Genomic DNA, 113,568 nt, shown 5'->3' with positions numbered 1-113,568 from the left:
ATAACGATGTCGGTTGACGCTGCAATCGCGCTGACTGATGCCGCGGTGAATGCCGGTGGGCAGTCGATGACCATGCAGTCATAGCTGCCGTCCTCCATGATGGCGTCGCGCAGATCGGACAGGCACCGGCGTGCACTGCCGCCTGCGGCGACCAGCGACAGGTCGGCAGACAGCAGGCTCATATCGGACGGCAGCACATCCAGGTTACGGTAGTTGGTTGGCTGGGTGAGATCGACATAGCACGCTGCGCGTCCCTCGATCAGGTCGGCCAGACTGCCGACCGATGCCCGCGCCCCGTAAAACTTGCTCGCGTTGCCCTGGTGGTCGGCATCGATGAGCAGCACCCGGCGGTTATGGTGGACGGCCAGCTCATAGGCCATATTGACGGCGGTCGTCGTTTTGCCCACGCCGCCCTTTAAGTTTACGATGCTGATGACTTGCATTTCGCTTTTCTCCTTCTCTTGACGGGTTTTGTGATGGTTTTTCGACCGACAATATCCAAAATCTGACCGTTCACGACCGGGAAGCACTCGCGGATAGGCTGCGACCAGCTGCCGTTTTTGAGCCGGACACGATACTGGGCAACCACATAGCCGCGCCCGGGGCGCTTCTTGACGTACCAGATGACGCGCCCGGTCACCGTTCCCCTGCCTGATGTCGGCTTGAAGGTCAGCTGGATGATTTTACATTCTTTGGGTTTGCGCATGCTTGCCTCCTTGCTGGAATTCTGGGAACGGGATCTGGTCCAGGGACACGTCCTGCCAGGTGTTCGGCTTGCCCACCTTGGGCGGCTTGTCCGGCACATGGCGGAAGGTATCGTCATCGATCACGCGCTCGGTAAAGGTCTGCTTATCGCCGTGAAACGCCAGCATGACCTTGCCGACCTGACCCTCTTTGTTCTTTGCCAGCCTGAGCACGCGGTCGGATGCGCGGTTGTCGGGTTCGGATAGGTACATGAGCATGGCGATATCTGCATCCTGCTCAAGTGAACCGGACTCGCGGAAGGACGCCAGCGTGGGTGCGCGGACGGTCTTGCTTTTCTGGTCTTCCTGATCGCGGGTCAGCTGCGCGAGCGCCAGCACCATGACCTTGTGATCGCGGGCGAAGTTCGCGAGAGTGTTCGAGATAGACGCGACGTCGTTCTCTCGGCTGTACCCCTTGTGCGCGGTGCGCACGATCTGGATGTAGTCCACGATCACGACTTCATAACGCTTGTAACGGGCAAACGAGGCGATTTCCTCAGCCGTGCGCCCGGTCGCCTGGATGATATCCAAGTTGGACTGGGACAGCCTGCCCTTTTGCGCGGCGATCATGTGCCAGTCTGCCGCGTCAAGCGCGTGGCGCTTGATTTTGCCGTAATTCATGCCGAACAGGTGCGCCATCGAGCGGTCGATGAGCTTGTCATCCTTGGTTTCGAGTGAGAAAAAGCCCACGCGGTAGGTTTGGGACAGGTATGCAGCCACCTGCAAGGCCAGCATGGTTTTACCGGTCGAGGGACGCGCACCGAGCAGCACATAATCGCCGAGTTCGGCGTAGACCAGCTGGTCAATCCCCGAAAATCCGAAATGTATGTACGAGACCGGCTGCGCCTGTCGCTCACAGAACCGCGCAAAGCCGTCCTGGAGGGACAGCGCGGTCATGCCCGTGCTGCTCGCCGACAACTGACCGGCCTGCTCAAGCACGCTTGCGGCCTCGTCCAGTGTTGCAGCGTTTGCCAGCTTGTCCCCGAGCATGCGCAGGCGGTGCAGCCGAGTCTCCTGTTTGAGCAGACGGACGTATTCCATGCAGTTGGCCGCGGTCGGCGTCAGCTCCATGACGTCCATGATGACCGGTCGGTACTCGTCGCCGATGATCGCGCTGACCCCGACCGGGTCGATGGGCTTGCCCGCGAGGAACAGCTGCTGCTCGGCCTCGAAGATCGTGCGATAGGTCGGGGCCAGGAAGTCGGACGGACGAAGGGCTGCGAACACGTCGCCCGACACGCTCGGGTCGATCATCACCGAGCCGATCACAGCGATGGCCGCGTCGTAGATGCGTTGTGAAACTTGGTTTTCCATGGTCTCAATCCTCGTCAATCAGCACGCGGCCGGTGGGCTGCGCAGGCGGATAGTCCTTCTTGAGCCAGCCGATCAGGGTTGCACAGTGGTTACGGTATCGCTTGCCCTTGGATGCCATATAGGCCGACAGCGCCTCGATCTCGGCAGCAACCTGATTCGGTGTCCAGCGAGCGGTCAGACGTGCGATCTCGTCGTCGGTCAGTCGGACATTGCCAAACTCGCCATAGCCTTTGCGCCCGTCCTCTTCCGGTTTGGCCGGTTCTTCCTGCGCGGGCGCGCCCTCTCTCTCGTCTTCTAACTGGTCTTCTAACTGCTCATTATATACATTTCCCCGTTCGGTGAAATGATTGTCACCGTTTGGTGTATTGCATTTCACCATTTCGTGAAATGCATTTCCCCGTTTGGGGGAAACGGTCGGAATGGGTTCGTATGCCTGGATTACGGTCTCGGTGACCGTGTACCAGGTCGTGCGATCTCGCTTGTCCTGGCTGTAAGCTGCGGTCAGGATCAATCCCTTTTCCCGGCATCTGTTGATGATGCCCTCAATCTGTCGCCGCGACCAGCACGGGAAAATCTCGGTCAGGGCATTCAGGCTGTCATACGTCCAATAGCGGCCGTCGCGGTAGTTTCTGCCGTTGGCCGCATTGTCCCGCACCCACCAGTACAGGCGATGCACGAAAATGGCCTCGGGCACGCCGTACTGCTGGGCTAAATCCATATCAAATGCGTATTGCACACACTCACCTCACATGTTCCAGCCAGCCGGTGAGCGCGAGGAATAGTGCACCGAGCATGCTCCACAGGACAATTCCCGCGAGGCACGCCAGCAGCCCAATATCCCCGGCATCACACCGACCGACTTGTCCAAAAATGGCCACCATACACACGATGGCGGCGACTTTGCATACAGTTTTCATGTTGTGTACTCCTCCATTTAGGCACGCCGCGACCAGCCGGTCATGTTTTTACACCTTTCCCGGCTGATTTTGCGGCTTTTTGTTGACTTTTCCTTTCGTTTGGAGTACACTAGATTTGCTTAGATCGAGTGTATTCCAAACGCTCACACGCCTTACCGGTTCAACTGGTGAGGCGTTTTTTCTTGCCCTGCGCCGGTCAGAGACAGGCTCAGGGACGCGGCGACGATCTCGCGCAGCTCGTCCATGATGCTGTTATAGATCGGGCGTTCGCGTTCGTCGATGATGCCATCCTCGGCGATCTCCAGCAGCGTCTCCACACGGCCCTCCCGGGCGAAATTGCGCAGCAGCCGGAACAGCCGCATGGTGCATTGCTCGAGCGACCGCTCGGTCACTTCGGGCAGAATTTGACCGGCGGGGCTGGCCTTGAGGTGCCGGTACGCCAGCGCCGGGTCGCGGTACAGCTCAGCCATCATGACCACCATTTCGTCCGACGGACGGCGGCGGCCGGTCTCGTACATACGCAGGCTCTCGGTCGATATGTACAGCCGGTCGGATGCCGCTTCCTGCGTCATTCCGGCACGCTCGCGCGCGGTTTGGTAGATGTTACGGCTCGTTTTCATTCTGGCTCACTCCTCCATTTTGCGGTACACTTAAACTTGTAAGAGCGCTTACGTCTACGCCCATGTACTTCAAAAACGGGATCTTCGGAATCTTGACCCGACTGCCCGACACGATGACCGGGAACGGCAGCCGCTCAGGGCTGCGCCGTCCCAGAATGCGGATGGCCTGGGCATCCATACCCAGCACTTCGGCCACCTGCGCGGGGACAAAATAGTCCCGATCCAGCGCAATCAGCTCACGCAAAGTTTCAGACATTGCTGATACCTCCTTTATTACAATTTCTTGTGAAAAATATCCTGCATCAAATGCCGAACCACAAAGTCGCTTCCCCGACGCATTTCTTCATCAGTCGGAAGCGGGATCTGCTTTTCCTGCAAATACCAGAACAGCACTGCGGTATTGATATACCGAAGCAGCCAGTTGATCGCACAAATCAGTGTTGTGATAGCAAAAAACACTGTCAGCACCAATATCACTCCTCTCTTAAATCACACCCATAAACTTCATTGTCAGTAACGAAGTAATAACGCTGACCACCGCACGAATTAAAGTATCTCTCACGATTCTTCCTCCTTCCCTCGCCCAAACAGGTCGTCAATGGAACAGTTTAGCGCATCTGCCAGAGCTGGAAGTTTTTCTGCCCTTGGAAATGCACATCCAATTTCCCATTTTGCAATCGTTGCACGGTTTTCTTGAATCTTTTCTGCAAGTTGCTGCTGTGTAAAGCCACAACGTTCTCGGTATTCTCTGATCTGTATCATGTCGCCCTCCTTTCTGTGAAGTATCTTCACTCTACACTTGTATTATATGTGCGTATTCTTCACCTGTCAAGTGTGTATGTGAAGTTTTTTCACATTTATTGAATTGTGAAATTATTTCACATATAATGGATTTGAGGTGACAGTATGCTCCGACTAAAAGAATTACGATTACGTGACAAGAAAACCCAAAAAGAGCTTGCCGCCTTTTTAGGTATTGATCGCACAACTTATACCAAATATGAGACCGGAGCCAGCGAACCTAATTTAGAGACGCTCAACCGCCTGTCTTCTTATTTTGGTGTTAGCATTGAATCTTTACTAGGGAATGCACCTGCAAAGCCCGAAAAGAAAAAAGGCGTACAAATCCCCGTTCTGGGTGAAGTCCGCGCCGGTTATCCGATGGAGGCCGTCGAGAACATCATCGACTACGAAGAGATCGATGAAGAGACTGCACGCCGTGGTGAGTTCTTCGCCTTGCGTATCAAGGGCGACAGCATGGAACCTCGCTTTGTCGAGGGTGATGTTGTCATCGTCCGCAAACAACAAACTGCTGACAGCGGCGACATCGTGGTTGCCCTGGTCAATGGTGACAGCGCGACCATCAAGAAGTTAAAGCGTCACCAAAACGGGATTACGTTGGTGCCGTCTAACGCAGCCTACGAGCCCATGTATTACTCCAGTGAAGAAATCATGGAGCTGCCGGTCACGATCTTAGGCAAAGTCGTAGAACTAAGAGCAAAATTCTAACTTTCGAGGGGATGTGTTCTTCATGCTCAAATGCAAAAAGTGTGGTAAACGCGGATTTTTCCTGCGTCTTAATTCAAATGGGCTTTGCGAGGAATGTGAATTACACGAAAAAATTCAGAGAAAAATCCAAGTTGAACAAGCGCAACGCAAAAAAGAAGAATTGCGTCAAGAAGCATTGAAACGACAGCAAGAAGCCTTAGAGCGACAAAAAGAGTTAGAATTACGTTTAAAAAAGGAAGAAGAGGAACGCGCTGCGCATGTGCAGCAGATCATCGAAGAAAATCGCGAACGTATCAAGCGAGATCTGGCAGTCAAAGAGAAAGCACGCGAAGCATTTGATCGTCAACTGGTATCTATTCCGGTCTATTCCATCCCGTATTCTTCTGAAAAAACAAAGCGGCGTGCAGTCTCATCGATGGGAGAGATTACTTATTCAAGGATCACCAAAAAGACAAATTTTTCAAAGTTAGGCGACTTTGTCGTGGTTGACACCGAAACTACGGGCATAACTCTTTTATCATCAAAGATTGTCGAACTATCTGCTCTTCGTTTTGAAAACTTCCGACCAACCATGCTTTTTACAACTTTAATAAATCCTGAATGTCCTATCCCGCCAGAGGCAACAAATGTGAATCACATCACGGACGAAATGGTGAAAGATGCGCCTAAGATCTGGCAAGTGATGCCTGCCCTTCAAGATTTCATCGGTGCTATGCCATTAGTCGGGCACAACCTGCCTTTTGACCTAAAATTCCTGTACAAATATGGGCTTAATGTTCCTCAGCCAAAGCAAAAATTCTATGATACATTGCAAATCGTACCGACTGTGTTGAGCAAAGCAAAAACCAAATGGGATGCTGATCTGCAAGAACGGGTAATCAATTATGAATACAGCTTTGATGTAGAAGATTATAAACTGGGTACCGTTTGTGCGCATTACGGAATACATATATCAAATGCACATCGTTCTTCGGCAGACTGCCTTGCGACTGGACTCCTGTTCGCTAGGTTAGCACGAGCAAAAACTTTATGACTGTGTCCAATTTGGACACAAAAATCCCGCCCTGTCACCGGGGCGGGAAAAATATCACACTCACACTCGAACATATATTCTATTTTTGGAGCATTTACCATGTCTGATACCGTCATTTGCAAAAACAAACGATGCCTCAAGGAGATCGACGCAGGGTTCCGATTTTGCCCCCACTGCGGCGCAGATCAGCGCCGTACACGCCGCACACGGCGCGCAAATGGCGAGGGGTGCATCTATGCCCTGCCGAACGGCAAATACAAGCTGGACTGCGTCATCGGCTACGATGTAGACGATCTGGGCAAGCTCATCCCCCAGCGAGTGACCGGCACATTCCCCACACGCAAAGCCGCCATCGAGGCGCTTCCCGCGCTCAAGGAGCGCAAGCGCGCCGAGCTTGCGGACACCAGCGCGACACAGAAAAAATATGCCTCCCTCACGCTCTCCGATGCGTGGGAGATCTTCGAGGCCTCGCGCGCCTACGAGTCCCTCAGCAAGTCTCAGAAAGAGAAGCTGGGCATTGCCCGTCGCCGCGTAGCGCCGCTTGAGAACCGCCGCATGGCCGATCTGCTGCTCGATGACATGCAGGATCTGATCGACGCCACGGTCAGCACCTATTATCCTGCGCGCGATATGCGCACGGTCTTTTCCCACTGCTACAAGATCGCTATCAAGCGCGACATTGTTCCGTATAACAAGGCGTCCTATCTGGAACTGCCGCTGCTGCACGAGGAGGAACGACAGCCCTTTACCCATGACGATCTGGCGGCTTTTCTCGCTGACTGGCGGCGTGGGAACCATTTCACCGGCTATATCCTCATCATGTGCTATGCTGGTCTGCGCCCGGGTGAGCTGATGACCCAGCTGATCGAGAACATACATCTGGATGAGCAATATATGATCGGCGGCATTAAGACTGACGCGGGCACCAACCGTACAATCCCGCTGCCTAACGTCCTGATACCTGTCATGCAGTATTTTGTGAAGAAGTCTAAGCGTAAACTGCTTGAGATGAACAAGGACAACTTCTACCAACATTATTGGGAGACCATCGAGCGCCTGGGTGTCTCTCATCTGTCACCGTATAGCTGCCGTCATACCTACATGACTGAGCTGGCGCGCGCCGGTGTGCAGCCTGGCATTATCACGGCTGCGGGTGGTCACACGGACTATCAGACCACCCTGCGCTATACGCATATCCCGGTCGAGGACATGGTCGCAGCTGCCAACAAGATCGGCCCGGAATCCTCCTCCACTTAGTGGGAGTTGAGTGGGAGTTGTCGAGTGGGAGTTGAGTGGGAATAAAACTATTACAGTCCCATCATTCTGCGCTTTTGCGCCTCTTTTGAGGTAAAAAAGTTGCAGACTTCCTCTCCCATTTTGGGGAAAGAATATCTGCATGAGCAAACAAAAACTGGTCATAAAATGCAAAAACACCGGAAATCAATGATTTCCGGTGTTTTTTTGGCGGAGAACGAGGGATTTGAACCCTCGCGACGCTTTCGCGCCCTACTCCCTTAGCAGGGGAGCCCCTTCACCACTTGGGTAGTTCTCCATTTTCACTTGTTCCGCCAATCTGAGGATTGGCGGAGAGGGTGGGATCTCTTTTTCTGCGGAAAAAGCCACGGCGGTTGAAACATGCCACAGGCATGTTTCCAAGAGCCGCCTTTCGAATCCTATTTTATATTCCGCCAATTAAAAATTGGCGGAGAGGGTGGGATTCGAACCCACGCGCCCTTTCGGACAAACGGTTTTCAAGACCGCCTCGTTATGACCACTTCGATACCTCTCCGTATCACGTGTCCAATAAGCAGGTTCTATTATAGCATCGACCCTACCCCTTGTCAAGCACTTTTCTTTTTTATCTACATTTTACTTTTCCCGCCGGTTCGCCTTTACATGATTCCGTTATGATAGAATGTACAAAATTTGCGGTCTGCCTTGCCCTTGCGGCACAAAACCGATATACTAAATTTAGGTTTTCTGAAAAACCAAAATCCGCTCACGAATGAGGAATGCTGCCATGCCTACAATTTATTGTGTAGAAGACGACGTAAATATCCGCGAACTGGTACTGTACGCCCTGCGCGCTTCGGGCTTTGAAGCCGAAGGATTTGACAGTGCCGGACCGTTCTTTGAGCGCGTGGAAGAATCCTGTCCCGATCTTGCCCTGCTCGACATCATGCTGCCCGGTATGGACGGACTGACCATTCTGCACACGCTGCGCAACACTCCGCGCACGGCTTCCCTGCCGGTTATCCTGCTGACCGCCAAGACCGCCGAATATGATAAGGTACGCGGTCTGGACGACGGTGCAGACGACTACCTGTGCAAGCCCTTTGGGGTTATGGAGCTCATGTCCCGCATCAAGGCTGTCCTGCGCCGTGCCGCGCCCATGCAGCCCGCTTCCAGCGCGCTGACGCTGGGTGAGATCACGCTGGACACCGCCCGCCATACGGTTGAAGCTGCCGGTCAGCCGGTTGTACTGACGCTCAAGGAGTTCGATCTGCTGCACTACTTAATGGAGAACGCCGATATCGTACTCTCCCGCGAAAAGATCATGGAAGCCGTCTGGGGCTTTGGCTTTGAGGGTGAGAGCCGCACGGTGGACATGCACATTAAGACCCTGCGTCAGAAGCTGGGCACGCCCAGTGCACAGATTCAGACCGTGCGCGGCGTCGGCTACAAGATCGGAGCCGAGCCCAAATGAAAAAACAAATCTACCGCCGGATGCTGGCGTTGGCCATCCTGATCGCCCTGCTCACCAGTGGTGCCATGCTCGCGCTGCGTGTCCGGGACGGTCTGCATGAGCTGAGCGAACAGACTTCCCGTCAGGCTGCAATTGCTGCCGCCGGATATCTGGCCGCTGCCGATCCCGATGAGGCGCTGCACGCAATCGGCAACTCGGACACCTCGCGTGTGACCATGATCTCGGCCGACGGCACGGTACTGTACGATTCCAATGCCGATACCGCCAAGATGGAAAATCACGCCAATCGTCCGGAATTTGAGTCCGCCCGTGAAACGGGCAGCGGCGAGGGCATCCGCATCTCGTCCACACTCGATGAGCTGACCTGTTATGTCGCGCTGCGTCTGCCGAGCGGCGACGTGCTGCGTGTGGCCAACACGACCGACCTGCTTGTGCGCTCGCTCATCGACACCATTCCGGCTATGATCGTGGTCATCATTATCATCTGTCTGCTGTCGGCCTTTGTCTCGGCTCGTCTGACTGAGCAGCTCGTCCGCCCGATCAACGCCATCGACCCCACCAAGCCGCTCAAGACCGATGTATACGACGAGCTGACTCCGCTTTTGCGTCGACTCAACGCGCAGAATCAGCAGATCTCTCTGCAAATCGCCGCGCTGCGCCGCAAGCAGATCGAGTTTGACGCCATCACGGCGGGCATGGACGAAGGTCTGATTTTGCTCGACGAGCACCTGTCCGTTCTGACGTGCAGCCGTGCTGCCCGCCGTCTGCTCGACGCGCCGGTCGCACCCGGTTTACCGCTCGATTCCTTTGAGTGTGACGAGGCCATTCTGCACGCCGCACAGATCGCGCAGGCGGGTGAATCCACCGTCTACACGCTCGAGCGTGCCGGCAACCAGCTGCGCCTGTCTTTCAGCCCGGTGCACGTCGATGACGGCATTCGCGGCGTGGTCATGCTGGTACTGGACATCTCCTCGCAGTACGCTGCCGAACAGTCCCGCCGCATGTTCACTGCAAACGTCACCCACGAGCTCAAAACCCCGCTGACCTCGGTACTGGGCTACGCCGAGATGATTCGTTACGGTCTGGCCAAACCCGAGGATGTGCCCGGTTTTGCCTGCCGCATCCACGACGAGGCCGCTCGTCTGCTCGCGTTGGTCGACGACATTATGAAGCTGTCCCGTCTGGATGAAGGCCGCGGCAGCCTCAACTTTGAAGACATCGACTTGTACCAGCTGGCCGGTTCGGTGTGCGAGCGCATGAGCGACAAGGCGGCAAAGCATCAGGTACGCTTTGCCATGCACGGTGCGCCCTGCGTCATCCGTGGTATTCCCACCATGGTCGACGAAGTGGTCACCAACCTATGCGACAACGCCATCAAGTACAACCGTCCGGGTGGCACGGTGGACATCGAGCTCAAGAAAACCGCGTCGGGTGTCACCCTGCGCGTGGCCAACACCGGTGCTGCCATCCCGGCCGACTCCATCCCCCACATCTTCGAGCGCTTTTATCGCGCCGACGCTTCGCGCTCGCATGAGGTTCCGGGCACCGGCCTGGGTCTGTCCATCGTCAAGCACATCTGTGAGATTCACAGTGCGGTCATTTCGGTCACGTCCGAATCTGACAACACGGTATTTACTGTGCAGTGGCCGTCCGATCCTGGGGTGATGATGTGATCCCGCATGTCACAGTCTGTGAGGCATTGGTCACCCAGCTGTCACTCGATCAGTGCGAAACGCTGCTCTGTCCGTCCCGGTTGGAGGCTCTGTCGCGCATCAGCCACCCGCAGGCGCAAGCTGCGTCCCTGACCGGTGACCTGCTGCTGTGTGCTGCCGTGCGTCATGTTCGACCAGACGCGGTATTCCCGCTCATGCGAGCGGCACGGTCGTCCGGTCAGCCCTATCTGCCGGACTTTCCCGACCTGCACCTATCCATCTCGCACAGCGGTGACCGGGTGGTCTGCGCGGTCGCGGACGTGCCGGTCGGCATCGATCTGGAACTGCCCCGCCCGGTGCGTCCCGGACTTGCGGCACGGTGGTTCGACGCCGACGAGCAAGCGCTGATCGCACGCGATTCGTCTACTTTTTTCGATTTGTGGATGGTCAAAGAAGCCGTGCTCAAGGAAACCGGTTGCGGACTGGCGCACGGCCTGCGTGAGGTTTCGGTCGCACTCGACCCGGTTCCTCACCTGACGCGTCCGGTCTTTGGACAGTTACACGCAATCGCACGCGTTCGGCTGTCCTGCGGTCATCACGCCATGCTATCTGTTCCCGGAACAGTCTCGCCTGCCGTGACCGTCCTCTCGCCTCATATCACAGATTTTTTGTAAGTATTTACCGTCTGCACACAAATGCAGACGGTTTTTTTCAGCATTTTGCCTTGAATTACCCGGCTGAGATTGCTATAATATGGTTAGTAAACTATGTCGGCTGCCCGGAGCCGGTTTCCGGCCGCGCGGAGCACGTCCGGTATCTGGAAGTCTTAACGGAGGGTTTCTTATATGAAAAACATCTTGTTTGTCGCATCCGAATGCGTCCCGTTCATCAAGACCGGCGGACTGGCCGACGTTGTCGGCGCGCTGCCCAAGTCTCTTGACCGCGAACAGTTCGACGTGCGCGTCATCATCCCCAACTACATGGCCATTCCCGAGCGTTACCGCAACAATTTCGAGTACGTCTCACATTTCTATATGGATCTCGGCGGTCTGGGTTCGGTTTATGTCGGCATCCTGACCTATCAGCTCGACGGTGTCACCTATTACTTCATCGATAACCAGTACTATTTCGGTGGCCCCAAGCCGTACGGCGATATTCACTGGGATATTGAGAAGTTCTGCTTCTTCTCCAAGGCTGCGCTGTCCATCCTGCCAACTATCGGTTTCCATCCCGATGTCATCCACTGCCACGACTGGCAGACCGGTATCGTTCCGGTATTCCTGCACACGCTCTTCAAGGATAACCCGTTCTATCACGGCATCCGCACGATCATGACCATCCACAATCTGCGCTTCCAGGGCATCTGGGACATTCCCACCCTCAAGCTGTACACCGGTCTGCCCGACTGGGTCTTCACCCCCGATCGCATGGAATTCAAGCGCGACGCCAACATGCTCAAGGGCGGTCTGGTCTTTGCCGACCGTATCACCACGGTTTCCGACACCTATGCCGGTGAGATTCAGTGCGAGTTCTACGGCGAGGGTCTGGACGGCCTGCTGCGCGCCAAGAGCGGCACGCTGTCCGGTATCGTCAACGGTATCGACTACGACATCTACAACCCGGCAACCGACAAGGACATCGACACCCAGTACAGCACCCGCAACTACCTCAAGGGCAAGGCAGCCAACAAGGCAGCATTGCAGAAGGAACTCGGCCTGCCCGAAGATCCCGACACCATGCTCATCGCTATGGTCACCCGTCTGACCGACCAGAAGGGTCTGGATCTGGTCAACTGGATCATCGGCCGACTGGTTGAATCCCGTGTGCAGCTGGTTGTCGTTGGTACCGGTGACCCGCGCTACGAGGGTCTGTTCCGCCACATGCAGGACGTAGAACCCGACAAGGTACGCGCTTACATTGCATTCAACGAGGGCTTCGCGCACAAGGTTTACGCCGGTGCGGATGCCATGCTCATGCCCTCGCTCTTTGAGCCCTGCGGCCTGACCCAGCTCATCTCGCTGCGCTACGGTACCGTGCCGATCGTCCGCGAGACCGGCGGCCTGCGCGACACCGTTCAGCCGTATAATGAATATGAGCAGACCGGTACCGGCTTCTCGTTCTGCAACTACAACGCCGACGAAATGCTATCTACCATCTACTATGCAGAGCAGACCTACTACGACAACCGCAAGGCATGGAATAATATTGTAAAACGCGGCATGCAGCAGGACTTCTCTTGGAACAGCTCGGCACGCAAGTACGAGGCACTGTACAACGAACTTTGCAGCTTATAAAACCGGATATTTTCCCGGTTTTACCTCCTTTCCTATCCCCTTACATCACGTTTGACAGGCAGGGACGGCAAAAACGCCGTCCCTGCCTGCATATCTATTTCCTGTTTCCTGCGATTACATTTTCTGAAATTGCAGGATTTTTTATTACAATCCAGTTACCTTTCTTGACATGCCTCCTGCCCCGCCCTATACTGTCACTGTATTAACATAATTCATACAGTTTAGCGAAAAGGTCTAAAAAAAGAAGTGAGAGGAGACTTTCCCATGCCAAAAATGACCGACAATCCATCCCCTGTCAACCAGCAGGATGTCACGCCGGAAGCTGACAAGGCGCAGAAGAATACCGCTCCCGTCCGCAACCGGTATGCCGATACGATGAACAAGCCTCACCGCAAGCTCCCCAAGCCGCTGCGGATTGGTCTGACCGTGCTGATTCTGGCCGGTCTGATTGGCGGCGGTGTGTATGTAGTCAAGAAAACCGGCCAGTCTGACACCGAATCCACCATCCAGACCGCGGTCTCCAGCCGCGGATACCTCGAGACCTACGTCGAGGGCAACGGCTACACGGCTGCCAAGACCCGCGCCGAACTGGGCAAGGACATCAAGGGCAAGGTACTGACCATCAGCGCACACACGGGCGACACCGTCAAGGCCGGTCAGGTCCTGATGACCATTGACCCTTCCGCAACCCGTAAGGAACTCGAGCAGGCGCAGATCTCGCTCAACGAAGCACAAAAGAGCGTCAGCCAAGCCAACAAGACCCTGAGCGAACTGGTCGTCACCGCACCGTTTACCGGCCGTCTGCTGCCGCCGGGTGAAGTGACCTCGGAAAGCACCACCCAGACGACCAGCGGCGAGTCCACCACGACCCCGAGCAGCCCGGAAGAAGTCAAGATTCAGAAGGGTGACGACGTGGCATCGGGCACCGTTCTGGGTACGTTGGTTGACGACACCAACATGCGTCTGGAACTCTATTACAGCTACGCATACATTGATAAGCTCAAGGTCGGTCAGACCGCGTCCATCTCCATTCCGCAGACCATGGGCTCGGTCACCGGCACGGTAGAAAAGATCGACCGCATCGAAAAGATCTCCAACGAAGGCGGCCGACTGTTCCGCGCAACCGTCACCTTCCGCAATCCGGGCACGCTCAAGGCAGGCATGGACGCGACTGCAACCATTGCAGCCGACGGCCTGAACATCGCACCGACCGGCTCGGGCAAGCTCATGTACAGCCGCGAGACCAAGCTGACCGTCAAGGCCGCAGGCAAGGCAACTGCAAACTGCGCACCCAGCTATCAGAAGTTCTCGGCTGGCCAGACCATTCTGGCGCTTTCGAGCGAAGAGGCGACCACTGCGCTGCAGACCGCACAGCAGCTGGTACAGACCCGCCAGGAGACCGTTAAGGAACTCAACGAGCGCATCGCCAAGTGCACGGTCGTTTCCCCGATCGACGGTATGGTGCTGTCCATGAACGCTACCGAAGGACAGGAGCTTCTGGGCGACACCCCGCCCTGCGTCGTTGCAGACACCGATAACATCGTCATCAACGCCGATATCTCTATGAGCGACGTGGCAAGCGTACAGGCCGGCCAGTCGGCATCCATCACCATGAACCTCGGCACCGATACCCTCACCTTTACCGGCACCGTTCAGTCGGTCGGTCTGGAAGCCAACAAGAACAACAACAGCCAGGGCTCTATGCCCACCTTCCCGGCAGTGATCTCGGTCGATCCGGTCGAGGGTCAGACCCTGCGTCCTGACTTCTCGGTCGAGTACCGCATCACCACCGCGCAGTCCGATGACTGCATCATGGTTCCCTCGACGGCTGTCGTCAACACCAACGACGGTGTCGCAGTCTTTGCACAGCCCGCAGAAGGCCAGACCTTCGAGAACACCCTGCCCATTCCCGAGGGTTCGGATGTACCTGACGGTTTTGTACTCGTTCCGGTACAGATCGGCATTTCCGACTCCCAGAACACCGAGATCGTTTCCGGTCTGGACGAGGGCGTGACCGTCTTCCTCGCAGGCCCGCAGGATCAGTTTGACCAGAACAATATGGGCGGCTCGGCCATCGCGGTCGGTTAAAAGGAGGGCGAGACATTCATGTTTTTCCGCAAACACAGTCCACCGCCTCCAGCCGAATTTGATGACTCCCTGCTCATCGATGTGCAGCATCTGAGCAAGATTTATCACGAAGGCAAGGAAAACGAGGTGCGGGCGCTGGACGATATCTCGCTCGCCGTGCCCTGGGGACAGTTCCTGTGCATTCTGGGCCAGTCGGGTTCGGGCAAGTCCACGCTGATGAACATTCTGGGCTGTCTGGATATCCCGACCTATGGCATCTATCGTCTGGGCGGTCAGCCGGTCAACGAAATGCGTCCGTCCACCCTGTCCGGCATCCGAAACCGTGAAATCGGCTTCATCTTTCAGGGTTTTAACCTCATTCCCGCTCTCACTGCGCTGGAAAACGTCGAGCTGCCGCTCATCTACCGCGGCATGCCCAAGGCGCAGCGCCGTGAACTGTCCATTACCGCACTCGAGCAGGTTGGCCTCGGCCACCGTCTGCACCACCGTCCGGCTGAGATGTCAGGCGGTCAGCAGCAGCGCGTCGCCATCGCACGCGCAGTCGCGGCCAAGCCGCCGATCATTATGGCCGACGAGCCGACCGGTAACCTGGACTCGGCCTCCGGCCGCGAGATCATGGAACAGCTGTCCGCACTCAATCGCGCCGGCACGTCCATCATCCTCATCACCCACGACAACCACCTCGCCGAAATGGCCGAGCGCATCGTCACCATTCAGGACGGTCACATCGTATCCGACCGTCCCGGAAAAGGAGGACTGTCATGAACTGGCTGCAAACCATCCGCATGGCGCTCAAGGCCATCTCGAACAACAAGGTGCGCTCCTTCCTGACCATGCTGGGCATCATCATCGGTGTCGGCGCGGTCATCTCGCTGGTCGCATCCATTCAGGGCATGGCCACCCTGTCCCGCCTGCAATACGAGGCCATGGGCACCAATAAAATCACGATCTACGGCAATGGCCTCAAATCTGCCGACTGGAACGATCTGGAAGATACGCTGAGCATCGACCTGAAGGACCGCGTCAAAGGCTGGTCTCCCCAGCGCACCTACTATGACTGGCAGTCCAAGGGCGTGCAGTATCGCTCCAAAGTATTGGCCAATGAAAAGTACACCACCAACATCTATTTCGGCAACCAGGATTACAGTACGGTCACCAACATGCGCATTGTATCCGGCCGTGACATCAGCGCTGCCGACTGCGCCCGCAGTTCGCGTGTGTGTATCATCGGTGAAGCCGTGCGCAAATACTTTTTCGGTGCGATGAGCCCGCTCGGCCAGAGCATCCGCATCGGCGGCAAGAGCTTCGAAGTTATCGGCGTATACGCCGGCAAATACGGCGGCAAGCTCAACACCGGTGACCAGCTGGTCGTACTGCCCTACACCCTGCAGCCGCTGATGATGGAAGTCAGCGTCTATGACAGCCGCAACTACATCATTCAGGCACAGACCAAGGACGATATTCAGCCTATCGTCGACACAATCAACGGAAAATTCAAATCCCGTGCAGGCAACAACGGTTATTTTGAATGTAATTCCGATGCACAGTTCCAGGAACAGGCGCAGGCATCGAGCAATCAGCTCGCACTGCTCGGCGGTGGCGTTGCAGCCATCTCGCTGCTGGTCGGCGGCATCGGCATTATGAACATCATGCTGGTCTCGGTCACCGAACGTACCCGAGAAATCGGTATTCGTATGGCGATCGGCGCACGCAGACGCGATATCATCGGTCAGTTCCTGGTCGAATCGGCAGCGGTATCCTGCTGCGGCGGCCTCTTAGGCATCGCGCTGGGCTGCTTCGGCTCGGCGGTCATCGGTAACCTGCTCATCAAACAGCAGACCGCTGCCATGTCCGGCTGGATGCCCGACATCGAACACTTTACCGTCCTGCCCTCGCTCCCGCTGGTTCTGGGCGCGTTCCTGTTCTCGGCGCTCTTGGGCATCATCTTCGGCCTGTACCCCGCAAACAAGGCAGCCAAACTGCAGCCGGTTGACGCGCTGCGCACGCAATAATTGAAGGAGGAAAGATATGGTTAGACGATCTTTTGTCTGCCTGTCCCTGTCGCTCGCGCTGCTTGCGGGTACGGCCGGGGCGGCATTTAAAGATATTACCGACGAAAATCTGGCACAGGCAGCGGCTTCGCTCGACGCACTGGCCATCATGGAGGGTGATGGCACGGGCAACTTCGAACCGAACCGCAGCCTGACCCGTGCTGAGTTCACCAAGCTCGCCGCAGCTTCGCTCGGCGTGGGCGACGCAACCGCCTACCAGAGCTACACCCTGTTCCCCGACGTTCTGTACACCCACTGGGCGTCGGGCTACATCGCGGCCATGGTCAAATCGCCCGATCTGGCCAAAAAGCAGATCATCCGCGGCAACGCCGACGGCACTTTCACCCCGGAAAAACCGGTCACCTACGGTGAGGCGTGCACCATGCTGCTGCGCATGCTCGATTACACCACCGCAGACGTTGGCCCCATCTGGCCGAACGACTATGTCGTCAAGGCACAGTCCCTCGGACTGACCAAGGGTGCCGCTTCGCACGGCGTCAACGATCCCATCACCCGTGCGGATGCAGCCATTATGCTGCGCAACACGCTGCGCACCCCGACCAAGGGCGGCGAAAAGCTGTACACCGCGCTGTCCGGTTCCACGCCGGTCGAAAATTCCATCCTGCTCGCAACGCCCGAGACCGATTCCTCGCTTCAGGCCGGTCAGCTGCGCTTCTACGAGGGCGGCCAGATTGTGACCCGTCCGGCAGCGAACTCCATCGACAGTGCGCTGGTCGGTGCGCGCGGTGTCGTTCTGTTCGACAAGACCGCAACAAGCAAGGTCAAGTCCTTTCTGCCCGAGGTTTCCGAGCGCGAGACCTACACGGTCGTACGCGCCGAGCGTCAGCAGCTTGTCACCCAGGAGGGCGGTCAGATTGCCGTCGGTCGCAAGGTTCCAGTTGTGGTACAGGGCGAGCTGCATGACTATATCGAGGCTTGGTACGACATCCGTCAGGGTCAGAAGGTCAACCTCTACTACGATAACGATCATAATCTGGAACTCATCGCGGTCGACAACGCATTCGTCTCGGGCGACAGCTATGTTTGGGGCGTCGACACCGTGGCCATCCCCAAGGGCTACCGTGTCGAGCGCAACGGCGCGACCATTCAGGAGGGCGATATCCAGAAGTACGACGTTGTTACCCTCGACCCGTCCACCCAGACCGCTCTGGTATCCAACACCCGCATCACCGGTGTATATCAGGAGGCAACCCCGTCCTTCCGCTTCCCGGAAAAGGTCAAGGTACTGGCGACCGAGTTCCCGGTTTCCGAGAAGGCCGCTCCGACCTTCGACAACACCGAACTCGGCAAGAAGGTCACGCTGCTGTTCGATGTCAGCGGTCAGGTACGTGCGGCAGTGCCCGAGAGCGAACTGTCTGCATCCATGAATGGTATCGTCACCGCAACCACCGAGAACGAGGTCACCGTGCAGCTGTTTAACGGCCTGACCATCAAGGGACCGGTCGAAAAGGCAGTCAAGAGCGTGGCTGTCGGCCAGATGGTACGTCTGTCGCAGGATACGAACGGCAATCTGCGCGTCACTGAAGCTACCCGCACCACAACCAATCCGGGTGACTGGATTGTCTCTCGCGGTGTTCTGGGCAGCAAGCCGGTTGCACCCGATGTACAGGTCTTTGAGCGCGTTTCGGAGGGTGGCCCGCTCAATCCGCTCAAGCTCGAAGATATCAAGAACGATGTCATCTCCGGCAAGAACATCGAGACCGTCGTCACCGACCCGTCCGGCACAGTCACCGCCCTCATCATTCGCGACGCGACCGGCGAGAGCTGGGTATGGGGTCTGGTCGAGGGTGCGTCCGAGATCGTTGAGACCCGCACGATCGGTACAAAGGGTGATCCCGATTACAAGGAAATCCCGATCTATGACTACAAGGTCAAGATCACGACCCTTGAGGACGGCAAGCCCAAGACCTACACCATCGACGTTGTCGATCAGGTCGACGATCTTGTGGGCAAGCCCACCCCGCTCGGTCTGCCGCGTGCAGCGCTGTCCAACACCGGTGAGATGAACCTGATCTCCAAGAAGCCCGTCCGTGTCGGCGCCGTTACGCTCCAGGCCTTTGACGGCTACCAGAGCGTCAAGACCGATGCCGGTGTTTACCCGATCGCAGACGATGTGCCGGTCGTTGTATCCCGCACCAACCAACTCATCACCCTGCGTCAGGCCAAGGCCGACTACGATGCGTTTGTACTCTATGCCGACGCACCGCTGTCCGAAGGCGGACGCATCTGCATGATTTCGGTTTCCTAACGTCCTTTTCAAGCCATTGCATAGACAGAAAAACCCTCCGTACCGTGTGGTACGGAGGGTTTTTCCTTTGGTTTGCATTTAAAAGTTATTCTATTGCTTACTTGATGTAGCTATTGAGGGTGCCCAGACGGTATTCGTATTGTCCTCTTTTCGAAAAATCAACCAGCTTTCTATGCCATACACCAGTACAATGAAACGCATTTCGGTCGATAAAACTTTCTGGTACTTTTATCTTCTTCTATTTCCCCAGTAAAAACCGGTCTCCAACATGGAGACCGGTTTTTTCATCGCATCTGCACAAAAAAGAGACCCACTCATAAGCGAGTGGGTCTCTCCTGTTATGTGTTTATGAACGTGTTTGTGCTGTCAATCAGCGTACCAGATCGTACAGAACTGCGAGCATCTTTGCGCATTCCTCACGGCTTGCCGATACCTTGGGATCGAAGGTATAACGGCCATTGGTGACGTTGCCATCAATGATGCCAGCCTGCTGCATGACAGAGACCGGAGTCTGTGCCCAGCCGGAAATCAGGTTTGCATCTGCAAAGATCACCGGTGCATTCTTAGCAGGCAGGGTCTTGCCGGACGACTGTACGTAGCGGTAAATCATGGTCGCCATCTCTTCACGGGTGATGCGCATGGTCGGTGCAAAATTGCCGCCATCCGTACCGGTGGTGATGCCGCGATCTGCTGCCCATGCAATGTACGGTGCACTCCAGCGGGACAGCGAGACGTCCGGGAATCTGGACGAGGTATAACCGGTCACATTCGCACCAGCAACGCCTGCCAGCATCTTGACGAACTCTTCACGGGTGACATACAGCGTGGGCTCAAAGTAGCCGCCGCCCGTACCATTGATGATGCCCAGGGATGCCAGCTTATTGATGTAAGTTGCGCTCCAGCGAGAGGACGGAACATCAACAAATGCGTTGTAGGTCGGAGTGGTCGTTGTACTGCCCGAACCGGTCTTGAGCGTATCGGTGGTGATAAGGAAAGTACCGAGTGCATCGGTGGTGAAGGTGACCTTCTTCTTGGAAGACGAGTAATCAGCCTTCATATCGGTGACGTAGGTCGGAGCTGCTGCGTAGACATCAGCTGCACCATAAACCGTGCTGCCACCGTAGGTGGACAGCCAGGTCTTGTCGCCGTTACCGATGCGGTAAACCTTGACATCCGAGGACTTTTCACCGCTCTTGAGCTTGTAATCAAAGGTGACTTCAACCGAGCCACGGCCAAGGTCGATGACATCGCTGCTGCCGTCCTTGATGAGCAGGACGTACTGATCGTCGTCGTCTTCCTCGAGGTAGAACTCGATATTGGTCTTATCACATGCGTCGTAAATCTCAGCCAGTGCGCGGTAATCGAAGGTTACAGTGCCCTGATTGGTGGTCAGCTTGAGGCCGGTATCCTCATCTGCGATCTTATCGAGCGAGCTGCGCGGTACGGTAATGGTGGTATCATCGACCGACTTGGAAGTCTTGACATCGAGTTCGATGTAAGTCTTGTCGGCATCCTCACGCTTTGCTTCCTTCTTGTTTGCATCAAGTGCATCGGACAGGGCCGAGGACGAGAAGGTTACCGTTGCGCTGCCGTTCTTGACAGACGGGGTCTTGTCGACGGTGGTGGTAGATACACGGTCACCGTTTACCTTGGAGGTGTCAGACGAAGACGAACCGGAGGACGAAGAGGAAGAACCGCTGTAAGAATTGAAATCTACATAAATTTCAAACTTATTGGAACCCTTGGAGTCGGTTGCAAGATAGAGGCTGTCATGACAATCTCGATCATCGGTATCATACCACAAATCAAACGTCTTGTCGCCAATATCACGAATATAAAAATCACTCAGCGACAAAGTATCATTCTTTTTCAGTTCATACCAAGTGCTCTGGTTGGTAGATACCCACAAACCACTTGCCTTCGCGGTTCCACTGACTTCCGGAGAAATCGTCATGCCAATCCATTCGGAAGATCTGCCATTGATTCTCTGATTGACCAGATAATCATCTGCATCCGCACGCAGATTCAGATAACCATCGCCCGAACCTCTCTTGTCAAGGTCCCAGTACTTATGATTATCATCGTAGCTGCTGCCAAGCTGGCTTGCGGAAACTGTAATCGTAGATTTAACAGCAGGCTTAATGGTCAGGGTTGCTTCCTTAGAGCCAACGTACTTATCGCCCTGATAGCTTGCAACGATGGTATAAACGCCAGCATCCTTAAAGGACGGCATCTCACTCTGTTCACTCAGTGTGCTTACACCCTTGACTGCATAAGTCCATTTGCCATTGGTATCCGTAACACCATTCAAGCTTGCATTGTCCAGCTTGAAGTAGGTCTTGCCATCGGCAGTAACTGTCTTGCTTGCAAAGTTGATCTGGCTGCTGGTCAACTGCTGCTTGCTATCCGCAACAGTTAATGTATAAGTGAGAGTAACGTCACCATAACCCTTAGTGGTCAGCATGATCTTTACGTTTGCAGTCTGACCATTAGTTGCACCAGACTTGATCTTTGCAGTGATGACATTTTTGTCTCTGGTCGGTGTGCCATCCACAATAGATGCATCCGTGCCATCTACAGTAATCGAACTATAGTTGGTAATCTCAGCATTTGCCAGATCGACAGGAATGGTCAAAACAGCATTCTGTCCAGCCACAACAGACTGAGAAATTCCCGTAGGCTTATTGTACGTTGCCTTCTGAATTTCAAATGTCTTTTTGGCTGTACCAGTGTAATTGCCCTTGAAGGTTACCGTTGCTGTTGCAGTACCCGGAAATACGTTATTGGTATATGCAACATCATAGTCTGTTCCCTTAACGAGAGAAATACTACCATCTGTAACTGTTAAGTCCGGAGTCAATTCTTTTCCAGTGTAAACCTGTTCTGCAATAGACGTAATTGTAGCTTCCGTCATTGGCTTAGGATTGACAACCAATTCATAAGAAATATTCGCAGCTTCATAATCAGCATTTCCAGGAATTGCTGCAGAAATAGCAGTCTTACCAGCTTTAAGGATGGTAATCTTGCCCTGATTATCAATAGTTGCTACAGATTTATCCGAAGAATCATAGCTAATTACTGCAGAAGTATTACCCTTTGTTACTGTTACAGGATTTTCTACAGTTTTATCCTTTTCGTATACCTGTGAATCTGTTGTCTCAAAAGCTGCCTCTTGCTTGTCTAAGCCAGTTACATCACAAACGATCTCCACATCCGACTTAGCGATATAGTTAGAATTACTTGGCGTAAATGTGCCAGTTAACGTATATACACCTTTATCACTTTCAAAATTCTGGCCTGTTACTCTAAACTCATCCCTTTTCGAAACTTCCAGTCCAGAAAATGTACCAGCAACTGCTTCACCATCTACGCCTTTTGCCTTGACATTATCAGACAAATTCTTAGCCAAAGTGTTTAATGTAGTCCCCTGCTTTACAGTCTGCTTTGGAACTTCAAGAGTCACAGATGCTGCTGTAATATTTGCCTTGGTACCTGTTGGTAATGTTGCAGAAGTCAGCTCATACTTATTTGCCGCATCACCTGTGAGCGAAACTGTACCGGTTACGGCTTTATCTATACCTACATTTGCATCTTCGAACTGCGCAGATACAGTATAATCTGCGTCCTTGCTTAACGAAACGCCGTCAAAAGTTACTTGTGTAACAGTAGCATCTGTCTTTTTATCATAAACTTTATCCTCTACTGTTGCTGCACTTACCGAAATTTTCTTTTTCTCCACATTAACGGGAATATCTACAGTTGTTGTAGTATAACCGCTAGCAGTTACTGTCGCAGTTATAGTTCCACTTCCTGCTTTTAACGGTGTGACCTTACCATCGCTATAAGATAATACTTCTGTACTACCTTGTTTGACCGAATAAGCAATACTAGCCGATCCCGGTGCGCCAATAACTGCCGCCTTAAGCTTGGCATCCGAAATTTCTTCACCGTAAGCCACACTAATTTGCGTAGCCGAGAGACTCATTGCCTGGTCACCATTCTGGGTAGTCGAAGCCGACGGTACACTATCCCGCTCTCTCGCAAACGCCATCGGCGCACTGGTCGCCACCATCGCGACCGCCAGCCAGAAGGCGAGCGCACGTTTTGTATACGAACTCTTCATAGATCATTCCTCCTTCTTTGAGCTCGAAACGAAGGCGCGTCCCTTGCACACGCACTTCAAAAGTCTCTGTCTTGCTGTTATCCTTATTATAGGCGTATCCCTGGTCGGTGTCCAGCGAATTATGGTTAAAATTCAGTTAATATTTACAATTACACTCTCAAAATGCGTCTCATTTTGCAGCAAAAGACCCCACCGGGTTTTTCCCGGCAGGGTCTTTCGAGAGGTCAGAAAATCTGTATTTTTGCTTACGCACCCAGGCACAGCGGAGAGAAGATCACGTATGCCAGGCACATAATCGCCAGAACGAAGGCTGCAACGTACTTGCCGTTCTTCCACGGAGTCAGATCGACAGCCTGCGCATCGTGCAGGACGAAATCGGTCTCACGCGGATGTACCTTGACGATGATGCACATGATGATCATGTCAATGACAAACAGGAACGCGGTGAAGTACAGGTAGTGGGTGTTCTCGAGGAACGGGATCTGATAGCGCAGATAGAACTGCAGCAGGAAGTAGAGAACAACGTGGATCGGAATAACGATCTTTGCAGCGTTCGCCGGAACCTTCTTCCAGAAGAAGCCGCACAGCAGGCAGACAAACAGCGGGGTGTTGAATGCTGCGAATGCAGAGTTTACGGTCGTGGTGATACCGCCCATGTACATGAAGAACGGAGACATGACGGTCGAAATGATCGCAACGATGGTACCGAAGTTCTGGCCAACCTTTACCATGTGCGCGTCGGTTGCGTTCGGGTTGAACATCGGACGGTGAATGTCCAGCGCATAAATGGTGGAAGCGGAGTTTAGAATGGAGTTAAACGACGACAGGATTGCGCCGAACATAACAGCTGCGAAGAAGCCGAGCAGCCACTTGGGCATAACGTCTGCAACCAGCATCGGGTATGCAGTATCGCCGTTGCCCCAGTCGGTAACCTCGGTGTACAGCAGGCGTGCGATGACACCCGGTACAACGATGATCAGCGGGGTGAGGATCTTGAAGAAACCTGCCAGAACAGCACCCTTCTGTGCTTCCTTCAGGTTCTTTGCACCGAAGGTACGCTGGATGATGGACTGGTTGGTTGCCCAGAAGTACATGTTGTTGACCAGCAGACCGGTCAGCAGCAGCGGCCAGGGCAGGTAAGGCTCGTTGAGGTTGGGTGCGTCGATCGCGTTGAGCAGGGTCTTATCGGTGTTCAGGAATGCATCCAGACCTTCCATGAAGCCGCCGCCATGCGCTGCGCCCAGTGCGATCAGACCGAAGATCGGTACGAGCAGACCGCCGACGATCAGACCCAGGCCGTTGATCGAGTCAGAGACTGCGATCGCCTTCAGGCCGCCGAAGATCGCGTAAATGGAACCTGCGAATGCGGTTGCGACACAGACAGCAGCGATTGCCCAGAAACGAGCGGAACCTGCGTCCATACCGAACTGCGTAACAAAGACCTGATCGATGCCGAAGATGTTAACGAATACCTGTGCGCCGGCGTACAGTACGTTCGGCAGCATGATGATGATGTAAGAGAGCAGTACAATGAAGGAAACCAGACGGCGGGTACCTGCATCATAGCGCTGCTCGAAGAACTCCGGAACGGTGGTCAGACCGGTCTTGAGGTACTTCGGCATCAGTACGAATGCCAGGATAACCAACGCGATGGCCGAGGTAACTTCCCAGCCCATCGGGCTCATGCCGATTCGTACAGCCTGGCCGTTGTTGCCGACCAGCTGCTCTGCGGACAGGTTGGTCATGAGCAGAGAACCTGCGATTACCGGGCCGGTCAGTCCGCGACCTGCCAGATAATAACCATCCTGCGTGTCCAAATTGTCACCTCTGGTCTTCCACCAGGAGATGATTGCGACAAGCGCGGTGAAGGCCACGAATGTCACAGCTGTGAACATAAGATTCATGCTTTCATCCTCTTTCTACACACATTGTCCCGTCGGGCAAGGCGTCCCGTCCGGTCTTTTTGGTTCGTCCCGTGTGCACTCCCCAGTAACTGCACGGGACGAAAACAGGGGTTTCCTGTCGCCTTTTGGATGTTTTTGACCTGTCGTTCATGATTCGTTTACAATTCCGACATGTCTTATTCACAAGTTCAATTATATCCAGTTGTGCCCGTGAACGCAATAAAAAATCCATTTTTCACCATATTTTTAGATATTATCACAAATTTCCCAATTTCTTTTTGTGCAACTTATCTGCATTCTGCGTGCCCGTGAACAAATTGCATAAAAAACAGGACGCTCAAAAGCGAGCGTCCTGTGCATTTTGGTTGAATTTAGATGTTATAGCGAGTTTTTATGAGGATATCCGTGTACATTTGCGAGCATGTCGGCTGTTTTCCCTCGATCAGGTACTCATACAGCAGCTGCGGCGGCTGTGTTCCCTGCACACGGGCGTTCTGATCGATGACAAATTCGATCTTGTTCTCGGTCAGGTCGATGCGGTTCTGGGGTGTCAGGTCGTACGCGACCACGCGCACTTTGCGTCCCATCTTCTCAATTGCCTCGCACGCACCGTGCTGACCATGCGCTGTGACGTAAATCACGTCCAAGTCTTCATGCTCTTCCAGCGCACGCAGCGTCAGCTCATACGCATAATCATCGCGGTTAAAGCAGTGCTGCAAGGGTAAAAGCTGGATATCCGGTGCAATTTTTGCCATTTCCTCGGCAAAACTGACGTATCTTGCGCGGTGACCGTGGTTATTGGGATAGGCGGACAGGGTCAGCACCTTACCGCCTGCCGGCAGCATGGAGCGCACCAGACCGGCCGCTGTGCGTCCACCCTGTTCATTGTCCATGCCGACAAAGCACATCCGTCGGCTGCGCGGCGCATCACCGTTGACCGTAATGACTGGAATGCCCAGATCGACGACACGATCGAGCGCGGCATAGATTTCCGGGGAATCGCTGGGCGTGATCGCCAGACCCTTGATCCCTTCCTTGACCAGTGCCTCGATCGCGTCCAATTCCTGCTGTTCGCCCAGCGATTCCAGCTTGCGGATGACCACATCCAGCCCACGCGAGCGCAGCTTGGCTGCCGCCTCCTCTGCGCCCTCGGCCACGGTCTGCATGGTCGGTGTCTCTACCGATTGAATCAAAAATCCAATTTTTACGCTTACTTTTGCGCGTGCAAGCGCCCGTCCGGCCTGATTTGGTTCATATCCGAGTTCAGCCGCGATCTGCCGGACACGCGCCTCGACCTCCTCGTTGACGTGGCCGCGGTTGTTCATCACGCGGTCTACCGTACCGCGCGAGACCCCGGCCAGCTCGGCAATCTGCCGCAAGGTAACTGCCATTTGTTCTCTCCCTCTCAAATTTCACTTCTCTGATCTACCAAAAATGTGCCCGTGCACATAGAATGACAAACGCACAGTCTATCATTTTGTGCATAGTATGATATCACATGTCTTTTGCCTAGCATATCACAATTTTCGTACAAATGCAACCGAATTTGCCGCTCAAATGATAGGATAATCTTGTTTTTTGAGACTATGTGCAGGCACACAGAAACCGGACGGAACCGCAGTCCGCCCGGTCTGTTCCTCTGACTGTGTGTCTGTCTCAGCCGAAAAAGCGCTTGATCTCAATTTGTGCATTTTCGACCGAATCCGAGCCGTGAATGAGGTTTTCGGTCGTACAGTGGCCAAAATCTCCGCGGATTGTGCCCGCAGCAGCGTCCTCAAACTTGGTCGCGCCCATCAGAATGCGCATGCCGCGCACGGCGTTCTCGCCCTCGACCACCATCGCCAGCACCGGGCCGCGGGTCATATAGGCAACCGTGTCCGGGAAAAACGGCTGATCCACAATGTGTGCATAATGCTCACGCAGGATGGGCTCGTCCAGCGTAATCATCTTCATCTGTTCGATTCGGTAGCCCTTTCGCTCGATGCGGGACAGGATCTCACCGATCAATCCACGCTCCAATGCATCCGGTTTGAGCATAATATAGGTGCGCTCTCTTGCCATCTGTGTAACTTCCTCCTTTATTTTCCTGCCCCGCTTAGACGCATCATCTGCCCGGGACAGCTACATACTAACTAAATTATAACAGATGTTTTTAGATAATTTGTGAATTTTTTGTGTACGCATCTGCTTTTTATTTGACGTTTTCAACAAAGACATGTACAATAATTTCATAGAACTGATTGGAGGGTTCCTTATGGCATTGTTCGATAAACTCGATGACCTGCGCGGCAAAGCGACAGAAATGATGCAGACCGGCGTAGACAAAGCGACCGAGATGATGCAGGCAGGTGTTACCATCGCCAAGCTCAAGACCGACAACATCGCGGAAGAGGACGCAATGCGCCGTGCTTATCTCGCCATTGGCAAGATGTACTTTGAACTGTACGGCGAATCCCCTGACCCGGCTTTCGCGACCGAATGTGACCGCATCCGCGCATGCAAGCGCCGCATTGCAGAAAATAACCTGCGTCTGGCCGAGATGAAGGATACACCGGAGCCGCCGGTTCCGCCCGCTCCCCCGGAGCCGCACCCCGTGCCCGAGGACGAACCGGTCCCGTTCGAGGCCGAAGAAGCGATCATCCCCGACGAAGACCCCACCTATACCGAACCCGAACCCGTTCCCTTTGAAGAGGAAGAAATCGCGGTCGATGAGCTCAAATAAACACAGCAGCCCCGCTAGGTCAGCCGATCCAGCGGGGCATTTTTGTGTAAAACTACGTTTTTGCGCGTGGTGAACCGCTATGATAAATCATGCAATATTCTGCATAGGGCATCTGCGGGCTGGTATGGGTCTCGGTCAGGACAAAGCCGAAATGCTCGTACAAAGCCACGTTATCTTGGGTAAATGTCTCAAGGACGACGTCCACTCCCTGCTCCTTGGCACGATCCAGCACAGGCTGGATGAGCGCACGACACACCCCCGTGCCCTTGGCCTGCCGTGCAACCGCAAGCTGGCTGATGTGGTAAGCTTTTTCGGTGTATTTCCGGTGCCAGTTGACCGCGTGGATTTGAGCAATGCGTCGATTGCGTGCCAGCAGCAAACGACGATCATGAGTCGGAAGGTGTAGCACATCCCACCCCACTTGCCCTGCACAGATCAGCTGAGCCAGAGGATTCTCCGATTCAGGACCATCCACTCCCAGCAAACCGCTCATATGGTCGTCATATAGCCATACTTCATGCTGCGTACAGTAAAACGTCATCTCTCGCCGCGTCATCCGCAGCAGCACCTCACGCGGTGCCTGCATGCCCTCGCGCAGGAATACAAAATGCTCGGTCTGCCAAAATCGATCGACCAAGAATTCTGCCATCGCTGGCACATCGGCGCGCCGTGCCTTTCTCATCACTGTCACCTCTCCTGTTCATCTGGGGTCTTCCACCAGCTCAAATCGGTATTTTTGGTTCACTTCCGGGTACTTTTCGTGGTCAACTTCGCTTGCAAACATGTCGTAGGGACGCACATAGAAGCCGTAGTCGCCGTACAGCGCCTGATAGACCACCATATCCTCGCCGGTCTCCGAGTGGCGCGCAATCAGCACGACCTGATACAGCTTGTTCTTAAAATGACGGTACCGCCGTCCCGGGTAAATGGTTCTCATAAGGTTCCTCCTAGTCATGATCGTGGGGATGGAAGCCGGACAGCTTGGGGTCGAGCAGTTCGGTGCCGCGCCGCACTGCTGCCGACCCATAGCGGTCTTTCAGACCGTCCATCGCCCGCTCAATGCGCTCAAATTTGTCTCGTTTTTCTGCGGTTCCGTCCAAATCCAGCTGTAAACTCACCTGATCGGCTGGTACCAGATCGCCTGCTGTCACGCCCAGCGTGCGGATGGGCAGCTTCCACTTGTAATGCCGCGCGAGCAGCCCACGGGCATGCTCCATCAGTTCGCGTGCCAGCCAGGTCGGCGGCGTGAGCTGGCACTGTCGGGTGTGCGTGACCAGCTGGATATCGCGGATATACAGCGACACGCTGCCCGCGCACATGCCGTGCCGCCGCAGGCGGTGGGCAACGTTCTCACACAGCGGCCACAGCACCAGATCGGCATCGGCCGGGGTTCGGATATCGCGCGGCGCGGTGATCATGTTGCCGATAGATTTGGCCTGTTCGCGATTGACGTACTCGGCAACCGGAGTCTCATCCCGTCCGTTGGCGTAATCGTGCAGGGTCGGCCCCATGCGTCCGAGCAGCATTTGCAGGGCTGCCGGGTCAGCTGCCGCCAGCTCGCCGATGGTATGGATACCGATGCCCGCGAGCTTGGCTGCGGTCGCCTTGCCCACGTACAGCAGGTTGCCCACCGGCTGCGGCCAGACCAGTTCCCGATAGTTTTCGCGGGAAAAGATGGTCACGGCGTCCGGCTTCTTGTAATCGCTGCCCAGTTTGGCAAAGATTTTGTTGAACGATACGCCGATGGATACCGTCAGTCCCAGTTCCTCTTTGACCCGCGTGCGGATGGTCTGGGCAATGGTCTCCCCGTCTCCGAACAGTTCCCGACTGCCGGTCACGTCCAGAAAGGCTTCGTCCAAGCTCATCGGCTCAATCTGGCTGGTGTAGTCCAGATAAATCTGGCGTACCGCCTGAGAAAACCGGTGGTACTCGTCGAAATGTGTGGGCACGATGACCAGATCGGGACACTTGCGCCGCGCCGACCACAGCGTTTCCGCCGTGCGGATGCCGTACTGCTTGGCCAGCGGATTGGCTGCCAGCACGATGCCGTGTCGCGCCTGCTCATCGCCGCCCACGGCGACCGGCTTGTCTGCGAGGGTCGGGTTATTGCGAATCTCCACCGAAGCGTAAAACGAGTTCAAATCACTGTGTAAAATGGTGCGATCGGCCATCTGCCTTCCCTCCTGTCCGGATTTTATGCATCTATCATACCATATCAGGGTGCGGGATGCAAAAGAAAAATCGCACAGGTGTTCGGAAATTCCTGTGCGATTTGGCAGATCCTATGTTAACTGGCAGTTGCAATGGAGGACGGACGGCGGTGCGCCATTGCGCGCAAAGCGAGCGCCAGTCCTGCCATAATGAGCTGTTCGAGCGGAATGGCCGCCCAGACACCGTTGACGCCCATGAAGAGCGGCAGGATGAGAAGCAGCAGCACAATCATCACCGGTTCCCCGTAAACCAGAATATAGGCGTAGGTATTATAGCCGGTCGAATAGAAATAGGCGATTGTGACACGGATGACCGCGATACCCAGATAGCCGACGGCGATGATGCACAGGATGTATGCAATCATCTGTGCGGTGTCGGTCGATGCGCCGAAGATCACTGGGAACCAGTCGCGTCCAACGATGGTCAGCGTACCAAACGCAACCGCTGCGCCCAGCGCGATGGTGTACGCGGTCTTGCAGATAAAGCGCACATCCTTGATGCGTCCCTCACCCAGATACAGACTCATGGTCGGCTGGCTGCCATCGCCCACGCCCTGCAAGATCAGCTGAATGACCACCGCGACGTAGCTGACCACGGCATAGGCTGCAACGGCGCGCTCACCGCCGTAGCGCACGGCGCCGAGGTTCACAAACATAATGACCAGATTGGGCGACATGGTCAATCCGAATGGCGACAGACCGGTCGCAAGCGTGCGTCCCACCGCCCAGCGCGTCGGGCGGAGCTGACTGCGCGGAACGTGACGTTCGGTGAAGATGAGCACGATGAGGCACAGAAGCGCGGTCACGCCCTGACCGATGATGGTCGCAAGCCCCGCACCGTACATGCCCCAGCCCAGCACGCCAATCATGGTGGCATCGAGCACGATGTTGGTGACAAAACCTGCCATCATGGCGCACATAGCAAAGAGCGAGCGTCCAAGATTGCGGAAAATGGGTGCAAGACCGGTGGAAAAGACCTGAAAAAACGTGCCCAGAATGATGACCTGAATGTATTCCAGACCGCGGTCATAGACCGCACCCGTCGCACCGAACAGGCGCAGCAAGGTCGGATGGGCAAACCACAAACCAACCAATAGCAGAACACTGGACAGGGCGAGCATGCACACGGTTGTTCCAAGATAGTGCTGACGCTCTTCTTCCTCTCCGCGTCCGAGACAGATGGACATGTGAATGGAACCGCCCATACCAATGCCCGTTCCGACCGCTTGCAGCAAAGCGGTCATGGGATAGGCGATATTGATACCCGCAAGACCACTGTCACCAATATACTGCCCGACAAAAAAGCCGTCTACGATGGCATAGACACCGGAAAATGCAAACGCGAGCACAGCAGGCAGCATGCTGCGCAGGTAGGCTTTCATCATACGCTGTCTTCCTCCTCAAATCCTGTACGTAATGCATCAATAAGCTGTTTATAGGTACGCAGCATGACCGCGCGATCAGCGGGTGCAAGCTGTCTCATCGCCTTGCCCTCCCACTCATACATCGGTGCGACCTGTGTCTTGGCATACGCCAATCCGGATTCGGTCAGCCGTAATACCTTGGTGCGCTTATCCTCGGGTGACGGATGGCGCTCAAGATAGCCCTCTTTGACCAATCCGTCCACAATGGTGTGGATGGTCTGCTTGGGCAGATAGAGCCGATCCTGCAAACTGCGCAGCGTACACCCGGTCTTCTGCTGAAACCACAGCGCTTCCAGCACGGTCAGCCGATGGATGGACACCCCATGCGCACGACACCAGTCGGCATATACCTGATTGAGCTCACACCAGAGCTCATAATGTTCCATTACCTCTTCGTGCAGCATCACGCTTGTCCTCCTTATTTCGTCCGATTTCGGACTAATTCTATCATGTCCATCTGTCGCTGTCAATCGCTGTCTGCTTCTGGTTTTTGCGGCCATTTTCTGGTATACTGAAAGCATAAAAAGACTACGATAAGAGGGATACCCATGCAGGATGCACGCTATTATCATCACCCCGACGAGCGCAGCTTTGACGCGACCGTGACCGGGTGCCGCGCCTATAAGGACGGTTTGTTTGCCGTCACGCTGTCCGACACCCTATTCTACCCCGAAGGCGGCGGTCAGCCGGGCGATACCGGAACGCTTTCAGGCGTTCGTGTGACCGACACCCGCCTGTCCGGGGACGAAATCATTCATGTATGCGAGGCAGAACTGCCCGTCGGACAGACCGTACACGGTGAACTGGACTGGGAACGCCGGTTCCGGCACATGCAGTGCCACACGGGCGAGCACATTTTTTCGGGCATCGCGCACGAATTGTACGGCTGCAATAACGTGGGCTTTCACCTGAGCCGGGACTGTGTGACCATCGACTTTGACCGGGTTTTAACCCCCGAACAGCTGGCAGAGGTCGAACGACAGACCAACGAAGCGGTCTTTGCCGATGTGCCGACGATTATTTCCTACCCGGACGCAGACACGCTGCGCACACTGGATTACCGCAGTAAGAAAGAACTGACCGGCATGGTGCGCATCGTGGAAACCGGTGGACGGGATGTTTGCGCCTGCTGCGGCCTGCACGTCGCACGCAGCGGTATGGTCGGCTGCGTCAAGGTCGGCACCCAGACACCCCACCGCGGCGGTATCCGTCTGACTCTGCTCATCGGCTGGGATGCTGTGCGCGATTACGACCAAAAACAGAAGAGTGTCACCGAGATTTCGCACATCTTGTCAGCCAAGCCGCACGAGGTCGCACAGGCAGTCGAACTCATGGCATCGCGCAATGACCGCTATAAGGCTGAGGTCATTGCCCTGCATGAACAGATTTTCCGACTTAAAGCCGCATTATTGCCTAGTAATCAGGATCGGCTGTGGAGCTTTGCCGAGAACCTGTCTCCGGTTCAGATTCGCCAGTTTGCCGATATTCTGGCCAAACAGACCGGATGGGCAGCGGTATTCAGTGAGGCGCCGAACGGCGGATATCAGTACGCAATTTGCAGCCATAACGTGGACGTTCACCCCATCTGTAAGGAACTCAATCAGGCGCTGAACGGTCATGGCGGTGGCAAGCCTGCCGTCGTTCAAGGCGCTGTTCAAGCATCCCAGAGCCAAATCGAAACCTTCTGCCGGAATCTCTCGATTGATCTCCGCACCCAACACTAAAGTTTGGATCAAACCTTTTCAAAGGTTTGCAGGTTCTCAGGGCAGAGCCCTGAGTCGCCGTCCGCAGACGGCGAAATCCCCTTTTGATTTTCCCGTCCCCCGCAAGGGAAAATCAACTAAAACAAAAATGAAAACGCGACGCGCACGTCGCGTCATCCCCCGCGGCCATTGGCCGCTCATCAAAACCGTTTCCACTTTGGAAACGGTTTTTTCTCCCTCAATTCCCCCACCACGCACAAATCCTTTACAAATTGTGCCTTGATTTCCATATTTGTTTCTGCTATACTGTTTCAATCATAAAATCGATCAAGGAGAGAATTTGTATGAAAATCGCCATTTTATACGATAGCGCAACCGGAAATACCGCTTATTTGGCCGAAGCCCTGCACAAGGCTTACCCGGACGCTGTGCTGTGCACACCGGATACCTGCGCAGTGACTGACGCTGACTGCGTCCTGCTCGGCTTCTGGACGGACAAGGGCACCTGCTCGGACAAGCTCAAGGCTGTCCTGCCCCAGCTCGCCGGAAAGCAGGTATTCCTGTTCGGAACGGCTGGTTTCGGTGCATCCGACAGCTATTTCTCCCAGCTCATCGACCGCGTCAAGGCTGAACTGCCGGCTGACTGTCAGGTGATGGGCTGGTACATGTGTGCCGGTCGCATGGGCGAGGGTGTTCGCCGTCGCTATGAGCAGATGTGTGAGAACCCAGAGACCCGTGAAAAGGGTGAAATGCTGCTGCGCAACTTTGAGGCAGCGGCGGCGCATCCGAATGCGGATGATGCGACGGCGCTGGTAGAGCGCTGCCGGGCTGCGCTTGGGTAATGAAATATGTAATAAAGAAATACCGCTTGGAAACAAGCGGTATTTTTTGTATTGCGCGTCTGCGGACGCGCTTTTTTATTATTTTTTAGTTGAAACCCGGGGCGGACACCGGGTTTCAAAAGGGGAATTTCGCCGTCTGCGGACGGCGACGCAGGGCTCTGCCCTGAGAACCCGCAGCCTTTCGAGAAAGGCTGGCGAAAGCTTCCATATGGGTGCGGTGGTGATTACTGCATTTCGTAATAATGCGCGTAAATGCCATCCTTTTCGAGCAATTCATCATGGGTACCACGTTCCGCGATGCCATTATCCGCGACCACCAGAATTTCGTCCGCGCCGCGAATAGTCGACAAACGGTGTGCAATGGTAATCGTGGTACGATTCTTGGCCAGCTCGGTCAGGCTCTGCTGAATCCATCTCTCACTCTCGTTATCGAGTGCGCTGGTCGCCTCGTCCAGAATGAGGATGGGCGGATTTTTGAGGAACACACGCGCAATCGAAATACGCTGTTTCTGACCGCCCGACAGGCGTGTACCGCGCTCTCCCACGAAGGTATCGTAACCATCCGGCAGGCTCTGGATAAAGTCGTGAATGTTTGCCTTACGGGCAGCGTCCACGATCTCTTCCATACTCGCACCCGGTTTACCATAAGCGATGTTTTCGCCAATCGTACCACAGAACAGATACACGTCCTGCTGGACAATACCAATCTGGCTGCGCAGGCTTTCCAGTGTCAGTTCGCGCACGTCCTGACCGTCAATCGTGACTCTGCCGCCGGTGACATCATAAAAGCGCGGCAGCAGCGAGCAGATGGTGGTCTTACCGCTGCCCGAGGGGCCAACCAGTGCGATGGACTTTCCGGCCGGGATGGTAAACGACACATCGGTCAGCACCGGCGTATCGTCATCGCTGTAATGGAAGGATACATTCTCGTAGCACACCGTACCGCGCACGTTTTCCAACGGCTTTGCGTTCGGTGCGTCCTCGATGTCGGGTTCGGTGTCCATGACCGCGCGGAATCGACGGAAACCGGACAGACCCTTCTGCATCATCTCGGTCAGCTCGACCAAAATCTGAATGGGGCTGATGAAAATACCGATGTACAGGGCGTACATGGCAAGGTCGGAAGCCTGCATCTGTCCCTTGGCAATCAGGTAACCGCCAAACACCAGCGTAACCAGATACATCATGCCCTGGAAGAACAGATTGCTGCTCATAAATCCGCCCATGCAGCGGTAATTTGCCTGCTTGGAGGTCAAAAAGGCATGATTGCTCTGGCGGAACTTATCGCGCTCGATGTTCTCGTTTGCAAACGACTGCACGACGCGAATGCCGGACAGGGTATCCTGCAAGCTGGCGTTGACATCACCAATCTTGCGTCGGTTGTCCAGAAAAGTCTCCTGCATACGGCGATTCTGGCGCAAGGAGAAAGCAAACATGAGCACGACAAGAATGATCAGCGGGATGGCAAGCCGCCAGTTAATCAGGAACAGGAATACAAATGAGCCGATGATCTTAACAAGCGAAATAAACAGGTTTTCCGGGCCGTGGTGGGCAAACTCCGAGATGTCGAACAGGTCGGACACCAGTTTACTCATCATCTGACCGGAATTATTCTGATCATAATAGGAGAACGACAGCTTCTGATAGTGGTCAAACAGCTGCTGACGCATGTCGCGCTCCATATTCGCGCCCATCATGTGACCCTGATAGCTGACGTAATATTTGCACGCACTCTGCACAACATACATCAAAAACAGGCCGATGCCGATGGGCATGAGCGCCTTGAGAATAACCGCACCCGGCTGGGTAAACAGCGTACCGGTCAGCGTGCGCAGGATCTGCGGATAAGCCAGGTCAATGAGGCTGATGACCATCGCGCAGATGAGGTCAAAGAAAAAGACCGCGCGATAGGGTTTATAGTATCGGATAAATGATTTTAAAGTATCCACGCAAAAACTCCTTTCGGTAATTTGGTTGCAAAACGCAGCAAAACAGCCTCTCTTGCTCGTGCAAAAGAGGCTGAAAGCGCGTCGTTTCCGGACGGATACGATTCTTAGCCCTCGTACTCGTCTTCGTTTTCCCAGTTGTGCCAAACAGACTGTACGTCGTCAACCAGAGGGCACGCCCTCTGGAAGGAGAACTGATTTTGCTTTATAAATCAAGCATTTTCAAGGCTTACGCTATCCTAAAATTGCTATACTGTATTTTTAGTATGTCATAATGGAAATGATCAGATAAAGCATAACATATTTTGTCGTAGAGAGCAAGATATTATTTCTCTTGCTCTATCTTGTTCTTGAATTTTGCACTTCCGTGTCCAGTATGCTCTGATAGTTTCTGTTTGCATTCATGGGAAACTTCACCTGTTGTTAAATCCGTTACCACTTCTTCGTACCAGTCATTTTCTCTATCAATCAGTTTATATCGTCTGACTGGTGTACCATTATCACCTCTGACTGTTTTCTTGTTTGTCCATTCCCAAATATTCTTCTTCTTTCCTGTCAAGTGTGGCTTTTTCCCTCTCATTTCTGTTACTTCAAACGGAATATCCAGAGTTGACTTTACAGAAAAATATATTTCTTTCTTCTTTGAACCACATTTCGGACAGGAGTCTAATTCATCCGTGTAAATACTGCCGCAATCTCTGCACACAACTTCATTCATTGTATCTGCCCTCCATCATACCGACTAACTTATAAAAACTAGTACGCTTTGTCCCCGTCTGCTCCATAGCAACCTTTGCGGTAATCTCTCCTGCTTTCCAAGAGCGGTAAATCTCATTCCAATTCGCAGGAAATGTAATTGCCGGACGACCTAGCTTTTTTCCCTTTTGCTTTGCTGCCTCAATTCCCTCAGCTTGCCTTTTGCGGATGGTCGCACGCTCTTGTTCAGCAATCGTACCTAACACTTCAATCAGAATATTGTTAACCATTTCAAAAACCCACTCCTGCCCCTCAGGTAAATCCATCATCGTTGTCGGCAGGTCAATCACTTTCAAGCGAATACCGTTTTCTTTGAAATAGCGCAATTCATTGTAAATATCTGCTTTATTGCGGCTTAATCGATCAAGTGACTTTACAACAAGGGTATCTCCACGCCGCAGCATGGCATTTTTAAGCGCTTGATACCCTGTTCTCTCTAGGTCTTTACCACTTTCCTTATCGGTGATAATCTCCCGCTCGCTTGCTCCAAGAGTCTTGAAAGCAGCAATCTGACGATCAAGGTTTTGTTCCTTACTTGATACTCTGGCATAATAGTAGGTACGGCTGTCCATGTTCGCATCCCCCTTTGTTCATCTGTTCATATTGTATCATTTATATTCGTAAAAATCAATATATTTACGAATATATTTGTAAATCATTTTTCATGTTTTGCGAACAATAAATAAGTGCTGTTTTTCTATATTTGCAAATGTGTACCTTTGCGAACAAATAAAAATGGAGCGGACTTACGCCCGCTCTCATGATATTATTTTAAGCTCGCTTATACTCACACTCAAACGTAGAGCCATCCAAGAATGTAAGCACAATATGCAGTCTGCCCTGTTCTGTTAAAACCACATCAACATCGCTTTTCCCAGATAGTGTTATTAGTCTTCCCCAAAACTCAATTCGATTGTTAGTGTCATCGTTAATATACGTAGCATAATCAAATGATATTGGTGTACCATTGATGTAAATTGTAAGTGTTCTATCCCACCCCCACCACTGGTCTACCGGCTTTCTGCTCATATCAGTTTTGATAATTGAGCAATTTCCACCATTGGAGGAAATCATGCTCAATGCTCGTGCATCACCAGACACATATTCCCATTGAGTATTGCAAAACTGCTCATAAATATAGACCGATTTTTCAAAGCTAGCTAACCGTTTTGCATACTGATTTGTATCAAATATCTTGCGTGCTGCTTCTATATCATCATCTGTTACTTCTTCAACATAAAATACTTCATCAATTGCATCCATTTCGACTTTTAATTGTTGGGCCATTTGAATGCTATCTTCATATCCCTCCGCAATAGAAAAATACTCCAAAATTGTGTTATAATCATCCAAAGTTCCAGTATCATTTAAAATTGAGAGCGCAGTATCATACGCTGTTTTTTTTATTTCATCTACCTGCTCCTCACTATTTTTATAATTTCCAAGTGCTTCGAATCCAGCGATAGCCGTTTTATATTCCTCCAATCGGGCGGGATGAAATGTTTCGGAATTGGCGGAAATTTCATGTTGCATTGCTTCGTTATACGCAGCTTCCTTTTGAGAATTATTTAATGCAAAATGCGCACCTATTGCGGCAACAATCGCTATAACTGCAATAATAATTGTATTTCTGATTCTCTTTACTTTTTTTACTGCAGCCTTTTGTTCAGCCTCTATACGCGCTTGATTTGCCATCTCTATGCATTTCTGTTGCATAGACTCTGCATCTTTATAGCCTAAAATCTTTATAAAACTTGCTGCTGCCTCTTTGAACGCAGATTCTGTTGTCGCATTCTTCATGCGATTACAAGCGCTAACATAGATGCCTTGTAGCCGTTCATTCTCGTTGCGATCTTTGATATGCTCAATACAGCTGCTCAAAACTTGCTTTACTGATTCGTCTGCGTAGCGCATCACCTTTTGGTAATTTACTTTTCCGTCAAAGGGTTCTGCCTTGTCTTTAAGCTCCTCTTGATGTTGTACACGAAGCTCGGCCATCAATTTGTAAAGATAAGCCGTTCCGTTCTCTGGTTCGGTATCCAAGACATAGTCGCAATACGCATTAGCACTTGCCCAATCCTTGTCCTCTAATAACAGCTTAGCTCGCGTTAGTAGATTCTCTGTTGTTGCGTTGCTATTGATAGCAATCTGTGCCTTCGAGAAACTTTCTTGCGTCTTGTATTTTTCCAATTCCTCTTCCGAAATGTCTTCACAGTCTAGAGAATGACATTGAGGACATTGGTTTCTATTAACACGCTTACGATCAATATTTTCACTTCTATCAGCAAAATACTTTCTATGGAACACCGTACCACCAAACGCACTTGCAATCTGCCCAACTGCGTTAATACCACCCATAAGATTGTTTGCTGCATCTTGTTTTAAGTCATCGTCAGTATAGCACCAAATTTTTCCACATACCTTACATCTTTTTCTATACTCCATACTCTCACTCTCTACGGTTAAGTACATATCCCGCCACACTAACAACTGCTTCATACTCACATGTATAACGGGAAACAGTGTTCAGGCTTTGTCCCATTTTTTGCTACAACTTTGAACGATCTAAACTTCTAAATATGGCTACCATATCAATTCTTTTTTGATTTGTGTAGCACGTACAGGCATTATTTAACTCCTGCTTTCTTAGCTTCTTCCTCCAGAATTTTCTTGGCGGTTCCGGGAGAGATAGTCTTTTTCCCTCTTGCGACCTTTGCATTGCTCTGAGTAATCAAACGATTATCAGTATCAGCCATAGCGGTTTCATAGGATTTTTTGATACGGTCAAGGGCTTTCACGGGCTTTGCACCGTATTTTTCAAGACGCTCATTGTCCTCTGCGATTTTCTTGAAGAAGTTGTCCGGGATGATGATAATGTCCCGCTCCAGATCGATGGTCACACGCATTTTAAATACCTCCCAATAAAACACATAAATTCGTCAAAATTAACATTTTTATACACTTCATCTTACACCTGTATATATATATATATATATATAGTCAATAGATCTATGGAAATAATGAATTTTCTCCGATTTTATCCAAATACATAGAAATTGGGTCAATTTAACTGCATTTCAATAAATTTTATTAAAATATAGTTAAATTTAATATATTTTATTGTACTCTTGTAAAATATCGCAAATTTTATTGTAACAATGACGGATAAAACAAAAATCTGCTCCATAAGAGCAGCCTCCACACTTTTCTGCTATCCCACCCCAAAGTTTTTATATTCCCAATATATACCCCCTATACCCGCTCGAAAGCATACAGGCTTTCTATATAGCGATCCTTTTTGTTTTTATATAAAAAATATTATAAAATATATATAGAAAGTAAGAAAAATATGCTTTCTGATATTATTTATATTAAGGAGATGTGAAATTGTACAAGTATCATAATAACGACTTTTTCAATTACTTAACCAAAGGGTTAGACAATAAACTACAAGCACAACTGAACTATATGTATTCCCGCGCTCGTATGGCAGATGAATTGAATCGTCGTCGTGAAATAGAGCAGATGAAAAAGGAAATCACAGAAGACGTAATGTCTCGCATCAATATCCGTTTGGAGGATGAAGCATTGAAGAAGTTACAGGATATGCTGAATGATCTTGGAAAATAAGGAGGATACCCCATTATGCCGACCACCGTCCCCAACCAACGAATGGTGCGCGTTCATCGTGAGCGCGTTACCTCAGACTTTCTCGGTATCAAAAACGAAAACTGGCAAGCAGCGTCTCGTGAACTTGGCGCTCATGCTTTGCGATTATATCTCTATCTCGCAGCCAACGCAGACAACTACACATTTGCCCTGTCTCCTGCCGCACTTGCGCGTGATATTGGTATGCCTCGCTCCACCTATCACGATCAATTCCACAAATTAGTTGATCTTGGCTACCTTGTCCAAACAAACGGGAATACATATGACTTCTATGAAGTACCACGGCGCTCGGAAAACAGTATGACCTCCGACGGACAGAATAGTTCCAATAGCGAACAGATTGATCCGCCAGAAAATATAGAAATAAATAAAAATACAAAAATAGATATAATAAATACTGTACAGGAGCAAAATATTGCTCCTGTACACAACAAGTTCGTGTTTTAAGGAGAAAAAATATGACAATAGATAAAATGATTTCTAATATTGAAGCAATTATGGATTAGACTTTGCATGACCGAGATGTTCAAAATTATAGCGAATTAATGTACGCAGCATACAACCTATGGGCATTGCTGTATTATGATATGAATTGTGAATATCCATCCCACGAGCCACCAAAGGAGGATACCTTTGACTTTTGAAGAAAAGATGTACCAATCTTTGAAGCGCAAGGGGTTATCCGCAAAATTTGAGCATCCCGGCATTTACTGCATCCTTTTGGATGGCACGCCCGTTTATATCGGTAAGAGCCTCAATATGCTCCGACGCATGGCATAGCACTATGTTCAAATGGCAAACCCCAAAGAGCACAAATATAAAATACTCACTCAGGCTACGCAGCGTGGTCATACAATCCGATTCTCGGTATTGTATTCCACTACAACAAGCCCACAACATACACTGAAAGAAAAACTTGGCGAGCGGGAGGGATATTTTATCCGCGCCCTACGCCCTCCGCTCAACTATCAGATACCCAAATCAGATAACTGGAAATCTTACGATATAAACCCCATTGCGCAGACAATTTCACTGACTGATCTACTGGAAAGAGGCAACCGCATTTGATACGATTGCCTCCCGCTCGTTTTGTCAAACCTCGTCGGTATTCATTATGCAACGACTAGAGATTCATCAAAACGCTATTTTGTTTTGCAATTTGGATAATATCATTGTCTCGCAAACTGTTCAAATAAGTCTGTGTAATTTGAATGTTCTCGTGCCCCAATAGTCGAGAAATGGTATAGAGGTCAGTTCCCATTTTAATCTGCTGCTGCGCAAAGAAATGGCGGCAAGTGTGAGGCGATACGCGGATACCTTCAATACCCGTTCCGTAGCGTTTTATGATGTGTTCTACCGCGCTATTGGTCAGCTGTCGCCCGTGAAAGGATAAAAAGTAATAATCATCGGTATTCTTTAGTGCAAAATACTCTACTGATACAATATCATATTTCATGAATGCCTTCCGCAGGATAGGTGTGATAGGCACGACCCTTTGCTTATGATTCTTACCGTTTATAATAATAAAATCTTCATGTATATCCGACTTCTGAATACAGCATAACTCCCAGCACCGTATCCCTGTCTCAAATAAGGCTGTCAGAACCGCTGTATCGCGCACATGGATAAAATCATATCCTTTACAGGATTGAAGCATAGAACGCACATGAGCGGGCGTAAAGGCTCTAATAACCGCTTTATCTTGCTTGCACCACTTGAAGTTTTTCTTCGTGTTAAAGCCGCCGTATCCTTCATCAAAACAGTACTGAATAAACGACTTTACCACTTTCAGAAGACCGTTGATATAGCTGCCCTTTCTCCCCTTACTACTCATGTACAGCGAGAATTGCCGTACCACTGCAAGTGACAAATCTTCTACCTCTTGGGTATGTGCTTCTTCCTCACAAAAACGCAAAAAGAGATTGAGGTTATTCCGATAACTCCGAATTGTCTTCGGCGTAAACTTTCTAACCTCAATCTCTATTAAATACTCTCTTATGGCGGTGCTGATTTTCATAATTTTCCTCCTCTTGTATTTCACAATTGAAGGATAGACGTATGTCACAAGAAATCCAACGTATATCATAATAAATCTCTGATTCGTTGAATTTTTTGCTGTTTACCTCAAAAATCAGCGTGTTTTACATTAGCCCTCGTACTCGTCTTCGTTTTCCCAGTTGTGCCAAACAGACTGTACGTCGTCGTTGTCCTCGAGGTTATCGAGCAGCTTGCGCATCTTCTCCATATCCTCAGCAGACTCCAGACGGATGTAGTTCTGCGGAACCATCTCGATCTCGGCCTCGATGAAGGTCAGGCCCTGGCCCTCGAGTGCCTCACGAACGGTACCGAAATCAGTGGGAGAGGTGTAAATGGTGAAGGTCTGCTCGTCGGCCTGGAAGTCCTCAGCACCGGCATCCAGTGCCAGCATCATAACCTCGTCCTCGTCCTTGTCGAGCTCTTCACGGTCAACGATCATAACGCCCTTCTGGTCGAACTGCCAGCCGACACAGCCGGTTGCGCCCATGCCTGCGCCGAACTTATCGAGCAGGTGACGCACATCAGCTGCGGTACGGTTACGGTTATCGGTCAGAGTCTCGACGATAACAGCGACACCGCCAACGCCGTAGCCCTCGTAGTTGATTGCCTCGTAATCGACGTTGCCATTTGCGCCCGAGTACTTGTCAAGCATACGCTTGATGTTGTCGTTGGGCATGTTGTTTGCCTTTGCCTTTGCGATGACGTCGCGCAGGCGGCCATTGATATCGGGATTGGGCGAGCCGCCTTCCTTGATGGCGATCGCCATTTCACGGCCGATCTTGGTGAAGATCTTGGCCTTCTTTGCATCATTTGCGCCCTTACGCTTGGCAATATTATGCCACTTGGAATGTCCGGACATTGTATCGATACGCTCCTTATTCATGTAATGTTATCCTTTAGGATTTTATCAAATATTTGGATGCTATGCAAGGGTTCCGGCAAAAAATTATTGCATAATCCGGTAAGAAGCCGCCCATACTACGGGTGAACCAATCGAAAAGAGGTGATTTTGATGTCTAAGAATCCTAAGGCAGCAAACCAGAAGTCCAGCCAGCAGTCCACGCAGAAGAAGACCGAGTCCTGCACCAATCAGAACGGTATGTCTTCTTCCAACCAGAACGGCATGAATTCTTCTAACTGCCGATAACGTGAAAGAGAGCCCGCGCGGTGTGCATCCGTGCAGACCGTGTGGGCTCTCGATTACTTATGCTTTGGGCTGTGCAATGACGTCATAGAGCGCGTTGATGCGCTCATAGCGGCCTTTGAGGTACAGCCAGCCGAACAGGGCTTCGAGCGCGGTAGCGTACGCGTACTCGGCCTTGGACGCGGCCTTGGGCACGCCGTGCACCTTGGTATTGCGCGCGCGGCGGAAGACGTCGGACTCCTCCTCGGTCAGCATCGGCAGAATCTTCTGCGCCGCTTCGTACTGTGCCGAGGCGCGCACGAGCGCGACCGTATGGCTGTGCAGATTGCGTGCGGTGGTCAGTCCCCCGGTGACCAGGCGGCCGCGCGTCAGAAGCTCATAGACGCAGTCACCGACATGTGCCAGTGCGAGCGAGGACAGACGGCCAATATCGGCGTCGTCCATGGTAAAATGCAGGTAATCGTTCAAATTCCATGCCCTCCTTTGGGTCGTTACCATTATACCGTATCCCAGGGCAAAAAGAAAGAGGTCTGCCGCAGCAGACCTCTTTTCACTTTGCAGATTTCAGGGACGAAAATTACTCGCCCTTGGGTGCCTCTGCTGCCGGAGCAGCCTCAGCAGCCTTGGCTTCAGCCGTAGCCTGTGCCGCAGCTCTAGCCTTCTCGGCCTGTGCCTTCATCATGGCATCGAACTTTTCCTTCTCTTCCTTGGTCGGGATGGGTTCGATTGCATTCTTCGGGCAAGCCTTGGTGCACATCTTGCAGTTCTTGCACTTGTCATAGTCGATGACTGCGACGTTGTTGACTACATGGATGGCATCGAACTTACAGGTCTTTTCGCACTTCATGCAGCCGATGCAGGCATTGGTGCAGACCTTCATTGCCTGAGCGCCCTTGTCGTGGTTCATGCAGTTGACGTGAACCTTCTTGGACTTGGGAACCAGATCAATGAGCTTCTTCGGGCAAGCAGCAACGCACTTGCCGCAGGCAACGCACTTCTCAGCATCTACGACAGCCTTGCCGTCTACGATGTGGATGGCATCAAATGCACATTCCTTTACACAGGAGCCCAGACCCATGCAGCCGAATGCACATTCCTTGGGGCCGTTTGCAACGCGCATTGCAGCGTTGCAGTCCTGAAGACCCTCGTACTTTGCCTTGTCGATCGCATTGCAGCCACCGTTACAGTGAACGTGTGCGACCTTGGGCTCAGCGGTGTCCGCCTCAACGCCCATAACCTCAGCGATCTTGGCAGCAGCCGCAGCGCCGCCGACCGGGCAGCCGTTAACCGGAGCCTTGCCCTCAACGATTGCAGCAGCCAGACCGTCACAGCCCGGGTAACCGCAGCCGCCGCAGTTTGCACCCGGCAGGCAGTCACGCACGAGCGGTACGCGCTCGTCGACCTCGACGGCGAACACTCTCGCCGCGATACCGAGCAGCAGCGCGAACACGACGCCCATGACGAACAGCACGAGCACCGCGGAAACAATATTCATAGTATCCATTATTCTCGATTCCTCCCTCGCTTACTTGAAGACCTGCAGGCCGGAGAAGCCCATAAAGGACATAGCCAGCAGAGCAGCGGAAACCAGCGCAATCGGGAAGCCCTCGAAGCACTTGGGGCACTTGGAGGTCAGATCCAGACGCTCACGGATGGAGGCGAACAGAACGATCGCCAGCGTGTAGCCGACACCAGCGGCAACGCCGTAAACAACCGAGCCGATGAAGGAGTATCCGTTGTCGATGTTGCTGATTGCAGCACCCAGTACGGCGCAGTTGGTGGTGATCAGAGGCAGGAAGATGCCGAGCGCGGAGTACAGCGCAGGCATGGACTTCTTCATGAACATCTCAACGAACTGTACGAGCGTTGCGATAACCAGGATAAATGCAATGGTCTGCATGTAGCCCAGGTTCAGGGGGTCCAGGATGAAGTACTGGACAGCCCACGATACAGCCGAAGCCAGCGCCATGACGAAGATAACCGCCATGCCCATGCCGACTGCGGTATCGGTCTTCTTGGATACGCCGAAGAACGAGCAGCAGCCAAGGAACTGAACCAGGATGTAGTTATTGACCAGGATCGCGGCGATTGCCAGCGACAGAATATCGGTCAGGCCCATAGAAGCAGGTAATGCAATAGACATTTACTTGCCCTCCTTTCCGGACATGATCTTCTGAATTGCAGCCAGGATAAAGCCCATGACCAGGAAGCCGCCTGCGGGCAGGATCATCATGGTTGCAGGATAGTCCACCAGGCCGGGGATCTGGATGCCCTTGTCGCCGATGATACCAGCAGCGATGGTGCCAGCGCCCAGCAGCTCACGGAAGAAGCCCATGAGTACCAGAGCGAAGGTGAAGCCCAGACCCATGCATACGCCGTCGAGCGCAGAGGGCAGAACCTTGTTCTTAGAAGCATATGCTTCTGCACGGCCGAGAATGATACAGTTTACAACGATCAGAGGCAGGAACAGACCGAGGGAAGCTGCCAGAGACGGGATGTATGCGTTGAGCAGCATCTGAATCAGGGTAACAAAAGTTGCGATGATGGAGATGAATGCTGCAATACGGATCTTATCCGGGATGAACTTACGCAGCAGCGAGATAACCACGTTCGAGCAGATCAGAACGACGGTTGCCGCCGCGCCCATGCCGATTGCGTTGGACAGCGAGGTGGTCGTTGCCAGCGCAGGGCACAGACCGATGGTCTGCATGAATACCGGGTTGTCGAGAAGGACGCCGGCTTTCAAACGTTCTGTAAATTTCATAGTGTGCTAGCCCTCCTTCTTAACCCAGCGTCGCAACGTATGCGGCTGCGGTGTTGACGCCGTCGGTGACAGCGCGCGAGGTGATGGTCGAACCGGTGATGGCGTTGATGGTACCGCCGTCCTTGGTAACCTGCAGCTGACCGTCAGCCGGCTGGCCCTGGTACTGCTTGATCCACTCAGGATCGGTCTGGGACTTTGCGCCGAGGCCCGGGGTCTCGCCGTGTGCGGTGACCTTTGCACCTGCTACGGTGCCGTCGGTGCTGATACCAACGATCATGGTCAGCTCACCGCCGAAGCCCTTGGGGTTGACCTGTACGCAGTAGCCTGCGTCCTGGCCATCAACGGTTGCCTTGTAAACGCCGGAGATGGCAGCAGCCGAACGGCCTGCCGGCAGGGTAACGCCTGCGGCTGCGACGTCCTCTGCGCTCAGAACGACGCCGAGGTCTTCAAACTCTGCGCCCGGAATGATCTCTTCCATTGCAGCGTTACGGGTGTTAATGTCATTCTGCTCGATGAGCGGCGCGGTAACCTGATTGACTACGCCCAGAAGCAGTGCACAGACAAAGGTGATCAGGCCCAGTACAACGATCAGGCGGCCAATGCCTTCGCCCTTTTTGGTTTCGCTCATAATTACTTGGCCTCCTTCTTATCCAGTGCATAGCCGAACTTGCGCGGATGCGTCTTCTTGTCGATGACCCAAACGAGCGTGTTCATCAGCAGGATGGAATACGATACGCCCTCCGGCAGACCGCCGAAGTAACGGATGAATACGGTCAGCAGGCCGCAGCCAACGCCGAAGATAATCTGACCCTTCGGGGTGACCGGGCTGGTAACGTAGTCGGTTGCCATGAAGATGGCGCCCAGCATCAGACCGCCGGACAGCACCTGGCTGAGCATCCACTCGAAGTGACCCTGTCCGCCGAGCGGGAAGATAAAGGTCAGAACAGCAACGGTCAGGATGTACGCGGCCGGAATGTTGATGGAGATAACCTTTCTCCATACCAGATATGCGCCGCCGATGATGAGGGCGAGTGCCGAGGTCTCACCGATAACGCCGCCGGTCTGGCCGAGGAACAGGTCGAGGAAGTTTGCGTCAGGCAGTGCACCGTTCTTAAGCTGTGCAAGAGGGGTAGCGGTCGAGATCGCATCGGTAACGGTCACGTTGCCGAACAGCGGGAGCTCTGCGCCTGCGCGGGTCCAGGTGGTCATGAGTGCCGGCCAGGAAGCCATCATAAATGCACGGCCAGCCAGTGCCGGGTTCATGAAGTTCTTGCCGATACCGCCGAACAGCATCTTAACGATGATGACGGAGAACGCACCGCCGATGACCGGCATCCAGATGGGCGCCGAAACCGGTACGTTGAAGGCAAGCAGGATGCCCGTAACGACAGCGGACAGGTCGCCGGTCGTGCCCGGCTGGTGGAGCAGCTTGTTGTACAGCCACTCAAAGAAAACACAGGAAATAACGGTTGCCACCGTGATCACCAGCGCACGTGCGCCGAAGGTGATGACAGCCACGACCAGTGCGGGAAGCAGGGCCAGGCACACATCAGCCATCAGGCTTCTGGTATCATCGGCCGCCTTGATATGCGGCGAGGAGGTGACAACGACTTTGCTCAGATCATACATCAGTTTTTACCCCCTTACTTCTTCTCGGCTTCAGCCTTCGCCTTTTCAGCGTCAGCCTTTGCCTTCTCAGCCGCACGCTTGGCCTGGATCTTGCTCTTGGTCAGGCGGAACTGTGCAACCAGCGGAATACGAGCCGGGCAGACGTATGCGCAGGAACCGCACTCGATGCAGTCCATTGCACCGCACTTGACGCTCTCGTCGAGGTCGTTTGCCTTGCCGTAAACATTCATGTAAATGGGCAGCAGGTGCATGGGGCATGCCTCGATGCACTTACCGCAGCGGATGCACTGCGGATCGGCAACGCGCTTGTCCTCGTCCTCGCAGAATGCCAGGAATGCGTTGGTGCCCTTGAAGACCGGGATTTCCAGAGAGAACTGTGCAACACCCATCATCGGGCCGCCCATGAGCAGCTTGTTCGGTGCAGCCTTGAAGCCGCCGCAAGCGTCGATCAGCTTCTCAACCGGCGTACCGATGCGAACCTCGAGGTTCTTGGGGGTCGCAACTGCCGAACCGGAAACGGTGACGATACGGCGAACGACCGGCATACCGGTGGTAAAGCGGCGATAGATTGCGCCGGTGGTGTCCACGTTAAATACTGCGCAGCCTGCGTCAGCCGGCAGCTTGCCCGACGGTACTTCACGACCGGTGCAGGCATTGATGAGCTGCTTCTCTGCGCCCTGCGGGTACTTACACTTGAGCGGATACAGATGCAGACGCGGATCGTCCTTAATCAGTTCCTCGATCTTGGCGAACGTGTCCTGCTTGTTGATCTCGATGCCGATGATACCGGTCTGCGCACCGATGATGTCACACAGCATCTTCAGGCCGCCGACAACCTCTTCGGGACGCTCGAGGAGCAGACGATGGTCGCTCGTGATGTAAGGCTCACACTCGGCAGCGTTTACGATAACCGTATCCGCAACACCGATGGCACCCTTAATCTTGACGTGGGTCGGGAACGTTGCACCGCCATGACCGACCATACCAGCCGTCCAGATGAGGTTGATGCGCTCATCATTGGTCATGGATGCGAAATCGTAGGGATGCACCGACTCATGCAGGCGATCCTCGCCGTCATTCTCGATGACGATGGACATGACCTTGCTGCCGTTGGGATGCAGACGCGGCTCTACCGCGACGACCTTACCGGAAACGGTCGCATGAACCGGAGCGCTGACGAAACCGCCGGCTTCCGCGATCATCTGACCCATGTCAACGATGTCACCCTTCTTTACAATCGGCTTGGCCGGAGCGCCGATGTGCATGGATACCGGCAGGATTACCTGCTCGGGAGCGGGCATCGCCTCGATGGGCTTGGTGTTTGTTGCAGCCTTAAATCCGGGGTCAGAATGTGTGCCCGGATGAATGCCGCCACGAAACGTGTACACCATTAAGATTCACCTCTCCAAATATTTTGTGTACTTCCACGGGCGTGCAGGCCGGAAATGCCACCGGCTCGCACGCCCGTTTCGTTTGCTTTACCTCTCCATCCCCCGACAATGCGCGGAATCCGAGAAGATGATATCTCGTAATATCACAACTTAGATTATACTAAGAAAACCCCATAAGAATCAACTGTTTTAATCAAAAAACTTCAATAAAATACCGTGGTTTACCCCCTCAAAGTGTTAACCACGGCAAACAATTCGTCAATTTTCACAAGAATGCCGCAAAAAATCGCCTTCCGGCCTGTTCGCAGCCCTCCAAATAAAAAATCCCGCATCCGTACCGAATGCAGGATTGAATCCGTGTATACGCACAAAACTTCATGCTGTGCCCATTGATTACAGGACAGAGAGTTCGGTTTCCTCGAGCGGGTAGCCGTCCTCGACGAACTTCGGCGCGCGCAGAATGGCCGGGTCTTCGGGCAGATCGTCCGCAATCGTCACGCGCACGGCCTTGCCCTCGGGTGCACCGACCAGAGACACGCCGCCGCCGTGACGCATGGCAATCTCGCACACGGTCGGCAGTCCCAGACCGGGCGTATGTCCCTCGATGACCGGCGGCAGTCCGCTTGCCGTGCCCACACGCGCACTGGCTGTGCACAGCGCCTGGAACGCTTCCTCAGACAGCACCATACCATCGTCGGCCACCTCAAACCAGACGTGTCCGGGTGCACCGCCCCAGCGCACGGTGATCTGACTGACACCGGGTGCCAAAATCGCATTGGTTAATAGATGATAGAGCGCCATGCGGATGCCGTCCATCTCGCACACTGCGGTCAGATATCGGCCTTCCAGCTCGATCGGGATGGTCGTGCAGCGCGCGGCAAAGCGTACCGTGTCCGCGCACAGTGCACCGATCTCACAGCGCTGCATGGTGCGCGGCAGCGTGGTTCTGCCGTCGAGCTGCTCAATCTCATGCAGCAGACGGCACATGCGCAGCACCGACTTCTGCCGTGCACGCGGCTCGTCCAGTGCTAAAACGGACAGCGCCGCTCGCAGCCTCTGTTCTACCAGCTGGTCGCGCAGCAGCGGACCGGTCTGTGTTTCGGGTTCTATATATATGAGATGACCTTCCGGTCCCGGACAGATGGTAATGGTCACCGTGTGCCCGTCGATCACGTCGCGCGTGCGCATGGTCTCCCCGCGCGCGATGGCGATACGCACCGTGCGCGCAGCCAGCTCACCGAGCACCTCGTAGATCGGCCGCAGCGCGGGCTGACCCAGCAGATCTTCCGCCCGGTCGGTCTGCGCAATAATGCGCCCGGCATCGTCCACCCGGACAAACGCACGGTCGGAGGCATCGAGCGCGTCGAGCATCTGCCGGACAGACCATTCCTGCCCATCCAGAAAATCTCTGAAATCCATATCCAGTTTTCCTCCAAGATTTTTGGCATCCCGCGCACCGCACAAAAATAAAAGGTCATTTTTGTGCAACTTGAATATGCGCATTTTATGCACTATTTTTGCGTAATATTTGGGTAAATTGATTACGTTGATACTATTATAACACGGGCGCTGTGTAGTTTGCAAAGAATATCCTGGAATTTGGCGGCCAAATTTGACAAATCTTTCACATAACAGGGATTGCGAAAAGTCGGGGGTGTGTTGTATAATAATTTCGGCAATGTTGAATACTTGGATTGTTAATAGGAGGAATATTGCAATGGCTATCAAAGTAGGTATCAACGGTTTTGGCCGCATCGGTCGTATGGTTTTCCGCGCTGGTCTGAAGAACCCGAACATCGAGTTCGTCGCAGTTAACGATCCCTTCATGACCCCCGACTACATGGCATACATGCTCAAGTATGACACCATGCATGGTCGTTACGACGGCACCATCGAGTACACCGACGACGCTATCATCGTTGACGGCAAGAAGGTTCAGTTCTTCGCTGAGATGGACCCCAAGAACATTCCGTGGGGCAAGGTTGGCGCTGACTACGTGGTTGAGTCCACCGGCGTTTTCCTGACCAAGGAGAAGGCTCAGGCTCACATCGACGGCGGTGCTAAGAAGGTTATCATGTCTGCTCCTTCCAAGGACGACACCCCGATGTTCGTTATGGGTGTTAACCAGGACGCTTACACCAAGGACATGACCTTCGTTTCCAACGCTTCCTGCACCACCAACTGCCTGGCTCCGATCGCTAAGGTTCTGGACGAGGCATTCGGCATCACCGAGGGCCTGATGACCACCGTTCACTCTGCTACCGGCACCCAGAAGGTTGTTGACGGCCCGTCCAAGAAGGACTGGCGCGGCGGCCGTGCTGCTACCGGCAACATCATCCCGTCTTCCACTGGTGCTGCTAAGGCTGTTGGCAAGGTTTACCCGAAGCTGAACGGCAAGCTGACCGGTATGTCCATGCGCGTTCCGACCCTGGACGTATCTGTTGTTGACCTGACCTGCAACCTGGCTAAGCCCGCTAAGTACGAGGACATCTGCGCTGCTATGAAGGCTGCTTCTGAGAAGCCGCTGTCTGAGGGCGGTCTGAAGGGCGTTCTGGGTTACACCGACGAGGACGTTGTTTCTTCCGACTTCCTGGGCGATCCCCGCACCTCGATCTTCGACGCTAAGGCTGGCATCCAGCTGACCGACACCTTCGTAAAGGTTGTTTCCTGGTACGACAACGAGTGGGGCTACTCCAACAAGCTGCTGATGCTCATCGAGCACATGGCTGAGGTTGACGCTAAGTAAGTTCCTCCCGACAATCGATTTTTCAAAAGGCGCTTCCGCTGGGAGCGCCTTTTTATCGTCTCTCTCCCCGGCGTACGCAAAAATCTGCCGGTCTGTCTCACTTTTTCATATCTTTCGGAGGCCTCCATGCGCTATCATTCCCTGCGCGCATTCGTCCACGGAGAACCGGTTCTGTCCGCCTCCTTGGTCTGCGCGGTCATCTCCATGTTTTTTGCGCCGCCTTCCGCGGCTTATCTTGGTTACATAGACACCCGCGTGCTCATCCTGCTGTTCTGCCTGATGGCAGTCGTGTCCGGTATGCAGAAATACGGTGTGTTCGACCTGCTCGCGCAAAAGCTGCTCGCCGGACGGCACGCGCTGCGCACCATCGTCCTGCTCCTGACCCTTCTGCCCTTCTTTACCTCCATGGCCATCACAAACGACGTCGCGCTCATCACCTTCGTCCCCTTCGCCATTCTGGTACTCGGTCTGGTCGGTCAGCGCGCGCTGCTCATCCCGGTCATCGTCCTGCAAACGGTCGCGGCAAACCTCGGCAGTATGGTCACACCGGTCGGCAACCCGCAAAACCTGTTCCTGTATGCCAGCTATGAGCTGTCTGCCGGTCAGTTCTTCGGCGTGGTTCTGCCCTTTGCACTGGTCAGTCTGGTCGGTGTCGCCGCACTGGCTCTGTGCCGCAAAAGCTGCACCCTGCAAGTCAGCTTTGCCGAACCCAAGCAGATCACCGACGACAAGCGCGTGACCTTCTTCGGTGTGCTGTTCATCCTGTGTCTGCTCACCGTCTTTCATGTCCTGCCCGACCTTGCCCTGCTCGGACTGGTCTGCCTGTCGCTGCTCCTGATCGACCGCGACATCTTCCGCCGCATCGATTACGGTCTGCTGCTGACCTTCGTGTGCTTCTTCCTGTTCGCGGGCAACATCGGCTCGCTGGACGGCGTGCGCACCAGCTTGCAGAACATTGTCAGCAGCTCTCCCCTGCTGGCATCCCTGGCTGCCAGCCAGATTATCAGTAACGTCCCGGCTGCCGTCCTGCTGCGCAGCTTCACCGAAAACTGGCAGGCACTGCTGCTCGGTGTCAACATCGGTGGTCTGGGTACGCCCATCGCTTCGCTGGCCAGCCTGATTTCGTTCCGCTTCTATGCGCACACGCCTGAGGCCAAACCCGGTCGTTATCTGGCCTGGTTCACCCTCATCAATGTTGTGGGACTGGTCATTCTGGTCGCACTGACTTGGGTGCTCGGATATCTTGGCTGACTTCATTGAAAAAGACGCTCCGCATGGAGCGTCTTTTTTCATGCCCGAAAGTCAAATAATTCTCTGGGGTTCAGTTCTAATACTTCGCATAAGCGAAAAATGACATCCAGCGAAACACCGACTGTCGCCAATTCGATCGCACTCATATGGCTCCGGTCAATGTCCAAAAGCTCTGCCAACTGCATCTGTGTATATCCACGATCTTTTCTGTAATACGCGATATTCAAACCCAGTTTTCGATAGGACTCTCGATAGTTTTTATCCATTTGACTCACCTCATAACGATAGTATGGGGAAAGCCTTTCTCATTAAACCTTTTATCACACATCTTTTGACTGTTGACACAAGTCATTATATGCGCTATGATAGAGAAAACTGAATTCAGGTTATTTCAAAAAGAAAAAGGAGCAGGGAATCTCATGAAAAACACAAATGAAAACACGCATAAAAAAGCCTGGTACAAAAAGTGGTGGGTCTGGGTCGTCATTGTGATCATCGCAGCCGCAATCGCTTCTTCCGGCGATTCGAATTCGGACAGTTCTGTAACCGAGCCACAGTCTACCGCATCCTCGGAATCTTCTGCAGCCAGTCAGCCCGCTGTCACAGAAGAGACTGCACTCGCTATTTCAGCAAAAGACCTGCTGGATGCTTACGACAACAACGAAGTCAATGCAGACAACCAGTATAAAGACAAATTATTGTCCGTTACCGGCGTCATTTCAGATATTGGTGTCGTTTTAGACCAAACTTACATCTGCATCAATGGCGGCGGAGACTTTGAAATTCTGTCCGTACAATGTTATTTTGCAGACGAAGCAGAAATCTCAGAAAAAGTAGCTGCACTGTCCAAAGGTGAGACCGTCACCATCACTGGCACTTGCAGCGGTCAATCGCTCAATGTAGAATTAAAGGACTGTATCATCGGTTAAAAACCTACAAAAAATCCCAGATCAAAACGATCCGGGATTTTTCTTTTCTATCAATATTAGATTTCACCGCACTGGATGGCCGCAATGGCATCCTCGATGGTACGATGACCGAGCGATACTGCGCCCATGGCCTCGGCACGCTTGCCAACCTCGTACTTATCCAGATTGACCGAGCCCGACAGGCACTGGGTGGTGACATAGACCTTGGTGCCGCTGTGGATGAGCTTCTGGACGACCTTTTCCAGACGAATCGGGATACCGCCCGAGCCATAGCCCTCAATAATGACCTTCTTATAGCGAGACAGGAAGGTGATAATGGACGGGTCTAGATCGGGTACCAGCTTGAGCAGCACGAAATCCGAGTCGATATCCTCGACAAACTCGGGCTCACCGCCCAGCTTGGGCACGATATCCAGACGAACGTTGCCCTCGCGGTCGATCGTACCGGCGAGCGGTGCGTTGATCGAGCGGAATGCGTTCATGCTCTCGCAGTCCACCTTGACCACGTGGTTGCCGCGGATAATCTGTCCGTGCAGCACGGCAGCGACACCAACATAACCCGCACGAATGACGCGGAACGCGTCGAGCAGGTTGCGCTCGGCATCCGAACCGGGCACGCCGATGGGCTTCTGCGCACCGGTCAGGATAACCGGCTTGTTGAGGTTGCGCAGCATGTGATAGAGCAGCGCCGACGTATAGCCCAGCGTATCGGTACCGTGTGCGATGACAAAGCCATCATACAGATCATAATTTTCACGGATGATACCGGCCAGCTTGACACGGTCTGCCGTTGTGATATCGGTCGAGTCGATGGAGAACGGATTCTCTACGACGACCTTGCAGATCTTGGGCAGCTCGGGTAAAAACTCGATCAGCTGCTCACCGGTCAGCGAGGGTGCCAGACCACGTCCGGTCTCACGACAGGCGAGCGTGCCGCCGGTCGCAATCATAAGTACATGTTTGAGTGACATAATGCGTTACTTCCTTCCGGAGAAAAATGCAAGTTTAGCGATAGCTGCGCGACAGAATGCCGATGACGTCATCCTTCGTCAGCTGCTTGGCATCGACGCGGAACAGACCGCCCATATCAGCGAATGCATGGTCGGCGTACTTGCCGAAATCACCGTTTTCCATGCCGTAATCGCTCATTTTCAGGTTATCGACACCGCACTGCTTTTGCAGTTCGGCCAGAGCCGCGACAAAATCACCGTCTGGGCGGCCGAGAGCGTGCGCCATGTGGGTAAACTTGTCGGCGCAAACGTCGGCGAACAGTTTATAGTATTCGAGCGAAATCATAATCAGACCAGCACCATGCGGCAGCTTGGGATGGAAGCCGGACATGGCATGCTCAATGGCGTGCTCAGACGTACAAGAGGACAGGCTCTCAACAAAACCGGCCAGGGTGTTCGCCAGCGCGACATCGGCGCGTGCTTCGGCATCCGAACCGTCCTGTACAGCACGGGGCAGCGACTTGCCAATCAGCTCAATCGCCTTGAGAGAATACATTTCGCTCACCGGGCTTGCGATGGTCGCCAGATAGCCCTCGCAGGCGTGGAACAGTGCATCAAATCCCTGATATGCGGTCAGGTGCGGCGGTACAGTCATCATAAAATCAGGATCGACGATGGACAGCGTCGGGAAGGTCTTGTCATTGCCGCCGCCAATCTTTTCCTCGCCGTTGGTAACGACCGTCCAGGGGTCGGCTTCCGTGCCCGTGCCCGCAGTCGTCGTAATCGCCACGATCGGCAGGGGCTGATTCTTGATCTTCTGACCCTTGCCCGATCCGCCGTAAACGTAGTCCCACCAATCGCCGTCGTTGGTGGCCATAACAGCCGCAGCCTTTGCGGTATCGATGGACGAGCCGCCGCCCAGACCAACGACAAAGGTACATTCCTGCTCGCGGGCGATGGCAGCGCACTCGCGCACGTTCTCGATGGTGGGATTGGGCTGTACATCGCGGTATACGGTCATCTCGTGACCGGCCTCGGCCAGTGCAGCGCAGACTTTATCAACATAGCCAAGCTTTGTGGTGGACGAACCGCCGGTGATCAGCAGACCGCGGCCTGCCGGCAGCGGTGCGCGGGACAGCTTCTTGACGCTGCCTGCACCGAAAAAGATGCGGGTCGGCATATAGTAACTGAAGTTTTTCATCGGAAGACTCCTTTTCAGACGCGTGGGTTTCAAAAGGTGGGCTGGTGATAAAAAACAGCCCGATACTATTATTATAACAGACTGCCGAGCGAATAAAAAGAGGGGCAAATGTAGAACTTAAACGGTTCTTTTTGTACAAAAATAAGCCCGAAAAGTCCTTGACGGTACCCTTATCCGGTGGTAATATAATACCAACAAAAGAAATGAGGTGAAAACAAAAGCTACTTACCATCTTCTCATTATTTGAAATCTTACTGAAAGGGGTGAGTCCCATGGTATCAGAAATTGAACAGGAGTTCCGTACCGCGCGGCTCGCCGGTGCCCACTAAGCCGAACAGCCGACGGAAACGACGTTCTCTGGGAGCATTCCGATGGGCATACTGATGAGTATGGCTCCGGCAGACTACGCGCCGATGGAAAGTTTTCGATAAAGACCCTGGCAGATAGGCCAAAGATCGAGGCGCTGCGGAGAAACGGAACAAAAGGGCACAATTGAATAGTTTGAAATAACAAGGGCTGCACGGGTGTGCAGCCCTTTTGGGAATCCCTCGTTTTCCATTACAAAGGGCGCACCGTTCCTCCTTCGGTGCGCTCTTTTTATGCCTTACCCCAGCGGGTGCGCACGCTCCCATGCACGCAGCTCCTTCCGACGCAAAACGAAGTCGGGCAGATAGCGCGTCCCCTCGGCGTAAAAGTCCGCGCTGTGATTTTTCTGACGGATGTGGGACAGTTCATGCACCACGATGTAATCGCGCAGCGCTTCGGGCAGCAGCATGACGCGAAAAGAATAGCAGATGCGGTTTTTAGCCGAGCAACTCCCCCACCGGGTCGCGGCTGCCGTGATGCGCACGCCGGTCGGCTGAACGCCCATGCGCGACGCCCAATGCGCCGTCCTGACCGGTAAATCCCGCTCGGCCTGTTCGGTGAGGTCGGCAATTTCATCCGCAGTCAGGATGTGCCGCTGCGCTGCCCGGGCGGTCTGCCGCGCGATCTGGGTCTGTACCCAGTCCTGATGCTGGTACAAGACCTGTTCGGCCTGCGCTTTGGTCAGTCTGCGTCCGCCGCGCACCTCGACCTGTCCCTGTGCATTCACCCGAATTTGGATGCTCTTGCGCTTTGAGCGGATGATGGTATAGGCAAACGGCAGAATCATAGGTGTTCTCCTCTTTCGGACAGACAAAAAGCCCGCTCCCAAGCGGGCTTTCTTTGATGTACAGATTTACGGTTTCTGTCTGCGGTAATTGCCGTTGTCGAACGGCTCATAGTACGACAGGTTGAGCATCCAGCCCGAGTCAAACTGTGCCGCGTAGCTGCTGGCAAGCTCAGCCGCCTTGTCCTTGGCCAGCTCAAACAGCTCGATGACGCTCTCGGTGCACACGACATCGGGATTCCACAGATTGCGCCACGGCGAATGCGACTCGTTGAGCGCATCCCACTGGGGCAGGCCGGTCTTGATGTGCGAGGTCAGCAGCGGACCCTTGCCCAGCAGTCGCTCGACCGTGCGTGCCGGTCGGCTCAGGCCGCGTCCACCCTGATAGAACAGCCGCTGGCAGGCCAGCATCTCGGCAAATGCCGGGCGCAGCTCGCTGGTCGGCACGTCCACGCGCAGCACGCAGCGAATGAGGTGGTGCAGGATGACCGACACGACCGCGATCTCCTGATCGTTCATCTGATAGGCTGCGGTGGGCAGGTGCAGGTGATCGCCCTTGTAGCGGTCATACAGTGCGCAGTCAATATCGGTCTCGATCTGGCAATGGATGGCCGAGGCATTTTCTCCGGGCATGGCGCGGATGCACTCATGCTCCTGATAATATACATAAGGATGAATGGTGCTGTCCAGTGCGTAATGGCACAGGAAGCCGTAAAAATAGGCGGATGCGATATCATGGCTTTCATCGGTCAAGCGGTTGACCGACTCGGCAAAGACCGTAAACAATGCGTCGGTGCGTTCCTCATGCAGCCGGTTGCCCAGCTTGTGCAGCGGACTGCCGGCGTATACCTTGTGGAAAAAGAGCGGGTCGGGCCCTTGCAGACCCCAGCGGAATACCGCAGGATGCAGAGCCGCAGCGCGCTGGGCAGCAGCCGGGAATACGGCAAGCGCCTGTTCGCCCAGCAGATCATGGGTCATAAAGTCCGCCATCTTCATCATTCCTTTCACACGATTTCTATGCATTCTATTATACAGGATGAAAGAGCGTACGGAAAGAGCGTGTGCAAAAAATAATGCATTTTTCCAAATATTCCCCGTTTCGCTCCGCCGTGCGCACCCGCAGTCTCCGACACCAGCTGAACTGTTTTGTCCGTGTTTTACAAATCCTTCATGCTTTCGCGTAGGCGATGGTGTATAATGATATTATAGGGTAATGTGTCGGCCAGACCGACACCCTCATACATACGAGAATAAAGGTGGGAATCCCAACATGAGCAATAAAAAAATCCTGATCGTCGAGGACGACGAGAATATCCGCGAGCTGCTGCGCCTGTACCTCGAGCGCGAGGGCTATGACATTTCCGAAGCGGAAAACGGTGCGATCGGCCTGTCCAAGTGGAAGGCAGAAAATCCCGATATGATGCTGCTCGACGTAATGATGCCGGTCATGGACGGCTGGCAGGTCATCCGCGAAATCCGCGACTCGGGCTCGAGCATGCCGGTCATCATGATCACGGCCAAGGGCGAGACCATGGACAAGGTATCCGGTCTGGAACTGGGCGCCGACGACTACATCGTAAAGCCCCTCGAGATGCGCGAGGTCGTTGCCCGCGTACGCGCTGTACTGCGCCGTCTGTCCCCCGACGACAGCGGCAAACTGTTCTTTGACAACCTCATCATTGACAAGCAGGCCTACGAGCTCATCATCGCTGGCAAGCATGTGGACGCTCCCCCGAAGGAGATCGAGCTTCTGTACTTCCTCGCGCAGAGTCCCAACCGCGTATTCACCCGCGCCCAGCTGCTCGACGACGTGTGGGGCTTTGATTACTTCGGCGATACCCGCACGGTCGACGTACACGTCAAGCGTCTGCGTGAAAAGCTCGAGGGCGCGTCGGACAAGTGGGAACTCAAGACCGTCTGGGGTGTCGGCTACAAGTTTGAGACCAAAAACTGACCGCAAACCAGGGGGAATCCAAGTTGAAACGAAGCTTTTTTGCAAAAAATTTCATTTCCTCGGTCATTTTGATCCTGGTGGCCTTTGGACTGGCCGGCGGCGCGTTCTTCTATCAGATGGATCGCTATTCCAAGTCGGAAAAAGAGTCCCAGCTGTCCGCGACCGCGGAATCGATCTCTGAGCTGACCAGTCTGGCGGTGCAGACCGGTGACAGTCTCAATGTCGCCGTGCTCGACGCCTCGCTGCGCACCACCGCCAAGCAGAACCAAATGAGCATCATCCTGACCGACCTGTCGGGCAATATCCTGCTGCGCGTCGACCCCGACACGGGCAGCTACCGCAACAGCGGTACCATCCCCAAAAAGGTGGTCGATACGCTCACGCGCGACACTGTGTATTCCTCAGTGGGCACGCTCGGCTCGGTGTTCTCGGAAAAGCACTACATCGTCGGTACGCTGTGTGAAGACAGTGCGGGCAAAGACCTCGCGCTGGTGCTGATCGCTGCGAGCAGCGAGCGCGTGGTCGGTGTCTTACAGGAAATCACCCAGATTTTCCTCATTATCATCATCATTTCGCTGGTCGGTGCGCTGGTGGTCTCCTACTTCCTGTCCAGCCGCATGACCCGTCCGCTCAAGACCATGGCAAACGCGGCCAAGGAGTTTGCAGCCGGTGATTTCAGCGTGCGCGTCCCCGAGGACAACCACTGCGACGAGATCGACGAGCTTGCCACCTCGTTTAATAACATGGCACGCGATCTGGAACAGCTCGAGGAGCTGACCCAGGGCTTTATCGGCAATGTATCCCATGAGTTCAAGACCCCGATGACCACCATCAGCGGTTTTGTCGACGGCATGCTGGACGGCACCATCCCGCAGGATCAGCAGCGCAAATATTTGGTCGTCATCTCCGAGGAGGTCAAGCGCCTGTCCCGCATGACCATGAGCATGCTCGCAGCGGCAAAAATCCAGTCGGGCGAGCTCATCATCAGCCCGGTTCCCTTCGATTTCTCGGAAATGGCAAGCCAGATTCTGCTGTCCTTTGAGCAGAAGATCACGGCAAAGAACATCGACGTCGAGGTCGACTTTGCCGACCGCCTGATGGTCATGGGTGACCGCGACCACGTCTTCCGTGCGGTCTACAATCTGGTGGACAATGCGGTCAAGTTCATCGACGACGGCGGCAAGCTGCGCGTCACCGCTTACCCGGCCGGTGCATTCTGCGAGTTCTCCATCTGCAACACCGGCGGCGGCATCGCGCCCGATGACATCCCGCACATCTTCGACCGCTTCTACAAGACCGATCGCTCGCGCTCGCGTGACCGCTCTGGCGCCGGTCTGGGACTGTACATCGTCAAGAATATCATCAACCTGCACGGCGGCGATATTTCGGTGCGCTCGGACGGCGGTGAGACCGAGTTTTCCTTCACCCTCCCGCTCGCACCCGTCACCAAACCCAACAAGAAATAACGTACACTGCCCAAGGCTTCGGCCTTGGGTTTTGTGTGAAAAAACGGTTATGTAAAAAAGCGAGAATTCACGGAATATTCATATTTGTGACAACAAAGTATCACAATCCGTGCGTACAATAAAGACAGATCAAAGGAAAGGGTGTTAGATCATGGATCTTCAGAATAAAAACAATTCCAATAACAATCCCTGGGAAACCAACGATACATCTTCCCAGACCACACAGAATGAACCCACCACCAAACACGACGCATTCCATCCGGCTCAGGATACGCAGTATCCCGACCAGCGCGTCTTTGAGCAGCCGTCGGACATTGCTTCCGACCGCATGGATACCCAGCCCCGACCGCTCAACCCCGAGCAGTCGTACAATACTAACACCGGTGCGCAGCAGTCGTTCGATCCGAACGCACAGCAGCCCATGAACCAGCCGTCTCACCCGGCTTACGCAACCTATCAGGAGTGGATGCATCAGGAAGACAAGCGCGCTGCCAAGCACGCCCGCAAGCTTGCCCGTGCAGAGCGCCGCAAGAACCGCAAGTTTGGCCGCAAGCCCGTTCTGATCGCTGGTTCGATCGCCGCAGCCTGCGTCCTGCTGGTCGGCGGTATCGCCATCGGCAGCTCGATGAGCGGCGGCGCGGACAACAATTCTTCCTCGGTTTCGGCGACTTCGGTCAACTCCAACCTGCCGTCGGTCAACATCTCCAGCCCGACTGCAACCTCCAGCTCTGCAAATGACGGTCTGTCCGGCGAGGAGATTTACGCCAAGGTTTCCCCCTCGGTTGTCTCCATTCAGGCAGTTAACCTGACGAGCGGTGAGGGCGGTACCGGTTCGGGCGTCATCATGAGCGCGGACGGCTACATCATCACCAACAACCACGTCGTTGTCGACGAGAACACCGGCGTACAGCAGGACAAGATCACCGTTTACATGTCGGACGGTACTTCCTTCCCGGCTGAGGTTATCGGTCTCGACGAGCAGACCGACCTCGCAGTCCTCAAGATCGGCCCGGCAGGCACCACCCTGACCCCGGCAGAGTTCGGCGACTCGAATTCTTTGCTGGTTGGTGAGGAAGTCTACGCCATCGGCTCCCCCGGTGGTCTGGATCTCGCCAACACCATCACCGGCGGCCATATCTCGGCGCTCAACCGTGACATCACCATCGATGACCGCGTGATGAGCCTCATCCAGACCGATGCTGCCATCAACCCCGGCAACTCGGGCGGTGCGCTTATCAATAAGTATGGTCAGGTCATCGGCATCACCTCTGCAAAGCTGGGCATCAGCTACTATGAGGGTCTGGGCTTCGCCATCCCGATGGATACTGTAAAGCCCATCGTTGACGAACTCATCCAGAACGGCTACATCGCCGGTCGTCCGCAGATCGGTATTTCCGGTCAGAACGTCTCCGAGCAGCAGTCGGCAGCCTACGGCATCCCGCAGGGCGTGCGCGTCATCAATGTTGACTCTCGCTCCAACGCAGCTGCAGCCGGCGTACAGGCAAACGACATCATCACCGGCATCAACGGTACCGAGGTCACCGATATGGACGGCGTCAACGCGGTCAAGGATAAACTGTCTGCAGGCGACAAGATTACCCTGACGCTGTACCGCATGTCCACCGGCAAGACCTTCACGGTTTCCTTTGCACTGAACGATCAGCACGACCTGCAGGGCGATGACCCGGCACTGTCTCAGGAAAGTGAGCAGAGCCAGTACAGCCAGGGTCAGGACGGTCAGCAGTACTACAACCAGAACCCCTTCAACTACTTCTTTGGCTGGTAAACCTCTCTGAACCATATAAATAGAAAAACCGCTCCTCAAACAGGAGCGGTTTTCTTTGGCCTGATTACAGTTTTCGGCACTTGATGCCGTAGTTTCCCCGACTGCCCGGTTCATATCCCCGGTAAATCTCATGCGGAACACCGTCAATCTCTACGGTATCATCCTCTAAAAAGCGGCAGGTGTGGCCGTTTTCCCGGCAATACCGCTCGATCGCCCGCTGTGCGTCCGCGACCGTCGGATAGGTGGATTTGTCGTAGTTCACCCAGAACGATGGATGCAGCCATTTCATAAAAAATCCCTCCTCACAGCTCAGTGAATTTTAGGAACCATCCGGGCACGTAGCCGTAATAGACACCCAGCTCGACCCGGTGTTTGACGCCGTTCATCAAAACAATGGCCGGTTTGTCGCGCTCAATAAACTGATAGTCGATGTGGTTTTTGATGCAGTAGCGCTCGATCTCGATGCAGAAAGCCTCGGTACCCTTGGGGCAATCGTCCAGATCGACAATCAGGCTGGTCGGCATGACCGTCGGACTGCGCGTTCCCAGTGCGCCATTGAGCGCCTTGGCCATGCGCCGTGCCATGCTGTACTCGATCGTCCACAGGACGGCGAGCAAGATGAGGTTGAACAGCAGGCAGCGTTCCAGCACGTCAAAACCGGTCAGGCGGAAGAGCAGCCACCACAGAAATGCCGGAAGCACCCAGATATATCGCGCATTGAGACCGGACAAGTATGGTGTCGCCGGTCTGCGGCGCGGCGGTCGGCGATGCCACGCCATCAGCAGCACACCGGCCAGCATGTAGAGTACGGTCATGCATGGCAGCAGGTTCATCCAGCGAACAGAAATCGTGCTGTCCCCGAAACTGTACACGGCAAAAAGTGCGGACACCATCAGGGTAAGCCCCAGACTGATACCGGACATCAACTGACTGCGGCACAGCTGCAAAAATCCCTTCATAACGTCCCCTCCTTCAGTCGCTCACGCAATTCTCTGGCATATTTGCGGGAGATATAAACATATTCTTGATTTGCCAGTCTGGCACGGATGAGGCCATTGGGCAGGGGTTCAAAACACTCGATGCGGTCTAAATTGACCAGTACCCCGCGTGCGGCCTGCACAAAGCTCTGCGGCAGCAGCCGCTGCACCTGATAGAGCCGTTCGGGCAGTGTCAGCACGTCGTCCATTGTGCGTACCCGCAGCATTTCGCCCTCGGTTTCAATGCAGCAGACGCTCTCGCAGTCCACCGGTACAGTCTGATCGTCCTTGCGGCACAGCAAACGCACCGCGCGAAAATATTCCTGTTCCAAGTACCGTACCAGCCGGTCGGTCGCCGCATCCTGCGCATGCAGGTGCAGGACGGCGTACTCCTCGACCTCAGCCGGGATGCGTTTTTGCAAGACCTTCATGTGCACATTCCCCCTGTTCTGGCTTCAGTATACAGTCTGGCGCTTCAGCGCGCAAGCCCTGCGCGGTAAGCGGTCATACAGGGCCGGTAAGTGGTCAAAGTGTTGAGGAAACAGCTGGTTTTCGTGCGGTTTTTTCGCAGTCCGACAAAAACCAAAAATTTTTTAGACTTTCGGAACTTTTTCCGGCAACTGCGCGTCTTAATATTAGATAGAATTCGATGAAAGGAGCTGATCGGGTATGAACCGTGCCCCCATTATCCTGGGCATCGCGCTGATCATTGCAGCGATTGCACCCGGACGTGCACAAACGACAGCAACCGCAGCACCCACGGAACAAAACGCGGTCGTGCAGCAGATTCCGCTTGATGCGGCACAACAGTCCACCACCTCTCTCAAAACCGCCGACGGTTTGATGGAAGGTTTTACCTACTCTCTGACTTTTTCTCAGCCTGACGGGCTGACCGGCGAGCTGGCCAGCGTGCAGAGCTATCCCAACCAGTGGGGCGGCGCCGAAGTGGACCGGCTGAGCACGGCGCAGGCAATCGAGATGACCGGCAAATGGGACAGCGTGCCCCAGGCCACCAATCTCACCCTGGAGACACCCGGCAAGGACATCGAACGGGTGGAAGTTGAGTTTGATCCCAATACCGCCTACGACCCGAAAACCGGTCTGCCGATGACCGAGTTATCCAACTACTCGGTGCAGAGCGTCAGCATGATTCCCTCGGAAGACGGTGAAGTGACCGCCTGCTCGTTCCCGGTCTCCTTTCTCTCTCCTGACGGAGAACAGGACTATGACCAAGTCTTCTGTATCATCCATATCACCTTCCGCGACGGCGACAGCTGCGATATCGGCTGCGCGCTGACCCGAAAGGCTTAAATTCCACATTGCCAATCTTCTCCTCGCCCGGGGTATGCGATTTTTTTCGTGTGCTCCGGGCTTCTTTTTGTCTTTTGGGGCTGAATTGCGTGCAGATACTTGCCCTGCGCATCAAAACGCGGTACACTAAGCAAAATAAGAACGTTTCACGGGAGGGTTCCGAATGAATAGTTATGAACGTATTTATGCCGTCGTGCGCAGTATCCCGCGCGGAACGGTTGCAACTTATGGTCAGGTTGCCCGTCTGGCAGGCAATCCCCGCTGGGCGCGCGTGGTCGGCTATGCACTGCATGTCAATCCCGACCCCGAAGGCATCCCCTGTTATCGCGTGGTCGACCGCAACGGCTGCACGTCCAGTGCCTTCGCCTTCGGCGGCAGCGATATCCAGAAAGCATTGCTTGAGGCCGACGGTATCCCCTTCCTGCCCGACGGTCGAGTCGACCTCGCCGCCTGCCAATGGAACCCAGATCAGGAAATCTTATAATCCGTGCAGGAAATGAGGTAAAAAACTTGTAAAAATATGTCGCGCCGTGTATAATGATTAGACGGATAGAAACTAGTATCAAAAATTATAAGTAAGGAGAAAAACACATGAGCGCAACTATTTTTGCGGTTCTGCCTCCGATTATCGCAATCGCGCTTGCGCTGATCACCAAAGAGGTTTACTCCTCTCTGCTGATCGGTATTTTCGCAGGTGCATTGTTATTCTGTGGCGGCAACCCGCTGCACGCGACCGAGACCACGTTCTCGATCATGGGCAGCAAAATCAGCGACAACATTGGCATCCTGATTTTCCTGGTCATGCTGGGTATTCTGGTATCTCTCGTGACCAAGTCGGGCGCGTCCCGCGCCTACGGCGAATGGGCATCCCACGTCATCAAGAGCCGCCGCGGCTCGCTGCTGGCAACCTCGTTCCTCGGCATGTTCATCTTCGTCGACGACTACTTCAACTGCCTGACCGTCGGTACGGTCATGCGTCCGGTCACCGATAAATACAAGGTCACCCGCGCAAAGCTGGCCTACATCATCGACGCGACCGCAGCTCCCGTGTGCATCATCGCACCGATCTCCAGCTGGGCAGCGGCCGTCACTTCCTCTCTGCCCGAGGATGCAGGCATCAATGGCTTTACCCTGTTCCTGAGCACCATCCCCTTCAACCTCTACGCACTGCTGACGCTGGCATTCATTCTCTGGCTGATGATCGCAGACGTTGACTTCATGGCGATGGGCAAGTACAACAAGAAGATTCTGGAGAGCGGCAAGATCGATTCGACCGGCGAGGAATCCACGGTCATCTGTGGTTCGGGTTCGGTTAAGGACCTCATCATCCCCATCCTGTTCCTGATCGTTGCCTGCATTTCGGCTATGATCTACTCGGGCGGCGGTATCCACGAGCTGTCCTTCGAGGCGATTTCCAATGCATTCGCAAACTGCTCGTCCTCTGACGCACTGGTTCTCGGCTCCTTTGCTGCACTGGTATTCACCTTCCTGATGTACGTTCCCCGCGGCATCCTGACCTTCAGCCAGTTCTGCGAGTCCTTCACCGCTGGCTTCAAGGCAATGGTTCCCGCAATCTTTATTCTGACCCTTGCATGGACGCTGTCGGGTGTCTGCTCGGATGACTACCTCAACCTGCGCGGTTTCGTTGCTGGTTTTGTCAATCCTGAGTCTGCCATCGGTCTGTTCATGCCCGCGCTGTTCTTCCTCATTGCACTCGGTCTTGCATTTGCAACCGGTACTTCCTGGGGTACGTTCAGCATTCTGATTCCGATTGCTGTCAGCATTTTCGGCGCAAACGAGATGCTCACCATCACGGTTGCAGCCTGCCTTGCAGGCGCAGTCTGCGGCGACCACATCTCGCCCATCTCGGATACCACCATTCTGGCTTCCGCTGGTGCACAGTGCCATCACATTGACCACGTTTCCACCCAGATTCCCTACGCGCTGTCCATTGCAGCGATCAGCTTTGTCGGCTATCTGGTTGCCGGTCTGTCGCAGAACGGCTGGGCTGGTCTGGCAGTCGGCGCGGTTCTCATGGTAATCTACGCTACTGTAATGACCCGCATGGCGAAAAAGGAAGCGCAAAAGTAATATTGAAGCTTTCGCTCAAGCCTTTCTCGAAAGGCTTGCGGAGTCTTGAGGCAGAGCCTCAAGTCGCCCGTCGCAACGGGCGAAATCCCCTCTTGATTTTCGCTCTTGCGAAAATCAACAAAATGAGAAAGAAAAAGCGCCGTCCGCAGACGGCGCAATCTCTGGAAAGACCAACCATTCGGTTGGTCTTTCCTTTTTTGTTTGTTTTAATTGAAACCCGGGTCGGACACCGGGTTTCAAAAGGGAATTCCGGACTCTGCGGAGTCCGGCTCAGGGCTCTGCCCTGAGAACCCGCGGCCTTTTGAAAAAGGCCGGCGAAAACTTTATTTCGCCTGCGGGCGGGAATTACAGGCGTTCTGCCACGGCACGCGCCTGATTCTTCGCCTGTTCCAGAATTCCTTTCACGTCCGCGCCGTCAATATCCAGTCCTTCTGCCTCCACGACATCGAGTTCCGGAATACCCAGCATACGCAGATTGGTTTTCAGGAATCGTGCGGCAAAGTCATCTTCCCGTGCTGCGCCCTGCGAATAAATACCGCCCTTAGTACCGAAAAATACCGCGTGTTTCGCCTTGCACAGGCCAATCTGCGAGCCATCTTCCCCATACTTAAAGGTCAGGCCTGCCGCGCAGATATGCTCGATATAGGTGTGCATGGCTGCCGGGAAGGTTCCCTCCCAGAACGGTGCCGCGAGGACGATCAAATCGGCCTGCTGGAACTGTACTGCCTGCGCAAACCACGGATTTGTCCAGTCCTGCTTTGCGACTGCCGCGTCTCGCTCGGCCAAAGTGTCTCCAAAGAGCGGAACCAGACGCAGTGTATTTAAATCCGCGATTTCCACCGTGCACTCGGGTTTTCTCGCGGTCAATGTATCCAAAAATATCTGTGCCAACATACGTGTGCGCGACTGCGCTCCGCGAATGCATCCATCTACAAATAAAACGCGCATATTTTTTGACCTCCTTGTTCTCCCTCCACTTTAAGACAGATCAATCTGTCTGTCAAGTCCGGTCTCTCGAACGGTAAAACTGTACCATCTGCTGAAAATGGTCGATTTCCCGTCCTCTGCCCTTGCAGTAAACGATATTTTAGACGTATAATGAAAACCGAATGAAACCAAACGTCCCAAAAATGGGGACAAATGAAAGGGGGCGCGTCACGGATGGTAACCAACCTGACCGAGGGACAACCCGGTAAAATCCTGTGGCGTTTTGCGCTGCCTCTGCTGTGCAGCGTAGCATTTCAACAAATGTATCAGATTGCGGACAGCATGATCGCCGGACAGTGCGTCGGCGGTGCAGCGCTCGCCGCGATCGGCGTATCCTATCCGGTCACCATGCTGTTTATGGCGGTCGCAACCGGTCTGAATCTGGGCTGTTCGGTTGCAGTATCCCAGCTGTTCGGCGCACGTGAGTACGACCGCATGAAAACCGCGGTCTCGACCTCCATCCTCGCCAGCCTGTGTATCGCAGCCCTGCTGACGCTCGGCGGTCTGATTTTCTGCACTGACATGCTGCGCGGTCTGGGTACCGAGGACTACATCTTTGCCGACGCAGACCAATATCTGCGCATCTACTTTTACGGCATGATCTTCCTCTTCCTGTACAACATCTGTACCGGTATCTTTAACGCACTCGGCGACAGCAAAACGCCGCTCTATCTGCTCATCGGCTCGTCGGTCGGCAACGTCATCTTAGACTACGTCTTGGTTGCTTTCTTTGACCTCGGCGTGTCCGGTATCGCCTGGGCGACCTTCCTTGCGCAGGGTGTGGCATCCGTTCTGGCCTTTGTCATCCTGCTGTCCCGTCTGCGCGGTCTGCAAAGTGCACCGTTCCGCCGTTTTTCGGGTAATATGCTGCTGCGCGTGGCCTATCTGGCCGTTCCCAGCATTCTCCAGCAGAGCTTTATCTCGGTGGGCAACCTGTTCATTCAGTGGCTGGTCAACGGCTACAACTGGGAGGTTGTTGGCGGTTATTCGGCAGCCATGAAGCTCAATAATTTCGTGATCGTCGGTCTGACTGCGATGGGCAGTGCAATTTCCAGTTTTTCCGCGCAGAACATCGGTGCGGGACGCTATGACCGTGTCACGCAGGGACTCAAAGCCGGTATGAAAATTTCGGTTGCAGTCGCGATTCCCTTCTCTCTGCTGTTCGCGCTGGGCGGCTCGCTCGTGATGCGTCTGTTTGTCGGTGCCGGTGAGACCGGTGTCATTGCAGCCGGTGCGCTGTTTTTACAGGTCGTTACCCCGTTCTACGCCATGATCTCGCTCAAGCTCAGCGCCGACGGCGTGCTGCGCGGCGCGGGTGCGATGGGACCGTTCATGGTCTCGACCTTCTCCGACCTCATCCTGCGCGTGGTGCTGGCTTACGTCTTCTCCATCGTGTTGGGTCTCGGTGTCATCGGCATCTGGCTGAGCTGGCCGGTCGGCTGGCTGATCGGCACGGTGGCCTCGCTTCTGTTCGTGCGTTCGGGCATCTGGAAGCAGAAAAAAGCATAAACTCTTCCCTCCGGTGTCATGCTAATGCAGGCAGAGGAGGGATTTTTTCTTGATTCGTATGGAGAATATCTGTAAAATATATGACAGAGGACGTGTCCGCGCGGTGGACAAGGTGAACCTGACCATCGCACCGGGGACGTATACGGCCATTTTGGGTGCGTCCGGCTCGGGAAAGTCCACGCTCATGCACCTGATCGGCTTGCTCGACCGTCCGACCAGCGGCGAATACTGGCTGTGCGGTCAGCCGACCTCGGATTTATCGGCACGCAATCGGGCGGCGCTCAGCCGCGCACACATCGGCTTTGTCTTTCAGAGCTTCAGTCTGGTACCCGGCATGGATGCGCTGGAAAACGCCGCGCTGCCGCTGGCCTTCCGCGGTGTCTCGCGGGAAAAGCGGCTGGACTGTGCAGCCGATGCGCTGTGCATGGTCGGTCTGGGTGCACGCCTGCACCACACGCCCGAAATGCTGTCGGGCGGACAGCAGCAGCGCGTCGCCATCGCCCGTGCGCTGTGTACCGACCCCGACCTGCTGCTCGCAGACGAGCCGACCGGCAACCTCGACCCACGCGCGGCGCGCGAAATTCTGGACTTATTCGACCGTCTGCACGCGGACGGCCGCACGATTGTCTGGATTACCCACGACCAGCAAGCGGCAAAACGAGCCGAACGACGAATTTTAATGCACGAGGGCAAATTGTGCCCGGAACAGGAGAATTAGAGATGAATCGACGGGACAAACATAACTACTATCTGGACATGGCAGACGTCGCCCGCGAGCGCGGCACCTGCCTGCGCCGCAACTACGGTGCGGTCATCGTCAAAAACGACGTCATCGTTTCGACCGGCTACGTCGGCGCACCGCGCGGACGCGCCAACTGCATCGATCTGGGCACCTGCATCCGTCAAAAGATGGGCATTCCGCGCGGCGAGCGGTACGAGTTCTGCCGCTCGGTACACGCCGAGGCCAACGCCATCATCCACGCGTCCCGCGAGCAGATGCTGGGCGCAACGCTCTATCTGGTCGGACGCGAGGCATCCACCGGTGAACTCATCCCGGATGCCAACTCGTGCACCATGTGCAAGCGCATGATTATCAACGCCGGTATCGCACAGGTCATCATCCGCCGCGACATGGATACATACGACATCATTGACGTGCAGCAGTGGGTCGATCACGACGAGCTGCTCGCCGGTGAAATGGGGTATTAAACCATGTTCCTGCTCCAAGGTATGGGCATGATTCTGGCCAACCTGCTGGCCATCGGTATCATCGTCCTGGTGGCCTGGTTCTTCCTGCGGCGCGGGCCGGTCACAGAGTCCAAGCTGCGCCGCATGGTTAAGGCCGATGCCGTCCCGGCGCGTGACGTTTTGCCGTGCGGCGGTGACCTGGGCGCAACGGGTGCGCTGCTGCGTGCGCTCGATCTGGGCGGTCAGCCGCGCGATCTCATCCGTGCGCTGATGGTAGACTGGGTACAGCAAAAGGCGGTTTTCACCCGCTCGTCCCCCAAGAAAAAGCTGCGCTCGTTCGGCGCAGACGTGCAGCTCGAGCTGTATTTCCCCGAGGAATCCCCCGCGCTCTCGGGCGCTGCCGCCCTGCTCTACGACGCGGTACGCAGCTGGGCGGAGGAGGACGGCAGCTTGCAGCAAAGCGAACTGTATCAGGCGGCGCGAAATGATGCACAGCGTGTGGATAACATTGTCCTTCAGCTCATCCACGAGGGCCGCCGCAGTCTGCGCGACAAGGGCGGCTGTGCACCCGAAAGCAAAAAATCCAAGTTCGGCCTGTCGGACGACAACCGCGAACTGTACACGCCCAAGGGCATTCGCCTTGCCCGGGAGACCGCTGCCTTCGTGCACTTCGCATCGTCTGACCTCTGCGGACAAGCCGCTGTTTTGGCCGCCGCAGCCGGAAAAATCGAACAAAATGACCCGGCCTGCGTGCTGGCAGACGCGATTTTCGGCGGTATGACCGCCGGAAAACAAGTTTCCCGTTGACTTTTTCTGACAAACCGTGCTACAATAAAACATGCAAGGGAGCTTTTAGAAAAGCTGAGAGGAAAGCTGTGCGCTTTCGACCTTACCTGATTTGGATAATGCCAACGTAGGGATGCACAAGCGGTTTTTGCGCGCGTTCCGTGCGCAAAGCGCGGAATCAAACGAAATACCAAAGGGATGCCCTGTGTGGGGTATCCCTTTTTTCTATGCGTTCGGCAAATAAAGGGAGGAAATACCATGAAAAAAGTATTAACCATTGCGGGCTCGGACTGCTCGGGCGGTGCCGGTATTCAGGCCGACCTCAAGACCATGTCGGCGCACGGCGTATTCGCCATGAGCGTCATCGTCTCGGTCGTTGCTGAAAACACGGCGCGTGTCATCTCCATCGAGGACATCTCACCCAAGGTCATCGAAGACCAGATGGACGCGGTATTTGAGGACATCTTCCCCGATGCCGTCAAGGTCGGCATGCTGTCCACGCCGCCCTGCATGCAGGCAGTCGCACGCAAACTGCGCCAGTATCAGCCCCGTCATTTGGTCATTGACCCGGTCATGTACGCCAAAAACGGGGCTCCGCTGATGAATCCGGACGCAGTCGGTGCACTCATCGAGCACATCCTGCCCCTCGCCACCGTGCTCACGCCCAACATTCCCGAGGCCGAGTGCATCGCCAAAATGGAAATCCACTCGGTTGCCGATATGGAAGAGGCCGCACGCCGCATTCACGCGATGGGCTGCAAGAACGTACTGGTCAAGGGCGGTCACGCAGTCGGCAACGCACTCGACGTGCTCTACGACGGTCAGTCCTTCCACCACTTTGAAAACGAGCGCATTGACACCAAGAACACCCACGGCACCGGCTGCACGCTGTCCTCTGCCATCGCGTCCAATCTGGCACTCGGTCACGATGTGGTCAAGGCGGTCGGTCTGGCCAAGGACTACGTCACCGAGGGCATCCGCCACTCGCTCGCCATCGGCAAGGGCTGCGGTCCGCTCAACCACTTCCACGCGTTCTTTTCTGAGGAGGATTAAGCCATGAAATCGTCAAATTCTACCCGTAAACTGGCACTCGCCGGTCTGCTGACCGCTATCGCTGTTGTCGGCGGCATGTTCTCCATCCCGATCGGTGCAGCCAAGTGCTCGCCCGTGCAGCACATGGTCAACGTCCTCGCCGCCGTCCTGCTCGGCCCCTGGTACGCAGTCGGCTCGGCCTTTGTCACCTCGCTCATCCGCAACCTGATCGGCACCGGCAGCCTGCTGGCCTTCCCCGGTTCCATGGTCGGCGCTCTGCTCGCCGGTCTGCTCTACCAGCGCATCCAGCGCCTGCCTGCCGCCTTCGTCGGTGAAGTTTTCGGCACCGGTATTCTGGGTGCGATGCTGTCCTACCCCATCGCAGTCCTGCTCATGGGCAAGACCTCAGCGCTCTTCGCCTTCGTGCCCTCCTTCCTGCTCAACACGGTCGCCGGTTCCATCGTCGCCGTGCTCGTTATCTGCGCACTGGAGCGCACCAGCGTCCTCAAAACGCTGCGCGTCAGCCTGCGATAAGTCCAAAAGGAGCGTTTTCCCATGAAATTTGATGCAAAAATGCTGACGCTGTACGCGGTCACCGACCGTTCCTGGCTGCATGGCCGCACGCTGGCCGAAGTGGTCGAGGAAGTCATCTTAGGCGGTGCCACCATGGTACAGCTGCGCGAAAAAGACAAAACACCCGACGAAATCTTAGCCTCGGCGCGTGAGATCGCGCCCGTCTGCAAGAAATATGGCGTGCCGTTCATCATGAACGACTCTATTGAGCTTGCCCGTGCGGCAGGCGCGGACGGCGTGCATCTCGGCCAGAGCGACGTACCGGGTGACAACGTGCGCGAGCTGGCCGGTGACCTGATTCTGGGTCTGTCGGCCAACACGGTCGAGTCGGCCAAACGTGCGCAGGCGTTAGGGGCCGATTATCTGGGCGTAGGCGCGGTCTTCGGCACAACCACCAAGCACGACGCTCGTCATCTGTCCCCCGAAGCCCTGCGCGAAATCACCTCGGCAGTCGATGTGCCGGTGGTCGCTATCGGCGGCATCAGCGCGGACAACATCTTGCAGCTGACCGGCTGCGGCATGCAGGGCGCGGCAGTCGTCTCCGCACTGTTCGCACAGGAAGACCCCAGACAGGCCGCACGCGATCTGCGCGACAAGGCCGAACGCATGAGACAGGAGGATACAGACAATGAAAACAACTGAACGCATGCTGGCTGCGACCACCGACCTCTGGCAGGCCTACTACGACCATCCGTTCGTGCTGGGCATCCAGAACGGTGACCTCGACCACGAAAAATTCCGTTTTTACACCATTCAGGACTATTTATACCTGCTCGATTATGCCAAGGTGTTCGCCATCGGCATGAGCAAGACCGACGACCCGGATGTCATGCACGTCTTTGCCCAGTACATCTCGCAGATCATGGACTGCGAAATGAACATCCACGAGGGCTACATGGGTACGTTCGGCATCTCGCGCGAGGCGCTGCGTCAGGCGCAGCCCGCACTCGCCTGCCGTTCCTACACGTCCTACATGCTGGCCTGTGCGCAGGCCGGCGGCCCAGTCGAGGCACTGACCGCCATTCTGGCCTGCGCGGTCAGCTATGAGCACATCGCCCGCGAGATGGTGCGCCGCAAGCCCGACTGCCTGCACGATGCCTTCTACGGCGCGTGGGTGACCGGCTACGCCTCCGAGCGCTACGCACAGGAAAACGTCACGCTGTGCGAACTGGTCGACCGTCTGACCGCAGACTACACCGAGACCCAGACCCAAAAGCTCATCGATATTTTCCGCACCTGTGCGCGGTACGAGAAGGGATTCTGGGACATGGCCTGGAAGATGGAACAGTAAGATGCTGGAATTTCGTCATGTGACCTTTCAGTATGAGGTCGAGGACTTCAACATCATCGATGACCTGTCCTTCCACATTGCTCCCGGTGAGTTTGTATCCATCATCGGCGCGTCCGGCTGCGGAAAATCCACCATTTTCCGCCTGACAAACCAGCTCCTGCCCATGAAATCGGGTGAGATCCTAGTCGGCGGCAAGGATATCCACGCGCAGAAGCGCTACTGCGGCTACATGCCGCAAAAAGACCTGCTCTTCCCCTGGCGCACGGTCGGGCAAAACCTGCGCCTGCCGCTCGAGATTCGCGGCGGTCTGTCAAATGCCGAAATAGAAGCCCGGGTGGACGCTGCGCTTGCACAGGTCGGTCTGGCAGACGCCAAGGACAAAGCGCCGAGCGAGCTGTCGGGCGGTATGCGCCAGCGCGCGGCCTTTGCACGCACGGTGCTGACCGACTCCGAGCTCCTGCTGCTCGACGAACCGTTCTCGGCACTCGACTTTCTGACCCGTATTTCCATGCAGGAATGGCTGCTCGGACAGTGGGAAGCCGACCGCAAGACCGTGCTGTTCATCACCCACGATGTCGAGGAGGCCATCTTTCTGTCCAGCCGCGTGCTGGTCGTCGAGGAGACCCCCATCCGCCGCCTGACCTCCATCGAAGTTCCCGCCGGTTATCCGCGCACACGCGCCTGTCTGCGTGACCCGCACATGATCGAACTGCGCGAACAGCTCATCGATCTGCTCAGAAAGCGGGGTGTCCAATGAAAACCACCTGTAAAAATCAGCTTCCCGCACTCATCGTGGTCTTTGCCCTGCTGATTCTGTGGCAAATGGGCGCGATGCACATGAATGCGGCCTACATTCTGCCCTCTCCGACCCAGATCTTGCAGAAATTGTGGGAACTGCGCGTCCCGCTCTTCACCGCTCACCTACCTGCCACCATGCAGGTAACCGTCATCGGTCTGGCCATCTCCATCGTCTTTGGTCTGGCGCTGGCTATCCTGATGGACGCATATCCCGCGGTCTCGCGTGCCATCTACCCCATCGTCATCACCTCCCAGACCATCCCCACCACCGCCCTTGCTCCGCTCTTTGTGTTGTGGTTCGGCTACTCTATCTGGAGCAAGGTGCTCGTGACCGTGCTCATCACCTTTTTCCCCATCACCATCACGGTCTATGACGGTCTGCGCTCGGTGCGCGTGGAGATGATCGAGCTGCTCGAGACCTACGGCGCAAGCCGCGCCCAGATTTTCCGCAAGCTCAAGTTGCCCGCCACCCTGCCCTATTTCTTCTCCGCTCTCAAAATGGCCGTGCCCATGTCCATCGTGGGCGCGGCGATCGGTGAATGGCTGGGCGCACAGGCCGGTCTGGGCTACTTCAGCCGCCGCATGATCACCCAGCTCGACGGCGCGGGTGTCTTTGCTCCCATCGTCGTGCTGTCGGCGGTCGCCATCCTGCTCGTCTCCATACTCGCCCTGATCGAAAAAAAAGTCGTGCATTGGCGGGGCGAACAATAATAAAATCTATTGAAAGAAGGCTTTCCCATGAACATCAAACGTATGCTCGCCGCTGGTCTGGCGGCCACGCTGCTCGCGCTCACCGGCTGCGGCAGCACATCCACCTCGTCTGACGCGCAGACCGACACGCAGTCGGCTGATAGTCTCAAAACGGTCAATGTCGTGCTCGACTGGTACCCCAACGCCGTCCACTGCTTCCTGTACAACGCCATCGAAAAGGGATATTACGCCGAGGAAGGTCTGGACGTGCAGCTCCAGTTCCCGGCCAACGGAAACGATGCCCTGTCTCTGGTCGCTGCCGGTCAGGCACAGCTCGGCATCTACTATCCCATGTACGTCATCGAAGCACGCGCCGAACAAAATGTCCCGGTCAAGTCCATCGGTGCGGTCTGTCAGGAACAGCTGAGCGTCGTGCTGTCGCTCAAAGAGGAAAACATTACCTCGGCTGCCGACTTCACCGGCAAAACCATCGGCTACGGCGGTTCTCCCCTGTCTGAAGCGCTGGCAAAGACCATGATGGAAAACGCCGGAGTCGATCCGTCCACAGTCACCATGACCGATGTCGGCATGGACCTGATGAGTTCCATGACCACCGGCCGGGTGGACGTGACGCTGGGCTGCATGCTCAACCACGAAGTACCCCAGCTCGAAGAAGAGGGCTTTGAGGTCAACTACTTCAAAATGTCCGACTACGGCGTGCCCGCCGACTATGAACTGGTCTTTGTCTCCAACGACGATACCATCGAAAACGATCCCGAACTGCTCCGCGCCTTCCTGCGTGCCAGCAAAAAGGGCTTCGAGGACATGAAAAACGACCCTGACGGCTCGCTCGACCTGCTGCTCAGCCGCCAGAACGCCGAAAACTTCCCGCTGACCCGCTCGGTCGAGGAACAGTCCATGTCCATCCTGCTGCCTGCCATGGAGCACGAAGACGCTCCCTTCCTCAGTCAGGACCCTGCGGTCTGGCAGAACGACATCGACTGGCTGACCGAAAACGGTATGATCCACAATGCAGTCGCGGTCGACGACGTGATGGTCGACCTGGGCGCATAAGCCTCCCGCCTGCCGGAATGCTCCGGCAGGCGTTTTTTTATCCCCACCAATCGACCGTTTTTTCCGTATTGCGCACACGCCTAAACGCCCTTATAATGAAGACAGCGAAACCCCCGCTTTGTCCATCTTACGAGGAGGTAATCTTGCATGAAACGCACTCTGTGTTCCGCTCTGGCCTGCCTGATGCTGCTGCCGACTTCGGCGCTCGCCGTGCAGGCAACACCCAACCACCAGCCCATCGTCCGCAATGGACAGGAAGTCTCGCTGGCGGGCTACGAGATCGATGGCTATACCTATTTTAAGCTGCGCGACGTTGCCACCATCCTGAATGGCACCGAAAGTCAGTTTTCGGTCGACTACGATGGCACAGGCATTTCTCTCATGACCGGTCAGCCCTACACCCGCGTGCAGGGCGATCTGGCACCCATTCCGGACGGCACGGTCGCCGAGACCGCGCTCATCTCCCTGCCGCTGACCGTGAACGGTCAGTCGGTCACGCTCACAGCCTGCGAGGTCGGCGGCTTTAACTATCTCAAACTGCGCGATCTGGGCGAAGCGCTGAACTTCCCGGTCGATTACGATGAATCGACCCACACGATTTTACTCGGTGCGCATGCGATGCCGGCCGAGGCGGTTCTGGAACTCGTAAATAAAGCACGCGCCGCGCAGGGCGTGGACGCGCTGACGCTCGATCCCGATCTGTGCAAGGCGGCTGCTATCCGCGCCGAAGAACTGGGCACCTACTTCTCGCACGATCGTCCGGACGGGACCTCTTGCTTTACCGTTTTTGAGGAAGTCGGGATCAAATCTTACCACGCCGCAGGCGAAAACATCGCCAGCCGCTACGCCGACGCAAACGCGGTCATGAACGGCTGGATGAACTCTCCCGGCCATCGCGCAAACATCCTGAGCGAGGATTATTCCCGCATCGGTATCGCCCGCTCGGGCAGCGCCTGGGTCCAGCTGTTTTTGGACTGACAAAAATTTTTGTAAAATCAGGGAACCTTTCCGAATGCACGCCGTCTAATCTATCAGAAACCAAGAAATTCACCCCCTGATGCCCCACCGGGGCAACGAAAGGAGAACCTAATATGATGTTTTTGAAGAGAACCGCAGCTGCCATTCTGGGTGGCGCGATCCTGTGCTCGGGCGCTGCATTCGCCGCAAATGTAAACACCGTTTCTGCTGAGCAGCCGGTTGCTGATACCGCTGTGAGCACCGACGTGACCGCACAGGAGACCCCGGCAGTTATGGCTGAGCGCAACCTGTACTACGGCAAGATCACCGAGATCACCCGCGACGAGCAGACCGGCGCAGTCACCAGCCTGCTGATGGAGTCCGAGAAGTACGGCGCGTACGTCTTCCACCTCGACGAGAGCACCCTGCTGCTCGACAGCGGTGCAGGCATCCGCACGACTGCGGACAAGCTGGCAGTCGGTGACGGTATCTACGTCTTCCACAGCCCCATCGCTACCATGAGCATTCCGCCTCAGAGCTTTGCCGAGGCCATCGTGACCAATATGCCGCAGGATGCAGGCTGTGCCATGCTGCACACGGTCGAGGCGGTCAAGAAGAATGAGGACGGCAGCGTGACTGTCACCACCGACCGCGGCGGTCTGCAGCTGACCATCGCCAAGGATGCCGTATACGGCGACTTCAACGGCCGTCAGATCATGGGCGCGGACGATCTGCGCGTCGGCACCCGCATCTTCGCATGGTATAACGGGGTTGAGCAGTCCTATCCGGCACAGGCAACCACCAACCATGTTGCAGTTGCACCGGCAAAGGCACAGGAGAACATGACCATCTCGGTCGACGGCACCGCACTTGAAGTGACCGCAAAGATCGAGAACGGTACGCTGATGGTTCCGGCCAGCGCTGCCGGCAAGGCACTCGGCCTGACCGCGTCCTACGAGAAGACCGCCGAGGGCGAGAAGGTTACCCTGAAGAACGACAAGACCACCATGGTCATGGACATCGGCTCGGATTCCTACCTGGTAGAAGGTGATATGGTTCTGAGCTACGGTGCAGCAACCGTCATTGAAGACGGTGTCACCTGGATGCCCGCACAGGCTCTGGCCGATCTGGCAGATGCCGATCTGTCGCTCGCAACCGGCGCTGTTGCATTCACCACCGCAAAGTAAACACCTCTCATGGAGACGCTCGTCCTGATACGGGCGTCTCTTTTTTTGCACAAAAAAAGAACCGGAGAAGTCCGGTTAGAGTCGTCGCAAAACTGCGGTTTTTCGACGATCAGACGTCCGCCGCGCAAAGCGCTCTGGACGAAGAATGCCCGAAACCGCGCATAAATGAGCGTTTCCGGGCATTTTGCTGTGTAAAAAGTCACGCGCATGTCGCGACTTTTTACCAGATTTTATACGCGCCACAGGCGCAGGCAATTTTTTTGCACAAAAAGAACCGGACAAGTCCGGTTCTTTTTCATTTACTTTTTGCGCTTGCGGCTGATTTTGTTGTGCTGAATGTGGTATGTAATTCGCGGCATCAGCCAATCGGGTGCCAGACGGTGGGCTGCCAAGGTGGCTTTCATGCCCAAGCCGGGAATGATGACCGCATGACCGCGCAGCATGTCGCGCACTGCGATCTTGGCGCATGTCTTGGCATCCATGCCCGGCAGCGCGAACTTGACTTCGGCCACGTCGTTGAACTCGGTCTTGACCGGTCCCGGACAGAGCACCGAAATCTGCACGGCGCTGCCCTCCCGCCGCAGTTCCTCACGGATGGCCTCGGTCAGGCGCAGCACATAGCTTTTGGTCGCGTAATAGGTCGCCATAAGCGGTCCGGCCATAAATCCGGCAGACGAGGCGACGTTCAGGATATAGCCGCGATTTTTGAGTCGGAAATCGTGCAGGAACAGCTTGGTCAGGATGTGCACCGCAACGATGTTGGTGCGGATCATCTCCAGATCACGGTCGAGCGAAGTCGCTGCGAACGAGCCGCACATGCCAAAGCCTGCGTTGTTGACCACGATCTCCAAGTCCTCGCTGCGTGCGCGGCAGTAAAGCATCTTGCACTGCTCTGCGTCCGACAGGTCGGCTTCAATAATACGGCATTTTACGGTCAGCTCGCGCGAGAGCGCCTCCAGACGGTCTCTGCGCCGTGCGACCAATATCAGTTCATAGCCCCGTGCGGCCAGCTCTCGGGCGATCTCCTGCCCGATACCAGACGAGGCACCTGTAATCAGTGCTTTCACTTGTCTTCCTCCTTCCGATCACGGGACGGGCAGGCGCTGCTGCACCCGCTGCATCCACCGCAGCCGCCACAACCGCCGCCCTGCTTTCTCTGGGCGCGGATGATCTGCCAGGCCAGCAGCGCAAGCGCCGCGATCACACCCAGCACCATATAATCTATCATGGCTTATGCCCTCGTTTCTTTCAGATTGCTTTCATCATAGCGCATTTTGCGCCAATGGTCAATTCGTCTTTCTGTCCAATTATTCTTTTATTTTACCCGGTCGGTGTTATAATAGTAATAAACATAGACAAAGGAGGGGCGCGTTATGAACGAACTCGAGACCAGGCTCTACGCCCTGCTCGCTCGTCCCATGCGGGCGGAAGAACTCAAAAAATATTTGCCCGCCTATTCCAAGCAGCAGATCCGACAGGCACTCGACCAGCTGACAAACGAGGGTAAGATCCTCAAAAACAAGAAGAATCGCTATGCCCATGCCGAGCATTACGGCTGTCTGACCGGCGTGTTCCAGGCCACCGAGCGCGGATACGGCTTTGTGACACCCGAAACACCCGACGAAAACGGGGATGTCTTTATTCCGCCCTATGCCACCGGCAAGGCGTGGCAGGGTGACCGGGTACTTGTCCACCTGACCGACTCGCCCCGCGGCCATAAGCGTGAGGGCGAAGTCATGCGCATCCTGTCCCTGTGCACCGACGAGGTCACGGGTACGGTCATGCAGCGCGGCAAGACGGTCTTTGTCCGTCCGGCCTCCAAAAAATATCCCGACCTCATCATCCCCAAGAACCGTACCCTTGACGCCCGCTCGGGCGACCGTGTGGCCGTCAAAGTCATGTTCCGCGGTGACGGACGACTTTCCGCACAGGGTGCAATCACCCAGATTTTCGGCCGCAACGGCACCATGGAGGCATCCATTGCCGCCATTCTGCACGAAAACGGCATCACCGTTCCCTTCCCGGACGAGGTACTGCGGCAGGCCGATGCCTGCGGCGATACCGTAGACCCGGCAGAGGCGGCACGCCGCATGGATTTGCGCGAAAAGCTCATTTTCACCATCGACGGCGACGACGCCCGCGACTTTGACGATGCCGTATCGTTAGAGCCGATGGAAAACGGTCACATGCTGCTCGGTGTGCACATCGCTGATGTGTCCCATTATGTCACTCCGGGTTCCCCGCTCGACGACGAGGCCTACCGACGCGGTACGTCGGTCTACTATCCCGGCCACGTCGTGCCCATGCTGCCCGTTGCCCTGTCGAACGGCATCTGTTCTTTGAATCCCGATGTCGACCGTCTGGCGTTCTCGGCCTTTCTCGAGGTCGACAAGGACGGCAGGTGTCATAAATCCCAGTTTGCCAAGACGGTCATTCGCTCCAAAGCGCGCATGACCTACCGTAAGATGAACGAAATCTTTGATGGAAACGAGGAACGCCGTGCCGAGTACGCCTTCTTGACCGAGACTGCAGACCGCATGCACGCGCTATCGCAGGCCATGCGCCGCAGACGCATGGAGCGCGGCGCGCTCGACCTCGATCTGCCCGAAGCCGAGATCTTGACCGACGAGAGCGGTGAACCGGTCGAGGTGTCCTTCCGCGCACGCGGCGATGCGGAAAAGATGATCGAGGAATTCATGCTCGCAGCCAACGAGGCGGTTGCCGCCTATATGACCCATCGGAACAATCCGACCGTCTACCGCGTCCACGAGAGCCCTGACCCGGAAAAACTGCGCGTATTTGCTCAGTTTGCCCGGCCGTTCGGCTATCGTGTGGATGCATCCAAGCCAAACGACACCGCACAGCTGCAAGCCGTGCTGGACGGTGCCAAGGACGATCCCCGTCAGCGTGCCCTGCCTACCCTGCTGCTGCGCTCGCTCGCACGCGCACGGTATGATGCCGAATGTCTGGGACATTACGGCTTGCAGGCCAAGGAATACCTGCATTTCACCTCGCCCATCCGCCGCTATCCCGATTTGGTTGCACATCGTATGCTGTTTAAGGCTATCTCCGGCCAACAGTACACCAAATCCGACTGGGTATTCTGCGAAGAGGCGGCTTCCCAGTCCACAACCCGCGAATTTGCAGCCGACACCGCCGAGCGCGACATCGACAAGCTGTATCTGGCCGCCTATATGGAACAGTTCATCGGTCAGGACTTCGACGGCGAAGTCTCCGGCGTGACCTCCTTCGGCCTGTTCGTCTCGCTGAAAAATGCGGTCGAGGGCCTTATCCGTGTGGAAGATCTGCCGGGTGACGACTACGAATTCGACGACCAGAAAATGATGCTCATTGGCCGACGCTCGCGGGTACGCTACACGATGGGCACGCCCATGCGTGTCCGCCTGACCGCCGCATCCCGCGTCACCGGTCTGATCGATTTTATCCCTGCCCCAGAAAGGAACTGACCCCAAATGCCCGGACTCATCTTGGAGGGCGGCACCTTCCGCCCGATTTTCTCCAGCGGCGTCATGGATGCGCTGCTCGATCATGACCTTATGTTTGACTACGTGATCGGCGTCTCTGCCGGTATCACCGACGGCTTCTCTTATGTCTCCCGCCAGCGCGGGCGCAATCTGGAGGTTGCCCGCCGCTTCCGCAACGACAAGCGCTATCTGTCCCCCGCAAATCTGCTCAAATGCCGCTCAATCTTCGGTTTGGATTTCGTCTTTGACACCATTCCAAACGAGCTTCTCCCCTTCGACTGGGATACCTTCCGTGCCTATCAGGGCAAGATTTTAGTCGGTGTGACCAACGCCGAGACCGGTCAGTGTGAGTACCTGGACGGCAAGGATTTGGATGAAAAGTGCACCATGCTGCGTGCCACCTGCTCGCTGCCGGTCTACTTCCCACCTGCTCGCATTGGCAATAAAATCTACTACGATGGCGGTATCTCGGATTCCATCCCCATCCGCAAGGCGATTTCCGACGGAAACCGGAAAAATCTGATCGTCCTGACCCAGCCCAAAGGTTATCGGAAGAAAATCAAACGCCGTGACCACGCTGCCGCAGCGGCATTACACCGTAAATTCCCGGCAATGGCCGAAGCGATTTTGAATCGACCCAAGATGTATAACGATACCGTGTGCTTTTGCGAGCATCTGGTGCAGTATCAGCCGCAGAATACCGTGTTATTGCAGCCGGAAACGCCGATCAATTCGTTTGAATCCGATGTGGAGAAATTGGTCGCGGCGTATGAGGAAGGATATCGACTGGCGGAAGAACGAATGGATGAGATCCGAAAGCTGTTCGATTAACCACCGCACCCATAATGAAGCTTTCGCTCAAGCCTTTCGAGAAAGGCTTGAGCGAAAGGCTTGCGGAGTCTTGAGGCAGAGCCTCAAGTCGCGTCCCGCAGCCCGTAGGCCACTATCCTTATTCCCGCGCTGTGCGCGGATTAAATGAGTGTGACGCGAAACTCCCCCTTTGATTCCGGTCACAGACCGGAATCAACCAAAATAAAAAAATAATCGCTCGCCGCAGCGAGCGAAATACTCTGCGGCCAGAGAGCCGCTCATAGGAAAGACCGTCCATTCGGACGGTCTTTCCCTTTTGTTTGTTTTGATTGAAACCCGGGACGGACACCGGGTTTCAAAAGGGGATTCCGCGCTCTGCGGAGCGCGTCTCAGGGCTCTGCCCTGAGAACCCGCAGCCTTTCGAGAAAGGCTGGCGAAAGCTTTATTTCGCCTGCGGGCGGGATTGGTGCGGTGCTAAGATTAGCCGCCGAACACCTTAATCATAAAGCCAGCAGCGATAGCCGAGCCAATAACGCCTGCGACATTCGGGCCCATTGCATGCATGAGCAGGAAGTTCGCCGGGTTTGCCTTCTGGCCTTCAACCTGTGACACACGCGCTGCCATCGGGACAGCCGACACGCCAGCCGAGCCAATCAGCGGATTGATCTTACCGCCGGACAGCTTATACATGACCTTACCGAACAGCAGACCGCCGACAGTCGACAGCATGAACGCCAGCAGACCCAGAATGATGATCTTGATGGTATCCCAAGTCAGGAAGGTGGAGGCAGTTGCCTTACAGCCGACCGACAGACCCAGGAATACGGTAACGATATTGACCATCGCATTCTGTGCGGTATCCGACAGGCGATCGGTCACGCCGCACTCACGGAACAGATTGCCCAGCATCAGCATACCGATCAGCGGTGCAGTCTCGGGCAGCAGCAGGATGACAAAGATCGAAACCACGATCGGGAATACAATCTTCTCGGTCTTGGAAACCGGGCGCAGCTGCTCCATCTTGACTTCACGCTCTTTTTGCGTGGTCAGTGCACGCATGAGCGGCGGCTGAATGAGCGGAATGAGTGCCATGTACGAATATGCCGCGATAGCAATCGGCGGCAGATACTCGGGTGCCAGCTTGGACGCGGTCAGGATGGCCGTCGGGCCGTCCGCGCCGCCGATAACACCGATGGCTGCTGCAACCTTATCCGGGAATCCCAGTGCCAGCGCCAACAGGAATGCCGAGAAGATGCCAAACTGTGCGGCAGCGCCGAGCAGCATGGACGACGGACGTGCGATCAGCGGGCCGAAGTCGGTCATTGCGCCGATTCCAAGGAAGATAATGGACGGATAGACCGCATACTGAACGCCCTGATAGAACACCCAGAACAGGCCGACGTTGCCGTTTCCATCGGGTGGGTTGAGCAGTCCGGTGAGCGGAAAGTTCGCCATCAGCACGCCAAACGCGATCGGCACGAGCAGAAGCGGCTCAAATTTCTTGACAATACCCAGATACAGCAGGACACACGCAATCAAAATCATTACAAGGCTGCGCGGATCGTCCGCAAAGGCTGCAAATCCGGACTCTACCAGGATTTTTTGCAGCGTTCCAATGAAGGAGAATTCCATACCATGTATCCCCCTTTATGCCAGCGTGCACAGCGTCATACCGGTCTCGACCGGGCTGGCCTTGGACACACAAACCGCCGTAACCGTGCCGTCGCGCGGCGCGCAGATCTCGTTTTCCATCTTCATCGCTTCCAGAATAAACAGAATCTCGCCTGCCTTGACAGCCTGACCAGCCTGACATCTGATATCCAGAATGGTGCCCGGCATGGGCGCTGCGACGACCTCGCCCTTGCCCGCCGGTGCAGTAGCTGCCGGAGCGGCGGCAGGTGCAGCCGGTGCCTTGGGTGCGGGTGCAGCCTGGACCGGTGCGGCTTCGCCAGCGTATACAGCGGTCGCCTGACCGCGTTCTACTTCTACTTCATATTTTTTTCCGTTTAAGGTGACTACATATTTCATGGTGACGCTTCCCCCTGTGTCAAAGTGCCTTGATCTTCTTAAAAATCAGTTCCGAGAGCGGAATGCCGGTCTCATGGCTGACAATCGCCATAATGCAGGCTGCGGTCTTTTCGTCCACGTCGATCAGCATGACCTCACCGCCATACGTGCCGCCCGCGGATTCGGGTGCGGCTTGCGGCGCGGGTGCTGCCGGTGCTGCAGGCTTCGCCGGCGCTGCTTTTCTTCCGCGGCTCTCAACCATCTGCACACAGCGTGAGATGAGCGGAATAAACGCACACAGCACCGCCAGCATGATAAAGACGATGACAATACCTGAAATGGCAATCAGGAAGGATTCACCAGTCAGATTTCCCAGCATGGCTTATCGCACCTCCTCGATGGTGTACGAGGTCACCAGTGCACGCCTGCGCTCACGCTCCTCGAAATACTGCTCGGCAGGCTGCGGGAATACAATATAGGACAATACATCCAGATCGCTCTCGGCAAGGTCTCCCAGCGCAGCCTTGGCTGCCGGGAATTCCGGCTCCAGCGTCTCGGCATAGCGTCCGGTCACCATCGGCTGATCGCCCAGCACCTTTCGAATCAGTTCGGGATTGATCTCACCCGGCGCCTTGCCATACTCACCGTGAATATACGCCTTGATTTCCTTGCCAATATTCTTATAGCGCTCACCCAGCAGCACATTCACAGTTGCCTGTACACCGACCATCTGGCTCATCGGAGTGACAAGCGGCGGGTAACCCAAGTCAGCGCGCACGCGCGGTGTCTCCTCCAGCACAGCTTCCAGCTTATCAATCGCGTTCTGCGCCTTGAGCTGTGCCACCAGATTGGACAACATGCCGCCCGGAATCTGATAAACCAGCGCATCGGTCTTGGTAGACAAGACATAGGGGTCAAACGTGCCGTTTTCCAAGAACTTCTTCTGAATCGGCTCGAAGTAATCGTTGACTTCCTTCAAAATCTTGCTGTCTACACCGCAGTCATAGCCCATCTGGGACAGCGTGTAGACCATCGCCTCGGTCGTCGGCTGGCTGGTACCACCCGAGAAGCAAGCCGTCGCCGTATCGATACCGTCAGCACCCGCTTCGGCCGCCTTGAGGTAAGTCATCGGTCCAAGGCCAGTTGTCGTATGGGTATGTACGAAAACAGGCAGCGATACCGCCTGCTTGAGTGCGGTGACCAGATCGAAGCATTCCTTCGGACTCATAATGCCGGCCATATCCTTGACGCACAGTGACTGACAGCCCATGCGCTCGATCTCCTTGGCCAAGCCCACATACATCTCCAGATTATGGATCGGAGAAATCGTGTAACAGATCGTGCCCTGCGCGTGTCCGCCCGCTTCCAGGCAGGCCTCCACCGCAGTCTGAATATTGCGCAGGTCGTTAAGCGCATCAAAAATACGCACGATGTCCATGCCGTTCTCAACCGATGCACGCACGAACCGACGCACGGTATCATCTGAATAGTGACGATATCCCAGCAGGTTCTGTCCGCGCAGCAGCATTTGCAGCTTGGTATTTTTCATGTGCTTCTTAATAATCCGCAAGCGCTCCCACGGATCTTCATGCAGATAACGCAGGCAGGCATCAAAGGTCGCACCGCCCCAACACTCGATCGAATGGTAACCCGCCTGATCCATGCGGTCTAAAATACCCTCAAAGTCAGATGTCGGCATGCGGGTCGCCATCAGCGATTGCTCGGCGTCACGCAGCACGGTCTCTGTAATCTTCATTTTCATGGTGAATCGTCACATCCTTTGCCGTTCTCTCCGCAAGATTCTATGCAAATCTCACTTAATTTTATCATAGCACAATCCCGCGCAAAGTAAACCTTTTTATGCAGCTCTGCCAGAAAAAAGATTGTTTCTTTCTATTACATTATGGATATCGCTGTAACTTTTCTCTTCTCTGTTGACTTTCTGCCCCAAATGCGCTATGATAATGAGACTGCGTACAATCGCTCTATACAGATTATTTTTCGTAACACGACACTTTTTTGCGGGATACATCGCCGGTATCCAAAGTTGCTGTTATAACCTCTGTATCTTGCGGTAACCAAACTTATTTTTATAGGTCTCTGTAGCTCAGTTGGATAGAGCGGTCGCCTCCTAAAAATCGAATCGTTCGAATCCTGGAGCCCTGCAAAATTGAATATTTTCTGTATAAGCCCCCGTAGCTCAGTTGGATAGAGCGGTCGCCTCCTAAGCGGCAGTTCGTTCGAATCCGTTTGGGCGGGAAAATTGAATAATTTTGCTATACGTCTCAGTAGCTCAGTTGGATAGAGCACGCGCCTCCTAAGCGCGGGGCCGGAGGTTCGAGTCCTCTCTGGGACGCCAAAAACTCCGCTGCAAGCCGTTTTTCGCCGGTTTGCAGCGTTTTTTATTTCACTTCTCCCGGCTCACCGCTCGTTTGAGACCGGGAGAATTTTATGCGCTGCAATGTATATCCTGCTAAGAAGAATCGAACGGTTTCCACGGCTCTGCTAAGAAAAATTGCATCCGTGCTAATTTGATTTTTCAGGCTCACTTGCCGCTGGGTGCCGCCGAGAGCAGCGCGGCCAGGGTATTTGCCAGTTCCGGCGACTGCCGCAGCTGCTCCACCAGGGCCTCCAAATCCAGTGTTGCCGGCGCCTGTTCTTTGGGTTCCTCCGGGGGATGTACCTCCCGAAGATTGGGGTTGGCGTAGAAGGCGCTCTCAAACTTCTGAGCGTTGATCTTACGATCCTCGTCCAAGATGTGGGCATACACGCTGGTAATCATGTCGATCTCCGCATGGCCCGTGTCGCCCTGGGTGGCCTTCAGGTCGCCGTGGTTCAGTTTCAGCTTGTAGGTGGTACTGGAATGGCGGAGGGAATGAAAGACCACTCTGGGCAGCCCCGCCTTTTCCCGCAGCTTTTCAAACTCCTTCAGGATGATACGATCCTCACAGGGCCGGCCATTGGGCAGCGCCACCACCAGGTCGAAGTTCTGGTACTCGTCACCGAGAAACGACCGAAGCTCATCCTGGGCTTTTTTCCACTCCCGCAGGATGTAGGCCAGGGTCTTGGGCAGCCACACCTTGCGGATACTGGAATCCGTCTTGGGCTTTTTCAAGATGACTCTGGTGCTGGTGTTGGGGAACAGCGGCGGGAACACATGGTAGACGTCCTTCTGCCCCAGCATCTCAATGGCCCGCTTGGAGGCCCGCGTCAGCTCCTTGTCGATATAGACATAGGCGTTGTCATCAGCAATATCCTCGTCGGAGATATGGACATTGTTCCAGGTCAGCCCCAGGATCTCACCCATCCGCAGAGAGCAGGCAAAGGACAGGTTCATAGCCACATAGAGCTTGCTGTCCGTACACTTGTCCAGGGCGGTGCGGATCATATCAGCGGTCCAGATGTCCCGCTTCTTATACTCCGTCTTGGGCAGGATCACATTTTCAAAGGGGTTCTTGGAAATCAGCTCCCACCGCACCGCCTGCTTGAACGCGCAGCGCAGAAGTTTGATGATCTTCTCAATGGTGGAATTGGTCACAAAGTCCGTCTTTGCGTGATGGGTCCTGGTATTCACCGCAGGGGTTTTCTGCAAAGTCTGGATGTACTTGTCCACCACTCGCGGGGTGACCTCCTGCACCTTCAGATTTCCGATAATGGGGTTGATGTAGTTGGCGATCAGCGAGTTTTGGCTGTCGTACATGGACACGCCCCACTTCTTTTCTCCGTAGAGGGAAACAAAGTCCAAAAGAAACTCCGCAATGGTCTGATTGCTGAGCGGGAGGAAGGTCCCCGTGAACTGCTGGTTCTCCACCTCCGCCTTGCGCTTCAATGCGTCCTGGTAGGAGGTGCGGGTCTCCCACTTCTGCCGGGTCTCACCGTTCTCGTCCGTGTAATTGTAAACAATGGAGTAGTTCTTTTTCCGTTTGATGATCGATGCCATAACGATACTTCCTTTCTGATGTCATAGGTCAAGTGACTCCAGCCACTCATCGAATGACCGCTTGGAAATTCGTATGGCGTTACCGATTCGTACGATTTTGAAGTGTCCTTCCTTTACGAGAAGATATGCGGAAGTCCGGCCAATGCCCAGGATATGGGCAATGTCCTCAACCGTATAGGTTCTTCTCTCCGGGGACTCCTTCTTCGTACCGTTCCATGCTTGCGACATGGCAGCCCCCTTTCTAAATCGGAAACGGCACGAATAAGAATGGCTCATAATTTACCCATTCTCATTTTACCGCGCCGTTTTGTGTTTGTCTGCTGCTAATCGAAAAGTTTACGAATTATCCGTAAACGAAAAACAACAGGCTTTATTCAAAAATGAAAGAGGCAGAAAACGGATGGCTGCTGGCCGCAGCTCCACGGGAATCTCACCCCGGCCCATGCTGATGGGTGCGCCGCGCAATGCTTTGAGGGCGTTCAACGCGGGAGTCTCATTATCCTGTCTGCGCGTCCTCGCCCACAGGTTGCCACACCTGTTTTGCGGCCTGGTGTTCATCGCTCTCCTGTTTGGTAGGGGTCCCGTCCTGCGGACTTGCAACAGGGTCATGGCGCACCGGCCGACCGGCTCGGCGCAGACAGATCGTATCCGTCTGCCTTATACTGCGCCGGAGGCCTCCCGCCGGGCTTTCTTTGTCAAAGAGCTATGTACTCCTCTGCCGGATTGCCAGAGCAAGGAAAGGGAGAGAAACTTGCCCCGAACAATTTTAGACCGGCAGCACCTTGAAACTCGTCACGATGCTATGGATCAGCTTCGTTTCCAGCCTGAGCCGCATATCTTCATCCACATACAGGTACTCATTCCCATACTCGTCCTTCACCGGTCGGGTGGCAAGAGCTCGGATGTACTTCTGATAGTGAGCGACCACGGCGGCAAGGGCGTTCTCGTCGCCGCTTACGGCTGCCAGGATCACCGGCACCGGAATCGGCTTTACTTGTCCGGCCATTCAAATCCCTCCTTCATCAGATACTCGCGCAATTCTTTCAGTGTAACGAGCCGCCGCTTGGATACGGTCTGATGGACGATGTTCAGCTTCTCACTGATCTCACGGTCCGTCATTTCCAGGAAGTAGGACAGCAGGATGACATCCCGCTTGCCCTCCGGCAGCTGCGCCAAGGCATCAGCCAGAAGATCGCCGGTCACGACTACCGGGAGCCCCAGCACTTCAAAGACATGTTCGCTCATAAAGTGCTTGTCCCACACGGCCGTCTGCTCCAGTTCAGAAGTTGTCAGCTCATCCAGGGATTTTTCCTGGGATTGGAGACTGGCAAGCTCGCGCTGGATGTACCGGGCCTCATTCTTCAAAACCTTGACACAGAAAGCGCCAAACTGATTTTGAATACGCTGCTCATAGGAGTCTTTCATTTTCTCACCTCCCTTCGCGCCGCACGGGTGCGGGGTGGTGATCTCCTCCCTTTCGCCTCAGTAATGCAAGGCTTGCGATTTTGGCAACCGCGAGCGGGAAGAAATTTTTATGAAAGGCTCCGCTGTATGGCGAAGGCTCGCATAAACAACAAAAAGCGCCTGTCTGCAAAACGCAGACAGGCGCAAATGAACTATTAAACGCTTTTATGTAATCATACAGTTCATACTCATGAGCAAAATGTGCCCCGGTGGTGACCGGGCTTTTTTTGAAAGGTTAGGGGGATGGAAAAGGAAAAAGGACACGGCGATACCTCCCGGACACCGCCGTATCCTTAAAAAAGGGCGACTTTAATACACCCCCCGTATTCTCATTTTTTGAAAACGGCGGCCTTGATGTATTCAAAACCGCCATCTGTTAGACATAAAATGGGCATGGAAAATAGTCTGCCAAGCAGCGGTTTTTTTCTTTTCTGCCGCCGGCAGATTTTTTATATTTGGGATATAGGTTAATTAGTATCAGATAACACTCATATACTCCAAGCTATGCATTCCTTCTACATTGGGGACAACCACTGTCTCCCATCCTGTCCAGCGGAATACCTTATAAAGCCGTCCGCCTTGCAGATAGTAGATGTAACTCCCGTCTACGACAAAGGATGTAATGGAGCCTACATCTTCCAGCAGTTCATCCACCGTCGGTTCATAGTCAAGCAGCCCCCAAAAGGTCGCCGTGTTATCAGCGCCGGTGCTGAAGTAAAGCCGTGTAGAGAAATCCTTGAAGTTGATTCGGTAAATCTGAAAGCCATCCCCCACCGCGCCGCTGGAGACATAATAACAGGCATCCTCGTCAACATAGATGCTGGAGATAGCCCCGGATTGTCCAAAGGGATCACGGGTCAGCAGGATGGCCTCGCCTGTGGCCTTGCTGGTCGCGGTGATGGTGTTCTCCACCATATCAAGCTCTACTGTGTAGGTGCTGTTTTCTCCCTCGGACGCATCGGCCAGAAAATCATGCGTAATCTCACTGGAATTGCTGTGCCCGCAGCCAGTCAATGAAATGGTCATGCAGAGTATGAGCACCGCTGTCAGGAGCGGGCGGGCAGAAATGGCCTTCCGCCTGCCGACATAAAATCTGAGACAAAGCCACACCAGCAGACATACGATAGCCAAGAACAGGACTATCAAAAAGCCGAACTGCTCCGGTGTGATGCCCGGAAAGGTTACTATATCAATCAAGTTCCAGTCCTCGTCATATCCAACTTCTGTAAGTGTCCCCCACACATAGCCGGTTCCGGCCAGCAGACCCGCCGGGAGCGGAAGGACATATTTGAGAAAGCTACCGCCGATCAAATGTGGCAGAATAGAAACCGCGATGCCGGAAAATGTAGTCAGCACCGTCTGCCGGAACAGGATGGAGAGAAGGGCAATCAGGATAGCAAACCAAGCAGCCCCCAAGCACCTGGACAAGACTACAATCCCATACGCCTGCCCAACGGAAATATAGTAGGGAGAATTTTCAAAAAAGGACAGGCTTTGCAGCGGATAGGATGCTCCATCCAGACCAACCGACAAGGCGACAACGACAAACTGTACCAACTGGAACAAAGCCGTTGCCAGAATTGCCAGAGCCGCCAATGAGCCCAATTTGATCCCAGCCAACCGCCCCCGGCCGTTTCTGCAAGAGCGGAGGATCTGCGCCATCCCGCACTGGTACTCCCCGCAGAACACCGGAACACAGAGCGCCAGCAGAAATAGTAACAGGATTACATTCACGCCATCGTGGGTCAGCAATGTGTCCCATCCCCTCTCATCCATGAGAAAACGATGAGCGGGGTCCTCTTTTGCGTAGTAATACTGGTTGTAGATGGTTAAAAAGGCGGCCTTCCTGCCATCATCGGAGCGGGTGGCTTCTGCGTACTCCGCCTCCATCTCCCGCGCCTTCTCCTCTGTGATCTCACCTTGCCAGCGTTCCATGTAGGTCAGGTAGGTATCTTCGTTCCGATCAATCACATAACTGCTGTCGTAGCCGCTACCGACGCAAAAGACTGCATAAGCCGCCAGAGCAATCAGAAGAAGTAAAAGCCCTTTATGATGAAATAATATCTTCTTTAATTCTACTTGCAGCATGATTTCCTCCTGATTGCTATGACCAGCAGACACGCGATTACAACTTGAACGATCAGAACCACGAAAAGTCGGAGCAGATATATCCCGCTGATGCTCACCCCGGACAGGCTTTCCAGCAGTTTACTGCCGCTGGTCAAGGTGAATGGGCTGATACAAGCGAGGACCTGTTTCCACCACACGGGGGAGAGCGCCCAGCCAGCGCAGTAGTTCAATGCCACGCCAAGCCCCAATCCCATCAGGCATGGATAGAGTGATTTTTGGAAACAGGCGGACAGGAGAATCAGCAAGAGTGCTGTCACACTGAAACCGATGGCCTTCAACCCGCAAATCAATCCATAGAATAGCAAAATCGAGCCGGAGAATGGAGTATATTGATAACTTTCGATGGCATAGAGCGGGCTACCCCAGCCATCAAAACCGCACAAAAGCCCAAATACCAGGAGGTTTAACAGGGCGAACAGGATTGTCAGTATCCATGCAAATATCACTCCAGCGCCGCATTTGGAAATAAGCAGAGGCCATCTGCCTCGTTTGCAGGAGGATAGGATCAGGGTCATCCCATTTTCTCTCTCCCGTGTGAATGTGGGCGCTACCGCCAAAATGAGTAAAAGCAGAATCAGCAGATCGGAAAAGTCATAGGACAGCAGGGCCTCCCAGCCGTCATACAGATAAAACGCAGGAATCGTTCGGCCTGCATAGTGATGGAGAATATAGGCATTTTCTGCCGCTCCCGCTGTGTTACCGCTCTCTTGATAGAAAGTCATATTTTCTTTCGCCTGGGCCAGAATCTCCTCCATATCAGAGGAATACTTGACACTGTACTCCATGTGGGGATAGAAGTAACTGTGGAGCAGATAGTAGTCGCCAAAGATATAGCCGCTGTAAGTCCCCTCCTGCGGCTCCCGGCTATATGTTCCATCTGCCGTCAAAGCGTCCAGCCGCTGGTACTCTGACGTGAGGAAGCGTACGATTTCCTCTGTAATGGGGCCTTTGATCCGCTCATAGATGGTGTCGTAGCCTGCCTGCATTCCGCTTGTATTGGCCGCAACGGGCCGTATCTCTCCGGCGTGATAGTCTGCAATGATTTTGACCGTATTCAGACACAAGAATAGCGCCAGCGCAATCAGCGTATAGCGCCGCAGGATGCCTTTTCTGGCCTCCAAATAGAGAAAGCTCATATCTGTCCCTCACTTGGCTGGAAAAAGGTGTGCAGGAACACGTCGTCCAGATTTGGGGATACAGTCTTTGCGCCTCGGAGCGGTTTCCCATCATCCACAATGCGCAGCAGATAGGAGCCATCCTGCTGCTTGATATTGCTCACGCAGTAGGTGTCCACCATCAGAGCCATATCCGCCTCGTTGACCGACACCTCCCACACCTTTCCCTGGATGCTCTGCTCCAGTTCCCTGGGCGTACCCTGCATGACCAATGTACCCCTCCGAAGCAGGAGGATTTCTTTGGCGATATATTCCACATCGGAAACAATATGGGTAGCTAAAAGGATGATGCGCCCCTTGGCCAGACGGGAAATGAGATTGCGGAAACGGATTCGCTCACCAGGGTCAAGGCCCGCCGTTGGCTCGTCCAGCACCAGCAGTTTGGGGTCGTTCAGAATAGCCTGGGCGATCCCCAGCCGCTGCCGCATCCCACCGGACAGCGCCCCGATCCGCTTGCTGCGGTTTTCCTCCAGGTTGACGAAAACCAGGGCCGCGTCGATGCTCTCTTTTGCGTTCGCTACCCCTTTTACTTGACACATATAGTCCAAAAATTCCTGTACGGTAAAATTTGCATAGAACTGAGGGTACTGGGGCATATAACCAATCCGGTCGAAGTAGCGCCCGCCCATCTGGACGGTGTTTTCACCGTCCAGATGGATCACGCCGCTGCTGGCAGGCAGTATTCCAATCAAAATGTTGATCAGTGTCGTTTTTCCAGCCCCATTTGGCCCCAGCAGACCGTAAACGCCTTCTGTCAGAGTAGCGGATACATTTTGGAGCGCGGGATATTTTCCATAAAATTTTGTGATGCTTTCAAGTTCCAGTTTCATCATGTATTCCTCACGGAAGGTCAACCGCTTGTGAGAGGGCATAGCCGTCATCCGTGCCCAAAGCTGCATAGGCGGAATGGCCGATGACCCAAATCTCATAGGGCTTGCAGTTTGCATCCATCGTATAGGTTTCATCCGCAACTTTCGTGCCATCGCTGACCTGATAAGCCCGCAGAGTACCGCTTGGGCTGTCCCCACCCGCACAGGTCACAATATACTGGCCGTCTGCGGATACGGCGGCGATCCCGCTTTCATCTCCGCTCTCCACACTGATTACTTTTCCCTGCTGCTGGGCTAAGTCCAAAAAGAGAACGGAGCCGGTCTGCTTTGCGCCTCCCATGCTGGCAGGCAGAATCGTATCGGAAACAGCGGCATATTCTCCGTTTACAGAGAGCATGGAACCGGAAAAGCCCTCAGCAGAAAAAACAGCGGCGGTGTTGCTGCTCAGATCAATCGAGCCATAGGCCGTGGTATTTTCCTGCCCGTCCAGGCTTCCGAAAAAGGCCAAATAGTCTCCGCTGCCGCTGTACCCGACTGCCTCAAAATAAACGGTTTCGCTCATGGCCGGAGTGATTTCCGTCAGTTCCTGTGTATCAAAGGTATATTGATAGAGGCTGGGCCCTTCCGCATATACAAGGTTTTTCCCATCCGGCGCAGCAGCAAAGACAGAGCCCCAAAGCCCATTTACCAATGTCTCGTCCGTCAATTCATAGCTATCCACCAGATTAAGGCTTTGATCGAACAGCCAGTAATACAGTGTCTCCGCAGAACTGTCGCCGGAGATCACCGTGACCCCGCCGGTATCCTGCACATCCGCCGCTGCCTGACTGGACAGCATGACGATGGCTCCCTGGCTGATCTTGTCTGTCAGCAGGGGCGTTTGGGCGGCGTCAAAAACATAGGTGGCTGTTACTTCGCTGGTAGATAAATCGGTCAGTTTCAGCTCATTGGTGGTATAATCGTACTCCGGCGAGAGAAAATTGGCTCCGCTGCCGGCTGTCTGTTCCGCCGATTCGTCAGGAACCTGTTGGGTGTTCGCTGAGGGATCGCTGGACGGATTTCCGGTGCTTGCCGCCGGTTCGTTGCCTCCGCAGGCGGAAAGCAGAGAAAGACTGAGTGCAAGCGCAAGCAAAATACTGATTCTTTTCATGTTCGTCAAACCTCCCCGTTGACCAAAAGTACAGATGCTGTCTTAACTGGATTGTTGATTTCAAGTTCCCCATCTTCCGGGGTAACGGCAATAGCATAGACCGTGTTCAGCGTACCAAGTGCAGAGGTATCAATCTGGAATGTGGCTTCTACCATCTGGTTTTTCACCGTCCGAACAGAGAGATAGTCCGCTCCATTGAGTTGGACAGGCTGATGGTTGATAAACAGAGTGATATTGAACTCCGCCTCCGGCCCGCCGTAGAGCTGCACAGTGATTGTCGCTGTTTTCCCATCTGCCTGAATGTAATTTCCATCTTCTACACCCAGGGACAGGGTGGCCGTTGTGTCCAGGCTATCGGTGGCCCCCCATGCGGCCAGAGTATCTAATATGTCCTGCGGCAGATCCACCACATTGTAGTCCGTACCGGCTGCTGCCAATGTCTGCGCGGGGGCGTCTGTTGCAAAAGAAATCTGGCGGGATGTGGTTGCAGATTCCTGGTGGTGGAAGCCATAACGCGGATTATCGGGCCCCTCTGCTATAAAACTGGGCTCCAGAATGGTGACAGCCATAACAGGGACGGTTTCTCCTGTTTTGCCGGTCACGGGCTGGAATACCATGTCGAAATTCTCCTGCTGTTCATAATCCAGGTTAAAGACCTGCATATAGCTTTCCTCAAGCTCCGTACCATCCTCATAGACTGCGGAATAGGGCTGGGCCACCCCATCCACAAACAAGAGGACGCCGATCTCTGTGGTCTTTCCAGAAGAAGCGCCAGTTATGGAGAACGGAATTTCCAAGGGCTCACCATCGTAGGTATAAACCGTGTCCATCGGGTCTTGCAGACCAAATTCCGCAGAGCCCATCTCATTGTCCGCTGGTTCTTCCTCAAAATAGGCGTCCAGGTTGTCCGATTCGTCCGTGGCTGGGTCGCTGGTCTGCGGCGCGCTACACCCAGCCAGCAAACATACAAGTGCCAATGAAATAAAAAGAAATCTGTGCATAAAAATACTCTCCTTATCGTTAGGATAAGGAGAGCATAATTGGAAAAGGTCTACGATTGGTCAATCGGCATCAATTTTTTCCGCTAGTATCTGCATTTCTACGCAAGCTCCGTTGTTATTGCTCAGAGAGAGCGTTCCACCCTGTTTCTGACAGAGGGTGTTGCAAATCGAGAGGCCAAGCCCGAAGTGGTCATTTTCCGTATTTTCCTTGTAAAACGGCCTCGTGGCGGAGCGAAGGGATTCTTCTGAAAAGCCCTTCCCATCATCATGTACTTGAATTGTAAGCAGACCTTCTTGCCACCCGGCCTTTAATGTGATCTCACGGCGGGCGAAGCGCAGGGCATTAGAAATCACATTGTCGATCATACGATGTACCAAGATCCCATCCAGCATGACCTGAATATCCGGGACCCCACTAATATCCATAGAGAATTGAAGCTGGTGCTGCTGCGCTAAAACGGCGTATTCGTCCTCCTGTTCCTCAAAAAATTTCTGCAAAGAGCAAGATGTTGGCTTCACTGGGATGGCGTCCATCGCCTGTATCTCGCGCACCTGGTTTGCATACTGTTCCAGTCGGTCTGTTGCCAAAGAAAGATTGCGGATCGTGTCCATCAGTTTGTCCTCGCTGATGCGTCCAAGCGGAACATTATGCGAGAGATATTCTGTGTAGCCCTTCATCACGGTGATGGGGGTACGGAGGTCATGGGCGATGGAGGCGCTGAGCTTGCGCCGCTCCTCCATCATAGCCCAAGTCTCTTGATTATTTTTTAGGAGGGCGGCCCGCATGGTGTCCATCGCCCGACAGAGTTCACCCATTTCGTCCGAAGCGGGATAATCCAAACAAAAATCCAGGTCGCTCTGTGATATGCGGTCGGCGCTCTGTAAGAGTAACGATAGCGGCTGTTTCAGTTTGATGGAATAGAACATCCAGGCGCAGAAAATCGTACCAAGCACGAAAAGCAAGGTCGGCACCAGGACTACGGCTGCTTTTGCCGCATAGTAGGCAACCCGTTGTGTATCGCTCAGGTTGGCGATTTGGTACTCGGTGGATAAGATCACAAGCTGTCCATTTTCCCCTGGGACGATCTGTTCATCATCTGCAATCACCAGGTTATATTCATCCTTAGTCTCTTGGGGCGGTAACACCTGGTAGTCAGTCACACTTTCCAAGATTTGATTTTGCACGTTGACACAGGTAAAAATGGTTACTGCTGAAATACCAGCTACAAGCACCGCCATAACAAGGACAAGTGATACAAAAGCTCGGCGGAGAGGCATGGAGCGAAGCCAGTGTTTTATTTTGCCCATTTATAGCCGCACCCCCAGACTGTTTCAATATACTGCGCCCCCAGCTTGTTTCGGATGCGGCGGATGTGTTCCTTCACCACAGCATTGTCAGCGGTGCCGTCAAAGCCCCGCACCTGTTCATAAATTGTTTCCCGGCTGAACACTTGTCCAGGGTGGAGGGAAAGCAGTTCCACGATGTCAAATTCCACCTTGGAAAGTTCTATGGGCTGGCCATTTCGTGAGACGGTCCTTGCGGCGTAGTCCACCACAATGTCTCCAAAGCCTCGTACACTGATTTTTTGCTGGATGCGGCTCTCCCTGCGCAGATGGGCTTCCACCCGAGCGGTCAGTTCTGCCAGACTGAACGGTTTCAAAATGTAATCATCACCGCCTGCCCGCAGACCAGCTACACGGTCCGCCTCCTCAATCCGGGCGGTCAAAAATAAGATGGGGCAGGCCACATGGTCACGGATCGCCCGGCACAATTCAAGGCCATCCATCCCCGGCATATTGATGTCCAGCAGAATAATATCCGGCTGCTGGGTCAGCTTTTGCAGGGCCTCCTCGCCGCTTTTTGCCGTGATTACTTGATACTGTTCCATTTCAAATTGATCCCGCAGCATATCTAAAATCATTTGCTCATCATCTATGACCATAATCGTATAGTTCATGGTTTCACCTCGCTCGTTGGTATCATAATAGGGAAAAGTCTATAATTGGTCAAATTTGCTCTCTATTACAATTATATACTACATACGCAATTCTGACAGCCCACAAAATATGAATTATATTGGCTATATAGAGGAATTGTATAGACATATTCAGTGCAAAAAAGGAACAGTACAATGTAACTGGGTGAATGAATATGTCAAAGAGACCAGTAAAGAAAATCGACTTCCGCCCGTATGGGGCGGCAATCAAAAAAGCAAGAACCGGGCGCAAGGAATCCCGCAACAAGGTGGGAAATGAGATGTTCCTCTCTCCCCGATACCTGGCAAACATAGAGAACAAAGGGCAGCACCCAAGCGTTCAAATCTTTTTGGAGCTTATGGCGCGCTATCATGTTTCCGTGGATCAAATCCTTTTCGGGGAGGCAGTGGACGGAAAGACCACGGCACGCCGCCAGCTTGACGCCCTGGCCGATGACCTGAATGATACGGAAATCGGAATCATTATAGCAACAGCGCGGGCCCTTCTGGACGCCAGAGAGAAGGGGGAATAGCTGTGTTCCCGGTACAACTGAACAGGGTATGAAAGACGCTATGAACGGATAAAGTTTGTAGCGTTTTTTCTTTTTCAGAAGGTAGCCAAATTCTCCGTTTCCGTATTACTAAAGTACGAAAAGAGTAACGATAGCAAGCACAGCAAGTGTAGCCACACTTGCGAATTTTCGGTTTAGGGAACCCCTTGCCCCTAAACACAAAAATTGCTTGCTGGGATAGTCCCAGACCCTTATGAGGAAACGGAGGCACATGCTATGGCAAATCGCAAACGGCCCATCGTCCTGCGCTGCCCGGTGACAGCAGAGGAACGGGCGCTGATTGAGCAGAAGATGGCCCAGCTCCACACAAAGCGGATCGGCGCCTATCTCCGCAAAATGGCGATTGATGGGTACATCATCCAGGTGGACACCACCGACATCAAGGAGATGACCCGCGTTCTCTCCGCCATCGGCCGGAACATCAACCAAATCGCCAAGCGGTTGAATGCCGGCGGTCCTGCCTACCAGGCCGACATGGAGGAGATCCGGGAGAGGATGGAGCAGATATGGCAGTTACAAAGACGCATCCTATTAAGTCAACGCTGAAAGCGGCCATTGACTATATCTGCAATCCCGACAAGACGGACGGGAAGCTGCTGGTGTCCTCCTTCGGCTGCTCCGCAGAGACCGCCGACATCGAATTTGCCTGGACCCGCCGCCATGCCATCGACAAGGGCACGAACCTGGGCCGGCACCTCATCCAGGCGTTTGAGCCTGGGGAGGTCACGCCGGAGGAAGCCCACCGGATCGGCATGGAGCTGGCGCGGGAGGTCCTGGGCGGCAAATATGAATTTGTCCTCACCACCCACATAGACAAAGACCACGTTCATAACCACCTGATTTTCAATGCGGTCAGCTTTCAGGACCACAAGCACTATCACTCCAATAAGCGGAGCTATCACTTCATCCGCCGCACCAGCGACCAGATCTGCAAGGAACACGGCCTGTCCGTCATCGTTCCCGGCAGGGACAAGGGCAAGAGCTACATTGAGCACCAGGCAGAACAGAACGGCACCAGCTACAAGGCGAAGCTGCGTGCCGCCATTGACCGGCTCCTGCCCGGCTGCTCCGACCTGGAGGACCTGCTCCGCCGCCTTCAGCGGGAAGGGTACGAGCTGAAACGGGGCAAGTACATATCCGCCAGGGCTCCGGGCCAAGAGCGGTTCACCCGATTGAAAACCCTGGGCGCCGATTATGCCGAGGAGGCCCTGACCGCCCGGATCGCCGGAAGGCCCAGGCCCTCCCGCCAGCCGCAGCAGCGCACCGGGAAGCCCAGCCTGCTCATCGACATCCAGAACAATCTCAAAGCCCAGCAGAGCGCCGGCTATAAGCACTGGGCGACCATCGAGAATTTGAAACGGGCCGCTGAAACGCTGAACTTCCTGACCGAACATGGGATCTCCAGCTACGAGGAGCTGGCTGAGCGTTGCGACGGGGCGGTGGCCGCCACCGCCAGAGTGAAGGCGGACCTTCGGGCAACGGAGAAGGAAATGGAGCGGCTGACTCTCACCATGAAGCACGCCGCCACCTACCGCCAGCTCCGTCCCCTGTATGACCAATACCGCCAGTCTAGGGACAAGGAGAAATTCCTCCGGGGGCATGAGGGGGAAATCATCCTGTTTGAGGCGGCGGCAAGGGAACTGAAACGCCTGGACGCGGTACCCCTGCCCGCCACCCAGCGGCTCCGAGCCGAGATGGACGAGCTCACCGCCAGGAAGGCCGCCCTGCAATCGGAATATAGGAAAGCCCAGCGGGAGGAACGGGAGTACGACACCCTCCGCCAGAACGTGGAGGCCTTGCTGGAAAAGCCGCGGGAGGCCGAACCGCAGAGACAGCGAAATAACGAACTGGAATAGCGGCAATTGTACGCCTTTACCAGACTTTTCACCCCCCTGGGCGCGTTTTAATTTTCCCGGTATAATGGAGGCAGGAATGGAGGTGCCGCCAATGACGAGAACCGAGGCCATCAAGGAATTTTTCAAGAAGGCAGTTTTGCCCGTTGCCATCGCCGGGCTGCTGTACTGCATTTTCAAATCCGCCTGCATCAGGAATGGAGAGCTGGATCTTCTCTGGCTCTGGATACTCTGCGGTCTGCCCTTCGGCATCCATCGGATGTGCGTCTGGATCGTGCCGGGCGGCGGCTCTCTGGGCGGCGGCGCCGCGCTGTTCGCGCTGAATTTCATCATCGGCGGCCTCATCGGGGGCTTCGTCCTGGTCTGGTGCCTGCTGGTGGCGGCGTGGTATGTGCCCCTCACCATCTACCGCCTGATCGTGGGATGACCGCACTATGGAAATGTGGAAAACGGCCGCTCCGCCGATGGAAAACAGACATTCACGGCCCGATGGAAAAGCCGCTGGCTTTCCCACAGCCCGCAAACATCGTTTCCCACAGCTCCACAAGCATGACCGTTTACGCACATTCCCACAGCGCCTACTACGGCGAATATCTTTCCTATCCTGTCCTATCCGATCCTGATTGAAAGAGAAAAAAGAGAACAAAAAAGAAGCGGGAGCATCACCCTCGGCTCAAACCGAAGGCGGCGCTCCCACTTTCACTTTTAATGCGTAGAACGGTGTGATATAATGATTATTATTAGGGTGTTAGGGGGGAACTCGTTTGCTAAAAAGTTATGCAGATATTATGAATGATATTTCTTCTGATGAACTATACAGAAGATTACTTGCATATGGGCTTTTTACAGAAAAGCTCCCTCCCATTTTAAGCTCCGAGGCATTCTACAATTATTGCACGACCCTCAAGACACCGTTTTCTGATGGGTGGAGGCAATACATTTATCACGAAAGCATGAGAAATATAAATGTGCCGCGTCCATTGGGAATTCCCAATCCAATGGCCTACCAGAAATTGTGTCAATGTCTTGCGGATAATTGGGACAAACTGAAAACTCACTTTTCAAATCAAACTTTAAATCAAGATTATAAAATCAGTCGAATTCACATTCGGAAGCTCGAAAAAAACAATGCGCTTTTTTCAATGAGCTATTCTAATTGGAAAAGAGATGGAACTCCTGAGCCGGACTTGCTGATTGGAAACAGGTACATTGTCAAAGCGGATATTTCAACCTGTTTTCCGAGTATTTATACTCATGCAATTCCTTGGGCGTTGGTTGGAAAAACATATGCGAAAGCACACAGCAGGAAAAGTGACCAGTCAGAGTGGTATAATCAAATTGACCATTTTACGCAGAATTGTAAAAACGGAGAAACCCACGGCTTGCTAATTGGTCCTCATGCTTCAAATCTTTTATCGGAGTTAATCTTGACCGTTATTGACAAACGCCTTTATGATGCCGGTTGGAGATACATCAGAAATATTGACGATTATACCTGCTATGTAACCACATATGAAGATGGACAGAAATTTTTGATTGCATTGGGAGAAGAACTTCGTGATTTTGATCTTTCCTTAAATTTTAAAAAAACGGAAATTCAGGAACTTCCCGTTGCATCTGTTGAACAATGGGTTCGCAAAATAAACTCTGTATCAATTATGCAACGGAATGGGAAACTGGATTTTATCGGTGCCAGAGCATATTTAGATTCAGCTATCGAACTGATGCAAAGCAATAAAATGAACTCGGCCATACTGAACTATGCAATCAAAGTATTAGCTGGACAAGAGCTAACTCCCAATGCTAAAGAGTATTGCGTAAAAACTATATTCCATCTTTGCCTTATATATCCTTATTTAGTCCCTTTGCTTGAGAAAAATGTTTTTGAAAAATTTTCTGTCTCAAGTGTAGAAATTAAAAACCTATCCCAAAAATTGTTTGAGAAGGGATTGGACGAAAAGAATTATGAGCTAATATGCTATGCACTATATTTCTCACTCAAATATGACTTTGAAATTGTTAAAGTCGATCCAGACGAAGCTATCGCCAGTAATTCATGCCTGTTCAAACTTTTTTCCTTTTTGTATTTTAAGAAGCATTCCAATGGTGCTGCCAATAAAAAGATGAAGGATCATGCCCGTAGTCTGGCTACAAATGAGGATGATTTTAATAGGAATTGGCTATTCGTCTATGAAAGTCTCCCGCAAAGTGATTTGAAAGGCGAATGGAAACCTCTTAAAAAGGCCGGAGTATCCTTTGTAAAATATCCATAAAAGAAGCGAGAGCGTCTCCCTCGGCCCAAACCGAAGGCGGCGCTCCCGCTCTGCTATGGAAAAGTGTTCAAAACAACCTCTTTACGCCCCTCAAATCAGAGGGAGAGGCCCGTATGGGAAAAACCATAAGGGCGGCTCCCGGAAAAGCCGCCACAGACGATTTTTCAGCCCATTTTCAACCCCTATCCCCACACTTTTTCGAGCGTGCGGACTGGTAATGGGGACAGGCGATGAGGTCCGCCCGGAAGCTCTGCTTGCAGGGATGGACACAGCCCTTGCAGATCTTGTTGTACCTGCGGCGGCCGTTTTCCCCCAGGAAGAAGGACCACTCCAGCCGCCACTTCTTGCTCCGGCTCATAGGTCATGCTCCGGGGGCTTCTTCTGCTGAACCTTGTCCGGGGGCTTGCGCTCGCCGCACTCCCGTTTGGCCTCCGCCAGCCGCTCCCGGATGGAGGGCTTCTTCTCCGGCGTGGTCCTGCGCGCCTCACCCTGGGCCTTCTCCAGCTCCTCACCCCTGCGGCCGTTGTTCAGCACCCCGTCGATCATCCCGTAGTCGTCCTCCAGGGTCATCTCGGCGGTGCGGAGAGGGTTCTCCGGCTCCACCGGCAGGGCGATGATCTGCCCGTTCAGACTGATGAACTGCTCCGGCTGTTTGAAGTGTTCCGTGTACTTCTGCACCTGCTCCGGGGTCAGGGAGGTGAAGCTGTCCTCACTCAGCCCCACCACCAGGAAGGTTCCGGCCATGACGTCATAAATCTCCCCATGCTCATCCCGCAGGCCCCGGTTCAGCTCCAGACCGATGAGCTTGCCCTCATCGTTACAGACCAGCCCCACCGGGTCGGAGAAGGGATAGGTGGCGGCAATATCGCCGCCCACTTCCGCCTGTAACGAATGGAGGCCGTGGTCGATCTCCTTCACATAGGGCTCCTTCATGGGCTCCACCACCAGGACGGTCATCTTCTCCGGGGCGGTGTGCTCCTGGGCCTCCTTGCTGCGGATAGCAAAGGCGCGGGAACCGTTGCCCATGATGAGGTACTTCCCATCGTCAGACTGATGGTGGAAGCCGTACCCAGCCGCCTCCATCTGCTCCCGGCTCATATCCGTCACATAGAAGGTCCCCCTGGGGGTCCGTACCGTTTCGCCGGTCTCCCGGTCATCCGGGGAGGGCGCCGGGGTCTGCCCGGACAGCTCCGCCTCATACTCCCGGCCCGCCTGCTCCGCAAAGGCCAGCATCTCGTCCGCATGGGACTTGTCCGGGTTCTGGATGGCCTCCCGGATTACCGCCGGATCAAAGTCAAGAAATTCCTCATACCCGGTGGCGTCTTTGAACTTCTCGATCTCCGAAGGCAGGTAGTCCTCCTGGGTCTGCCCCAGGGCGGCCAGCTTCTCATCCAGTGCGGAAATGCGGCCGGCCATCAGGTTCTCGTAGATTTCTTCTTTCGCCGCGTGCTCCTCCGGGTGCTCGGCGGCGTACTGCGGGTCGTGCTGGCGGAAGAACTCGTCCATATCGTAGGCGATGTCCATCGCCCACTCGGATTTTTCCTCCTCGGTCAGCTCCTCCGTGTCCTGGAAGGTCATCACCCGGTATTCCTCCGGGATGCTGCCATGCTCCCCGTCGTAATACTCATGGAAGCTGCTCCCGGTATCCCGCACATACCCCAGGTCGGTGAACTCGCCACCTTCCTCCAAGGCGATGTCCCGGCCGTAGGCCTCATAGTCGATGTAGTTCCGCAGGTGCTCCGGCACCTGCATGGCGTCCAGCTCCTCGATGTAATACCGGCCCAGGTCGTCGTGGTCGTGGATGTCGGGGTAAATGTCGTAGCAGTCCAGGTTCTCGGTCAGGTTGATGATCTCCTGCAGGCTGCCCGAATGGTCGCCGATCTCCATCGCCGCCTGGAACTGCTCATACTCGCCCTGGCTCATCTCGTCCAGTTTGGAGGCCAGATAGTTGAGCTCGTCCAGGCTCTCATACTCGCCCAGCTTGTCATAGAGGCCGTCCACATAGCAGTCATAGTCAGTGATGAACCACTCCTCGTAGGGCTGGCCGAAGTCGTCCTTCTGCCCAATGCCGATCCGTTCAAACACCTTCTGCATCTCCTCCGGTGTGGTGGGGAACTTTACCCATTCGCCCACCAGGTCGCCCTCGTTGTACTTGCCCAGGTTGGTGATGAAGGCGGCAAAGGGATAGTCCTTGTCATATTCATAATGGGGCATATACGCACCTCCTTACAGCTCCGGCTCAGACTTCCCCTTGCGGGGCGCCTGGGCCTTATTCTTGTTTCTGCACTCCTGCCTGCTCTGTTCCAGACGCTCCCTGATGGAGGGCTTGCGGTCCGCCTGCTTCGCCTGGGGGCGGCCGTGCTGCCACTCATCCCCAGACAGCGTTAAATATCCCCGGCTGGTGAAGCAGCCCTGTTCCTCCTGCACGGCGTATTTGCCGAAGGGAACCGGGTCAATGGCGTCCAGCAGTTCCGGGGGCAAAAGGGTGTCCAGATGCTGCGCCAAGTAGCGCCAGCCCACATCCTCCACCTTACTGATGTTGGCCTCCAGGACGAAATACTCGGTATTGGCGGGAAATTCCCGGAACTGTTCCAGAGTGGTCAGCCGGAAGGGGGACTCCTGCACAGCGGCCAGGAGCCCCCGATCCTCCAGGGAAAGAGTGGACAGCGCCCGAAGCGCCGCCTCCTGCTCTGCGGAACTCCCCTCCTGGGGGAGCATCGCTTTCAGATCATTCAGGGAAATATCCGATTTACTTTTTGCCATTCACGCCCTCCTTCCGTTTGGGGAACTCCAGCTTGAAGCGGACATACTTCTCGCCGGTATCATCCAGCACCACCACCGCGTCATAGGCGGCGCCCTTCTTTTCAGACCACATCCCCTTGACGGAGGTACGGCCCTTCTTCAAAAGGTCGGCGGCCATCTTCTTTGTCAGCTCCTTTTTGCGGGAGGTCCAGAAGCGGTCGTCCTTCCATAGGACAAAGCGGCAGGAGCGGTCGGAGCAGTAAAAATTCTTCTTGCCCTCATAGACCGGCTTTCCGCAGCGGGGGCAGAGGCCCACGGCCTCCCGCTCTGGGGCAAACAGCTTCTGCCCCTCCTCGGAGATGTGGGAATAGGTTTTCACCAGCTCCCGCGCCATGTCAGAGATCCCCGCCAGGAAGGCGGCGGGGTCGCCTTCGCCCCTGGCGATGGTGGTCAGCTTCTGCTCCCACTCCGCCGTAAGCATGGGAGAGGTCAGCGTATCCGGCAGGACGGTGACCAGGTTGATCCCCGCCTTGGTGGGGATGAGGCTTTTTCCCCTGCGCTCCACAAACCCGGCCGCCACCAGCTTTTCCAGGATCTCCGCCCTGGTGGCCGGGGTGCCCAGGCCCTTGCGTTCGGCGTCCTCCGGCATATCCTCTTTTCCGGCAGTCTCCATCGCCGCCAGGAGGGTGTCCTCCGTGTACGCCTTGGGCGGGGCGGTGAAGTGTTCGGTGACAGCGGCTTCCACCTGGTCAAAAAGTTGACCCTCGGTGAAGTCCGGCAGGGCGGCGGGTTCCGCCTCGTCCTCCGGCTGCTCCTTCAGGGAAGCGCGGAAAATGTGGTCGATCTCACGCCAGCCCTCGGAGAGGATGTGCCGCCCCTTGGCGGTGAAGGTGTGCCCGCCGCAGGTAAAGGCGGCCGTGACAGCCTCGTACACATAGGGCTCCGCCGCCGCGCACAGCAGCTCCCGGCACACCAGCAAAAGAAGGTTCCGCTCACCCACGGGCAGAGCGGACAGGTCGCCCTTCTCCAGCTCCAGGGTGGGGAGAATGGCGTGGTGGTCAGACACCTTCTTGTCATTTACCAGCAGGGACACATCCGGGAAGAACTCCCCGCACCCGTCAAAGGGCGGCACCTTGGCCGCCAGGTGGAGGACCGCCGAAGCGGTCTCCGCCATGTCGGCGGTCAAAAACCGGCTGTCCGTCCGGGGATAGGTCAGCAGCTTCTTCTCGTAGAGGGATTGCGCGTAGTCCAAAGTCTGCTTCGCCGTGTAGCCGAACACCCGGTTTGCCTCCCGCTGCAAGGTGGTCAGGTCGTAGAGCTTGGGCGGCGACTCTTTCTTCTGTTCACGGGTGACGGAAGCGCAGACCGCTTCCGCGCCGGCGCAGGCCGCCCGCAGGGCCTCCGCCTCCGCCGGGGAGGTGATCCGCTCGCTGACCGCCTCGGCCCCGCCCAGAGTCAGGCGCACATGGTGGTACTTCTCTTTGCGGAACATTGTGATTTTGCTGTCCCGGTCCACCAGCATGGCAAGGGTGGGCGTCTGCACCCGCCCTACATTCAGGGTGCGGTGGTAGAGGACGGAGAACAGCCGGGTGGCGTTGATCCCGATGAGCCAGTCGGCTTTCTGGCGGCAGAGGGCGGACTGATACAGCGGGTCATACTCGGCGCCGGGGCGCAGGTCAGCGAAGCCCTCCCGGATCGCCGCGTCCTCCATCGAGGAGATCCACAGACGGGAGAAGGGCTTCCGGCATCCCGCCATCTCATAGACCAGCCGGAAGATGAGCTCGCCCTCCCGCCCGGCGTCGCAGGCGTTGACCAGCTCGGTGACATCCTCCCGGTCCATAAGGCGTTTCAGGTTCTGGAAGGCGTCCTCCTTGTCCTTCGCCAGCACATAGCGGAAGGGCTCCGGCAGGATGGGAAGGTCGTCATACTTCCACTTCTTATAGCCGGGGTTGTACCCAGCCGCGTCCATCGGGGACACCAGATGCCCCACGCACCAGGAAACGATGAGCCCATTCCCCTCAAAACAGCCATCGGCCCTGGATGTGACACCCAGGGCCGACGCAACGGCTTTTGCAACACTCGGTTTCTCGCAGATCACCAGCTTCATTTCGTATCCTCCATTTCTTCCTCCGGTTCCGGTTCGTCCTCGTTGATATACTCCTCCTCATCCGCAAAATCATAGTCGTCCGGGTCTGCGCTGACCTTGGACGCCTGCTTGGGACGGATAAACTTGATATAGGCGAAGGCTCCGCCGCCGCCCAGCACCACCAGCGCCAGGACCAGCGCCAGGGCGCCCATGCCCCCGGACTTCTCCGCCTCCGGCTCCGGTTCGGGTTCCGGCTCCGGCTCCGCGCCGGCGCACTCGGCCATATTCACCGCGCACACCTCGCAGGAGGTGTTCACCGCCCCGGCCTGGCATTTCTCCGTACAGGTGCAGATCGCCGGCGCCTCCTGGGCCTCGCCATCCTCCATCAGTGCCAGGAGGTCCGCCTCGTCCACCTGGTTCAGGAAGTGGACGGTCTGCGCCCCCTCGTCATCCCGGTCGATGATGAGATAGAACACGTTGCCGCCCTTTGTCTCCACCGTGATGAACTGCTTGCCGGAGGATGTCCCGCCCAGGTCGTCAATGAGGGACAGGTTCCCATCCGGGGTCAGGGCTGCCCCTCCGCCCCCGGAGAGGCCGGAGGCGAACAGCTCCAGCAGGGCGGAGAGGTCCGTCCCGTCCAGGGAGAGGGAGAAACTGCCCGTGTCCGTGATGGTCAGGTAGTCGGAATGAACATAGCCCTCCCGCTCCGGCAGAAGCACCTTGACCCATTCGCCCTCGGTGCCGATGACTTCTACCTGCGCCCCATCGGGAAGCTGGGTGAAGGCGTCGTTATCCAGCCCAGCGCCGGTGCGGACATTCAGGTTGCCGCCGCAGGTGGTCACGGTGCCGGTCTGCTGGGTTTCCCATTTCTCCGTGTCAGGGGTGAACAGGATACCGTCCTCGGTGACAGTCACAGTCCCCAGGCCGCCCAGCAGTTCGGTGATCTGGTCCAGGGTGTCCCCGTCTGCCTCCGTGTTATTGTCCGCGCTATCATTGCCGGCGGGATCTTCCTCATCAGTGATAGTGACCTCCGGGGCCTCGGCGTCCTCCGCAGGGTCCGCCTCCGTCCCGGCAGTTTCGGTGTAGTAGGGTTCGCCCTCCCCACCGCCGGCGAAAGCGGGGACAGCAAAGGCCGTGGCACAGAGCGCCACGGCCAGGGCCGCCGTAAACAGGCGGATGATCTTCTTATTCTTCATACTCGGTATCCTCCATCTCATTCTCGCCGGGGTCCGCCGCGGCCTCCGCCTCCATCATGCCCTCCGGCAGGGTGATGAGGCCGCTGGCGTAGGCCTTCAGGAAGGCCGTCAGTTCCCGGTTGTCCATCTTCACCGCCTTGACCATGCGGACGATCTCCAGGTTCTCCTCCTCGGTGAGCTGGGCCTCCAGGGCGCGGAGGCGCTTCTGCTGCTCGGAGATTTTCTCCTTGGTCTTTTCAATGTCACGGCGGATCTTCTCAACAGTTGCCATGTGTGCAAAACTCCTTTCCATATCGTTCTTTCCATGAATAGTTACGGCCCAGGCCCTGGACCGTTTTCAAATTGGGGCGGGCGTTGTCCTCCAGGGCGATGGCCCTTCGGAACAGGTCCGGGTGGTGGTCCCGCAGGTGGATGATCTCCTCCGCCCTCATGCTGGGGCAGAAGAAGCAGGAGGATTTGCCCGGCTGGGGCAGACCCGCATTTTCAATGGCCTGCATACACGCTGCCCGGTCCCATCCCCATTCCATCAGGGGATACCACTTGCTGTACTTGGGGTCGGCCAGGTCGCCCAGCAGCACCTTGTCGCTGCGGTAGCTCTCGCCGGCGTCGTAACCGATGAACTTCACCACCCGTTTCCCGGCCGCCCATACCTTGCGGCAGGGCGGGTAGCGGTTGCAGAACTTGTCCTGCGGCCCGATCTTGTGTTTCAGGGAACACCGCTTGAAACCGTAGGCCATAGAGGGCAGGGTGCCGCTCTGCAAGCACTCCTGCTCCAGGGTCAGCCGCTTGCCGTCCCGCGTGGTCTTGTACACTCTGGTGATGGGCGGCATCCCGTGATCCTTCAGCCAGCGGTCCATGACGTCCAGGTAGGCATAGGTGTGGGGATGCTCCGCCCCGGTATCCGCAAAGAGGATCAGGTCTACCGAAATACGGTGCTGGTGCAGACCGACTAAAAGGGCGGTGCTGTTGACACCGCCCCCATAGGAAACCATATTGATGTGTGTTTCACCTCCCATCAGTTGTACGGCGGCCGGCCGTAGGCATAAAAGTGAGACTGCCAGTAGCTGGTATTCAAATTGGTGTAGGAGATCGGGTCGCCGCAGTGCAGCATCATATTGTCGCCCACATAAATGCCCACATGGGAGATGCCGCTGGTATCGTAGGTCCCCACAAAAAACACCAGATCGCCCGGCTGGGGATCGGATACCGGGGTGGAGATATTGTAGAGCCCCTGGGCACCCAGCCGCCCGGTGTTGCACAGCCCGGTATTGGTCAGCACATAGCTGACGAAGCCGGAGCAGTCGAAGGAGGTCTCCGGGCTGCTCCCGCCCCACACATAGGGATACCCCAGATATTTCTCCGCCTCGGTGATGAGGGTGGCGAACCGTTCATCCGTCAGATACTCGGCGGGGATGTCCCAGGCCGTGGGAGGGTTCTCCACATACTTGCCCACATACCCGGAGGACGGGAACAGGTCCGGCCGGTTGCCCAGGGTGGACATATACACGGCGTACATGGAGAGCTGGTCCTCGCCCATGATATAGACCGGCACATGGGAGAGGTCGAAATTCTCCAGCGTGACGGTGCAGATGTACCAGGTGTAGGGCACCCGGACCGTATAGGAGTTGCCCTCGCTGTCCGTCCGGGTCTCGGTGCGGTAGCGGGTCTCTGTCGTTACCGTTTCCGTGAGGATGTACTGCTTGTCAAAGAGCATTTCCAGATCCCCTTGCACCTCGTCCAGGGTGAACACCCCCTCATGGAGCGCCGACAGGATGGACAGCAGCACATAGGGGTCATGCTCGATCTCATCCAGGTCAAAGTGATACTCGTCATAGTCGTGGGTGCTTTCATAGGTATCCAGATACTCTTGCAGCTCCGCCTCCATCTCGCAGTAGGCGGCCTCGGCCCCGGTCAAGTCCGCGTCCTCCGAAAGATAGGAGGAGCCAACCAGGCCGGAGGTGCCGCCCCCAAACATGGAGGTGCAGGATTGCATCAGGCCCATAATCATCATAAGCATCAGGCCGATCCCGCCCACGATGAGGAGGGTGTGCTTGTTTTTGGTGACGAAACCGCCCAGCTTCTGGGCGATGGTCCCGCCGCCTTTCTTTGCGGCGGAGGCGGCGGTCTGGGACGCCTTGCCCGCGGCCTGGGCCGCGCCGGTCCCTGCCCGGTGGGCGGCGGCGTACTGCTTTTGCAGGCGCTTCTTCTGCCACAGCCGGGAGATGGGATTGCTGGACGCAAGCTGGGGGTTCTCCATAACGGACTTCTGCCAATAGAAATCCGCATTGGCCTTCACCGCTACCTGCTCCGCTTTTGATACATCCCGCCAGGGTTTCAGCTTACAGTTCGCACGCGCCTGGTGGAAGCGGCGGCCGCCATAGCCCACGGCCTTCTCGATCTGCCGCTCCCCCAGGTGGCCAGCCTGAACACCGGAGTTATCGCCCTCCACCTTGCTCACTTCGCCGTGGAGGGTGGACCGTATTTCCTGCACCGGCCGGGACAATGGGTTGCCATGCTCCTTGCCGGGAGGCTTGGCGGGGACAGCAACTTTCGCCGCGTCCAGCCGATCCGCCGCCTTGTCCGACTTGCGGATGGCCTTTTTCAGTTCCGGCGCCGCCTGGTCTGTCTCGGAAAACTGCAAACGGGAGGAAGGGCGGTCCCTGGCCGCCTCGCCCTCCCGAAAGGTGTCGCGCCGCTTTCGCCGCGCCTTTTTTACCTGCCGGCGTTCCCGGTGCCCCACCACCTCGTCCGCCACACGGTTCAATGCCCCCGCCGGTTCATCCGCAGAAGAATAATCCTGCTCCGGGGGGCGATCCGAAATATGGGTAGCCTCGCCAGTTACCAGGTTCACCGAGATGGCCCCGTCATGGGTCATCTTCTGGGCCTCCTTCTCGGAGGCTTTCCATTCCTGCATTTATCCGTCACCTCCTCCATAGGGGCAAATGCTGGCGCAGGCCCCGGTCTCGATCATGGAAATGTAGTGAAAAATGGGATAGGCCTGGGGCGGACAGACCGCGTTGCCCAGAGTTTTCAGCCGCAGGGCCCGATCCTTCGTGTCCTCGGTTATGCGGGGGACGCCCTCCGGCTCGGCGGCCCAGAGGATACGGCCGTCCATCCCTGCGGGAAGCCCATGAGCCATTCCACCCAATCCGGGTTCAGCGCCGCCTTCTCCGAAAGGGGTTTCTCCTGGTGGATGATCTGCGCCGACAGGTTGGCCGCCGGAGATTTGTCCCGGAAGGCCACCGGTTTCAGGGTGGAGCGGTAGCCCTCCGACGCCGCCGGGGTCAGGTAGTACACCGCCGCCGACAGGGACAGGCTCCAGATGGCCCCATCCTTGTTCCTCTTTCGGAAGATCCCATTGTCCGACAGGAACACATCCAGGTTGGCCGCGTCCTTGCAGGTGGATTTGTCGGAGGCAAGGGGCGTGGGAAACATCAGCCGCGACGATAAAAGTTCGCTGGCGCTCATGCCATGCGCCGACGCCGCAAGCCGGAAATACGAATGGGAGAACAGCGTATCCCGCTTTTGCCAGG

General features: G+C 54.9%; 114 protein-coding genes, 3 tRNA genes, 3 pseudogenes and 1 riboswitch (1 of these 121 only partly in view). Of the genes and pseudogenes, 49 read left to right on the top strand and 71 right to left on the bottom strand.

The genetic code is table 11. The features are described 5' to 3' along the window. The 9 genes from B5F17_RS08435 to B5F17_RS08400 form a co-directional block, all read right to left on the bottom strand. On the bottom strand, positions 1 to 443 hold the 5' portion of the coding sequence (locus B5F17_RS08435) for a ParA family protein (RefSeq protein ID WP_087372943.1). Its footprint begins 340 nt before the window's first position; the window shows 443 of its 783 coding nt (coding positions 1-443); it begins with the start codon at positions 441 to 443; its stop codon lies beyond the left edge, outside the window. After that, entirely contained in the window at positions 422 to 706 is a 285-nt protein-coding gene (locus B5F17_RS08430) for a hypothetical protein (protein ID WP_087372940.1), read from the bottom strand. The genes B5F17_RS08435 and B5F17_RS08430 overlap by 22 nt, the downstream gene beginning before the upstream one ends. Further along, entirely contained in the window at positions 684 to 2,057 is a 1,374-nt protein-coding gene (locus B5F17_RS08425; protein ID WP_087372937.1) for a replicative DNA helicase, read from the bottom strand. Before B5F17_RS08425 ends, B5F17_RS08430 begins: the two co-directional genes overlap by 23 nt. A 4-nt stretch (positions 2,058 to 2,061) precedes the next feature. Further along, on the bottom strand, positions 2,062 to 2,775 hold the full coding sequence (locus B5F17_RS08420; protein ID WP_143287712.1) for a hypothetical protein: 714 nt from the start codon (positions 2,773 to 2,775) through the stop codon (positions 2,062 to 2,064). Between the two features lie 22 nt (positions 2,776 to 2,797). Next, entirely contained in the window at positions 2,798 to 2,974 is a 177-nt protein-coding gene (locus B5F17_RS14860; protein ID WP_162608129.1) for a hypothetical protein, read from the bottom strand. A 152-nt stretch (positions 2,975 to 3,126) separates the two neighbouring features. Further along, positions 3,127 to 3,594: a helix-turn-helix domain-containing protein gene (locus tag B5F17_RS08415; RefSeq protein WP_087372932.1), complete on the bottom strand. Its 468-nt coding sequence runs from the start codon at positions 3,592 to 3,594 to the stop codon at positions 3,127 to 3,129. Next, positions 3,578 to 3,850, bottom strand: a complete 273-nt coding sequence (locus B5F17_RS08410) for a hypothetical protein (RefSeq protein WP_087372930.1) — start codon at positions 3,848 to 3,850, stop codon at positions 3,578 to 3,580. Before B5F17_RS08410 ends, B5F17_RS08415 begins: the two co-directional genes overlap by 17 nt. Positions 3,851 to 3,867: 17 nt before the next feature. Further along, the gene (locus B5F17_RS08405; RefSeq protein WP_087372929.1) at positions 3,868 to 4,062 is read right to left on the bottom strand and encodes a hypothetical protein; all 195 of its coding nucleotides are present in this window, start codon (positions 4,060 to 4,062) and stop codon (positions 3,868 to 3,870) included. 90 nt (positions 4,063 to 4,152) lie between these two features. Then, positions 4,153 to 4,356 (bottom strand): helix-turn-helix domain-containing protein, encoded by a 204-nt coding sequence (locus tag B5F17_RS08400; RefSeq protein WP_087372926.1) that lies wholly within the window; start codon positions 4,354 to 4,356, stop codon positions 4,153 to 4,155. Between the two features lie 144 nt (positions 4,357 to 4,500). Between B5F17_RS08400 and B5F17_RS08395 the strand changes: the two genes are divergently transcribed. From B5F17_RS08395 to B5F17_RS08385, 3 genes are all read left to right on the top strand, one after another. Continuing rightward, positions 4,501 to 5,103 (top strand): LexA family protein, encoded by a 603-nt coding sequence (locus tag B5F17_RS08395; RefSeq protein ID WP_087372923.1) that lies wholly within the window; start codon positions 4,501 to 4,503, stop codon positions 5,101 to 5,103. A gap of 22 nt (positions 5,104 to 5,125) precedes the next feature. Further along, entirely contained in the window at positions 5,126 to 6,136 is a 1,011-nt protein-coding gene (locus tag B5F17_RS08390) for a 3'-5' exonuclease (protein WP_087372921.1), read from the top strand. 99 nt (positions 6,137 to 6,235) lie between these two features. Further along, positions 6,236 to 7,393, top strand: a complete 1,158-nt coding sequence (locus tag B5F17_RS08385) for a tyrosine-type recombinase/integrase (RefSeq protein WP_087372918.1) — start codon at positions 6,236 to 6,238, stop codon at positions 7,391 to 7,393. A 205-nt stretch (positions 7,394 to 7,598) separates the two neighbouring features. Here the strand turns inward: B5F17_RS08385 and B5F17_RS08380 are convergent. Beyond that, positions 7,599 to 7,688: transfer RNA gene (locus tag B5F17_RS08380), tRNA-Ser, on the bottom strand. 148 nt (positions 7,689 to 7,836) lie between these two features. After that, positions 7,837 to 7,925 (bottom strand) — tRNA-Ser (locus tag B5F17_RS08375). 231 nt (positions 7,926 to 8,156) lie between these two features. On the opposite strand from B5F17_RS08375, the gene B5F17_RS08370 reads away from it, so the two are divergent. The 8 genes from B5F17_RS08370 to B5F17_RS08335 all read left to right on the top strand — a co-directional run bounded on the left by B5F17_RS08370 (position 8,157) and on the right by B5F17_RS08335 (position 19,197). Next, positions 8,157 to 8,843, top strand: coding sequence for a response regulator transcription factor (locus tag B5F17_RS08370; protein WP_016147758.1), 687 nt, complete (start codon positions 8,157 to 8,159; stop codon positions 8,841 to 8,843). Beyond that, on the top strand, positions 8,840 to 10,516 hold the full coding sequence (locus B5F17_RS08365; protein WP_087372915.1) for a sensor histidine kinase: 1,677 nt from the start codon (positions 8,840 to 8,842) through the stop codon (positions 10,514 to 10,516). Before B5F17_RS08370 ends, B5F17_RS08365 begins: the two co-directional genes overlap by 4 nt. Further along, entirely contained in the window at positions 10,486 to 11,169 is a 684-nt protein-coding gene (locus B5F17_RS08360; protein WP_143287711.1) for a 4'-phosphopantetheinyl transferase family protein, read from the top strand. Before B5F17_RS08365 ends, B5F17_RS08360 begins: the two co-directional genes overlap by 31 nt. A 171-nt stretch (positions 11,170 to 11,340) precedes the next feature. Further along, entirely contained in the window at positions 11,341 to 12,789 is a 1,449-nt protein-coding gene (gene glgA, locus B5F17_RS08355) for a glycogen synthase GlgA (RefSeq protein ID WP_087372909.1), read from the top strand. A gap of 264 nt (positions 12,790 to 13,053) precedes the next feature. Further along, positions 13,054 to 14,877: an efflux RND transporter periplasmic adaptor subunit gene (locus B5F17_RS08350; RefSeq protein ID WP_087372907.1), complete on the top strand. Its 1,824-nt coding sequence runs from the start codon at positions 13,054 to 13,056 to the stop codon at positions 14,875 to 14,877. Positions 14,878 to 14,895: 18 nt separating this feature from the next. Next, positions 14,896 to 15,642, top strand: a complete 747-nt coding sequence (locus B5F17_RS08345) for an ABC transporter ATP-binding protein (protein ID WP_016147763.1) — start codon at positions 14,896 to 14,898, stop codon at positions 15,640 to 15,642. Continuing rightward, positions 15,639 to 16,889: an ABC transporter permease gene (locus B5F17_RS08340; RefSeq protein ID WP_087372905.1), complete on the top strand. Its 1,251-nt coding sequence runs from the start codon at positions 15,639 to 15,641 to the stop codon at positions 16,887 to 16,889. Before B5F17_RS08345 ends, B5F17_RS08340 begins: the two co-directional genes overlap by 4 nt. Positions 16,890 to 16,905: 16 nt before the next feature. After that, positions 16,906 to 19,197, top strand: coding sequence for an S-layer homology domain-containing protein (locus B5F17_RS08335; protein ID WP_087372902.1), 2,292 nt, complete (start codon positions 16,906 to 16,908; stop codon positions 19,195 to 19,197). 370 nt (positions 19,198 to 19,567) lie between these two features. Here the strand turns inward: B5F17_RS08335 and B5F17_RS08330 are convergent, their stop codons facing one another. The 5 genes and pseudogenes from B5F17_RS08330 to ndk form a co-directional block, all read right to left on the bottom strand. Beyond that, positions 19,568 to 21,853 (bottom strand): S-layer homology domain-containing protein, encoded by a 2,286-nt coding sequence (locus B5F17_RS08330; RefSeq protein WP_242968729.1) that lies wholly within the window; start codon positions 21,851 to 21,853, stop codon positions 19,568 to 19,570. Between the two features lie 858 nt (positions 21,854 to 22,711). Next, positions 22,712 to 23,182 (bottom strand): annotated as a pseudogene (locus B5F17_RS15315) (YDG domain-containing protein); the annotation flags it as partial. Between the two features lie 383 nt (positions 23,183 to 23,565). Next, a complete protein-coding gene (locus tag B5F17_RS08325) occupies positions 23,566 to 25,224 on the bottom strand; it encodes a solute:sodium symporter family transporter (RefSeq protein ID WP_087372897.1) in 1,659 nt (552 codons plus the stop codon). Between the two features lie 371 nt (positions 25,225 to 25,595). After that, on the bottom strand, positions 25,596 to 26,615 hold the full coding sequence (locus B5F17_RS08320; protein ID WP_087372894.1) for a LacI family DNA-binding transcriptional regulator: 1,020 nt from the start codon (positions 26,613 to 26,615) through the stop codon (positions 25,596 to 25,598). 265 nt (positions 26,616 to 26,880) lie between these two features. Next, positions 26,881 to 27,285 (bottom strand): nucleoside-diphosphate kinase, encoded by a 405-nt coding sequence (gene ndk / locus B5F17_RS08315; RefSeq protein WP_016147773.1) that lies wholly within the window; start codon positions 27,283 to 27,285, stop codon positions 26,881 to 26,883. 193 nt (positions 27,286 to 27,478) lie between these two features. Between ndk and B5F17_RS08310 the strand changes: the two genes are divergently transcribed. Further along, the gene (locus tag B5F17_RS08310; RefSeq protein WP_016147774.1) at positions 27,479 to 27,946 is read left to right on the top strand and encodes a hypothetical protein; all 468 of its coding nucleotides are present in this window, start codon (positions 27,479 to 27,481) and stop codon (positions 27,944 to 27,946) included. Positions 27,947 to 27,998: 52 nt separating this feature from the next. Here the strand turns inward: B5F17_RS08310 and B5F17_RS08305 are convergent, their stop codons facing one another. From B5F17_RS08305 to B5F17_RS08285, 5 genes are all read right to left on the bottom strand, one after another. Then, positions 27,999 to 28,595, bottom strand: a complete 597-nt coding sequence (locus B5F17_RS08305; RefSeq protein WP_162608127.1) for a GNAT family N-acetyltransferase — start codon at positions 28,593 to 28,595, stop codon at positions 27,999 to 28,001. Between the two features lie 51 nt (positions 28,596 to 28,646). Beyond that, the gene (locus B5F17_RS08300) at positions 28,647 to 28,883 is read right to left on the bottom strand and encodes a DUF1653 domain-containing protein (protein ID WP_016147776.1); all 237 of its coding nucleotides are present in this window, start codon (positions 28,881 to 28,883) and stop codon (positions 28,647 to 28,649) included. Between the two features lie 10 nt (positions 28,884 to 28,893). Next, positions 28,894 to 30,117 carry a DNA polymerase IV gene (gene dinB, locus B5F17_RS08295; protein ID WP_087372891.1) on the bottom strand — a complete coding sequence of 408 codons (1,224 nt, stop codon included), beginning with the start codon at positions 30,115 to 30,117 and terminating at the stop codon, positions 28,894 to 28,896. A gap of 116 nt (positions 30,118 to 30,233) precedes the next feature. Then, the gene (locus B5F17_RS08290) at positions 30,234 to 31,541 is read right to left on the bottom strand and encodes an MATE family efflux transporter (protein ID WP_087372889.1); all 1,308 of its coding nucleotides are present in this window, start codon (positions 31,539 to 31,541) and stop codon (positions 30,234 to 30,236) included. After that, positions 31,538 to 31,984: a MarR family winged helix-turn-helix transcriptional regulator gene (locus B5F17_RS08285; protein WP_162608126.1), complete on the bottom strand. Its 447-nt coding sequence runs from the start codon at positions 31,982 to 31,984 to the stop codon at positions 31,538 to 31,540. Before B5F17_RS08285 ends, B5F17_RS08290 begins: the two co-directional genes overlap by 4 nt. Positions 31,985 to 32,128: 144 nt before the next feature. Between B5F17_RS08285 and B5F17_RS08280 the strand changes: the two genes are divergently transcribed. Together B5F17_RS08280 and bilS are read left to right on the top strand one after the other, a co-directional pair. Beyond that, entirely contained in the window at positions 32,129 to 33,304 is a 1,176-nt protein-coding gene (locus tag B5F17_RS08280; protein WP_087372885.1) for an alanyl-tRNA editing protein, read from the top strand. Between the two features lie 323 nt (positions 33,305 to 33,627). Next, positions 33,628 to 34,125, top strand: coding sequence for a flavodoxin family protein BilS (gene bilS / locus B5F17_RS08275; protein WP_087372882.1), 498 nt, complete (start codon positions 33,628 to 33,630; stop codon positions 34,123 to 34,125). Between the two features lie 224 nt (positions 34,126 to 34,349). On the opposite strand, the gene B5F17_RS08270 is transcribed toward bilS, so the two are convergent. The 5 genes from B5F17_RS08270 to B5F17_RS08250 form a co-directional block, all read right to left on the bottom strand. Next, positions 34,350 to 36,074, bottom strand: a complete 1,725-nt coding sequence (locus B5F17_RS08270; RefSeq protein WP_087372879.1) for an ABC transporter ATP-binding protein — start codon at positions 36,072 to 36,074, stop codon at positions 34,350 to 34,352. Between the two features lie 322 nt (positions 36,075 to 36,396). After that, positions 36,397 to 36,789, bottom strand: a complete 393-nt coding sequence (locus B5F17_RS08265; protein WP_087372877.1) for a hypothetical protein — start codon at positions 36,787 to 36,789, stop codon at positions 36,397 to 36,399. Beyond that, positions 36,782 to 37,399: a recombinase family protein gene (locus B5F17_RS08260; RefSeq protein ID WP_087372874.1), complete on the bottom strand. Its 618-nt coding sequence runs from the start codon at positions 37,397 to 37,399 to the stop codon at positions 36,782 to 36,784. The genes B5F17_RS08265 and B5F17_RS08260 overlap by 8 nt, the downstream gene beginning before the upstream one ends. Before the next feature lie 199 nt (positions 37,400 to 37,598). Beyond that, positions 37,599 to 39,326, bottom strand: a complete 1,728-nt coding sequence (locus B5F17_RS08255) for a hypothetical protein (RefSeq protein ID WP_143287709.1) — start codon at positions 39,324 to 39,326, stop codon at positions 37,599 to 37,601. Between the two features lie 128 nt (positions 39,327 to 39,454). Next, positions 39,455 to 39,733 (bottom strand): hypothetical protein, encoded by a 279-nt coding sequence (locus B5F17_RS08250; RefSeq protein WP_087372869.1) that lies wholly within the window; start codon positions 39,731 to 39,733, stop codon positions 39,455 to 39,457. Positions 39,734 to 40,214: 481 nt separating this feature from the next. Between B5F17_RS08250 and B5F17_RS08245 the strand changes: the two genes are divergently transcribed. From B5F17_RS08245 to B5F17_RS14855, 3 genes are all read left to right on the top strand, one after another. Then, positions 40,215 to 40,457: a hypothetical protein gene (locus tag B5F17_RS08245; RefSeq protein WP_087372866.1), complete on the top strand. Its 243-nt coding sequence runs from the start codon at positions 40,215 to 40,217 to the stop codon at positions 40,455 to 40,457. A 15-nt stretch (positions 40,458 to 40,472) separates the two neighbouring features. Further along, positions 40,473 to 40,943 carry a helix-turn-helix domain-containing protein gene (locus B5F17_RS08240; RefSeq protein ID WP_087372864.1) on the top strand — a complete coding sequence of 157 codons (471 nt, stop codon included), beginning with the start codon at positions 40,473 to 40,475 and terminating at the stop codon, positions 40,941 to 40,943. Between the two features lie 186 nt (positions 40,944 to 41,129). After that, positions 41,130 to 41,276, top strand: a complete 147-nt coding sequence (locus tag B5F17_RS14855; protein ID WP_162608125.1) for a GIY-YIG nuclease family protein — start codon at positions 41,130 to 41,132, stop codon at positions 41,274 to 41,276. Positions 41,277 to 41,619: 343 nt separating this feature from the next. On the opposite strand, the gene B5F17_RS08235 is transcribed toward B5F17_RS14855, so the two are convergent. Next, complete coding sequence (locus B5F17_RS08235) at positions 41,620 to 42,513, bottom strand: tyrosine-type recombinase/integrase (RefSeq protein ID WP_162608124.1); 894 nt, start codon at positions 42,511 to 42,513, stop codon at positions 41,620 to 41,622. Positions 42,514 to 42,642: 129 nt separating this feature from the next. Then, positions 42,643 to 43,392 carry a YebC/PmpR family DNA-binding transcriptional regulator gene (locus B5F17_RS08230; RefSeq protein ID WP_087372962.1) on the bottom strand — a complete coding sequence of 250 codons (750 nt, stop codon included), beginning with the start codon at positions 43,390 to 43,392 and terminating at the stop codon, positions 42,643 to 42,645. Positions 43,393 to 43,545: 153 nt separating this feature from the next. Between B5F17_RS08230 and B5F17_RS15230 the strand changes: the two genes are divergently transcribed. Then, the gene (locus tag B5F17_RS15230; RefSeq protein WP_016147784.1) at positions 43,546 to 43,680 is read left to right on the top strand and encodes a hypothetical protein; all 135 of its coding nucleotides are present in this window, start codon (positions 43,546 to 43,548) and stop codon (positions 43,678 to 43,680) included. A gap of 57 nt (positions 43,681 to 43,737) precedes the next feature. Here the strand turns inward: B5F17_RS15230 and B5F17_RS08225 are convergent, their stop codons facing one another. From B5F17_RS08225 to B5F17_RS08190, 8 genes are all read right to left on the bottom strand, one after another. Beyond that, positions 43,738 to 44,145, bottom strand: coding sequence for a Mini-ribonuclease 3 (locus B5F17_RS08225; protein ID WP_242968728.1), 408 nt, complete (start codon positions 44,143 to 44,145; stop codon positions 43,738 to 43,740). A gap of 109 nt (positions 44,146 to 44,254) precedes the next feature. Further along, positions 44,255 to 45,181, bottom strand: coding sequence for an RnfABCDGE type electron transport complex subunit B (locus B5F17_RS08220; protein WP_087372857.1), 927 nt, complete (start codon positions 45,179 to 45,181; stop codon positions 44,255 to 44,257). 21 nt (positions 45,182 to 45,202) lie between these two features. Next, positions 45,203 to 45,820, bottom strand: coding sequence for an electron transport complex subunit RsxA (gene rsxA / locus B5F17_RS08215; RefSeq protein WP_016147787.1), 618 nt, complete (start codon positions 45,818 to 45,820; stop codon positions 45,203 to 45,205). Continuing rightward, entirely contained in the window at positions 45,821 to 46,441 is a 621-nt protein-coding gene (gene rsxE, locus B5F17_RS08210; protein ID WP_016147788.1) for an electron transport complex subunit RsxE, read from the bottom strand. Between the two features lie 19 nt (positions 46,442 to 46,460). Beyond that, on the bottom strand, positions 46,461 to 47,069 hold the full coding sequence (locus tag B5F17_RS08205; RefSeq protein ID WP_016147789.1) for an RnfABCDGE type electron transport complex subunit G: 609 nt from the start codon (positions 47,067 to 47,069) through the stop codon (positions 46,461 to 46,463). Positions 47,070 to 47,071: 2 nt separating this feature from the next. Next, the gene (locus B5F17_RS08200) at positions 47,072 to 48,070 is read right to left on the bottom strand and encodes an RnfABCDGE type electron transport complex subunit D (RefSeq protein WP_016147790.1); all 999 of its coding nucleotides are present in this window, start codon (positions 48,068 to 48,070) and stop codon (positions 47,072 to 47,074) included. A 14-nt stretch (positions 48,071 to 48,084) separates the two neighbouring features. Beyond that, positions 48,085 to 49,461, bottom strand: coding sequence for an electron transport complex subunit RsxC (gene rsxC / locus B5F17_RS08195; protein ID WP_087372854.1), 1,377 nt, complete (start codon positions 49,459 to 49,461; stop codon positions 48,085 to 48,087). A 393-nt stretch (positions 49,462 to 49,854) separates the two neighbouring features. Beyond that, on the bottom strand, positions 49,855 to 50,880 hold the full coding sequence (locus tag B5F17_RS08190; protein WP_016147792.1) for an ATP-binding protein: 1,026 nt from the start codon (positions 50,878 to 50,880) through the stop codon (positions 49,855 to 49,857). A gap of 298 nt (positions 50,881 to 51,178) precedes the next feature. Between B5F17_RS08190 and gap the strand changes: the two genes are divergently transcribed. Together gap and B5F17_RS08180 are read left to right on the top strand one after the other, a co-directional pair. After that, a complete protein-coding gene (gene gap, locus B5F17_RS08185) occupies positions 51,179 to 52,207 on the top strand; it encodes a type I glyceraldehyde-3-phosphate dehydrogenase (protein WP_087372851.1) in 1,029 nt (342 codons plus the stop codon). Positions 52,208 to 52,333: 126 nt separating this feature from the next. Then, positions 52,334 to 53,458 carry an SLC13 family permease gene (locus B5F17_RS08180; protein WP_087372848.1) on the top strand — a complete coding sequence of 375 codons (1,125 nt, stop codon included), beginning with the start codon at positions 52,334 to 52,336 and terminating at the stop codon, positions 53,456 to 53,458. A 38-nt stretch (positions 53,459 to 53,496) separates the two neighbouring features. On the opposite strand, the gene B5F17_RS08175 is transcribed toward B5F17_RS08180, so the two are convergent. Next, positions 53,497 to 53,724 (bottom strand): helix-turn-helix domain-containing protein, encoded by a 228-nt coding sequence (locus B5F17_RS08175; RefSeq protein WP_016147795.1) that lies wholly within the window; start codon positions 53,722 to 53,724, stop codon positions 53,497 to 53,499. 153 nt (positions 53,725 to 53,877) lie between these two features. On the opposite strand from B5F17_RS08175, the gene B5F17_RS08170 reads away from it, so the two are divergent. Next, positions 53,878 to 54,387 (top strand): OB-fold protein, encoded by a 510-nt coding sequence (locus tag B5F17_RS08170; protein ID WP_162608123.1) that lies wholly within the window; start codon positions 53,878 to 53,880, stop codon positions 54,385 to 54,387. Between the two features lie 56 nt (positions 54,388 to 54,443). Here the strand turns inward: B5F17_RS08170 and B5F17_RS08165 are convergent, their stop codons facing one another. The 4 genes from B5F17_RS08165 to B5F17_RS08150 form a co-directional block, all read right to left on the bottom strand. Further along, the gene (locus B5F17_RS08165) at positions 54,444 to 55,358 is read right to left on the bottom strand and encodes an asparaginase (protein ID WP_016147797.1); all 915 of its coding nucleotides are present in this window, start codon (positions 55,356 to 55,358) and stop codon (positions 54,444 to 54,446) included. A gap of 34 nt (positions 55,359 to 55,392) precedes the next feature. Then, entirely contained in the window at positions 55,393 to 56,538 is a 1,146-nt protein-coding gene (locus B5F17_RS08160) for an iron-containing alcohol dehydrogenase (RefSeq protein ID WP_087372843.1), read from the bottom strand. A 604-nt stretch (positions 56,539 to 57,142) separates the two neighbouring features. Continuing rightward, complete coding sequence (locus B5F17_RS08155; protein ID WP_087372841.1) at positions 57,143 to 57,691, bottom strand: M48 family metallopeptidase; 549 nt, start codon at positions 57,689 to 57,691, stop codon at positions 57,143 to 57,145. A 66-nt stretch (positions 57,692 to 57,757) separates the two neighbouring features. Further along, positions 57,758 to 58,687 (bottom strand): zinc dependent phospholipase C family protein, encoded by a 930-nt coding sequence (locus B5F17_RS08150; protein ID WP_078689084.1) that lies wholly within the window; start codon positions 58,685 to 58,687, stop codon positions 57,758 to 57,760. Between the two features lie 271 nt (positions 58,688 to 58,958). Between B5F17_RS08150 and B5F17_RS08145 the strand changes: the two genes are divergently transcribed. From B5F17_RS08145 to B5F17_RS08135, 3 genes are all read left to right on the top strand, one after another. After that, positions 58,959 to 59,642: a response regulator transcription factor gene (locus B5F17_RS08145; protein WP_087372837.1), complete on the top strand. Its 684-nt coding sequence runs from the start codon at positions 58,959 to 58,961 to the stop codon at positions 59,640 to 59,642. Positions 59,643 to 59,665: 23 nt separating this feature from the next. Then, positions 59,666 to 61,108: a sensor histidine kinase gene (locus B5F17_RS08140; RefSeq protein ID WP_087372834.1), complete on the top strand. Its 1,443-nt coding sequence runs from the start codon at positions 59,666 to 59,668 to the stop codon at positions 61,106 to 61,108. A gap of 151 nt (positions 61,109 to 61,259) precedes the next feature. Beyond that, positions 61,260 to 62,894 carry a S1C family serine protease gene (locus tag B5F17_RS08135; RefSeq protein ID WP_087372831.1) on the top strand — a complete coding sequence of 545 codons (1,635 nt, stop codon included), beginning with the start codon at positions 61,260 to 61,262 and terminating at the stop codon, positions 62,892 to 62,894. Positions 62,895 to 62,958: 64 nt separating this feature from the next. Here the strand turns inward: B5F17_RS08135 and B5F17_RS08130 are convergent, their stop codons facing one another. From B5F17_RS08130 to B5F17_RS08120, 3 genes are read right to left on the bottom strand one after another with little or no spacing between them, the layout of a single operon-like run. Beyond that, the gene (locus tag B5F17_RS08130; protein ID WP_087372828.1) at positions 62,959 to 63,183 is read right to left on the bottom strand and encodes a DUF4318 domain-containing protein; all 225 of its coding nucleotides are present in this window, start codon (positions 63,181 to 63,183) and stop codon (positions 62,959 to 62,961) included. 13 nt (positions 63,184 to 63,196) lie between these two features. Then, a complete protein-coding gene (locus B5F17_RS15000; protein WP_206396715.1) occupies positions 63,197 to 63,853 on the bottom strand; it encodes a DUF4318 domain-containing protein in 657 nt (218 codons plus the stop codon). Continuing rightward, positions 63,850 to 64,302 carry a LytTR family DNA-binding domain-containing protein gene (locus B5F17_RS08120; protein ID WP_087372827.1) on the bottom strand — a complete coding sequence of 151 codons (453 nt, stop codon included), beginning with the start codon at positions 64,300 to 64,302 and terminating at the stop codon, positions 63,850 to 63,852. The genes B5F17_RS15000 and B5F17_RS08120 overlap by 4 nt, the downstream gene beginning before the upstream one ends. A gap of 238 nt (positions 64,303 to 64,540) precedes the next feature. On the opposite strand from B5F17_RS08120, the gene B5F17_RS08115 reads away from it, so the two are divergent. The 4 genes from B5F17_RS08115 (at position 64,541) to B5F17_RS08100 (ending at position 67,560) form a co-directional block, all read left to right on the top strand. Further along, complete coding sequence (locus B5F17_RS08115; RefSeq protein ID WP_087372824.1) at positions 64,541 to 65,182, top strand: hypothetical protein; 642 nt, start codon at positions 64,541 to 64,543, stop codon at positions 65,180 to 65,182. 163 nt (positions 65,183 to 65,345) lie between these two features. Continuing rightward, on the top strand, positions 65,346 to 65,666 hold the full coding sequence (locus tag B5F17_RS08110) for an MGMT family protein (RefSeq protein ID WP_087372821.1): 321 nt from the start codon (positions 65,346 to 65,348) through the stop codon (positions 65,664 to 65,666). 107 nt (positions 65,667 to 65,773) lie between these two features. Continuing rightward, the gene (locus B5F17_RS08105; RefSeq protein ID WP_087372819.1) at positions 65,774 to 67,273 is read left to right on the top strand and encodes a Na+/H+ antiporter NhaC family protein; all 1,500 of its coding nucleotides are present in this window, start codon (positions 65,774 to 65,776) and stop codon (positions 67,271 to 67,273) included. 2 nt (positions 67,274 to 67,275) lie between these two features. Then, positions 67,276 to 67,560, top strand: coding sequence for a hypothetical protein (locus B5F17_RS08100; RefSeq protein ID WP_087372816.1), 285 nt, complete (start codon positions 67,276 to 67,278; stop codon positions 67,558 to 67,560). A gap of 58 nt (positions 67,561 to 67,618) precedes the next feature. Here B5F17_RS08100 and B5F17_RS08095 read toward each other — a convergent pair whose 3' ends face one another. Continuing rightward, entirely contained in the window at positions 67,619 to 68,221 is a 603-nt protein-coding gene (locus B5F17_RS08095; RefSeq protein ID WP_087372812.1) for an FMN-dependent NADH-azoreductase, read from the bottom strand. Between the two features lie 213 nt (positions 68,222 to 68,434). On the opposite strand from B5F17_RS08095, the gene B5F17_RS08090 reads away from it, so the two are divergent. From B5F17_RS08090 to B5F17_RS08030, 13 genes are all read left to right on the top strand, one after another. Further along, a complete protein-coding gene (locus B5F17_RS08090) occupies positions 68,435 to 69,769 on the top strand; it encodes an MATE family efflux transporter (RefSeq protein WP_087372809.1) in 1,335 nt (444 codons plus the stop codon). Positions 69,770 to 69,827: 58 nt separating this feature from the next. Continuing rightward, on the top strand, positions 69,828 to 70,487 hold the full coding sequence (locus B5F17_RS08085; RefSeq protein WP_164470508.1) for an ABC transporter ATP-binding protein: 660 nt from the start codon (positions 69,828 to 69,830) through the stop codon (positions 70,485 to 70,487). Positions 70,488 to 70,489: 2 nt separating this feature from the next. Further along, a complete protein-coding gene (locus B5F17_RS08080) occupies positions 70,490 to 70,978 on the top strand; it encodes a deoxycytidylate deaminase (protein WP_016147814.1) in 489 nt (162 codons plus the stop codon). 3 nt (positions 70,979 to 70,981) lie between these two features. After that, positions 70,982 to 71,764, top strand: a complete 783-nt coding sequence (locus B5F17_RS08075; protein WP_087372803.1) for a hypothetical protein — start codon at positions 70,982 to 70,984, stop codon at positions 71,762 to 71,764. A 25-nt stretch (positions 71,765 to 71,789) separates the two neighbouring features. Continuing rightward, a riboswitch (TPP riboswitch) is annotated at positions 71,790 to 71,895 on the top strand. 106 nt (positions 71,896 to 72,001) lie between these two features. Continuing rightward, entirely contained in the window at positions 72,002 to 72,796 is a 795-nt protein-coding gene (gene thiD / locus B5F17_RS08070) for a bifunctional hydroxymethylpyrimidine kinase/phosphomethylpyrimidine kinase (protein ID WP_087372800.1), read from the top strand. Positions 72,797 to 72,799: 3 nt separating this feature from the next. Continuing rightward, positions 72,800 to 73,309 (top strand): energy coupling factor transporter S component ThiW, encoded by a 510-nt coding sequence (gene thiW / locus B5F17_RS08065; RefSeq protein WP_087372797.1) that lies wholly within the window; start codon positions 72,800 to 72,802, stop codon positions 73,307 to 73,309. A gap of 21 nt (positions 73,310 to 73,330) precedes the next feature. Beyond that, positions 73,331 to 73,990: a thiamine phosphate synthase gene (thiE, locus tag B5F17_RS08060; RefSeq protein WP_087372795.1), complete on the top strand. Its 660-nt coding sequence runs from the start codon at positions 73,331 to 73,333 to the stop codon at positions 73,988 to 73,990. Then, a complete protein-coding gene (tenA, locus tag B5F17_RS08055; RefSeq protein WP_087372794.1) occupies positions 73,977 to 74,639 on the top strand; it encodes a thiaminase II in 663 nt (220 codons plus the stop codon). Before thiE ends, tenA begins: the two co-directional genes overlap by 14 nt. Before the next feature lies 1 nt (position 74,640). Beyond that, positions 74,641 to 75,396: an ABC transporter ATP-binding protein gene (locus B5F17_RS08050; RefSeq protein ID WP_087372792.1), complete on the top strand. Its 756-nt coding sequence runs from the start codon at positions 74,641 to 74,643 to the stop codon at positions 75,394 to 75,396. Next, the gene (locus B5F17_RS08045; protein ID WP_087372787.1) at positions 75,393 to 76,148 is read left to right on the top strand and encodes an ABC transporter permease; all 756 of its coding nucleotides are present in this window, start codon (positions 75,393 to 75,395) and stop codon (positions 76,146 to 76,148) included. Before B5F17_RS08050 ends, B5F17_RS08045 begins: the two co-directional genes overlap by 4 nt. Positions 76,149 to 76,175: 27 nt before the next feature. Further along, entirely contained in the window at positions 76,176 to 77,201 is a 1,026-nt protein-coding gene (locus tag B5F17_RS08040) for an ABC transporter substrate-binding protein (RefSeq protein ID WP_087372784.1), read from the top strand. Between the two features lie 147 nt (positions 77,202 to 77,348). Continuing rightward, on the top strand, positions 77,349 to 78,179 hold the full coding sequence (locus tag B5F17_RS08035; protein WP_087372781.1) for a CAP domain-containing protein: 831 nt from the start codon (positions 77,349 to 77,351) through the stop codon (positions 78,177 to 78,179). 113 nt (positions 78,180 to 78,292) lie between these two features. Then, a complete protein-coding gene (locus B5F17_RS08030; protein ID WP_087372778.1) occupies positions 78,293 to 79,345 on the top strand; it encodes a stalk domain-containing protein in 1,053 nt (350 codons plus the stop codon). Between the two features lie 299 nt (positions 79,346 to 79,644). On the opposite strand, the gene B5F17_RS08025 is transcribed toward B5F17_RS08030, so the two are convergent. Next, positions 79,645 to 80,412, bottom strand: a complete 768-nt coding sequence (locus B5F17_RS08025; protein WP_087372775.1) for an SDR family NAD(P)-dependent oxidoreductase — start codon at positions 80,410 to 80,412, stop codon at positions 79,645 to 79,647. Next, a complete protein-coding gene (locus B5F17_RS08020; protein ID WP_016147826.1) occupies positions 80,409 to 80,573 on the bottom strand; it encodes a FeoB-associated Cys-rich membrane protein in 165 nt (54 codons plus the stop codon). The genes B5F17_RS08025 and B5F17_RS08020 overlap by 4 nt, the downstream gene beginning before the upstream one ends. 145 nt (positions 80,574 to 80,718) lie before the next feature. On the opposite strand from B5F17_RS08020, the gene rnr reads away from it, so the two are divergent. Together rnr and B5F17_RS08010 are read left to right on the top strand one after the other, a co-directional pair. Next, positions 80,719 to 82,812 (top strand): ribonuclease R, encoded by a 2,094-nt coding sequence (gene rnr, locus B5F17_RS08015; protein WP_087372772.1) that lies wholly within the window; start codon positions 80,719 to 80,721, stop codon positions 82,810 to 82,812. Between the two features lie 6 nt (positions 82,813 to 82,818). Further along, positions 82,819 to 83,661 (top strand): patatin-like phospholipase family protein, encoded by an 843-nt coding sequence (locus tag B5F17_RS08010; RefSeq protein WP_087372769.1) that lies wholly within the window; start codon positions 82,819 to 82,821, stop codon positions 83,659 to 83,661. 459 nt (positions 83,662 to 84,120) lie between these two features. Here B5F17_RS08010 and B5F17_RS08005 read toward each other — a convergent pair whose 3' ends face one another. From B5F17_RS08005 to B5F17_RS07990, 4 genes are read right to left on the bottom strand one after another with little or no spacing between them, the layout of a single operon-like run. Further along, positions 84,121 to 85,272, bottom strand: coding sequence for a sodium ion-translocating decarboxylase subunit beta (locus B5F17_RS08005; RefSeq protein WP_087372766.1), 1,152 nt, complete (start codon positions 85,270 to 85,272; stop codon positions 84,121 to 84,123). A gap of 15 nt (positions 85,273 to 85,287) precedes the next feature. Beyond that, positions 85,288 to 85,668: a biotin/lipoyl-containing protein gene (locus B5F17_RS08000; RefSeq protein WP_087372763.1), complete on the bottom strand. Its 381-nt coding sequence runs from the start codon at positions 85,666 to 85,668 to the stop codon at positions 85,288 to 85,290. Between the two features lie 19 nt (positions 85,669 to 85,687). Continuing rightward, a complete protein-coding gene (locus tag B5F17_RS07995) occupies positions 85,688 to 86,026 on the bottom strand; it encodes an OadG family transporter subunit (protein ID WP_087372760.1) in 339 nt (112 codons plus the stop codon). A 3-nt stretch (positions 86,027 to 86,029) separates the two neighbouring features. Beyond that, the gene (locus tag B5F17_RS07990) at positions 86,030 to 87,409 is read right to left on the bottom strand and encodes a pyruvate carboxylase subunit B (protein ID WP_087372758.1); all 1,380 of its coding nucleotides are present in this window, start codon (positions 87,407 to 87,409) and stop codon (positions 86,030 to 86,032) included. A gap of 520 nt (positions 87,410 to 87,929) precedes the next feature. On the opposite strand from B5F17_RS07990, the gene B5F17_RS07985 reads away from it, so the two are divergent. Continuing rightward, positions 87,930 to 88,006: transfer RNA gene (locus B5F17_RS07985), tRNA-Arg, on the top strand. Positions 88,007 to 88,192: 186 nt separating this feature from the next. On the opposite strand, the gene B5F17_RS07980 is transcribed toward B5F17_RS07985, so the two are convergent. The 11 genes from B5F17_RS07980 to B5F17_RS07930 form a co-directional block, all read right to left on the bottom strand. Further along, a complete protein-coding gene (locus tag B5F17_RS07980; RefSeq protein WP_206396711.1) occupies positions 88,193 to 89,587 on the bottom strand; it encodes a site-specific integrase in 1,395 nt (464 codons plus the stop codon). Positions 89,588 to 89,608: 21 nt separating this feature from the next. After that, the gene (locus tag B5F17_RS07975) at positions 89,609 to 89,815 is read right to left on the bottom strand and encodes a helix-turn-helix domain-containing protein (RefSeq protein WP_087235316.1); all 207 of its coding nucleotides are present in this window, start codon (positions 89,813 to 89,815) and stop codon (positions 89,609 to 89,611) included. Between the two features lie 538 nt (positions 89,816 to 90,353). Beyond that, the gene (locus B5F17_RS07970; RefSeq protein WP_087235315.1) at positions 90,354 to 90,593 is read right to left on the bottom strand and encodes a helix-turn-helix domain-containing protein; all 240 of its coding nucleotides are present in this window, start codon (positions 90,591 to 90,593) and stop codon (positions 90,354 to 90,356) included. Next, entirely contained in the window at positions 90,578 to 91,012 is a 435-nt protein-coding gene (locus tag B5F17_RS07965) for an RNA polymerase sigma factor (protein WP_087235319.1), read from the bottom strand. Before B5F17_RS07965 ends, B5F17_RS07970 begins: the two co-directional genes overlap by 16 nt. A 516-nt stretch (positions 91,013 to 91,528) precedes the next feature. Further along, positions 91,529 to 93,139 carry a hypothetical protein gene (locus B5F17_RS07960; protein WP_087372755.1) on the bottom strand — a complete coding sequence of 537 codons (1,611 nt, stop codon included), beginning with the start codon at positions 93,137 to 93,139 and terminating at the stop codon, positions 91,529 to 91,531. Further along, positions 93,127 to 94,317, bottom strand: a complete 1,191-nt coding sequence (locus B5F17_RS07955; protein WP_087372752.1) for a hypothetical protein — start codon at positions 94,315 to 94,317, stop codon at positions 93,127 to 93,129. The genes B5F17_RS07960 and B5F17_RS07955 overlap by 13 nt, the downstream gene beginning before the upstream one ends. Further along, positions 94,314 to 95,189, bottom strand: coding sequence for an ABC transporter ATP-binding protein (locus B5F17_RS07950; protein WP_407922589.1), 876 nt, complete (start codon positions 95,187 to 95,189; stop codon positions 94,314 to 94,316). Before B5F17_RS07950 ends, B5F17_RS07955 begins: the two co-directional genes overlap by 4 nt. A 7-nt stretch (positions 95,190 to 95,196) precedes the next feature. Next, positions 95,197 to 96,336, bottom strand: a complete 1,140-nt coding sequence (locus tag B5F17_RS07945) for a hypothetical protein (RefSeq protein ID WP_087372748.1) — start codon at positions 96,334 to 96,336, stop codon at positions 95,197 to 95,199. 5 nt (positions 96,337 to 96,341) lie between these two features. Continuing rightward, on the bottom strand, positions 96,342 to 97,337 hold the full coding sequence (locus B5F17_RS07940; protein WP_087372745.1) for a hypothetical protein: 996 nt from the start codon (positions 97,335 to 97,337) through the stop codon (positions 96,342 to 96,344). Positions 97,338 to 97,397: 60 nt separating this feature from the next. Further along, the gene (locus B5F17_RS07935; protein ID WP_087372742.1) at positions 97,398 to 98,645 is read right to left on the bottom strand and encodes a sensor histidine kinase; all 1,248 of its coding nucleotides are present in this window, start codon (positions 98,643 to 98,645) and stop codon (positions 97,398 to 97,400) included. Then, entirely contained in the window at positions 98,633 to 99,295 is a 663-nt protein-coding gene (locus tag B5F17_RS07930; protein ID WP_087372739.1) for a response regulator transcription factor, read from the bottom strand. The genes B5F17_RS07935 and B5F17_RS07930 overlap by 13 nt, the downstream gene beginning before the upstream one ends. Positions 99,296 to 99,489: 194 nt before the next feature. Between B5F17_RS07930 and B5F17_RS07925 the strand changes: the two genes are divergently transcribed. From B5F17_RS07925 to B5F17_RS07905, 5 genes are all read left to right on the top strand, one after another. Further along, positions 99,490 to 99,846: a helix-turn-helix transcriptional regulator gene (locus tag B5F17_RS07925; protein ID WP_087235150.1), complete on the top strand. Its 357-nt coding sequence runs from the start codon at positions 99,490 to 99,492 to the stop codon at positions 99,844 to 99,846. Between the two features lie 255 nt (positions 99,847 to 100,101). After that, on the top strand, positions 100,102 to 100,431 hold the full coding sequence (locus tag B5F17_RS07920) for a plasmid mobilization protein (RefSeq protein ID WP_087372734.1): 330 nt from the start codon (positions 100,102 to 100,104) through the stop codon (positions 100,429 to 100,431). After that, complete coding sequence (locus tag B5F17_RS07915; protein ID WP_087372731.1) at positions 100,392 to 101,741, top strand: relaxase/mobilization nuclease domain-containing protein; 1,350 nt, start codon at positions 100,392 to 100,394, stop codon at positions 101,739 to 101,741. Before B5F17_RS07920 ends, B5F17_RS07915 begins: the two co-directional genes overlap by 40 nt. A gap of 91 nt (positions 101,742 to 101,832) precedes the next feature. After that, positions 101,833 to 102,165, top strand: a complete 333-nt coding sequence (locus B5F17_RS07910) for a DUF6050 family protein (RefSeq protein ID WP_087372728.1) — start codon at positions 101,833 to 101,835, stop codon at positions 102,163 to 102,165. A 337-nt stretch (positions 102,166 to 102,502) separates the two neighbouring features. Then, positions 102,503 to 104,011: an RNA-directed DNA polymerase gene (locus tag B5F17_RS07905; protein WP_087372724.1), complete on the top strand. Its 1,509-nt coding sequence runs from the start codon at positions 102,503 to 102,505 to the stop codon at positions 104,009 to 104,011. Between the two features lie 354 nt (positions 104,012 to 104,365). On the opposite strand, the gene B5F17_RS07895 is transcribed toward B5F17_RS07905, so the two are convergent. From B5F17_RS07895 to B5F17_RS07855, 9 genes and pseudogenes are all read right to left on the bottom strand, one after another. Beyond that, entirely contained in the window at positions 104,366 to 106,225 is a 1,860-nt protein-coding gene (locus B5F17_RS07895) for an antirestriction protein ArdA (protein ID WP_087372718.1), read from the bottom strand. Positions 106,226 to 106,237: 12 nt separating this feature from the next. Beyond that, a complete protein-coding gene (locus B5F17_RS07890) occupies positions 106,238 to 106,774 on the bottom strand; it encodes a hypothetical protein (RefSeq protein ID WP_206396708.1) in 537 nt (178 codons plus the stop codon). Then, positions 106,761 to 108,860 (bottom strand): type IA DNA topoisomerase, encoded by a 2,100-nt coding sequence (locus tag B5F17_RS07885; RefSeq protein WP_087372715.1) that lies wholly within the window; start codon positions 108,858 to 108,860, stop codon positions 106,761 to 106,763. Before B5F17_RS07885 ends, B5F17_RS07890 begins: the two co-directional genes overlap by 14 nt. Beyond that, positions 108,857 to 109,411 (bottom strand): annotated as a pseudogene (locus B5F17_RS15310) (DUF4366 domain-containing protein); the annotation flags it as partial. The pseudogene B5F17_RS15310 and the gene B5F17_RS07885, both read right to left, overlap by 4 nt. A 111-nt stretch (positions 109,412 to 109,522) precedes the next feature. After that, positions 109,523 to 110,035: pseudogene (locus tag B5F17_RS15305) on the bottom strand (SH3 domain-containing protein); the annotation flags it as partial. Continuing rightward, positions 110,025 to 110,306, bottom strand: a complete 282-nt coding sequence (locus B5F17_RS07870) for a DUF4315 family protein (RefSeq protein ID WP_071430338.1) — start codon at positions 110,304 to 110,306, stop codon at positions 110,025 to 110,027. The pseudogene B5F17_RS15305 and the gene B5F17_RS07870, both read right to left, overlap by 11 nt. Beyond that, a complete protein-coding gene (locus B5F17_RS07865; protein WP_456236534.1) occupies positions 110,293 to 111,051 on the bottom strand; it encodes an adenine nucleotide alpha hydrolase family protein in 759 nt (252 codons plus the stop codon). The genes B5F17_RS07870 and B5F17_RS07865 overlap by 14 nt, the downstream gene beginning before the upstream one ends. After that, positions 111,051 to 112,949: a C40 family peptidase gene (locus tag B5F17_RS07860; protein ID WP_087372712.1), complete on the bottom strand. Its 1,899-nt coding sequence runs from the start codon at positions 112,947 to 112,949 to the stop codon at positions 111,051 to 111,053. The genes B5F17_RS07865 and B5F17_RS07860 overlap by 1 nt, the downstream gene beginning before the upstream one ends. A gap of 149 nt (positions 112,950 to 113,098) precedes the next feature. Beyond that, positions 113,099 to 113,568, bottom strand: a 470-nt coding sequence (locus B5F17_RS07855) for a hypothetical protein (protein WP_407922588.1), incomplete at its 5' end; no start/stop codon positions are given.

Source organism: Butyricicoccus pullicaecorum (assembly GCF_002160355.1).
Classification (GTDB): Bacteria; Bacillota; Clostridia; order Oscillospirales; family Butyricicoccaceae; genus Butyricicoccus; species Butyricicoccus pullicaecorum.
The sequence above is the reverse complement of the archived record's forward strand: the minus strand, read 5'-3'. Positions and strand labels throughout refer to the sequence as shown.

Excerpts from the sequence above, each read along its gene's own strand:
- B5F17_RS08300 (WP_016147776.1), bottom strand. The coding sequence starts at position 28,883 with ATGAGAACCATTTACCCGGGACGGCGGTACCGTCATTTTAAGAACAAG.
- B5F17_RS08420 (WP_143287712.1), bottom strand. The coding sequence starts at position 2,775 with ATGGATTTAGCCCAGCAGTACGGCGTGCCCGAGGCCATTTTCGTGCAT.
- rsxA (WP_016147787.1), bottom strand. The coding sequence starts at position 45,820 with ATGTCTATTGCATTACCTGCTTCTATGGGCCTGACCGATATTCTGTCG.
- B5F17_RS07940 (WP_087372745.1), bottom strand. The coding sequence starts at position 97,337 with ATGCACAGATTTCTTTTTATTTCATTGGCACTTGTATGTTTGCTGGCT.
- B5F17_RS08190 (WP_016147792.1), bottom strand. The coding sequence starts at position 50,880 with ATGGATTTCAGAGATTTTCTGGATGGGCAGGAATGGTCTGTCCGGCAG.
- B5F17_RS08130 (WP_087372828.1), bottom strand. The coding sequence starts at position 63,183 with ATGAAATGGCTGCATCCATCGTTCTGGGTGAACTACGACAAATCCACC.
- B5F17_RS08005 (WP_087372766.1), bottom strand. The coding sequence starts at position 85,272 with ATGGAATTCTCCTTCATTGGAACGCTGCAAAAAATCCTGGTAGAGTCC.
- rsxC (WP_087372854.1), bottom strand. The coding sequence starts at position 49,461 with ATGGTGTACACGTTTCGTGGCGGCATTCATCCGGGCACACATTCTGAC.
- B5F17_RS08385 (WP_087372918.1), top strand. The coding sequence starts at position 6,236 with ATGTCTGATACCGTCATTTGCAAAAACAAACGATGCCTCAAGGAGATC.
- B5F17_RS07950 (WP_407922589.1), bottom strand. The coding sequence starts at position 95,189 with ATGATGAAACTGGAACTTGAAAGCATCACAAAATTTTATGGAAAATAT.
- tenA (WP_087372794.1), top strand. The coding sequence starts at position 73,977 with ATGAAAACAACTGAACGCATGCTGGCTGCGACCACCGACCTCTGGCAG.
- B5F17_RS08105 (WP_087372819.1), top strand. The coding sequence starts at position 65,774 with ATGAGCGCAACTATTTTTGCGGTTCTGCCTCCGATTATCGCAATCGCG.
- B5F17_RS08320 (WP_087372894.1), bottom strand. The coding sequence starts at position 26,615 with ATGGCAGTTACCTTGCGGCAGATTGCCGAGCTGGCCGGGGTCTCGCGC.
- B5F17_RS07865 (WP_456236534.1), bottom strand. The coding sequence starts at position 111,051 with ATGGGAGGTGAAACACACATCAATATGGTTTCCTATGGGGGCGGTGTC.
- B5F17_RS08240 (WP_087372864.1), top strand. The coding sequence starts at position 40,473 with ATGCCGACCACCGTCCCCAACCAACGAATGGTGCGCGTTCATCGTGAG.
- B5F17_RS07945 (WP_087372748.1), bottom strand. The coding sequence starts at position 96,336 with ATGAAAAGAATCAGTATTTTGCTTGCGCTTGCACTCAGTCTTTCTCTG.
- B5F17_RS08110 (WP_087372821.1), top strand. The coding sequence starts at position 65,346 with ATGAATAGTTATGAACGTATTTATGCCGTCGTGCGCAGTATCCCGCGC.
- B5F17_RS07970 (WP_087235315.1), bottom strand. The coding sequence starts at position 90,593 with ATGGCCGGACAAGTAAAGCCGATTCCGGTGCCGGTGATCCTGGCAGCC.
- B5F17_RS07935 (WP_087372742.1), bottom strand. The coding sequence starts at position 98,645 with ATGGGCAAAATAAAACACTGGCTTCGCTCCATGCCTCTCCGCCGAGCT.
- B5F17_RS08030 (WP_087372778.1), top strand. The coding sequence starts at position 78,293 with ATGATGTTTTTGAAGAGAACCGCAGCTGCCATTCTGGGTGGCGCGATC.
- B5F17_RS08010 (WP_087372769.1), top strand. The coding sequence starts at position 82,819 with ATGCCCGGACTCATCTTGGAGGGCGGCACCTTCCGCCCGATTTTCTCC.
- B5F17_RS08325 (WP_087372897.1), bottom strand. The coding sequence starts at position 25,224 with ATGAATCTTATGTTCACAGCTGTGACATTCGTGGCCTTCACCGCGCTT.
- B5F17_RS08285 (WP_162608126.1), bottom strand. The coding sequence starts at position 31,984 with ATGCTGCACGAAGAGGTAATGGAACATTATGAGCTCTGGTGTGAGCTC.
- B5F17_RS08000 (WP_087372763.1), bottom strand. The coding sequence starts at position 85,668 with ATGAAATATGTAGTCACCTTAAACGGAAAAAAATATGAAGTAGAAGTA.
- B5F17_RS07965 (WP_087235319.1), bottom strand. The coding sequence starts at position 91,012 with ATGAAAGACTCCTATGAGCAGCGTATTCAAAATCAGTTTGGCGCTTTC.
- thiW (WP_087372797.1), top strand. The coding sequence starts at position 72,800 with ATGAAATCGTCAAATTCTACCCGTAAACTGGCACTCGCCGGTCTGCTG.
- B5F17_RS08175 (WP_016147795.1), bottom strand. The coding sequence starts at position 53,724 with ATGGATAAAAACTATCGAGAGTCCTATCGAAAACTGGGTTTGAATATC.
- B5F17_RS08345 (WP_016147763.1), top strand. The coding sequence starts at position 14,896 with ATGTTTTTCCGCAAACACAGTCCACCGCCTCCAGCCGAATTTGATGAC.
- B5F17_RS08205 (WP_016147789.1), bottom strand. The coding sequence starts at position 47,069 with ATGAGCGAAACCAAAAAGGGCGAAGGCATTGGCCGCCTGATCGTTGTA.
- B5F17_RS08150 (WP_078689084.1), bottom strand. The coding sequence starts at position 58,687 with ATGATGAAGATGGCGGACTTTATGACCCATGATCTGCTGGGCGAACAG.
- B5F17_RS08250 (WP_087372869.1), bottom strand. The coding sequence starts at position 39,733 with ATGCGTGTGACCATCGATCTGGAGCGGGACATTATCATCATCCCGGAC.
- B5F17_RS07995 (WP_087372760.1), bottom strand. The coding sequence starts at position 86,026 with ATGCTGGGAAATCTGACTGGTGAATCCTTCCTGATTGCCATTTCAGGT.
- B5F17_RS07910 (WP_087372728.1), top strand. The coding sequence starts at position 101,833 with ATGACGAGAACCGAGGCCATCAAGGAATTTTTCAAGAAGGCAGTTTTG.
- B5F17_RS15000 (WP_206396715.1), bottom strand. The coding sequence starts at position 63,853 with ATGAAGGGATTTTTGCAGCTGTGCCGCAGTCAGTTGATGTCCGGTATC.
- ndk (WP_016147773.1), bottom strand. The coding sequence starts at position 27,285 with ATGGCAAGAGAGCGCACCTATATTATGCTCAAACCGGATGCATTGGAG.
- B5F17_RS08170 (WP_162608123.1), top strand. The coding sequence starts at position 53,878 with ATGAAAAACACAAATGAAAACACGCATAAAAAAGCCTGGTACAAAAAG.
- B5F17_RS08090 (WP_087372809.1), top strand. The coding sequence starts at position 68,435 with ATGGTAACCAACCTGACCGAGGGACAACCCGGTAAAATCCTGTGGCGT.
- B5F17_RS08200 (WP_016147790.1), bottom strand. The coding sequence starts at position 48,070 with ATGTATGATCTGAGCAAAGTCGTTGTCACCTCCTCGCCGCATATCAAG.
- thiE (WP_087372795.1), top strand. The coding sequence starts at position 73,331 with ATGAAATTTGATGCAAAAATGCTGACGCTGTACGCGGTCACCGACCGT.
- B5F17_RS08310 (WP_016147774.1), top strand. The coding sequence starts at position 27,479 with ATGGCATTGTTCGATAAACTCGATGACCTGCGCGGCAAAGCGACAGAA.
- B5F17_RS08395 (WP_087372923.1), top strand. The coding sequence starts at position 4,501 with ATGCTCCGACTAAAAGAATTACGATTACGTGACAAGAAAACCCAAAAA.
- B5F17_RS08180 (WP_087372848.1), top strand. The coding sequence starts at position 52,334 with ATGCGCTATCATTCCCTGCGCGCATTCGTCCACGGAGAACCGGTTCTG.
- B5F17_RS07885 (WP_087372715.1), bottom strand. The coding sequence starts at position 108,860 with ATGAAGCTGGTGATCTGCGAGAAACCGAGTGTTGCAAAAGCCGTTGCG.
- gap (WP_087372851.1), top strand. The coding sequence starts at position 51,179 with ATGGCTATCAAAGTAGGTATCAACGGTTTTGGCCGCATCGGTCGTATG.
- B5F17_RS08410 (WP_087372930.1), bottom strand. The coding sequence starts at position 3,850 with ATGTCTGAAACTTTGCGTGAGCTGATTGCGCTGGATCGGGACTATTTT.
- dinB (WP_087372891.1), bottom strand. The coding sequence starts at position 30,117 with ATGGCCGATCGCACCATTTTACACAGTGATTTGAACTCGTTTTACGCT.
- B5F17_RS08045 (WP_087372787.1), top strand. The coding sequence starts at position 75,393 with ATGAAAACCACCTGTAAAAATCAGCTTCCCGCACTCATCGTGGTCTTT.
- B5F17_RS08155 (WP_087372841.1), bottom strand. The coding sequence starts at position 57,691 with ATGATTCTGCCGTTTGCCTATACCATCATCCGCTCAAAGCGCAAGAGC.
- B5F17_RS08135 (WP_087372831.1), top strand. The coding sequence starts at position 61,260 with ATGGATCTTCAGAATAAAAACAATTCCAATAACAATCCCTGGGAAACC.
- B5F17_RS08260 (WP_087372874.1), bottom strand. The coding sequence starts at position 37,399 with ATGGACAGCCGTACCTACTATTATGCCAGAGTATCAAGTAAGGAACAA.
- B5F17_RS08425 (WP_087372937.1), bottom strand. The coding sequence starts at position 2,057 with ATGGAAAACCAAGTTTCACAACGCATCTACGACGCGGCCATCGCTGTG.
- B5F17_RS08335 (WP_087372902.1), top strand. The coding sequence starts at position 16,906 with ATGGTTAGACGATCTTTTGTCTGCCTGTCCCTGTCGCTCGCGCTGCTT.
- B5F17_RS07930 (WP_087372739.1), bottom strand. The coding sequence starts at position 99,295 with ATGAACTATACGATTATGGTCATAGATGATGAGCAAATGATTTTAGAT.
- B5F17_RS08280 (WP_087372885.1), top strand. The coding sequence starts at position 32,129 with ATGCAGGATGCACGCTATTATCATCACCCCGACGAGCGCAGCTTTGAC.
- B5F17_RS08115 (WP_087372824.1), top strand. The coding sequence starts at position 64,541 with ATGAACCGTGCCCCCATTATCCTGGGCATCGCGCTGATCATTGCAGCG.
- B5F17_RS08430 (WP_087372940.1), bottom strand. The coding sequence starts at position 706 with ATGCGCAAACCCAAAGAATGTAAAATCATCCAGCTGACCTTCAAGCCG.
- B5F17_RS08220 (WP_087372857.1), bottom strand. The coding sequence starts at position 45,181 with ATGGATACTATGAATATTGTTTCCGCGGTGCTCGTGCTGTTCGTCATG.
- B5F17_RS08095 (WP_087372812.1), bottom strand. The coding sequence starts at position 68,221 with ATGCGCGTTTTATTTGTAGATGGATGCATTCGCGGAGCGCAGTCGCGC.
- B5F17_RS08145 (WP_087372837.1), top strand. The coding sequence starts at position 58,959 with ATGAGCAATAAAAAAATCCTGATCGTCGAGGACGACGAGAATATCCGC.
- B5F17_RS07915 (WP_087372731.1), top strand. The coding sequence starts at position 100,392 with ATGGCAGTTACAAAGACGCATCCTATTAAGTCAACGCTGAAAGCGGCC.
- bilS (WP_087372882.1), top strand. The coding sequence starts at position 33,628 with ATGAAAATCGCCATTTTATACGATAGCGCAACCGGAAATACCGCTTAT.
- B5F17_RS08290 (WP_087372889.1), bottom strand. The coding sequence starts at position 31,541 with ATGATGAAAGCCTACCTGCGCAGCATGCTGCCTGCTGTGCTCGCGTTT.
- B5F17_RS07920 (WP_087372734.1), top strand. The coding sequence starts at position 100,102 with ATGGCAAATCGCAAACGGCCCATCGTCCTGCGCTGCCCGGTGACAGCA.
- B5F17_RS08085 (WP_164470508.1), top strand. The coding sequence starts at position 69,828 with ATGGAGAATATCTGTAAAATATATGACAGAGGACGTGTCCGCGCGGTG.
- B5F17_RS15230 (WP_016147784.1), top strand. The coding sequence starts at position 43,546 with ATGTCTAAGAATCCTAAGGCAGCAAACCAGAAGTCCAGCCAGCAGTCC.
- rnr (WP_087372772.1), top strand. The coding sequence starts at position 80,719 with ATGAACGAACTCGAGACCAGGCTCTACGCCCTGCTCGCTCGTCCCATG.
- glgA (WP_087372909.1), top strand. The coding sequence starts at position 11,341 with ATGAAAAACATCTTGTTTGTCGCATCCGAATGCGTCCCGTTCATCAAG.
- B5F17_RS08305 (WP_162608127.1), bottom strand. The coding sequence starts at position 28,595 with ATGGCAGAATTCTTGGTCGATCGATTTTGGCAGACCGAGCATTTTGTA.
- B5F17_RS08390 (WP_087372921.1), top strand. The coding sequence starts at position 5,126 with ATGCTCAAATGCAAAAAGTGTGGTAAACGCGGATTTTTCCTGCGTCTT.
- B5F17_RS08075 (WP_087372803.1), top strand. The coding sequence starts at position 70,982 with ATGTTCCTGCTCCAAGGTATGGGCATGATTCTGGCCAACCTGCTGGCC.
- B5F17_RS07980 (WP_206396711.1), bottom strand. The coding sequence starts at position 89,587 with ATGGCATCGATCATCAAACGGAAAAAGAACTACTCCATTGTTTACAAT.
- B5F17_RS08020 (WP_016147826.1), bottom strand. The coding sequence starts at position 80,573 with ATGATAGATTATATGGTGCTGGGTGTGATCGCGGCGCTTGCGCTGCTG.
- B5F17_RS07955 (WP_087372752.1), bottom strand. The coding sequence starts at position 94,317 with ATGAGCTTTCTCTATTTGGAGGCCAGAAAAGGCATCCTGCGGCGCTAT.
- B5F17_RS07870 (WP_071430338.1), bottom strand. The coding sequence starts at position 110,306 with ATGGCAACTGTTGAGAAGATCCGCCGTGACATTGAAAAGACCAAGGAG.
- B5F17_RS08120 (WP_087372827.1), bottom strand. The coding sequence starts at position 64,302 with ATGAAGGTCTTGCAAAAACGCATCCCGGCTGAGGTCGAGGAGTACGCC.
- B5F17_RS08370 (WP_016147758.1), top strand. The coding sequence starts at position 8,157 with ATGCCTACAATTTATTGTGTAGAAGACGACGTAAATATCCGCGAACTG.
- B5F17_RS07990 (WP_087372758.1), bottom strand. The coding sequence starts at position 87,409 with ATGAAAATGAAGATTACAGAGACCGTGCTGCGTGACGCCGAGCAATCG.
- B5F17_RS08400 (WP_087372926.1), bottom strand. The coding sequence starts at position 4,356 with ATGATACAGATCAGAGAATACCGAGAACGTTGTGGCTTTACACAGCAG.
- B5F17_RS08350 (WP_087372907.1), top strand. The coding sequence starts at position 13,054 with ATGCCAAAAATGACCGACAATCCATCCCCTGTCAACCAGCAGGATGTC.
- B5F17_RS08080 (WP_016147814.1), top strand. The coding sequence starts at position 70,490 with ATGAATCGACGGGACAAACATAACTACTATCTGGACATGGCAGACGTC.
- B5F17_RS08050 (WP_087372792.1), top strand. The coding sequence starts at position 74,641 with ATGCTGGAATTTCGTCATGTGACCTTTCAGTATGAGGTCGAGGACTTC.
- B5F17_RS07960 (WP_087372755.1), bottom strand. The coding sequence starts at position 93,139 with ATGCTGCAAGTAGAATTAAAGAAGATATTATTTCATCATAAAGGGCTT.
- B5F17_RS07890 (WP_206396708.1), bottom strand. The coding sequence starts at position 106,774 with ATGGCAAAAAGTAAATCGGATATTTCCCTGAATGATCTGAAAGCGATG.
- B5F17_RS07925 (WP_087235150.1), top strand. The coding sequence starts at position 99,490 with ATGTCAAAGAGACCAGTAAAGAAAATCGACTTCCGCCCGTATGGGGCG.
- B5F17_RS08165 (WP_016147797.1), bottom strand. The coding sequence starts at position 55,358 with ATGTCACTCAAACATGTACTTATGATTGCGACCGGCGGCACGCTCGCC.
- thiD (WP_087372800.1), top strand. The coding sequence starts at position 72,002 with ATGAAAAAAGTATTAACCATTGCGGGCTCGGACTGCTCGGGCGGTGCC.
- B5F17_RS14860 (WP_162608129.1), bottom strand. The coding sequence starts at position 2,974 with ATGAAAACTGTATGCAAAGTCGCCGCCATCGTGTGTATGGTGGCCATT.
- B5F17_RS08340 (WP_087372905.1), top strand. The coding sequence starts at position 15,639 with ATGAACTGGCTGCAAACCATCCGCATGGCGCTCAAGGCCATCTCGAAC.
- B5F17_RS07860 (WP_087372712.1), bottom strand. The coding sequence starts at position 112,949 with ATGCAGGAATGGAAAGCCTCCGAGAAGGAGGCCCAGAAGATGACCCAT.
- B5F17_RS08255 (WP_143287709.1), bottom strand. The coding sequence starts at position 39,326 with ATGAAGCAGTTGTTAGTGTGGCGGGATATGTACTTAACCGTAGAGAGT.
- B5F17_RS08035 (WP_087372781.1), top strand. The coding sequence starts at position 77,349 with ATGAAACGCACTCTGTGTTCCGCTCTGGCCTGCCTGATGCTGCTGCCG.
- rsxE (WP_016147788.1), bottom strand. The coding sequence starts at position 46,441 with ATGAAATTTACAGAACGTTTGAAAGCCGGCGTCCTTCTCGACAACCCG.
- B5F17_RS08160 (WP_087372843.1), bottom strand. The coding sequence starts at position 56,538 with ATGAAAAACTTCAGTTACTATATGCCGACCCGCATCTTTTTCGGTGCA.
- B5F17_RS08265 (WP_087372877.1), bottom strand. The coding sequence starts at position 36,789 with ATGAATGAAGTTGTGTGCAGAGATTGCGGCAGTATTTACACGGATGAA.
- B5F17_RS08415 (WP_087372932.1), bottom strand. The coding sequence starts at position 3,594 with ATGAAAACGAGCCGTAACATCTACCAAACCGCGCGCGAGCGTGCCGGA.
- B5F17_RS08235 (WP_162608124.1), bottom strand. The coding sequence starts at position 42,513 with ATGAAAATCAGCACCGCCATAAGAGAGTATTTAATAGAGATTGAGGTT.
- B5F17_RS07895 (WP_087372718.1), bottom strand. The coding sequence starts at position 106,225 with ATGCCCCATTATGAATATGACAAGGACTATCCCTTTGCCGCCTTCATC.
- B5F17_RS08365 (WP_087372915.1), top strand. The coding sequence starts at position 8,840 with ATGAAAAAACAAATCTACCGCCGGATGCTGGCGTTGGCCATCCTGATC.
- B5F17_RS08230 (WP_087372962.1), bottom strand. The coding sequence starts at position 43,392 with ATGTCCGGACATTCCAAGTGGCATAATATTGCCAAGCGTAAGGGCGCA.
- B5F17_RS08040 (WP_087372784.1), top strand. The coding sequence starts at position 76,176 with ATGAACATCAAACGTATGCTCGCCGCTGGTCTGGCGGCCACGCTGCTC.
- B5F17_RS07975 (WP_087235316.1), bottom strand. The coding sequence starts at position 89,815 with ATGTCGCAAGCATGGAACGGTACGAAGAAGGAGTCCCCGGAGAGAAGA.